The sequence below is a fragment of the Pantoea sp. 18069 genome, from assembly GCF_902706035.1.
Taxonomy (GTDB): Bacteria; Pseudomonadota; Gammaproteobacteria; order Burkholderiales; family Burkholderiaceae_C; genus Comamonas.
The window spans coordinates 1-103,087 of the sequence record NZ_CACSJA010000020.1; the positions used below are offsets into that span (position 1 = coordinate 1).

Sequence of the window (103,087 nt, forward strand, 5' to 3'; positions counted from 1 at the left end):
TTCTTGTCCTCGGTCACTCACTCTCGTTTGGTCCTTCGCTCTCGCCTTGTGGCCTCAGCGGCCCCGGCTCCAGCTACTACGACCTCTGCTGACTTCTCGCTCCGGCACAGCCGTCGGGCTTTCACCCGCAAGGCGAGATCTCCCCAGGTAAGAACACACACCTTCATCGCACAACCGCCGCATTTACGCCACCTCGCCTTGGTCACAAGAGCTTTGCGGTTCATGGCCCGCTCGCCCTGCTTGGCAGCGCCTTCTATGCGGTTCTTGTTCATCGGCTCGCGATTTACGCTCCACGCTTCCTTCCCACGCTCGGTCGCCCTCACGCAGTTGCGCTTCACTTCACTCACTGTGACCAGCTCGTGGCGGGACTTGCACCCGCAGGCATGCGCCCATGCTGGGCGCACCATGCAAAAAAGCCCGCTATCAAGCGGGCTTTGGTGGTTTCCAGTTCGGTCAGCTCCGGTAACGCGCGATGGAGTGCACTCCCAGTCCAGCTTCCCAGGCCGGCTGCTTCGCTAGTAGCGGCCACTCAGCAGGGAACCAAATCCCGGAGCCACGGTCTTCAGGCCGAGCTGTTTGAGCATCATGTAAGTGGTTGCCACTGACGAGCTGATCACCGGCAAGCCCACCCTGTCCTCAATGGCCTGAATCGAGGCCAGAGACGGCATCTGCACGCAGGCGGAAGCCACCACCACATCGACGCCATCGGTTTTCAGTTTCTTGGTGATTTCAATCGGCGCACGTGGGTCCTGGCGGCCCACTTCGAGATTGTCCGAAATTTCCAGAGAAATGCTGTCCACGACCTCAATGCCTTCGTTTTCGATGTAATCGACAACCATGGCCGTCAGAGGCTTCATATAAGGAGCAAGCAAAGAAATACGGCGCGCGCCCATTGCCTTCAGGCCATCCACCAAAGCGCCGGCACTGGTCACCACCGGCGCCCGTCCACCCACTTGCGCGGTGCGTTCATGGAGCCGGGCCTGGGCCACACGATGGTAGCCGCGTCCCATGCTCATGATCGCCACCAGACAGGCATAACCCAGGACGTCAACACGCGCATCCGCCAATTCGATGGCGCAGCGATCTGAATCGGCATCCATGGCCGCCAGCTCTTCCTTTGTCACCTTCTGCATGCGCATGCGGCTTGAGTGGAAGGTAAACCGTTCCGTTTCAATCGCCTGGCGTGCCAGAAGCATTGCGGGGATTTCTGTCTCCATCGTCGTGTTGGAGCTTGGCACGATCTGCCCAATGCGGAAAATCTTACTCATCTATACGTCACTCCATGGTGATGTTGTTGGCTTTGATCAGTGCGCCCCAGTAGTCAGTTTCCTTTTTGACCAGTTGATCGAGCGCTGCTGCATCGAGAAAACGCGGCTCAATGCCTTGCAGCATTGCACGTTGTTTGACTTCAGGTGTTTCCAGCGCTGCCTTGAGCGACGAGGACAAACGCGCCAACACCTTTGGTGGCGTACCCGCCGGGGCGAACAAGCCCACCCATGCTTCAGGCTCGAAGCCGGGCAAGCCCGCCTCGCCGGTGGTGGGCACATCAGGCAGCATGGGGTGGCGGGTCTTGCTGGTCACTGCCAGCGCCTTGAGCTTGCCGCTTTTGACATGTGGGCCGACAGAGGGAGGCGTACTCATAAACATCTGCACCTGACCGCTCAACACATCCTGCATTGCGGGACCCGATCCCTTGTAGGGCACATGCGTGATTTCCGTCTTGGTCATCTGCGCAAACTGGGCTGTCCCCACATGGGACAACGAGCCACTGCCTTGCGATGCGTAATTCACCGTCCGGGGGTTCTTGCGCAAGTATTCAATGAACTCGGGGAGCGTGTTGGCAGGTACCGAGGGGTGCACAGCAATCACGTTGGTAGCTGCCACAATCAAGCCTACCGGCACAAAGTCACTTTGCGACCAACCTGGCTTTGGGAAAAGTGAGGGATTGCCCACGTGGTACGCGGAGTACGACGACAGCAGCGTGTAGCCATCCTTGGGCGCACGCGCCACCATTTGGTAGGCAATATTGCCGCTCGCACCGCCACGGTTATCCACGATGACGGGCTGCCCCAAAGCGCGAGCCATCACATCGGAAACCAGGCGCGCCGCTGTATCCACCACCCCGCCGGGAGGGTTGGGGACCACAAGAGTCATTGATTTACTGGGAAACTCCTGCGCCAAAGCATTGCCTGTGGCCAAGCTGCCTACAAAAGCGGCCATCACACTGGCTGCCAATAAATTGCGTTTTTTCATGCCGTTGTCTCCATAGGGTTCTTATTGAAAGGCCAGTGCATTCTCCATCAAGCGAAACCAGGTGGAAATCCGCAATTTATTGAGCCATCCTTCACCTGTTGCGAAGGATAATTGCCAGGATGAATCTGAACCGTTTCGACCTCGTCTCCTTGCGCGTGTTCATTGCAGTGATGGAGTCCGGCAGCCTGACGGCGGGTGCCCGCTACATCGGCCTCTCATTGGCTGCGACCAGCAAACGCATTGCAGAGCTGGAGCGCCATTGCGGTGTGATGCTGATGGTTCGAAGCAAGCGCGGGATAGCAGCCACCCCTGCAGGAAAAAGCCTGCTCCAGCACTGCATCGACGTGGTCACGCGCGTCGAACGCCTGGCTTTGTCCATGGACGACTTTCGGGAAGGGGCAACCGGCCAGCTGCGCATCTGGGCCAACACCTCGGCATTTGCCGGGTTCTTGCCGCCACTGCTGGCCACCTACGCCAAGGCCCACCCCGGTGTCTCTGTCAGCCTGGAAGATGCACTCAGCGAAGATGCAGTTTGCGCAATCAACACTGGCGTGTCAGAACTGGCCATCATTGGCGAGAACACCCACTGCGACGGGCTGCACACCATTGTTTGCGATACCGACCAGCTGATGCTGCTGGTCCCGCAGCGCCATGCACTGGCCAGGGAGAAAAGCGTCTCGCTCATCGATGCCCTTGCCTGCGAATTCGTCAGCTTGGCTCACAGCACATCGCTCACACGCCATATCACCAGCCAGGCCAATGACGTCAATCGCCACTTGCGCACGCGTGTGCAGGTGCGCAGTTTCGATGCCATGTGCCACATGGTATCCGTAGGCTTGGGGGTGGCCATCATCCCTCGCACGGCAGCCCTGCCGCATCTGCCTGTGCGGCAACTTCAACTGATCGAACTGGAAGACATGGTGACTGAACGGCACCTTCTGCTCGCCATGCGTGACCCTGAACACCTATCGCGACCAGCGAGCGAATTTTTTGCAATGGCGCAAAAACGGCATGCCGAGCAGTCCCGGGCGGAACGCGACACACTCATTTGAAACGCACAAGGCCATGCATCGCCCAGGATGGGGCCGTCCCCGGAAATTGGCGTGATCACGCAGGCCTTGCTGTCGTATGCACCGCCAATCGAGCAAGCATTCATCTTCGGCTGCGTGGCCAGCGGAACCGACCGCGCCAGCAGCGATATCGACCCGATCCTGATCGAACCAACGCTTGGAGCGAGATACGGGTTTCGAGGGCAAGGTCAAGTGCGCACGCACCCCCAAGAGCGCGGAGGTAGCAACGGGGCTGCTGCAGGACGATCTACCGATCCAGAGGCCATGGCTGACCGCTTGCTACAGGAATGCTTATCCTGCCTCTCAGCATCGTCCTATATGCCATCAGCATGATCGAGAAGGATTAACCCTTGGCGAGGTCAGCAAAATAAACCGCCTAGTCATTCATTCAGTGCGCCTTATCACTGCTGACATTTCTGTTCACCATACCGTGGTGATGCGGTCATGAACGACTAGTGCACGGTTGAGTGTCAAGGCTTGGTGCTTGTTTAAAAACCGCGGCTGAATATGTCGATTTGCAGTGGAATTTTCGGAATCTGGACGCTCATGGACAACGGGGTAATCGAGTTGGCTGAAGCGGTTGAGTAACGCTGCATGGATCTGCAATTCAACCATTTGACCTCAAACGTGTGTGTGGAGCCCTTTGCTGAAGGCTATCTTTCAACACGAAATAATCAACTTATTCATTTATGAGCATACGCATTCTTCTTTCTCTGTCCGTGCTGTCCTTGTCCTTGCTGCAGGCCTGCGGAGGTGACGGCGGCAGCGGTGGTGATGCCGCCCCCGCGGCATTGACCCTGAACGTCCCTGCAGCAGAGGAGCCTGCCGCGGCCGACATCGGCGCGGTCTCCGCCAGGTTCGTAGCCAACGAGAACGCGCGTTCCATCTTGCTCTCAAAGAGCGCGCAGTCCATCGGGTCTGCAGTGCCTACGGAACAGGCTGACAGTGGCGCCATGGTCCGCATAGGGAGCAAGACCCTGTCAGGCGACCACCAGACTGTGGATATCGCCGGCGACGCGCATTTTGCGCTCGGGCGCTGGGTGAAAGGCACGCTCACCAGAGACACTGAAACCGTCACGCTCCAGGGCCAGGACCACGAGTCGTATCACTACATTGTCTACAACCGCCTGGCGGCGCTGCCCCTCGATGGCCAGTTGCAGTGCGAGTCCGTTGCCGCGACCGCGCCGACCGCACTTTCCGATACGCACCAGAAACTCGGCTCGGCAAGCGGCTCCGCCAGTGTTTCGTTCGACCCCAGCGGTGCCGTAATACAAGGAACGATGCAGGTGCACGCAGGCGCACAAAGCGCGTCGGTGGACCTATCCACGGCCATCCAGCATCCGCCAGCCGTGTCCGCCACCGGCCGAATGTTCGCCAACGGCCCCGGTGCGGCAATCGTGCTGGCCAACCTGGGCGACGCAGTACCTGGCTTGGTCGTGGGGTACAGGGCCCAGCTGCCTGGCGGCGACCTCTATCTCGGCGTGGCCCGTTTCACCTGCACTCCCATGTAAATGACAAGCGCCGCGCGCCTTGGAACTGAGAACGTGTTCACGATCTAAGACCAGTGACCACTGGCCTCTCCATTGGGCAAACATGCAAATCAGCGGCCCGGGAGCGAACACGGAACCCCTTGTTCACGCCTGTATGCATGGAAAAAGACCCCCTGCAAATCAAAGCCTTGCAGGGGGTCTTTTCTAGCAGCAGTCAGGCAGCGTCAGACGCGGACTCACTCCCCACGCCATCATCAACAGGCCGTCCGAACCCGCATGGATAAAGGAAATGGCTGTGATCGACATGTCGCTTTTACCGTCAAAAACGCAGATCTTTTGCTGGCGCGGGAGATGAAGCGATTTGCGGGGCGATGACTCTGGCGACACCATCATCAATCAAGCTATCAACATAGCAAAGAGTCGAAGGCGCCACAAATGGATCTGCCTACCTGACTCCGGGGGTCTCAACGCAGCCCGTCCGGCAGGGTTCAGGCAGATGGTTCGGCTGCCGTGTCGGCGATGGAGTCGCTAAACCGGCGAATCGTCAGAGCGCAGCGTTGCTCAATCAAGGCCATGATTCGCTCGACCACTGCATTTCCCGCAAAGCCCAGTCCGGGAGCAGACCGAAGTCCATTCGCTGTGGGCGGCAGTGACTTTGCCAGTTCCAGAATACGTCTTTTGGACTGCGCCTTGGAAAGACCTACGCTTTCCGCGAACTGCTCCCAGTGGCGCGCCTGGACTTCGCTGAACTTGTACTTGCTGCCGATTTTCATCGCCATCTTCGGCGTCAACGTGGGATACACCGCTGTCGACAGCATGTCGTAGAACGGTGCCAAAACGGGGGCCTTGCCGGCGTACAGCAGGGAGAAGTTCTTGGCGTGCGCATCGTGATTGCCGATCAGCGCATTGAAGATCACGCTATCGAACAAACGCAGTATCTGCGGCGCACTGGGGCGCGTTGCACGGCGCACCAGATCGAAGCATTGGGCCAGGTCGGGGCCACCTTCATTTTGGTATTTCATTTCAGGCACCACGCCAAGCGCCTGGCAGAAATCCTCCTGATGAAGACGCTGCCTGTGCCCTGGCGCATCCACCACACGGTCGTAGCGTGCCACCAGCAGAAACGGGCGACCCAATACCGCATGAACTTCCGATTTCGCCGGCTTGAGCTGCATGGCCTCGGCCAGTGCCATGCAAAACCCTTCGTTCGTCACGCTGTCCTCTACGGCGTGGATGGCGGGCTTCAAGATGTGGGAGCTCGGCGTGCCGTTGAGAGGCAGCCCGATGCGGGCACCGTCGAAAACCACGGGTAGTTTGTCCTGGGCACCCGCCAAGGAAAGCCGCAGGCCATCCTTGCCGGCCAGCATGGGGCGGCGCGGCAACTCATCCAGAATGGCAGCGACTTCCTCGTCGCTCAACCATTGAACGTCATGGTTGCGGGTAGGCACAGGCAAGGCCTGCCCCGTCTCAAGAAACGTCACGGCCCCGGCACATTCACCACCGATATGATCCAGCAACGCAAAGTCGTTCTGCCCTGAAACCTGGAATTGCTGCGCTATCAGTCGGCGCATCTGCCCCTCTGGCAAAAGACCGGCAAAGAACGGGCGCGTTTGACGATCATCGAACGGCGGCGCTTGCAGAGGCAGCGAGATGGACAACGCCACGGCGTCCGGCTGCAACAACCAATCGGGCGCATAGCAAAAATTCAGTCGGCCATCGACCAACGCCAAGGTGCCAACACGGTCGGCGAACAACCAGACTCCCAGTTCATGCGCCATGCTCACCACCTTCATGTTGATCGGGCAACCCGCTCAGCTGGATCTCACCACCGAGCGCATCAATGACCCGCAGCACATGTTCCAGCCGCACCGTGGGCTTGCCGGCCTCAAGATCGACGATGAAACGCACACCCACCCCTGCCGCCAAGGCCAACTGAGACTGTGTCAGCTCCAGCTGCTTGCGAGCGGCACGGAGTGCATCGCCGAGTTGTTGGGGTGATCGTATGGATGTCATGGTCTGCCAAGTTTCCCGATCAGGAAATTATCACCTCGAATTCACCTCAGCGTAAGCCATAATTCCCGATCAGGAATATTTCATGTGTTTGAGCCGTAATTTCCCCACATCTTCCCGATTGGGAAATAAAAAATGTAGCGGGTATTGTCGTCAGGCAATGAAGCGCCCCGGGGCGCTCCACTAAATACGGGCGCAGTAGCAGGCGCGAACGTGATCACCAACTGAATGTTTCCTGGTCATGAGCAGCACCGCATGCTCCCTAGCCAGGATCGATGCCCGCCAGGCCGGCTGCTGGAGCCCGTTCGGCAACGATCTGGGTGACCCGGTTGACCGCCTCGGCGATCAAGGCATGCGGCGGGTTCACCGCCACTTCCAGGATCAGTTGCTCCAGGCTCAGCAGCGCGCCCAGGGCAGAGCCGGCGTGAATCGTGGCAATGCCGCCCGGATGACCGGTACCCCACACCTTGATCAGATCCAGCGCCTCGCCGCCACGCACCTCACCGACGATCACGCGATCCGGGCGCAGCCGCATCGTGGCGCGCACCAGCTCGGTCATGGACACGACGCCCGCGCGGGTGCGCAGCGGCACATGGTCATGCGGTGTGGCCGGGGACGTCCCAAAGAAGTTCGATCATCAGCCGTTGTACAACAGGAGAATCCTTGCTCTCAAACACACTGGTAAAAGATCGCATGCTCGAATCCGAGAAACTCAATGCATTGTTTCAACTACTGGAAGAGATGACGCGCCCCAGGGCAAGCATCAAAACATTCACACCAGGAAAAATCGCGCAGTGTCTGGAAAAGTGGTCCATGTATGGTTTTCTCGGGACCATCGTGGTTTTCCTGGTTATGATTGCATGGCAGCGCTACGGAACGACATCTCCGGGGTTCAGGCACATCTTGCTCGGTGTCTATCTGCTCCACCTGGCGCTCTCCCTCACCTACCTGATCACCGTCACCGTAGGTTCTCTTTCCATCCTCTGGCGTCATCGCAAGAAGCCCTTTGCCGCCATGCTGGCCGCATTGAAACGCGATCTCCAGCAAGACGCCGATACGCTCAAGGAACTTTGGACTTTCGACAAGGCAACATTAGCCTATGGTCTGCTTCAGTACCGCCACCGCTGGTCTTCATTCGACGGGCGAATCGCCATGATTTCCGGCGACGTGCGCAAGCTGGGCCTGTTTCCCGCGCTCGCGGCGGTATCAATATCGGCGGCCACGCTGCTCAAAGAGGACAGCAATCTGTATCTGTGGGCACCAGTGATCCTTGCCGCCTGCTTTTACCTGGTGGCATTCGTTGCCCATGCCTCCCGTGAACGCCCGCAGCAGGTCATTGAACTGTTGGAGTACGCCATCCAGCATGCGGACCAGTTCACGTCTAGTGTCCGCGCCGAGTCCAACACCCAAGCACTGCTCTCCGGCAATGGGGAAAAAGGGGCCGAAGCCCCCGAGACTCACAACAAGCCTCTTTCGGCAAACGAGGCCGTTACCTGCCCCGCCACGACGACGTGATCCAGCGTACGTACGTCGATCAGCGCCAGATCTTCCTTAAGTCGCCGAGTCAGCGCTTTGTCCGCACTGCTCGGTTCGGGATTCCCGCTCGGATGGTTGTGCGCCAGGACAGCCGCAGCTGCATTGCAGCGCAATGCTTCCTTGACCACCTCGCGCGGATGGACCGATGCACCATCGATCGTGCCCCGGAACAACTCGACGTCCTCGATCAAACGATGCCGGGTATCCAGGAACAGGACGGCAAACACCTCGTGCTCGAAACCATCCAACTTGGCACGCAGATAGTCCTTGACCATCGTCGGCGAACCAAACTCGGCCCCACGTTGCATCTTCTGGTCGATGACCTGACGAGCAGCCTCCAGGATCTGGTAGGCCGACGCCGGCAGGTACTGGCCCTGGTCGTCACGCACCAACAGCGCAGCATCGGAAGGAATGGAAAGTAGCTACATGATCGTGCTCCGGTTGCACGGGCGGAATTGCCCGGAACCGGCGCCAGCACGGCGCAGCGCATGCAGTCAGGGGTCGCAGACGGTCACGGCCGCAAGCGCCAAAGGCGCGCAGCCCTTGACGGCGAGAACGCCGTGGTACGGTGAAGGGAAACAGCAAGACCGCCTACTCACACCCCAACGAAGGCGTTGACAGGCAAGCGGAGCGCGCAGTTCGGATGCATCACATGTCCGCCCATGCCAGCGACTGCTATAAAAGACCCCGAGGGACATCCTGGCGAATCTGGCAACGGGGCAGACAAATGCTGCAAGCGCCGGCCCATGCGGTACGCACGCATGGCCTACACTGCGCCTACCGTCCCGTCAGATAGCTAAACAGGAATAGTCGATACCAGCTAAGTGGGAGGTCAGCATGGGATGGCGTTTTCGCAAGAGCTTCAGTCCGTTGCCAGGCGTGCGACTCACCTTGTCGCCCAGCGGTATCAGTACCTCGGTCGGCGTTGGCCCACTACGGCTGCACCACGGTAGCCGCGGTCCGTCCGCAACTGTCGGAATTCCTGGCACAGGCGTGTCCTTCCAACAGGATCTGAGCCCACGCACCAACCATCATACCGGCCGGCCCATAGCGACCGATGGTGAGCGTCTCCCGGCGCCCGTTGAGACGGTAATCGTAGCGGAAGGTGACGGTACCGCTGGGCGATACCGTCACGCACATCCCGTCGCGGTCAGAAGCCTTGTAAGTCAATGACTTAGGCTTGAGGTTGCGCAGTGCTGTGTCGGTGAGCATCGAGGTTTTTCCTCCAGTTCTTGACGGCTTTTACCGTCAGGGGCTTGGAGACCTGCTGATGCCCGAAAAACCGCATAGACACAGCGTATCGGGAGGATTTTTACCGTCAAAGACCGATTTGGTCCGGATAGTAAACGGGAGGATCTTAATCCGACCTCCGGTTCTTACCGCCACTTTTACCGCCAACCTGTTCCGCTGGCCGGCGATAGTCACCGATAGTTGCCGCGACGTATTTCTTTCTAAATCAACACGTTACGACAGTTTTTCGATAACTGACGATAGTCCCCGAAGGACGTCAATTCACTCCCACTCAATCGTCGCCGGCGGCTTGGTCGACACATCGTAGGTCACGCGGTTGATTCCGCGCACTTCATTAATGATCCGCCCAGACACCTTCTTCAACAACGCATACGGCAGTTCAGCCCAGTCGGCGGTCATGAAGTCGCTGGTCTGCACGGCGCGCAGGGCCACGACGTAGTCGTAGGTGCGGCCGTCGCCCATCACGCCCACGCTCTTGACGGGCAGGAACACGGTGAAGGCCTGGCTGGTCAGCTCGTACCAGTTCTTGCCCGTGGCGGCGTCGGTGAAGTTGTAGAGTTCTTCGATGAAGATGGCGTCGGCGCGGCGCAGCAGGTCGGCGTATTCCTTCTTGACTTCACCCAGGATGCGAACGCCCAGGCCCGGGCCGGGGAATGGGTGGCGGTAGACCATGTTGCGCGGCAGGCCCAGGGCCACGCCGAGTTCGCGGACTTCGTCCTTGAACAGGTCGCGCAGGGGTTCGAGCAGCTTCAGGCCCAGTTGCTCCGGCAGGCCGCCCACGTTGTGGTGGCTCTTGATGGTCACGGCCTTCTTGCTCTTGGCGCCGCCCGACTCGATCACGTCGGGGTAGATGGTGCCCTGGGCCAGGAAGGTCGCGCCCTTGCTGCCGGCGTTCGCGGCCTTGAGCTTGCCGGCTTCGGCCTTGAAGACGTCGACGAACAGGCGGCCGATGATCTTGCGCTTTTGCTCGGGTTCGGACACGCCGGCGAGCTCGCCCAGGAACAGCTCGGCGGCATCGACGCGCACCACCTTGGCGTGCAGCTTGCCTTCGAACATTTCCATGACCATGTCGCCTTCGTTCAGGCGCAGCAGGCCGTGATCGACGAACACGCAGGTCAGCTGGTCACCGATCGCGCGGTGGATCAGCGCCGCGGCGACCGACGAATCGACGCCGCCCGACAGGCCCAAAATGACTTCTTCGTCACCGACCTGCTCGCGGATCCTGGCGACGGCTTCCTCGATGTAGTCGCCCATGATCCAGTCCGGCGACGCAGCGCAGATGTCGCGCACGAAGCGGTTGAGCATGGCCTGGCCCTGCACGGTGTGCGTGACTTCGGGGTGGAACTGCACGGCGTAGTAGCGGCGCGTTTCGTCGGCCATGCCGGCGATGGGGCAGGACGGCGTCGAGCACATGACCTTGAAGCCTTCGGGCAGCTGGGTCACCTTGTCGCCGTGGCTCATCCAGACCTTGAGCATGCCGTGGCCTTCGGCCGTGGCGAAGTCCTCGATGCCCTTGAGCAGCTCGGTCTGGCCATGGGCGCGGACTTCGGCGTAGCCGAATTCGCGGTTGTTCGAGCCTTCGACCTTGCCGCCCAGCTGCGTGGCCATGGTCTGCATGCCGTAGCAGATGCCCAGCACGGGAATGCCCAGCTCGAACACGGCGTCGGGCGCGCGGTCGTCGACTTCGTAGACGCTGGCGTGGCTGCCCGAAAGAATCACTCCCTTGAGCTTGCCGTCGGCGGCGAACTCGCGCACCCAGTCGCTGCTCACATCGCAAGGATGGACTTCGCAGTAGACATGGGCTTCGCGCACGCGGCGCGCAATCAGCTGGGTGACTTGGGAGCCGAAGTCGAGGATGAGGATCTTGTCGTGTTGCATGGTCTGGAAAATGGCAAGGCCCGACCGGCCTGCCTGCGCAGCGGATCGGGCCATTAGGTGGCGATCAACCGATTTTAGTCGGCGCGATAGTTGGGCGCTTCTTTCGTAATTTGCACGTCATGGACGTGGCTTTCACGGATGCCGGCCGTCGTGATCTCGACAAATTCAGCCTGGTTGTTCATCTGCTCGATGCTGGCGCAGCCGCAGTAGCCCATCGCCGCGCGCACGCCACCAGCCATCTGGTAGACGATGGAGACCATGGAGCCCTTGTAGGGCACGCGGCCTTCGATGCCTTCGGGAACCAGCTTGTCGGCGTTCGGGTTGCCGGTCGACGATTCCTGGAAGTAGCGGTCGGCCGAGCCCTGCTGCATCGCGCCGATCGAGCCCATGCCGCGGTAGCTCTTGTACGAGCGGCCCTGGTACAGGATGACTTCACCCGGCGCTTCTTCGGTGCCGGCGAACATGCCGCCCATCATGATGGTCGAGGCGCCGGCCGCGAGGGCCTTGGCGATGTCGCCCGAGAAGCGCACGCCGCCGTCAGCGATCAGCGGCACGCCCGTGCCCAGCAGGGCCGTGGCCACGCTGTCGATGGCCATGATCTGGGGCACGCCCACACCGGCGACGATGCGCGTGGTGCAGATCGAGCCCGGGCCGATACCGACCTTGACCGCGTCCGCTCCGGCTTCGACCAGGGCCAGCGCAGCCGCGCCCGTGGCGATGTTGCCGCCGACGACGTCGACCTGCGGGTAGTTCTGCTTGACCCAGCGCACGCGCTCGATCACGCCCTGGCTGTGGCCGTGGGCGGTGTCGACGATGATCGCGTCGACGCCGGCCTTGACCAGCAGTTCCACACGCTCTTCGGTGCCTGCGCCCACGCCTACGGCGGCGCCCACGCGCAGCCGGCCGGCGGCATCGCGCGCGGCGTTGGGGAAGGTGGTCTGCTTGTTGATGTCCTTGACGGTGATCAGGCCCTTGAGCTCGAAATCATCGTTGACGACCAGAATGCGTTCGAGCTTGTGCTTGTTGAGCAGCGTCTTGGCTTCGGCGGGCGTCGTGCCGTCTTTTTCGTTGACGGTGATCAGCTTTTCGCGCGGCGTCATGATCTGGCTGACCTTGACGTCGTAACGCGTCTCGAAGCGCACGTCACGGCTGGTCACGATGCCCACGACCTTGCCGCCATCGCAGACCGGGAAACCGGAGATGCCGAGGTTTTCCGACAGTTGCAGCACCTGCAGGACGGTGTGCTCAGGGGTGATGACCACGGGGTCGATCACGACGCCGGATTCGTGGCGCTTGACCTTGTTCACTTCGGCGGCCTGTTCCTGGGCCGTCATGTTCTTGTGGATGATGCCGATACCACCCTCTTGCGCAATGGCGATGGCCAGGCGCGCTTCCGTCACGGTGTCCATCGCGGCGGACACCAGGGGAATGTTCAGGGAAATATTGCGGGAAAAACGTGTCGCGAGAGACGTGTCCTTGGGCAGGATTTGGGAGTAAGCGGGTACCAGCAACACATCGTCGAAGGTCAGTGCTTTACCAAGAAGGCGCATGTGAAAGCTCCAAAAAAACGATTGTACCTGTGCACGCAATTCTTACAGGCGGCGCCTGGTTTTTTGCCGTCCTGGCCTTGGCAGGCTGAATGGGAAGTGCGAAGATTCCACCGATGGTCAGTTCCGCTGCTCCGACCTTCCCTATTCCAGACCCCGCCGCCATGAACGTCTTCACGCTTGCACTGCTCTGCGCGAGCAGCCTTTTCTCCGCCAACGCACTGGCGCAATGGCAGTGGGTCGATGCACAAGGCCGCAAGGTCTACAGCGACCTGCCGCCGCCGGTGCAGGTACCTGTCGAGCGCATCATCAAGCAGCCCGGTATCGCCAAAGCCCCGGCCGCTGCGCAGGCAGCGCCACAGACCGCGAGCCCGGCTGCGGCCCAGCCCGTGCACCGCGGCAGCGGCGTGGACGCGCAATTGCAGGCCAGGAAAACCGCCGAGGAAGCCGAACAGGCCAGGCTTGAACAGGCCCAGGCCGACGCGCAGGAGAAAAAGCGGGCCCAGGCGCGCCAGGACAATTGTGCGCGCGCCAAGGCGGCGCAGGCGGCGTTGACCGATGGCAGGCTGCTCTCACATACCAATGCCCAGGGCGAGCGGGTGTTCATGGACGATGCAGCGCGCGCCGCCGAGCGCCAGCGCGCGCAGAACACGATCACCAGCGACTGCGGCCCGGCCAGCGCGCCGCGCCCTCAATAAGCAGATTCAGTAACCGGCCTTGCCGCCGGGGCGCTGGCGCGAGAACAGCCCCGCACCGCGCGCGCCCTGGCGCGCAAAGCGCTCGCGCCGCGCGACCTTGGGATCGACCAGCAAGGGCCGGTACAGCTCGACCCGGTCGCCGTCACGCAGCAGTTGGCTGCGCTCGGCGCGCCGTCCCCAGATGCCTGCGGCGCAGGCGCTGGCCTCAAGCCCTGCGGCGCGCAGCGCGTCAAGCAGGCAGGCGCCGGGCGGCAGGCGCAGCGACCATTCCTGCACCTGCCCTGCCTCGGAAGAAAACACCACCTCCACGCTGAGTTGCGCGTCGGCGGCCTCCACTTCAGCCATAGACCTGTTCCGCACGCTTGATGAATGCATCGACCATCGAGGCCGCGATGCGGTCGAACACCGGGCCGACCAAGGCGGCCAGCGCGATATTGTCGAAGCCATAGCTCAGGCGCAGCTCCACCTTACAGGCACGCTGCGAGCCGTCGCCCACAGGGTGGAAATACCAGTCGCCTTCGAGGTGCGAGAATGGCCCCTTGACCAGGCGAATGGTCACGCGCCGGCCTTCCTCGTGGGTGTTGCGGGTCACAAAGGATTTCTTCAGCCCGCCCAGCGACATTCCCACTTCCGCCGTCATGCCCTGCGCGTCCTGCTCGAGGATGCGCCCATGGTCGCACCAGGGCAGGAACTCGGCGTAATGGTCCACATCCGTCACCAAGGCATACATTTCTTCGGGGCTGTACCAGATGAGGACGGATTTGTTGACTGTTTTCATGGAAATGGGGCCTGAATAGGGATGCTGCGAAGGCCATCTCAGCATCCAGGGCCGATGGAAACTAGAATCTCTGCAGCGAGACGACAAACCACATTGTAGGGAGACCTTTTATCTCCTGGATTGCGCCGCACTTAATTCATACATGGCCAAAAAAACTGATTCCCCGTCCCGCATTGCCGACAACAAAAAAGCGGCTTACAACTACTTCTTCGAGGAACGCCACGAGGCGGGCATGGTCCTGCACGGCTGGGAAGTCAAGGCCTTGCGCGAAGGCAAGGTCCAGCTGACCGACGGCTACGTGGTCATCAAGGACGGCGAGCTCTACCTGATCGGCTGCCAGATCAACCCGCTGCGCACTGCCTCGACCCATGTGAGCCCCGATGCCGCGCGCACCAAGAAGCTGCTGCTGCACAAGGAAGAGATCAAGCGGCTGATCGGCAAGGTCGAGCAAAAGGGCTATACGCTGGTGCCGCTGAACCTGCACTGGAAGAACGGCCTGGTCAAGGCCGAGATCGCGCTTGCCAAGGGCAAGGGCGAGCACGACAAGCGCGACACCATCAAGGACCGCGAAGGCAAGCGCGAAGTGGAGCGGGCCATGAAGGGGCGCAATCGCTGAGGCCCCGCCTGCGAAGCCGCGTTCAGCGGCCTCATGGCAGGCGAAAACTCAGTCCGCCAGCACAGCCAGGGGATGGGCGTGCGCGGGCCAGGGGCTGGCAAAAAATGCCTGCCACTGCGCGTCCTGGACGTCCTCGATGCGCGCCGGACTCCAGCGCGGCGCATGGTCCTTGTCCACGGCCAGCGCGCGAATGCCTTCGAGGGTTTCGCTCTGGCCGGGGCGCAGGTAAAAGCAGTGGCGCACCATGTCGCGCTCCATGCGCAGGTCGTCGGCCAGGGCCATGGCGCGCGCACGGCGCACCTGCTCGAGCACCACATGCAGCATCAGCGGCGAGCGCTTGCGCAGCAGGGCCGCCGTGGCCTGGGCCCAGTCGCTGCCACCCTCTTCGAGCGCCGCGACGATGGCCGCCACCGTGGGCAAGGCGAAATACTGGTCGATCTCGGCCTGCTGGCCGGCGAAATGCGTGGGCGCCGTGCCCAGTTGCCCATCGATCCATTGCTGCACCGCCGCGCCGTCGGCAAAGTCCTGGGTGGCCAGCGCATCCCACAGCGCGGACAACTGGTCTGACGGCACCAGGCCATCGGCCAGGCCCAGCGCGATCGCATCGCCCGCGGCAATGGTCTCGCCGGTCAGGCCCAGCCATTCGCCCGTGTGACCGGGGCAGCGGCTCAGGAAGTAGCCGCCGCCGACGTCGGGGAACAGGCCGATCGCCGTTTCAGGCATGGCCATTTTCGTGCGCTCGGTCACGATGCGCGCGCTCGCGCCCTGGCTGATGCCCATGCCGCCGCCCATGACGATGCCGTCCATGAAAGCGATATAGGGCTTGGGATAGTGGTGGATCAGGTGGTTGAGCGCGTACTCTTCGGTGAAGAAGTCTTCGAGCTGCGGGTTGCCCGTGCTGCCCGCCTGGTGCAGGAAGCGGATGTCACCGCCCGCGCACAGCGCGCCGAACACGCCTTCCTTGTTGCTGCCGCGCAGCGCCACGGCCAGCACCTGGGGGTCGTCCTGCCATTGCAGCAGCGCGGCCATCAATTCACGCACCATCTCCAGCGACAGCGCATTGAGCGCGCGCGCGCGGTTGAGGGTGATGCAGCCTATGCGGCCCCGCACTTCGGTCAGGACCAGCGCATTTGTCTCCGTCATATTGTGTTCCTCAGATCTACCGATGATTCAGCGCAGCCACGCGGCTGCGCGCCAATCTTCAACCTTAACCGAGGCAACCCCGCTGCCGCTGTCGCAGACGCAAAAAAAGCCGCACAAGGCGGCTTTTTCTGTGAGCGTAATGCAGGGCAAGCGCTCTTCAGCAATCTCAGCGTCCAGCGCGCTTGCGATCGCTTTCCTTCAGGTGGCGCTTGCGCACGCGCACGCTCTTGGGGGTGATTTCGACCAGTTCGTCGTCCTCGATGAATTCCACCGCGTATTCCAGCGACAGGTCGATCGGGGGCGTGACCTTGATCGCGTCTTCCTTGCCGGAGACACGGAAGTTGGTCAGCTGCTTGGTACGCGTGGCGTTCACCACCAGGTCGTTGTCACGGCTGTGGATGCCGATGATCATACCTTCGTACACCGGATCGTTCGCCTTGACGAACATGCGGCCACGGTCGTCGAGCTTGCCCAGGGCGTAGGTGAAGATTTCACCGTCGTCCATGGAGATCAGCACACCGTTCTTGCGGCCGCCGATGTCACCCTTGTGGGGTTCGTAGCTGTCGAAGATGTTGGCGATCAGGCCCGAACCACGTGTCAGGTTCAGGAATTCGTTGGTGAAGCCGATCAGGCCACGCGCGGGAATGCGGTACTCGAGGCGAACGCGGCCACGGCCGTCGGACTCCATGTTGACCAGCTCGCCCTTGCGCTCGCCCAGGGCCTGCATCACGCCGCCCTGATGGGTTTCTTCGACGTCGGCGGTGACCAGCTCGATAGGCTCGTGCTTTTCACCGTTGATGTCGCGGAACACCACGCGCGGCTTGGACACTGCCAGCTCGTAGCCTTCGCGGCGCATTTCTTCGAGCAGAATGGTCAGGTGCAGTTCGCCGCGACCCGACACTTCGAAGATGCCGTCTTCGTCGGTTTCCTTGACGCGCAGGGCCACGTTGGAACGCAGTTCCTTTTGCAGGCGGTCCCAGATCTGGCGGCTGGTCACGAACTTGCCTTCACGACCCGCCAGCGGCGAGTTGTTCACGCAGAAGTTCATGGTCAAGGTCGGTTCGTCGATCTTGAGCATGGGCATGGGCTGGGGATCCAGCGGATCGGTGATGGTTTCACCAATGCCCAGGTTTTCGATGCCGTTGACCAGCACGATTTCGCTGGGGCCGGCTTCGGTGACTTGCACGCGATCGATGCCCTGGAACTTCTGGATCTGGTTGATACGACCCTTGTAGGCCTTGCCTTCGGGGCCGGCCATGATCATGACTTCCTGACCTGCCTTGACGGTGCCCTGGGAGATGCGCGCCACGCCGATACGGCCCACGAAGGTCGAGTAGTCGAGTGCCGACACCTGCATCTGCAGGGGAGCCGTTGCATCGCCCTGGATCGAAGGCACGTGGTTCAGGATGGTGTTGAACAGGGCCGACATGTCGGTGCCCCACTGTTCACCAGGAGCGCCTTCTTCGGTCGACGACCAGCCGTTGATGCCCGAGGCGTAGACCACGGGGAAGTCCAGCTGTTCATCGGTGGCGCCAAGCTTGTCGAACAGGTCGAAAGCGGCGTTGACCACGTAGTCGGGACGCGCACCGGGCTTGTCCACCTTGTTGACCACGACGATGGGGCGCAGGCCCAGGGCCAGGGCCTTCTTGGTCACGAAACGCGTCTGGGGCATGGGGCCCTCTTGCGCGTCGATCAGCAGCACCACGCCGTCGACCATCGACAGGGCGCGCTCGACTTCACCGCCGAAGTCGGCGTGACCGGGCGTGTCGAGAATGTTGATGTGGGTGCCTTCCCAGCTGACGGCACAGTTCTTGGCCAGAATGGTAATGCCGCGCTCGCGCTCGATGGCATTGTTGTCCATGACGGTGTCGACCACCTTTTCATGCTCGGCAAAAGTGCCGGACTGGCGCAGAAGCTGATCGACCATGGTGGTTTTACCGTGGTCAACGTGCGCAATGATCGCGATGTTGCGGATTTGTGTACTCATAAAGTTTCCAAAATGCCGCGGTCTGTTGGGCGCGGCGTGCCTTCCAAAATTTGTTGAATTTCCAAGGGGCTCAGCAGGCGGTCGGGGATGAGCTCCCCGGCCAGCACATGGCCTACTCCCAATAGAGCGTGTGGCTCTGTTCCATAGACGGCCACTGCCGGCGCATCCGGCCAGTCGCCCCGTCGGCGCATGCCCGACAGAAAACGTCCGGCATCGTACTCGGTCAGGGTGACAGGCGTGTGTTCATGCAGCAACATTTGCGGTGGCTGCACATGCAACAGGCGCTGTTCCTCGTCCATGGCTTCGAGCGCTTCGAGCGTGACGCAGCCCGCGAGCCCCAGTCCGCCCGTGTCGGTGCGGCGCAGGAAACGAAGGTGCGCACCACAGCCCAGGGCCTCGCCCACATCCTCACCCAGGGTGCGGATATAGGTGCCTTTGCTGCAGGTCACGACCAGCTTGACGGCCGCAAAGCCGTCCGCGTCTTCGCACAGGCTCACGTCGAGCGCGTGGATAGTGACCGCACGCGCGGGGCGTTCGATCTCTATGCCTTCGCGCGCGTATTCGTAGAGCGCCTTGCCGTCCTTCTTCAGGGCGCTGTGCATGGGCGGGACCTGCGAAATCGGCCCGGAAAACTGACTGGCCACGGCCTGCAGTCGTTCGGGCGTGAGGGCCGCGAGGTCCACGGGCCGCTCGCGCACGATCTCGCCTTCCGCATCCGCGGTCGTCGTGGTCGTGCCCAGGCGGGCAATGGCGATATAGGTCTTGGCCGCTTCAAGCTGCAGCTGGCTGAACTTGGTGGCAGCACCAAAGCACAGCGGCAGAACGCCGCTGGCCAAGGGATCCAGGGTGCCGGTATGACCGGCTTTTTCCGCGCGCAACAACCACTTCACTTTCTGCAAAGCGTCATTGCTGGAAAACCCCAGCGGTTTGTCGAGCAGCAACACCCCATGCACAGGGCGCCGCTGCACCCGTGTGCGAGGCGCGTTCATGCTCAGTCTTCTTTCGCGCGCGAAGAAACTGCCTTGGCGATCAAGGCGTTCATGTCCGAAGCGCGCTCCGTCGTACGGTCGTAGACGAAGTGCAGCGTGGGCACGGTGTGGATATGCAGGCGCTTGAACAGGCCGGCGCGCAGGAAGCCCGCGGCCTGGTTCAGACCTTCGAGCGTCTGATCGGGATCCCCCGTGAGGATGCTGAAGAACACCTTGGCGTGTGCATAGTCAGGAGTGACCTCCACCCCTTGCAGGGTGATCATGCCCACGCGCGGGTCCTTCAGTTCCCGGGCGATCAGCTCCGACAGATCACGCTGGATCTGGTCGGAGACTTTGAAGCTGCGATTGGGCGCAGCGCGTTTCTTGGCAGCCATGGATTACAGCGTCCGTGCGATTTCCTTGATCTCAAAGACTTCCAGCACGTCACCTTCCTTGATGTCGTTGTAGTTCTTGAGCTTGATACCGCACTCGAAGCCTTCCTTGACTTCCTTGACGTCGTCCTTGAGACGCTTGATCGATTCGATCTCGCCAGTGTAGATCACCACGTTTTCGCGCAGCAGGCGGAAGCGTGCATTGCGGGTGACCTGACCGGAGGTGATGTACGAACCGGCAATCGTGCCAATCTTCGTCGCCACGAACACGGTACGGATCTCGGCCATGCCGATGATCTCTTCGCGCTGCTCCGGTGCCAGCATGCCGGACATCGCCGCCTTGAGTTCGTCCACAGCGTCATAAATGATGTTGTAGTAACGGATCTCGACGTCGTTGTTCTCGGCGGTCTTGCGTGCGTTGGCATCAGCGCGCACGTTGAAGCCGATCACGATGGCCTTGGAAGCAATCGCCAGGTTGATGTCGGACTCGCTGATGCCGCCCACGCCGGCATACACCAACTGCACGCGCACTTCCTCGGTCGACAGCTTGAGCAGCGACTGGCCCAGGGCTTCTTGCGAACCCTGCACATCGGCCTTGATGATGATGGGCAAGGTCTGCACCTCGCCCGCCGTCATTTCGGCGAACATGTTTTCCAGCTTGGCGGCCTGTTGCTTGGCCAGCTTGGTGTGGCGGAACTTGCCGGCACGGTAGGTGGCGATTTCACGGGCCCGGCGTTCGTCGCTCAGCACCATGAATTCGTCGCCAGCGGCGGGCACATCCGACAGACCCTGGATTTCGACCGGAATCGAAGGACCGGCGGTCTTGGTGGTCTTGCCGTTTTCGTCGACCATGGCACGCACGCGGCCATAGGTCTGACCGGCCAGCACCACGTCGCCCACCTTGAGCGTACCGGACTGAATCAGCACCGTCGCGACAGGACCGCGGCCCTTGTCGAGCTGGGCTTCGATGACCAGGCCCTTGGCAGCGGCTTCGACCGGAGCGCGCAGCTCCAGCACTTCGGCCTGCAGCAGCACCTGCTCGAGCAGTTCGTCTATGCCCATGCCGGTCTTGGAAGACACGTGCACGAAAGGCGACTCGCCGCCGTACTCTTCAGGCACGACTTCCTGCACAACCAGCTCCTGCTTGACGCGCTCGAAGTTGGCATCGGGCTTGTCCGACTTGGTGATCGCGACCACGATTGGCACCTTCGCCGCCTTGGCGTGCTTGATGGCTTCCTTGGTCTGGGGCATCACGCCGTCGTCGGCTGCAACCACCAGAATCACGATGTCGGTGGCCTGGGCACCACGGGCACGCATGGCCGTGAAGGCCTCGTGACCCGGGGTGTCGAGGAAGGACACCATGCCGCGCTCGGTCTTCACATGGTAGGCACCGATATGCTGGGTAATGCCGCCGGCTTCGCCGCCAGCCACCTTGGAGCGACGGATGTAGTCGAGCAGCGAGGTCTTGCCGTGATCGACGTGACCCATCACGGTCACCACAGGTGCGCGTGGCAGGGCTTCGGCTTCCTGTTGCGAGGTTTCCTCGAAAGTGAACGCTTCCGGGTCATCCAGGGCCGCGACCTTGGCGGTGTGGCCCATTTCCTCGACCACGATCATCGCGGTGTCCTGGTCCAGAGGCTGATTGATGGTGACCATCTGGCCCATCTTCATCAGGATCTTGATCAGTTCGGACGCCTTGACCGACATCTTGTGCGCGAGCTCGGAAACCGTGATGGTTTCGGGCACGTGCACTTCGATCGCACGGAACTCCGCCTGCGCTTGCTGGTGGTGATCGTTGCGATCGTGGCCGCCGCCGCGACGGCTGCCGCCGCGCGGACCACCGCGCCAGTTGCTGCCACCGCCGCCACGGCTCGGGCCGCTGTCGCCACGGGTCTTGATTTCCTTCTTCTTGCCGTCGCCAGCCCAGCTGGACGACAGCTTGGCGGACTTGACTTCCTTGCCGGCGCCGGCCGCAGGCGCGGCAGGGCCGCCGGTGCGGGCCGTGGTCGAGCCAGTGGCAGGCTTGTGCAGCGTGCCCTTCTTGGCGTCGCCCGCAGGCTTGGCCACGACAGCCGGCTTGACCGGCTCTTCGGGCTTCTTGGCCACGAGCACGCGCTTGGGCGCTGCCATCATGGCGCGAATGGCTTCGGCTTCGGCCTGGGCCTTGCGGCGGCGTTCGTCGAGATCCTTCGCCCGGGCTGCTTCTTCCGCAGCGCGCGAGCGCGACTCTTCCTCGGCCTTTTCGCGCGCAGCGGTCTGGGCCGCATTGCGTGCAGCCGCTTCGGCCTTGTATTCGCGCGAGGCTTCGGCCTTCTGCGCAGTCGCCTGGGCAATCTTTGCGGCTTCCTGAGCAGCGTAGGCTACGGCCCGCTCCTCGGCTTCACGCTCCCGGCGTTCGCGCTCTTCGCGCTCACGGCGTTTTTCCACCAGTTCTTCCTCCTGCTGGCTAATCAGCTCCACCTGATGGCGAGCCGCCTCTTCACGCCGCACCAGTTCATCGGATTCGCGTTCAGTGCCGGCCTGCTCCTGGCTGGCCTGTGCTTCGCCTTCGGAACCGGCTTCGCCGCTTTCGTCACGCTTGATGAAGGTGCGCTTCTTGCGCACTTCCACTTGAATGGTGCGGGCCCGGCCAGTGGCATCAGCCTGCTTGATTTCGCTCGTCGACTTTTTCGTCAATGTGATTTTCTTGCGGTCAGCTCCGCCTGTGCCATGACTGGCCTGCAGGTGCGAGAGCAATTTCTGTTTATCGGACTCGGTCAACGCATCGGAAGCCGAGGCCTTGGCAACACCGGCAAAGCTCAGTTGTTGCAACAAGGTTTCGGGCGTTTTTTTGAGTTCAGCAGCAAACTCGGCAACAGTGTTACTCGACATATTCGGTTCGTTCCTCCCTGACCTTACTCTTGCCCAGTGAACCAGTGTTCACGTGCCTTCATGATCAAAGCTTTCGCTTCGTCGGCAGACTGCCCGGTCAGTTCGGTCAGTTCGTCAATGGCCAAATCGGCCAAGTCATCCCGCGTATGCACGCCACCGTCGGCCAACTTGGCCACCAGCTCAGGCGTCAACCCCTCGAGGTCGCGCAGATCCTGCGAAACCGTGTCGACATTTTCCTCGCGTGCGATTTCCATCGTGAGCAAGGCGTCCTTGGCGCGCGCCCGCAGCTCGTTCACGGTGTCTTCGTCGAAGCTTTCGATTTCCAGCATTTCCTGCAGCGGCACATAGGCCACTTCTTCCAGGCTGGCGAAACCTTCTTCGATCAGGATGTCGGCGATTTCCTCGTCGACATCCAGGTTCTCCATGAACAGGCGACGTGCGGTATCCGTCTCGTCGGCCTGTTTTTGCGCAGACTCGGCTGCGTCCATGATGTTGATTTTCCAACCGGTGAGGTCGGAGGCCAGACGTACGTTCTGGCCGCCGCGGCCGATGGCGATGGCGAGGTTTTCCTCGTCAACCACCACGTCCATGGCATGTTTTTCTTCGTCGACCACGATGGACGACACGTTCGCGGGCGCCAGCGCACCGATCACGAACTGCGCCGGGTCTTCGGACCACAGCACGATGTCGACGCGCTCGCCGGCCAACTCATTGGTCACGGCATTGACGCGGGTGCCACGCACGCCGACGCAGGTCCCGATAGGGTCCACGCGCTTGTCATGCGAGATCACGGCGATTTTCGCACGGCTGCCGGGATCGCGTGCGCAGCTCTTGATTTCCAGCAGGCCCTGTTCGATTTCGGGCACTTCATTGCGGAACAGCTCCACCATGAATTCAGGCGCCGAACGCGACAAGATGATGGGAGCGCCGCGCAGCGTCAGGTCCACTTCCATGATCATGGCGCGCACGCGGTCGCCGTTGCGCAGGTTTTCCTTGGGGATCATTTCGCTGCGGCGCAGGCGTCCTTCGACGCGTCCGCCTTCGACGATGATGTCGCCCTTGTCCATGCGCTTGACGGTGCCGGTGAAGATCTTTTCGCCGCGCGCCATGAAGTCGTTGAGCAGCATTTCGCGCTCGGCGTCACGGATCTTCTGCAGGATCACCTGCTTGGCAGCCATGGCACCGATGCGGCCGATGGGCACCGACTCGACTTCTTCTTCGATGTGCTCACCGACTTCGATGTCCGCGACGCGGTCTTGCGCATCCATCAGCATTTCTTCGGCTTCGGGGTTTTGCAGACCGGCGTCGTCAGGCACGACCAGCCAGCGACGGAAGGTGTCGTAATCACCGCTATCACGGTCGATGGCCACGCGGATATCCACTTCGCCCTGGTACAGCTTCTTCGTGGCCTGGGCCAGAGCCAATTCCACGGCACCAAAGACCACATCGCGCTCCACGTTCTTCTCGCGCGAAATGGCCTCTACCAACATCAACAATTCGCGATTCATGCGATGACTCTCCTATTTCAATCACTCCGAAGGGGCACCACCCTGGTGCATCCGCCTGGAACGGTTAACACAACACCGCAAACCTGCAAATTGCCAGATTGTGTTAACCGCTCTCAGCCCCGTACTTATTTGACCTGCAGTGGCACCGCTCATGAAGCGGCTTTATTGGCCCTGCCCTTGAAATCCACCAGCGGCGCAAGGCGTGCCTCGCGCAGCTCATCGAGTGCGAATCCCAATGCCTGCAAAGGCGCGGGCACACGTTTCTTGCTCACGCGCTGACCCGGCTTGACTGCCGGCTCATCGCTCCAGACGATTTGCCAGCCACCGGTCTCGCTGCGCTCGAGCGTGCCCCGGAATTTCTTGCGATTGGCGCTGACCTGACCGGCCGCCGCGGCGCCCATGGGCTCCTTGAGCGTCAGGTCGATCACTTCGCCTTCGAAGCGCACGAAATCCTGCTCGTGGCGCAAGGGCCGGTCGATGCCAGGCGACGAGACTTCCAGGCGCTTGTATTCCGCACCGTCCACCTCGAGCGCAAACTGCAACTGGCGCGTGACTTTTTCACAGTCTTCGACCGTGATGTACTGCTCCGGCAATGCCTGCGTTTCGGGCGTCGGCGGCTGCCAGGGCAAATCGATGGTGACGCGCAGCAATCCTCCTGCGGAGCGCTCGATCTCCACCAAGTCATAACCCAGGCCTGCGACTGTTTGTTCAACGATTTGCTGTAGTGCCACGTGTATTCAATTCCATCTCTGCAAATACAAAAAACCCGATAACCCCCGGAAAACCCATCCGACAGCTTCGAGCTCCAAATGCAACCGACCAAAAAAAACGGGCGGTATGTACCCGCCCGTTTGGTCGTGAGTCCTATATTGTACCCGCAAACCATTGTCAGGGCTCGCAAACGGCACCCAAACGCTGTCTGCGCCGACTCAGGCCAGACGCGCCGCAAGAATGCGATCGCGCAAGGCCTGCGCCTCCATAGATACTGCCCCGGGCGCCGGCCCGGTGCGCTGCAACGATACCAGAAGACGCGACAGAACCGGTAACTGCGGCAGCAGCGGTCCCAGAAAACGTGCGTGCTGCCAGTCGGAAATCAAGAGGCAGGGAAAGGTCTCGATATCGAGATCGCCGGCGACATCTTCACGGTCTTCGATGTCGAGCCAGACGAAACGCGCTTGCGGGTGGCTGGCTGCGAGGTCTTCAAAACCCTGACGATACTGCTGGCATACGCCGCACCACTGCGCGCACAGACACACCACCAGCCAATCCCAATGCTGCACGCCCTTGCGGGGCTCAATCTCCATGCCGACTCCTTCATCTCACTGCCGCCGCTTCTCGCGTGCCCGATAAACCTCGATGGTACCAACCGCTGGCGCCATATTGCCCCAGGATTGTCGGACAAAGGAAGACACGGCGGCGATCTGGGCGTCGCTCAATTGATGGGAAAACGGGGGCATTCCATGCGGCCGCGGATTGCCCTGCGTGGCCGGCGGATACCCGCCCTGCAGCACCATGCGCACCACATTGCTGCCGTCAGGCAGGTTCACCGCACGGTTGCCGGCCAGCGCGATGAAGGCGCCGGGCCGGCCTTCGCCCTGCTCGCCATGGCATTGCGCGCAGTGCTGGGTGTAGACCTTGGCGCCGAGCCGGGCGTCGCCGGCCCGGGCGACCGGCCCGGCCGGTGCCCGGGGTGCGGGCAAGGTCTGCAGATAGGCGGCCATTGCCTGCAAGTCGTCGGTCGACAGATATTGGGTGCTTCTAAACACCACTTCGGCCATGGGCCCGCTCGCGGACGCCGTGGACGATACCCCGGTCCGCAGCAGGCGCACCAGGTCCTGCGCCTCCCCCAGCCCGCCGCCCAGCGCCGGTGCGTACCAATCCTGCAGCGCCATCATGCCGCCGCGCAGCAGGCCCTCCTCGACCGAAGCACCCCAGCTGTTGCGTGCCGAATGGCAGGCCGCGCAGTGGCCCAGGCCCTGCACCAGGTACGCCCCCCGGTTCCACTCGGCCGGCGCATCGGCGCGCGGCTGCCATTCGCCCGCGCGGAAATACCGCGCGCGCCAGACGGCCAGCGCCGCCTGGGTATTGAACGGAAACGTGAGCTGATGCGGCTTCGCGGGCGCATGCACAGGCGCGAGGCTTTGCAGATAGGCGAACAGCGCGTCGGCGTCTTCGCGCAGCACGCGCGTGTACTGCGGATAGGGAAAGGCCGGGTACAGCAGCCGGCCGTCCTGCGAACGGCCATGGTGCAGCGCGCGCCAGAATGCATCGGGCGTCCAGCGGCCCAGACCGGTGTCCGGGTCGGGCGTCAGGTTGGACGCATGGATCACGCCGAAAGGCGTTTGCATCGCCCGCCCGCCCGCATATTCCTTGCCGCCCTGTGCCGTGTGGCAGCCCATGCAGTTGCCCGCGCGCGCCAGATAGGCGCCTTTTTCGAGCATGGCAGCCGAAGCCGGCGCGCCGACCTCGCCCGGGGCGCGGAACAATTGCGGCGAAGAAGCTTCGCCGCGCAGGTTGAGCCAGGCGATGCCGGCCGCCCCCGCCAGCAGCAACCCCGCCAGCGCCAGCAGCCATCGCGTTGATGATTTACGCATTACCGGCCCTCCTGGCGTGCGGTGTTGCCGGCGTCCATTCCCGCACAGGCCATGGGCGCGGGCCGGGGCAGCTGCGCCAGCGGCTTGCCGCCCTGGGGCACGGTCTGCGCGGCCAGCCAGGCCGACACCGCCGCCACTTCCGGCCCCGAGAGCTGGCGCGCGATCAGGGCCATGCAATCGGGCGCCTGCGCATGGCGCTGGCCGGTCTGCCAGGCGCCGAGCTGGCTGTTGAGATAGTCGCGCGACAGGCCCAGCAGGCCGGGCACCGCGGGCAGCACGCCGGTCATCGCCGCGCCATGGCAGGCGATGCACGCGGGCAGGCCGCGCGCTGCGTCGCCCTGCATGACCAGCGCCTGACCCCGGGCCAGCACCTGGGGCGCCGCCTGCGGCCTGAGCGGCGGCGGATACGGCACTTCACGCCGCGCAAAGTAATCTGCCATTTCGCGCAGATAGTCGTCGGTCAGATTGGCAAGCAGATAGGACATCTGCGTGTGGCTGCGCCGGCCGTCGCGAAAATTGAGCATCTGCCGGAACAGGTAGTCAGCGGGCTTGCCCGCGAGCCGCGGGAAATAGCCTTCGGGGCTGGCCCGCCCCTGGTCGCCATGGCAGGCACTGCAGGCCTTGACGCGCCAGGCCATCGAATCGACGTGGGCCTCCTGATCCTGCGCCTTCGCCCCGAGCGCCAGCGTGCCGCTCAGCGCCGCGGCAAGAAGCGCATGGCGGGCGCCGAAAGAACCACGGCGCCCCACACGCCTGCCTGCCCACTTCAAACCAGCCATGGAACGCTCACCTGTCGTGCTTCGAGGCATCCGAATCTACGGCCTTGCCCGCAGTCGGGGTAGAGGGACAACCAGAGGCCATGGCCGGCATGCGTCCGGGCCTATCCTCCTTCGCAGCCGACAGTGCATGCCAGCGCCCGCCTACAAGCGGCGGCGAATGCTCTGGTACATTGGCTTCAGTCCCTCAACCATGGGCATCCGCAGCCAGTTGCGGCGGCCTTTCGGGAGTCGCTCATGTCCGCTGCAGGCCTTCTCCGAACCGGCACCCCGCCGCACCACTGGTTGTTTGCGATGCTGTGCGGCCTGGTGTTCGCCTGTGGCTTGAGTGCCCATACGCACCCCGTGCCCCGGGACATCGCGGTGATCCAGAATTTCGACGCCGCGCGCTATGCGGGCCCGTGGTTCGTGCTGGCGCGCATCGACCATCCCGCGGAGCAAGGCCTGATACAGACCGGCGTGTACTACCGCAGCAACGGCGACGGCTCGCTGGCCATGGTGCAGCGCGGCCTTGATCCCGCGCGCAAGCAGTGGACCAAGCGCGAGAGCCTGGCCCAGCCCGTGGGCGCGGCCCACCAGGGCGCGCTCAAGGTCTCGACCCAGGGCGCCATTTCCAGCGATTACAACGTGGTGGCGCTCGACACCGACTACCGCTGGGCGCTGGTGCTTGGCGCAAACACCGACCGCGCCTGGGTGCTGTCGCGCACTCCGAGCCTGCGCCCCGAGGACCGAAGCGGCCTGCTGCAACAGGCGCGCGCCGCCGGCGTCAACACCGAACAGCTGCTCTGGGTTCCGCAGGAACGCCAGGGAGCCCCCTTGCTGTAGCCTGCACCGGAGTACCCCTGAATGGATTACAAGGACTATTACAAGATCCTCGGCGTCGATCCCGCCGCGAGCGCGCAGGACATCAAGAAAGCCTACCGGCGCCTCGCGCGCAAGCACCATCCCGACCTGAGCAAGGACACGCAGTCCTCAGCCCGCATGGCCGAGCTCAACGAAGCCAACACCGTGCTGTCCGACCCCGAAAAACGCGCGGCCTATGACCAGCTCGGTGCGCAGAGGGCCGCAGGCCATGAGGCGCACGACGGCTTCAGGCCGCCGCCGCACTGGGACGAGGAGCATGCGTTCCACCCGAACGGCGGCACGGACAGCGAAGCCTACAGCGACTTCTTCGACCAGTTGTTCGGCCGCAGCGCCTACGCCCGGCAAACCCATGCGCGCGGCCAGACGCCACCCGACCGCAAGGGACGCGACCACCACGCGGTCATAGAGCTGGACCTCGAAGACAGCTACCGCGGCACCGAGCGCTCACTGCAGGTGCGCAGCGCCACGCTCGATGCGCAGGGCCAGCCGCACGAAAGAACCCGAGAGTTGCAGGTCACCATCCCCAAGGGCGTCAAGGAAGGTCAGCTGATACGCCTGGCCGGCCATGGCAGCCCGGGCCTGGGGCATGGAACGGCCGGCGACCTGCTGCTCGAAGTGCGCTTTCGCCCCGACCCACGCTGGTATGCCAAGGACAAGGACGTCTACCAGCATGTGGCCATCGCGCCCTGGGAAGCCGCCCTGGGCGGGCCGCTCGAAGTGCGCACGCTCGCCGGCACCCTCGAGGTCAATGTGCCCGCGGGCTGGAAAAAAGGCCGCCAGTTGCGCCTGCGCGGCAAGGGCCTGCCGGCCAACCCGCCCGGGGACATGTATCTGCTGCTGGAAATCGCGCTGCCGCCGGCCAGCGACGAAGCCAGCCGCAAGGCCTACGAGGCGTTCTCGCAGGCCTTCCCGAGCTTCAATGCGCGCAATGCCTGAACTTGCCATGAGGAACACGCCATGACTGCCGCCCCCGCCCCTTTCTGCACCCCCTGCGAAGTGCTGGACACGGCAGCGCTCGATCTCGCGCAACTCGCCCATGCCTGCGCCCAGCCCCCGGGCTGGGTGGTGCAGCGCGTGCGCGAAGAGGTGCTGCAGATCGACGACGCCGGCGGTGAAGGCCGCAGCGAATGGCGCTTCAGCAGCCGCACGCTGCTGCGCGCGCGGCGCATTGCCCACCTAGAAACGACATTCGATGCCGACCCGCAGCTCGCGGCGCTCGCGGCCGACCTGATGGAAGAAGTGCAGACGCTGCGCAGGCTGCTGCACGAACGCGGGGAAGAGCGGCGCTGAAAAGCAAAAAAGCCCTTGAAAGGGCTTTTTTTCAGGGAAGCGAAGCCGCAGCTCAGCCGCCTTGGTGCACGCGCTTGCCGGGGTTCTTCTTCGAACGCGTGGAGACGCCACGTTCCTTGCTCACGCGCTGACCGCGGCCAGCCGTGGGCAGGCTATAACCGTTGGGCAGGGGGGGCTGGGGCGTGAACTTGCGGTCGGCTTCGGTAACGATCTTGTTGCCCATGGGACATCCTTCAATGAAAAAAGCGATTTGAAGCCGCTATTAAGCCACAGCCTGGGGCCTGCTTGCACGGTAAAGTCACATGCCGACCCGCGATATCGGTTCGCGCCCCGGGGTCCGTGCGCCCGCAATGCGCGTCTGTCTGACAGCCCAGTCCCACAGCACAGTGGATAAGAAAGGTCTATGCACATACTCTGGAACTATCTCAAGCCCCATGCCCGGCTCGCCTGGCTGGCGCTGCTGCTGGCCGCGATCAGCCAGGTGCTGGCGCTGGTGGACCCGATCATTTTCGGCAAGATCATCGACGGCTATGCGATCAATCCCGGCGACAAGACCGATGCCGAACTGATTTCGGGTGTGCTGCGCCTGCTCGGGCTGGCCGTCGCCGTGGCCATCGGTTCGCGCCTGGCCAAGGCGCTGCAGGAATATGTGACCCGCCTGGTGGTGCAGAAACTCGGCACGCAGCTGTTCAACGACGGCCTGCGCCAGGTGATGCGGCTCAAATACCAGGAATTCGCCGAGATGCGCACCGGCGAAACCTTGTCGCTGCTGCAAAAGGCGCGCGCCGACAGCGAGCGCTTCATCAACACCTTCATCAACACCGTGTTTGCGGCGGTGGTCGGCATCAGCTTTCTGGTCTGGTATTCGGTCACGCGGCATTGGGCGCTGGTGCCGGTGTTCCTGATCGGCGTGCTGGTGCTCGGCGGGCTCACGGGCCTGCTGAGCCGGGAAATCCGCAACCAGCAGCGCTCCATCGTGCGCGAGACCAACCGCAATTCGGGCTTCATCACCGAGTCGCTGCGCAATATCGAACTCATCAAGAGCCTGGGGCTCACCTTCCCCGAAGTGCGCCGCCTGCAGGCCCAGACCGAGAAGATCTTCGCGCTCGAGATGCTCAAGGTCAAGCGCATACGCCTGCTGTCCTTCCTGCAGGGCTCGACGCTGAGCCTGCTCAAGCTGGGCATACTGTTTGCGCTGCTGTGGCTGATCTTTCGCGATGTGCTGAGCACCGGCGAGCTGATCGCCATGCAGTTCATCTCGGTGGCGATCTTCGCGCCGCTGCAGGAGCTGGGCAACATCATCGTTGCCTGGCGCGAGGCCGAGGCGTCGCTGCTGAACTTCGACACGCTGATGAAGAAGCCCGTGGAAAAGCGCCCCGCCAACCCGCAGCGCGTGGGCCTGGTGCAGGACCTGAGTTTCGACCAGGTCGAATTCCAGCACCAGGGCGCCAGCGACAAGGCGCTCGACGGGGTGTCGTTCTCCGCAAAACTCGGCGACACCATCGCCTTTGTCGGCCCGTCGGGCTCGGGCAAGTCGACGCTGGTCAAGCTGCTGGTCGGCCTGTACACGCCGCAGGCCGGCTCCATCGCGTTCAACGGCATACCAACGCAGCAGTTGCGCTACAACGAGGTCCGGCGCCAGATCGGCTTCGTGACCCAGGAAACCCATTTGTTCGCCGGCACGCTGCGCGAGAACATGCTGTTCGTCAAACCCGATGCCACGGACGCGGACATCCTCACGGCGCTGGAGCAGGCGTCCTGCCTGCACTTGCTCGAACGTTCACCGCTGGGCCTGGACACGCCGATCGGCGAGTCCGGCGTGCGCCTGTCGGGCGGCGAAAAGCAGCGCCTGTCGATTGCGCGCGCGCTGGTGCGCAATCCACGGCTGCTGATTTTCGACGAAGCCACGTCGGCGCTCGATTCGCTGACCGAGGAACAGATCACCGCCACCGTGCGCCGCGTGTCGCAGCAGTCGAACCGCATCACGCTGCTGATCGCCCACCGGCTGTCGACCATACTGCATGCCCAGACCATCATGGTGCTCGAGCGCGGCCGCATCGTCGAGTCTGGCAGCCATGCCGAGCTGCTCACGCACAAAGGCCTGTACTACGCGATGTGGCGCCAGCAGATCGGCGAGCGCCCCGCGGGCCGGCCGCTGGGCGCGCTCGCGCCGCAAGCCCCGCCTATGGAGGACTGACACGGGCCGGCGGGCCGCAAACGTCGTCCTTCGCTGACCAGCGCATGCCAGCAAACACCTACATGCTGCCAGCGTGCCACGGGGTAGATTGGTGGTATGGGGCGACCCGGTGCCAATCGCCTGTCCTCGACCCTGCCGCCTTCATCAGGCTTTCGTTGCCCATGCCGTTCAAGGAGTTCTATGCCCCGCCACACCCCACGCCAACTGCCCTCCTTCGATGATCTGCGCAGTCGCCTGGACTACGGCCACCTGCCCGCGTCGGCTCGGCGCACCGGCTCCGCGGTCGCCATCGCGGTGAGTGCGGGCGCCGTGGCCTATCTGGCGTGGATGGCGCTGCGCACGCCTTCGCGGCCGGCATCGGTGCAGCCCGTGGGCCAGTTCGATATCTCGCGCTATCTGGGCCGCTGGTATGAAGTCGCGCGCATAGACCAGCGCTTCGAGAAGGGCCTGGTGCGCACGCGCGCCGAATACAGCCTCGCGCCCAATGGCTGCGTGCAGGTCGTGAACCGCGGGTTCGACCCGCGCCGCAACCGCTGGAAAGAAGCGCGCGGCAAGGCGCAGTTCGTCGGCAGTTCGGACGAAGCCGCGCTCAAGGTGTCCTTTTTCGGACCGTTCTATGCGGGCTACAACGTGGTCGCGCTCGACGAGCAGTACCGCTGGGCAATGATCATAGGCGCGAGCCTCGACGACTTCTGGATTCTTTCGCGCACGCCGGTGCTGCCCAACGGCGTGCGCCAGCACCTGCTGGCCCAGGCCCAGCAGATCGGCATCGATCTGGACCGCATCCTGTGGGTCATGCAGGACGGCGCCAATCCGACTGGAAGCTAGAGCGGCTAACACAACCCTTGAGGCGTCGTTGCGCTGCCTTGCCGTGCTACTCGCACTGTCTGCGGCATCGCGCCTAGCCACAACCGCAAATCTACGATTTGCTGGGTCGTGTTAGCCGCTCTCAATCCAGCCGCGCACGTACCGTCGCCGCGACATCGCGCACCCAGGGCTGGCGCTGCCAGTGCTGCTGCGCGAAGGCGGCGATCTGCGGTGCATGGGCCATGGACGCCGCAATCGAGTCCTGGCCTTGGAGGAACATGCGCCGGTGGCGCGGCGAAATCGAGAACGCCGCGCTGTGCCCTGCCGTGCGCACCTGCTGTGCGGCCACGTCGATTTCAATATCCAGCGGCAAGCCCAGCACTTCCTGCGCTTGCGCCTGTGCGTGAAAGATCCGCGCATCCTCGGCCGACACCATGGCCAGCAGCAGCCGGTTGTTCATCGCATTCGAATAGAAGATCTCGCCGAAGCTCGCCGCCACCACGGCCTTGAAACCGAACTGCTGCATGCCCCAGACCGCATGCTCGCGGCTCGAGCCACAGCCATAGTTGGCGCCCGCGAGCAGCATGTCCACACCCGCAAACCCGGGGCGGTTGAGTACGAATTCCGGGCGCTCCTTCCCCTCGCCGTCAAAGCGCAGGTCGTAGAGAACGCCCTGGTCCAGCCCCGCCTTGTCGATGCCGCGCAGAAACTGCTTGGGCATGATCTGGTCGGTGTCGAGGTTGGCGATGTCCAGGCGCGCGGCGCGGCCGTGGATGACTGCGTGGCCGGCCTGCGGATTTACTGTGTTCATTGCATTTCCTTCCATGCGCGCACGTCGGTGATGTGACCGGCGAGCGCAGCGGCCGCGGCCATTGCCGGGCTCATCAAATGGGTGATCGCGCCGCGCCCCTGGCGGCCTTCGAAATTGCGGTTGGTCGTCGACGCGCAGCGCTGGCCGGGTGCGAGCACGTCGTCGTTCATCGCCAGGCACATGGAGCAGCCGGGCTGGCGCCATTCGAAGCCTGCGGCCACCAGCCGCGCGGCAATGCCTTCGGCTTCGGCCTGGGCCTTCACGGCGCCCGAACCCGGCACGACCATCGCGCGCACGCCGGGCGCGACGCGCTGGCCGCCGACGATGCGGTCGACTTCGCGCAGGTCTTCGATGCGTGCGTTGGTGCACGAGCCGATGAAGACATGGTCGACGGCCACGCCCAGCAGCGGCTGGCCCGCGACCAGCGCGGTATAGCGCAGCGCCTGCTGCGCGCTGGTGCGCTGCGTGCCCTCGGGCAGGTCCTGCGGATCGGGCACGCAGCCGTCGACGGCCACCGCCTGGTCGGGGCTGGTGCCCCAGGTCACGAAGGGCGCGACCTGGCCGGCATCGAAACGGTGCTCGACATCGAACTGCGCGCCCTCATCGCTGTGCAGACCGGCCCAGTGCGCGCGCGCGGCGCGGCGCATATCGCCGGCGATATCGGGCGCACGTTCGAGCACATAGTCGACCGCCTTGGCATCGGGCGCGATCAGCGCGCCGCGCGCACCGGCTTCGACGGCCATGTTGCACAGCGTGAAGCGCGCCTCGATCGACAGCGCGGCTATCGCCGTGCCGCAGAACTCGACCGCGAAGCCGCGCGCGCCCTGGGCACCGATGCGGCTGATGATCATCAGGATCAGGTCCTTGGCCGTGGTGCCACGCGGCAACCGGCCGTCGACGCGGATGCGCATGTCCTGCGCGAGCCGGTAGACCAGGGTCTGCGTAGCCAGCACATGCTCGACTTCGGACGTGCCTATGCCAAAGCCCAGGGCGCCGAGCGCGCCATAGGTCGTGGTGTGGCTGTCGCCGCAGATCACCACCATGCCGGGGCGGATCATGCCGTGCTCGGGTGCGATCACATGCTCTATGCCCTGCCAGCGGTCGTTGGTGTCGAACAGCGCAATGCCATGGCGCTCGCAGTTGGCGCGCAGATTGCTCGCCTGCAGCGCCGACGCCGTGTCCTGGATCACGCGGTGGCGGACCGGGTGGGTGGGAATGATGTGGCTGACCACCGCCACGTTCTGCCCGGGCATGGGCACGGCGCGCCCGGCCGCATGCAGGCCCGCGAAAGCCTGGGGGCTGGTGTATTCGTTCATCAGATGCAGGTCGCAAAACAGCAGCACGTTCTGTTCGTCGAGCACGGCCACGGCATGGGAGTCGACAAGCTTGCGGTACAGCGTCAACGGACGGGGGTTCATGCGCCTTCTCCTTGCAGAAACGGCAGGGCGGCATCGAGCAATGCCTGCGGCGCCTCCTCCGCGATGTAATGCCCGCAAGGCAGGGGCCCGCCGCGCACGTCGTCGGCCAGCTTCTGCCACTCCTGCAGGGACTGAAAACAGCGGTGGACCACGCCCTGCCCGCCCCACAGCACCAGCAGCGGCATGGCCAGGCGCCTGCCGAGTTCGCGGTCTTCACGCTCGTGCGCCAGGTCGATTCCGGCAGAAGCGCGGTAGTCCTCGCACACGCCATGGGCCGCGCCCGGCAGCGCCAGGCAGCGCATGTACTCGCCCAGCGCGCGCGCATCGAAGGGCGCAAGCCCCGCGCTGCGCCCGCCCATCACGTCACGCACATAGGCCGCGGCATCGGCCTCGATCAGGCGCTCGGGCAGGGGCCCGGGCTGGATCAGAAAGAACCAGTGCCAGTAGGCGCGCGCGAAATCCTCGCTGGTCTGCTCGTACATCGCCAGCGTGGGCGCGATGTCGAGCAGCACCAGCCGCTGCACGGCCTGCGCATGGTCCACCGCCAGCCGGTGGGCCACGCGCGCGCCGCGGTCGTGGGCCAGCACGCTGAAGCGCGCATGGCCCAGCTGCTGCATCAGCCGCAGCAGGTCGCGCGCCATGCGGCGCTTGCTGTAGTTCGCGTGCCCGGCGTCGCCCTGCGGCTTGGACGAGTCGCCATAGCCGCGCAGGTCGGGCACGACCAGCATGAAATGCTGGGCGAGCGTGGGCACGACGCGGTGCCAGATCACGCCGGTCTGCGGATGGCCGTGCACCAGCAGCAGCGCCGGGCCCTGGCCGCCGACCCAGGCATGCAGGTATACGCCATCGTCGACCACCACCTGCCGCGGGTGCAGACCCGCCATCAATGCCGCGGCGTCGGGGTTTGTGTGAGGGGCGGTCATCGTGGTCTCCTGGTGACAGATATGGGGCCTATGATATGCATCAGGAAATTTGGATAAATGGCTTGGTATTTATTTCATTCTTCAGTTAAATTCATCAATTGAGTGAGCATGATCGACGGCTTTTCCGACCTGCGCTTTTTCTCCCTGCTGCTGCGCGAAGGCAGTCTGGCCGCGGCTGCCCAGCAGATGGGGCTGACGCCGCCGGCCATCAGCCGGCGCCTGGCGCTGCTTGAAAAGCGCCTGGGCGTGCGCCTGCTCAACCGCACGACGCGGCGCATCCATCTCACGCCCGAAGGCGAAACCTATCTGCTCGAAGGCGCGCGCATCCTGGCCGAACTCGATGCACTCGAACGCACGGTGGCCGGCGCGCGCTCGCTGCCGCGCGGCCCGCTCAAGATCGCCTGCACGCTGGGCTTTGGCCGCACGCGGCTGGCACCCGCGCTGTCGGCGTTTGCGCGCGCCTACCCGCAAGTGCAGGTGCAGCTGCATCTGACCGAGCGCCCGGTGAACCTGGTGGAGCAGGGCTTCGATGCCGTGGTGCGCTTTGGCGAGCAGCCCGATTCACTGCTGACGGCGCGTCGCTTGCTGCGCAACCGCCGCGTGCTCTGCGCCTCGCCGCGCTATCTCGCGCAGGCGGGCGAGCCGCGGCTGCCGTCGGACCTGCTGGCCCACCGCTGCATCGTGATCCGCGAAAGCGACGAAACCTATGGCAGCTGGCAGCTGCGGCAAGGGCTGGCCCAGGAAACCGTCAAGGTCAACGCCGCGCTGAGCACCAACGACGGCGGCGCGGCGCTGGCCTGGGCACTGGATGACCAGGGCATTTTGCAGCGCTCGATATGGGACATCGAAGCCTTGCTCGTTTCAGGCGAGCTGCGCGAAGTGCTGCCCGGCTGGAAGCTGCCGCCGGCCGACATCTACCTGGTGCATGCAAGCAAGAGCGAGCTCTCGGCCAAGATCCGCGCGCTGTCGGAATTCATGCGCGACTGGTTCGACAAGCCGACTAAAGAGCGGCTAACACCACCCAGCAAATCGAAGATTTGCGGTTGAGGCTAGGCGCGGCCGGCTAGGCGCGTTGCCGCAGACAGTGCGAGTAGCACGGCAAGGCAGCGCAACGACGCCTCAAGGGTGGTGTTAGGCGCACTAAGCCAGCGTCGCCGCGGCCACCAGGCGCTGGGTATAGGGATGGCGCGGCGCATCGAGTACCTGGGAGACGGGCCCGGCCTCGAGCACTTCGCCATCCCTCATGACCATCACGTCGTGGGCCATCGCGCGGATGACTTCGACGTCGTGGGTGATCAGCAGGTAGCTCAGGCCGCGCTCCTTTTGCAGCCGCTGCAGCAGCGCCAGCACCTGCTGCTGCACGGTCACATCAAGCGCGCTCGTGGGTTCGTCGAGCACCAGCAACTGCGGCTGCACGATCAGCGCGCGCGCGATCGCCAGCCGCTGGCGCTGGCCGCCCGAAAACTCATGCGGGTAGCGCTGCAGCAGGCCCGGGTACTGCAGCTCGGTGAGCCCCACGTCGGCCAGGGCCTGCTCCACGCGCTGGCGGCGCTCGACAGCGGCGCTCGCAGGCGCGTGCATGCGCAGGCCTTCGCCGACGATTTCCTCTACCGTGAGGCGCGGCGACAGCGAAGAGAACGGGTCCTGGAACACGACCTGCACGCTGCGGCGCAGCGCCTGGTTGGCCGGGCTGTTGCGCGTGGCCGGCAGATGCCAGGCCTGGCCGTTGATGCGCAGTTGCCCATCGGACGGCAGCAGGCCCAAAATGGCCTGCGCCAGCGTCGACTTGCCCGAGCCCGACTCGCCGACGATGCCCAGCGTGTGGTGCGGCAGCAGGCGCAGGTCCACGCCCTTGACGGCAACGAACTCGCCTTTGCGAAACCAGCCGCGCAGCCCGGGCAAGGGCGTTGCATAGCGCACCTGCAACTGCTGCGTTTCGACCAGGGCCTGGTCGGCGCGCGGCGGCGCCTCGACCACGTCGCGCTGCGGCACGCTGCCGATCAGGCGGCGCGTGTACGCATGCTGCGGGTGGGAGAACACGTCCTGCACAGCGCCCTGCTCGACCAGCAGGCCATGCTCCATGACCGCCGCGCGGTCGGCGAAGCGGCGCACCAGGTTCAGGTCGTGGGTGATCAGCAGCAGCGCCATGCCGGTCTGGCGCTGCAGGTCGCCCAGCAGCTCGAGGATCTGCACGCGCAGCGTGACGTCGAGCGCCGTGGTCGGCTCGTCGGCCAGCAGCAGCTTGGGCGAAGACGCGAGCGCCATCGCGATCATCGCGCGCTGGCGCTGGCCGCCGCTGAGCTGGTGGGCAAACGCGCGCGCGCGCCGCCCGGGCTCGGAAATGCCGGTCGTGGCCAGCAGTTCGACGGCCTGTCTGCCCGCCTGGGCCGCCGACAGCGACTGCTTGAGCTGCAGCACTTCGGCAACCTGGTCGCCCACCGTCATCAGCGGATTCAGCGCCGTCATCGGCTCCTGGAAAATCATCGCCACGTCGCCGCCGCGCACGCCGCGCATTTCGCGCTCGGACAGCGCCAGCAGGTCACGGCCGTCGAACAGCACCTGGCCGCTGATGCGCGCCTCGCCTGCCAGGCGCAGCAGCGACAGCGCGGTCACGGTCTTGCCTGAGCCCGACTCGCCGACCAGCGCCAGCTTTTCGCCGGCGTGCAGCACGAAATTCACGCCATGCACCACCTGCTTGTCGCCAAAGCGCACCTGCAGATCGTGCACCGCCAGCAAGGGCGCGGGAGAAGATCCATTCATGGGTTTCATGCCTTGTCCGATACCTGGGCCTTGCGCGGATCGAGCGCATCGCGCAGCGCGTCGCCCATGAAAGTCAGCAGCAGCAAGGTGCTCACCAGCACGGCAAACGTGCCCAGCGAAATCCACCAGGCGTCTATGCTGTTCTTGCCCTGGCTCAGCAGCTCGCCCAGGCTGGGGGTGCCCGGCGGCACGCCCAGGCCCAGGAAGTCCAGCGACGTCAGCGCGAGGATCGCGGCGCTCATGCGAAACGGCAGGAAGGTGACCACGGGCGTGAGGCTGTTGGGCAGGATGTGGCGCCAGATGATCTGCGCATTGCCCACGCCCAGGGCGCGCGCGGCCTTCACATAGTCGAGCTGGCGGTTGCGCAGGAATTCGGCGCGTACGTAGTCCGACAGCCCCATCCAGCCGAACAGGCTCAGCAGCACCAGCAGCAAGGCGATGCTGGGCGCGAACAGCGCGCTGAAAATGATCAGCAGGTAGAGCTCGGGCATGGACCCCCAGATCTCGATGAGGCGCTGAAAGGCCAGGTCGGTCTTGCCGCCGAAAAAGCCCTGGATCGCGCCCGTGATCACGCCCAGCAGCACGCCGGTGATCGTGAGCGCGAGCGCGAACAGCACGCTCACGCGAAAGCCGTAGATCAGTTGCGCGAGCAGGTCGCGCCCGCGGTCGTCGGTGCCCAGCCAGTTGGCCGCGCTCGGCGGCGACGGGTTGGGCAGCGCGGCAAAATAATTGAGCGACTGCGGGCCGTAGCGGTTGGGCGTGTAGACCGCCCAGTTGCCGGGCTCGGCCAGGCGCTCGGCGATGAACGGATCGAGGTAGTCGGTGGTGGTCTCGAAGTCGCCGCCAAACGTCGTTTCGGGGTAGTCGTTCCACAGCGGCCAGTAGGTCTGGCCCTGGTAATGCACGGCAATGGGCCGGTCGTTGCTCAGCAGCTCCGCGCCCAGGCTCAGCAGCACCATGGCGCAGAAAATGACCAGGCTCCAGTAGCCCAGGCGGTTGCGCTCGAAGCGCTGCCAGGCGCGGCGCGCGGGCGACAGCGAGGGGCTCAACGACGGGGCAGGCGCTGCGGGAGGAAGCGCCTGCCCGGCTTGTACGGGGTCAGTCGAACTTGACACGTGGATCCACCCAGACATAGCAAAGGTCGCTGATCAGCTTGGTCGCCAGGCCGATCAGCGTGAACAGGTACAGGGTTCCGAGCACCACCGGGTAGTCGCGCCGGATCACGCTTTCATAGCTCAGCAGCCCCAGGCCGTCGAGCGAGAACAGGGTTTCGATCAGCAGCGAGCCGGCGAAGAAGGCGCCGATGAACGCCGCCGGAAAACCGGTGATGATGGGAATCAGCGCATTGCGAAACACATGCTTCCATAGCACCTGGCGCTCGCTCAGGCCCTTGGCGCGCGCGGTGAGCACATACTGCTTTCTGATTTCCTCAAGGAACGCGTTCTTGGTCAGCATGGCCGTGACCGCGAAGCTGCCCGCGACCATGGCCGTGACCGGCAGCGCGATATGCCACAGGTAGTCGACGATGCGCGCGCCCCAGCTCAGTTGCTCCCAGTTGGCCGAAGTCAGCCCGCGCAACGGAAACCACTGCAGTTGGCCGCCAAAGATCACCAGCAGCGCGACGCCCAGCACAAAGCCCGGAATCGCATAGCCCACGAGAATGGCCAGCGTCGTCACCAGATCGAAGCGCGTGCCCGCGCGCACCGCCTTGGCCACGCCCAGCGGCACGGCGACGAGGTAGCTGATGAAGAACGTCCAGAGCCCGAGGCTGATCGACACCGGCAGTTTCTCGACCACCAGGTCCCAGACCGCCTTGTTGTGGAAAAAGCTGCGGCCCAGGTCGAAGCGCGCGAACTGGCCCAGCATCTGGAAGAAGCGTTCATGCGCGGGCTTGTCGAAACCGTAGAGCGCCTTGATCTGCTCGAGGCGCTGCGGGTCCACGCCCTGGGCGCCGCGGTAGTTCATGCCGCCGCCGCCGCCCGTGGCGCCACCCACGCCGGCCTTGGCTTCGGCCAGGTATTGCTCGACCGGCCCACCGGGCACGAACTGGATCACGACGAAAGTCAGCAGCAGCACGCCCAGCAGCGTGGGCACCATCAGCAGCAGCCGCTTGAGGATATAGACGAACATGGGCGGTCTTTCTAGCGCGGCTGAGCGGACGTTTGCAGCGGCATCTTGGCCCACCAGGTGTCAAGCGCCCAGAGTTCGCCGTTGCTGTAGGGCGGCACGGTCGCGGGGCGCTGCAGCCGCCAGGCGTTGTAGACCATGCGGTGCGTGCCCGCGCTCCACTGCGGGATCAGATAGTGGCTGTGCGCGATCACGCGCTCGAGCGCATGGCAGGCGGGCAGCAGTTCGGCCTCGGACTTGGCCGTGGTGATGGCCTTGATCAGCGCATCGACGGCCGGGCTTTTGACGCCCGCGTAGTTGCCCGAATCCTGGGTGTCGGCGGCCTGGCTGCCGAACAGGTCGGCGAATTCCTGGCCCGGGTTGTGCGTGCCCTGGAAGACGATGGTCGCCATGTCGAAGTCGAACTTCTGCAGCCGCTGCTGGAACAGCGCGAAGTCGACGGCGCGGTATTTGAGCTGTATGCCCAGCTTCTCGAGGTTGCGCTGCCAGGGCGCGACCGTGCGCAGGCTGCCTTCGCCGCTGTCGAGGTATTCGAGTTCGAGCGCCTGGCCGGCCGCGTTGCGCAGCACGCCGCCTTGCACCGTCCAGCCCGCATCGCGCAGCAGTTGCTGGGCACGGCGCAGATTGCCGCGCAGGGAATGGGGTGCGTCGGTGCGCGGCGGGCTGTACATTTCGCCGAACGCCGCGGCCGGAATCTGCGCGCGCCAGGGCTCCATCAGCGCGAGCTCGGCCGCGCCGGGCAGGCCCCGCGTCTCGCAGGCCGTATTGCCGAACATGCCGCGCACGCGGTAGTACGAGCCGTAGAACATCTGGCGGTTCATCCATTCATAGTCCATCGCCAGATCCAGGGCCTCGCGCACGCGCGCATCCTGCAGCAGCGGCCGGCGCGTATTGAGCACATAGCTCTGGAAGCCCGAAGGCAGCTTGTGCTCGAACTCGCCCTTGACCAGTTCGCCGGATGCGAAGCGCTTGCCACTGATGCGCCGCGCCCAGTCACCGGCGCTGTACACGCGCATCAGATCGAACTCGCCCGCCTTGAGCGCTTCGAGCCTGGCGGTGTTGTCCTTGTAGATCCTGACGCTCACGCGCTCGAAGTTGGCCGTGCCCTTGCGCACGCCCAGGTCCCTGGCCCAGTAGTTCGCATCGAGCACATAGGTGATGTCCTTGCCGAAACGCACCGGGCCCACGCGGTAGGGGCCGCTGCCGATTGGCAAGTCCATCACCACCTGGTCGAAAGGCCTGGCCTTGCCGTCTGCGCCGCGCCCCCAGTCGGGGCTGAAGACCGGCAGCGCGCCCACGGTCAGCGGCAGTTCGCGGTTGGGTACGTGGAAGCGAAAGCGCACCGTGCGCTCGCCCAGCACATCCGCGCCCGCAACGTCGATCAGCAGCGTCTTGTAGGCCGGCGAAGTGTACTGGCCGATCAGCGTCTCGTAGCTGTACTTCACGTCCTTGGCCAGCACCGGCTGGCCGTTGTGAAAGCGCGCCTCGCGCCGCAGCCGGAACGTGGCCGACAGGCCATCGGGCGCGACCTCCACATCCTCGGCCAGCAGGCCGTAGCCGGTCGCGGTTTCATCGAGCGAGCCGATGAGCAGCGAGTCGAACATCAGGTTCGACAGATAGGCGGGCGCGTTGCCCTTGATCGTGAACGGGTTGTATTTGTCGAAAGTCGACACCCGCAGGTTGCTGACCAGCCGCAGCTCACCGCCCTTGGGCGCCTGCGGATTGACGTAATCGAAATGCGTGAAGCCGGCGGGATACCGGGGCTCACCCCATAACGCATAGGCATGCGCGCTCCATGCAGGAGAAGCACCGATAAGCAGCAAAGAAAACAACCAGTAGCGCATGCGACAATTCTGCCCTACGAACCGGCGCTGCGACCACCTGTCTGCCGCGCGGTACAGAATTTTGCGGCGCATGCCGCCCTCACTACCTCCTGGAGAAAAACAATGGGTTTCCTCACCGGCAAAAAACTGCTGATCACCGGCGTTCTGTCCAACCGCTCCATCGCCTACGGCGTCGCCAAGGCCTGCCATGCGCAAGGCGCAGAACTGGCTTTCAGCTATGTCGGTGAGCGTTTCAAGGACCGCATCACCGAATTCGCGGCCGACTTCGACTCCAAGCTGGTGTTCGACTGCGACGTAGGCGACGATGCGCAGATCGAAAAGCTGTTCGCCGACCTGGGCCAGACCTGGGGCAAGTTCGACGGTTTCCTGCACTCGATCGGCTTTGCACCGCGCGACGCGATCGCCGGCAACTTCCTCGACGGCCTGAGCCGCGAGAACTTCCGCATCGCCCACGACATCAGCGCCTACAGCTTCCCGGCAATGGCCAAGGCCGCCCTGCCCTACCTCAATGACAAGTCGTCGCTGCTGACGCTGTCCTACCTGGGCGCGCTGCGCTCCATTCCCAACTACAACACCATGGGCCTGGCCAAGGCCTCGCTCGAAGCCTCGGTGCGCTACCTCGCCGAAGCCGTGGGCCGCACCGAAGACGGCCGCAGCATCCGCGCCAATGGCATCTCGGCCGGCCCTATCAAGACCCTGGCCGCCAGCGGCATCAAGGACTTCGGCAAGCTGCTCAGCCGCGTGGCCGAAGCCGCACCGCTGCGCCGCAACGTGACCCCCGAAGACGTGGGCAATGTCGCGGCCTTCATGTTCTCCGACCTGGCCGCGGGCGTGACCGCCGAGATCACCTATGTCGACGGCGGCTTCAGCCAGACCGCGGGCCTGAGCGCCGACCAGGTATAAAAAGCACCCCCTGAGCGACTTCGCGGCATGGGCCGCCCTCGCTTCCCCCTCTCTCGCTGCGCGGGAGGGGGACGGCAGCCTCGGTGCGGGACGGCCCTTCCTCGCTGCCTCCATTTCGGGGACACGTCAGCTCCCTGAACGGCGGACAGCGGTGGTGCTACGCAGAGGACCGGTCCAAGCGCCACTGTCGGAATTGAGGCCATGGGGCAGCAACGTCCCAGGCGTTTCTTTCATGCCTTGCCCTGGAACTAGCCCATGCCCTCTGCCCACCATCGCCCGCATGACGACCATGACCACGCGCATGGAAATGACCACGCCGGCCACAACCACGGCCCTGGCGGGCATTCCCATGCGCCGTCGGTCACCGCCTCGAACGCCAAACGCATCCAGTGGGTCTTCGTGATGACGCTGGGTTATGCGGGCGTGCAGGCGGTGGGCGGCTGGTGGTCGGGCTCGCTGGCGCTGATCGCCGATGCAGGCCATATGCTGTCCGATGCCGCGGCGCTGCTGCTGGCCCTGCTCGCCTACCGGATTGCCGCGCGCGCGCCCGACAAGTTGCGCACCTATGGCTTTCACCGCGTGCGCGTGCTCGCGGCGCTGGCCAACGGCGCGACGCTGCTGCTGCTCGTCGCCTGGATTACCTGGGAAGCCGTGGCGCGCTTTCGCCAGCCGACCGAAGTGCTCGCCGGGCCCATGCTGGCCGTGGCCGTGGTCGGCTTGCTGGTCAATGTGGTCGGCGCCTCGGTGCTGATGCGCGGCCAGCAAAACGACGGCAATCTGCGCGGCGCGCTGCTGCATGTCGTGGGCGATCTGCTGGGCTCGGTGGGCGCGATCGCGGCCGCGATCGGCATTCTGCTCACGGGCTGGACCGTGCTCGATCCGATTCTTTCGGTGCTGGTGGCGGTGCTGGTCGTGCGTTCGGCCTGGAGCCTGGTTTCGGACGCGCTATTGATCTTGCTGCAGGCCGTGCCGCGCGGACTCGATGTCGAAGCCGCGCAGGCCGATATCGCGCGCCTGCCCGGAGTCGCCGAAGTCGGCCATTTCCATGCGTGGACGCTGACCGACGAGCGCGTGGTGGCCACGGTACACGTGACGCCCGCGCCCGGCACCGAACCCCTCACGCTGCCGCAGTTGGTCGCGCAGTTGCTGCGCGAGCAGCATGCGATCGAGCATGTGACGGTGCAGGTAGACCCGCCCGGCGGGCTGCAGGGCCCGCATTGAGACGGCGGCGTTATTCGGCGCGCAACGACGCGTTGAGCTGGTCGATGACTTCGGCCCACTCGGCGTCGGCCCGCAGTTCCTCGCGCAGCAGGCGGGCCTGCGACTCCGACCAGAAAGGCGCTTCATGCAGCAGGACAGCGGGGTCCAGCGGTGCGTGTTCGCGGATGAAGTCGGCGATGCCTTGAGGATCATCGGCCAATCCCAATTGGGCAAACAGCTCGGAAAAGCGGGGATTGATGGAGTCCATTGAAAAGTCCTTTGCACTATCACGTTGATGACTTCGCAGCCGCCTGGGCGGCGGCGCCGGATGCGAGGTGACAGGACTGCCCCGACGGCGTTGCCGTGGTTGCAGCGCTGTTGGAGCATTGTGCAGGATTCCTCGGTGGTTCACGCCCCGGGCGCTGTCGGAGAAGGCGCCGACTCACACGCCTGTCATTCGGGCTGGATGCCTGCCGCCTTGATCACCTGGCCCCACTTGGCGGTTTCCTCGGCCTGGAATCTGGCCAGTTCATCGGGCGTGCCATGCCAGCGGCTGGTGCCCGACAGCGTGTAGAAGCTCGCGGCATGGCGGCTTTCCACGGCCTTGCCCAGCAGGCTGCTGAGCTGGTTCACGATCTGCGGCGGCGTGCCCGCGGGCAGGTAGGCCGCGAACCAGTAGCCCATGTTGTAGCCCTTGACGCCGGCCTGGTCTATGGTCGGCACGTCGGGCAGCATGGCGCTGCGCTCCTGCGTGGAAAAGCCCAGGGCCTTGAGCTTGCCGGCCTGCACCTGCGGCAGGCCGGTGGAGACGTCGGTGATCATCAGATCGATCTGGCCGCCGAGCAGGTCGGTGATGGCCAGCGGATTGCTCTTGTAGGGCACGTGCAGGATGTCCACGCCCGCGAGCTGCTTGAGCATTTCCCCGGCCATGCGGCTCGAGGAACTGCCGCTGCCGAACGTCAGCTTGCCCGGGTGGGCCTTGGCATAGGCCACGAGGTCCTTGACGGACTGCAGTGGCGACGTGGAATTCACCACCAGCACCTGGCCGCCCTTGCCCAGGCCCGTCACGGGCGCGAAGTCCTTGACCGGGTCGTAGGGCAGCTTCTTGTAGAGGTGCTCGTTGGCCGCGTGCGTGGTGTTGGTGGTGATCAGCACCGTATAGCCATCGGGCGCGGCGCGCGCCACGCTCTGGGCGGCGAGCATGCCGCTGGCGCCGCCCTTGTTTTCCACGACCACGGCCTGGCCCGTCTCCTGGGTCAGCGACTGGCCCAGCGCGCGCGCGATCTGGTCGGTCGCGCTGCCGGCCGCGAACGGCACGACGAAGGTCAGCGGCTTGGCCGGGTACCTGGCCGCGCCTTGCGCAAAGGCTGCGGGTGCGGCCAGCACCAGCGCAGCGGCGATGCCTGCGCCCAGCGTGCGTCGGCGCAGGAAGTTCGGGGTGGATGGCTTGTTCATGGTTTGTCTCCTGGGTTGTAGTAGTTGGGTGAATGAACGGTGAAGCGGTCAGGGCTCTTGCGGCCCCTTGCAATGGATCAGCAGATCGGCCGGCAGCGCGATCTCCATCTGCAGCAGGTCGAAGGCCAGCGCCTTGCCATGGCTGTCGAGGTTGAGCGCGCTGTTGACGCCGCCTTCGAGCACATCGTCGATGACGAAATTGAGCGCCTGCAACTGCGCCAGCACATGGCGCGCGACGCTGCTGGGACTGCGCGGCGCGAAATGCGCGGCCACGCGCTCGGCCGTGACCTGGGCCTCGATCACCGGCCAGAGCAGCGGGTGGTAGGCGATCACGCTGATATTGCTGCGATTGCCTTTGTCGCCGGTACGGCCGTGGGCCAGACGGTACAGGGGCAGGCTCAGGGTGGCAAAAGAGTTCATGGGGAATGGCATGGATTAAGGCGTGACAGGGGCGGGGTTCCACCAGCGCCAGCCACAGGGAATCTGCGCGCGCGGCAGCAGGCAGGACACGGTCGACAGGCGCGAGCGCAGCTGGGTGCGCACGCCGCCGCCGCCGCCCGGCCCGCAGGTGTAGAGCGCGTTGACTTCGCGCAGCAGCACTTCGGCCGCGGCCGCCGTGGGTTGCTCCCAGGCCCAGCGCACGCGCACGTCGCGCGGCGCGTCGGCGGCGGCGCTGCCCGCGGCCGGCAACTGCGCCAGCCACTGGCCCTGGTCATCGCCGAGCACGCTGGTCACGCCGATGAAATCGCAGCGCAGCGTGCCGCGCGCGCCCAGCCGCGTCGCAATGATCTGGCGCGCCAACTGGGCACGTGCGAGGGCATGGGCGCCCGCATAGGAAATCTCGGCTTCGGCAAGCCAGCCGCGTTCGCTGCAGACATTGACCTTGAGATGGCTGGGCCGCGCGTGGCCGCGCACGCCGTCGAGGCGCACCTGGTTGTGCCCGACTTCGGTGACCCGGGCCTGGCTGATGTCGGCCACCACATCGGGGGTCAGATAGGCCGCGGGGTCGTGCACTTCATACAGCAGCTGCTCCTTGACGGTCTGGGCATTGATCAGGCCGCCGGTATGCGCGGGCTTGGTTATGGTGCACTGGCCGTCGGCTTCGATGCGCGCGATAGGAAAGCCCACATGGGCCAGATCGGGCACATCCTTGTAGCCGGGGTCGGCAAAATAACCGCCGCAGACCTGGGCGCCGCATTCGAGCAGGTGGCCGGCCATGGTGCCGCGCGCAAGGCGATCCCAATCGTCCCAGGCCCAGCCATGCCAGGCCACGGCCGGCCCGAGCACCAGCGCCGGGTCGGCGACGCGGCCCGCAATCACGATTTCGGCGCCGTCCTGCAGTGCCTGGGCGATCGGCTGCGCGCCGATATAGGCATTGGCACTCACGACCCGGGCCTCGGGCCAGTCGGCGCCACACGCGTCCTGCAAGGCCTGGGCGTGCTCCGCGCCCATCAGGTCATCGCCATGCACCAGCGCCATGCGCGGCACGCGAATACCCAGCTCCCCGGCCAGCGCCGCAATGCAGGCCGCCGCGCCCGCGGGGTTGGCCGCGCCGAAATTGCTGACGATGCGTATGCCATGCGCGAGGCAGTCGGCGAGCACGGGCCGCAGCAGGTCCGCAAGCAGCGGCTCGTAGCCGGCCGCGGGATCGCGCGCCCGCGCCAGTTGCGCCAGCGCCAGCGTGCGTTCGGCCAGGGTTTCGAAAATCAGCACCGCGGGCGCGTCGGCGGCGATCAAGTCGTCGACCACGGGCCGCGCGGCGTCCGTGCGGTCCCCCGAAAACCCCGCGCCGCAGCCCACGAGGAGCGGGCCGCGGGGCGTGGAGGCAGAAGCCGGCCCCGAGGGCCAGCGCGTGGAGTTCAGATCAGGAAGAGGGTTCGCCATGGCGCCAATATAGAGAATGCAATTTATGTTGTAAATTCGATGATTTGGATAGATTGATCTGAGTTTTCTATGAATCTGACCACCCGGCAACTGCAGGCCTTCCAGGCCCTGCACCAGCATCTGAGCTTCACGCGCGCCGCGCAGCAGTGCTGCCTGTCGCAGCCCGCGTTCAGCGCCCTGATCCAGGGTCTGGAACAGGGCCTGGGGTCACAGCTGTTCGAGCGCAGCACCCGCCATGTGATGCTCACGCCCGCGGGCCAGGACTTCCTGCCGCATGCGCAGCACCTGCTCGCCGCAATCGACCAGGCCGTGCAGTCGCTGCAAGGCGCGGCCCAGTTGCGCGCCAGCCGCGTCACGGTCGCGCTGCTGCCTTCGCTGGCCGCCCACTGGCTGCCTTCGGTGCTCGCGCAGTTCGCGCAATCCCATCCGCAAATCCAGGTGCAGGTGCGCGATGCCTTGAACACGCCCTGTCTCGAAAGCGTGCAGCAAGGCCAGGCCGACTGGGCACTGTGCACGGCGCTGGCGCGCCACCCCGACCTGCATGCGACCGCAGTGGCCGAGGAAACGTTCTACCTGGTGTGTCCCCAGGCGCATCCCCTCGCACAGACGCCGGCGCCGGTCGCGCCCCAGGCGCTGCGCGGTGTGCCTTTCGTACAGCTCGCGGCCCACACCAGCATCCGGGCAAGCGTCGAGGCCTGGCAGGCCGCAGTCCTCCCGCAGCCGCTGCTGCAGACCTGCATGGAAGTCGAGCAGCTCGCCACCGTCATGGGCATGGTGCGCGCCGGCCTGGGAGTGAGCCTGGTGCCCGCGCTGTCGCTGGCCTATTTCCAGGACCCGGGCATTGCGATACGCCGACTCCAAGGCCTTGCGCCGTCGCGCACGATCTACTGGGTGCGCCACCGCCACCTGCACCTCGGGCCCGCTGCCCAGGCCTTCCACGACAGCGCCCAGCATTCGCTGCAGGAATGGCTGCAGGGACAGGAAGAAATGCAGCCCGTGGGCCGGCCGTGAAAAACCGTGGCGCGCGCGTCTGGCTATGATGTCCTGAGCTAGCGCCGGCAAGGCGCAGCGAACGCGGGAAGCCAGCACGATGAACCCACTGCCCCTTTTTCCATTGCGCAGCGAATGTCCGCCCGGTGCCTGCACCTGCGGGCGCGATGCCCTGCTGCAGGACCCGCAGGGCGACCTGCGCATCATGCGGCTGACGCGCGAAGACGAGAAACGCCTGGTGCAGCGGCTGGAGAACCTCGCAAGCCTTGCCGACCTGCGCCACATGCAGCAGCGCATGCAGCAGCAGTTGGGCCTCGAACTGCAGATCCAGACCAGCACGCGCGAAGTGCGCACGCTGCGCGGCATCACCATTCTGGTGCTCGAACGCCCGGGGCTGTGCCGCAAGACGCGCCAGGCGATTCCCGCGGCGATCAAGCGCAGCTTCGAGCAGCGCCCGGAGATTGCGTTTGAGCTGCTCGATGAGGAAAGCCTGTTTGCGTCGCAAGCTGCTGCGCCCGTGACCATCGCGCCCGCGTCACGCTAACGCCTCAAGCCAGCTGCGCCTGCAAGAACGCCAGCGGCAGCCACTGCGGCGCTGCGCCCGTGCCAAAAAACTGCACCGGTCCATGTTGCCAGGCACATGGGCCGGAAGAAATAGCGGTCTTTCTCACCATGCCATGGGATGCACTCATGTGTTTTCAGCGCCACCCTGTTGATATAAAAAAACTATCGAAATAGAATATCAATGAGTAATACTTTAAACACGCCGAACGGTTGCACGCAATGCAGCCGCGTGTGGCACACAAGCAGTGCGGCAAGACATCAGCCCAGGACTTGAGCTGTGCCAGTTGATTTCCGCCAACCCAAGGACAAGCACAATGACCGATACCCTCCAGTCCCGCGTGGCCCGAGTGATTACTGGCAGCGCCCATGCGCTGCTTGGGCGAATTGAAGACGCAGCGCCAATCGCCATGCTCGAGCAATTGGCGCGCGAGCTCGACACCGTCGTCGACGAGGTGCGCGGCGAACTCGGGCGCATCGCCGTCAACCGGCACCTCATCCAGCAGCAGCACCAGCGGTTGAACCAAGAGCACGGAAGCCTGGACTGTGCCTTGTCAGCGGCCTTGAATCAGGCACGCGACGACCTGGCCAAGACGGCAATCGCACGGCAGATCGATGTCGAGGCCCAGCTACCCATCCTCGAATCCAGCCTCAGCCAGCTCGCGCAAGAAGAAAAATCGCTATCCGGCTACATGGACGGCCTGATGAGCAAGCGCCGCGAAATGGCAAGCGCCATTACCGACTTGGAGTTCGCCCAGTGCAAGTCGGCAAGCGTTGGCGCCGAGCATGGCAACCATTGCCTGGATGCAAACGCGCGCGCAATTCAGGCCGCCTTCGATAGAACCTACAGACGTCAAACCGGCCTGGATGCGCTGGCGCCGCAGGCGACAGCAGATCAATCTGCAAAGCTGCGTGAACTGAACGGCTTGATGCTGGAAAACAAAATCCGCGAGCGCCTGGCCGCGCTCAAAGCCGGGCGGTAACTCCGCATGATTGTTCTCATGAGCCCTGAAACCTGGCCATTTGGCGCAGCCTTGGCAACCATGGTCGGGCTGACCGTGGTCGAAGGCGCGGGTCTGCTATTCGCGCAAAGCCCCTCGCACGGGCTGGATAGCATGCTGCCCGATATGCCCGAAGGGCTGGAACCAGCGTTGGGCTGGCTACACCTCGGCAGGGTCCCGATCCTGGTACTGCTGATCCTCTTTTTAGCCGGCTTTTCCGTGTCGGGCTATGTAGTGCAGGCGGTGGCCGGCACGTTGTTCGGCAGCTTGCTGCCGTGGTGGCTGGCTTCGCTGCCAGCAGCGCTCACAGGCATGTCCTGCGTGCGTGCGATTGGCGGCCTGCTCGCGCGGGTACTGCCCGACAACGAGACCACGGCTGTCAGCGAGCAGTCCTTGGTGGGCCGCACCGGCATGGTCACACAAGGGATTGCACGCACCGGCATGGCAGCTCAGACCAAGATTCGCGACGCGAACGGCGACTTGCATTACGTGCTCGTCGAGCCTGACATCGCGGCCGAAACCTTTGCAGAAGGCGACTCGGTGCTGCTCGTGCGCAAGGCCGGCGCTCGCTTTTACGGCATCCGCAACCCACACCCCGAACTGCTTTAGTGCGGGCAAGACCTTTCAATCAGAGGAAAAAATGCTCACCGATACACACATGAACGAAATGCTGATCAATATCGGCGTTCCGGCCGGCATTGCACTGTTTACCTTGCTGGCCATTGGCATCATCGTTGCACGCCTCTACCGGCGCGCAAGCAAAGAGACCGCCTTCGTGCGCACCGGCCTTGGGGGGCAGAAAGTCATCATCAACGGAGGCGCGCTGGTGTTGCCGGTTTTTCACGAAATCATTCCGGTCAACATGAACACGCTCAAGCTGGAGGTCTCGCGCAAGGAAGAGCAAAGCCTGATTGCACTCGACCGCATGCGCGTCGACGTGGCAGCCGCGTTCTTCGTGCGCGTCAAGCAAATGGCCGAATCGGTCAGCACCGCCGCACAAACCCTGGGCCGCAAGACAATGGAGCCGCAGCAACTCAAAGTGTTGGTGGAAGACAAGTTTGTCGACGCCCTGCGTGCAACCGCCGCGACCATGACCATGCAGGAATTGCAGGACAAGCGCCGTGAATTCGTCCAAGCCGTGCAAAACGCGGTGGCCGAAGATCTGGAAAAAAACGGACTTGAGCTGGAATCCGTGTCGCTCACCAGCATGGATCAGACTGCCAAAGATTTCTTCAACCCCAACAACGCGTTCGACGCCGAAGGCTTGACTCGCTTGACGCAAGAAACCGAGGCACGCCGCAAACAGCGCAACGACATTGAGCAAGATACTGAAGTGCAGGTGCGCACAAAGAACCTGGAGGCCGAACGCGTCAAGCTCGACATCTCAAAGAATCAAGAATTTGCCACACTGACGCAATTGCAAGCGATCGCCAATGCAAAGGCCGAGCAAATTGCTGAAATCGCCAAAACCGAGGCAGAACGCCAACGCGAAGCCGAAGAAGTTCGGATCAACGCCGACCGTCAGGTCAAGGAGCGGCGCATTGAGGCCGACCGCACGGTGAACAGCGCAGAAATTGACAAAAACTTGGCCATTCAGAAAAAGAACATCGAAGCGGAGCGTGAAACGCGCATCAAGCAAGCCGAGCAACGGCAATCGGTAGAGCTCGCCAACCAAGATGCAGCCATTGCCATCGCCCGAAAATCAGAAGAACAATCACAGGCCGACGCTACCGCCAACGCGGCTTTGGCGGATTCCGTGCGCTCGGAGGAGCTCGTAAAAACGGCGCGCGAAATGGCCGTGGCCGAACGCGGCAAGGCCATTCAACTGATTGATGCTGCAAAAGACGCCGAACAGCAGGCCATTGCCGTCAAGGTTGCAGCGCAGGCCGAACGTGAAGCCGCCGAGAATCGCGCCGCCGCCATCAGCGTAGAGGCCCATGCCCGCAAAGACGCTGCGTTGGCCGAAGCTGAAGGTATTGCCGCCATCAATGAAGCCAAGAACCGCCTGGGCATGGCCCAGATTGATTTAGCCGTGCGCATGCAGCTCATCGAGTCGCTGCCCCAGATCCTGGAACAGGCGGCCAAGCCGATGGAGAAAATCGATTCCATCCGACTCTTCCAAGTCAACGGCTTGCCGGGCATGGGTTCGGGCGCAGGCGGTCATGGCAACGGCCCAGCGACGGGCGGCACCCTGCCAGAACAGGTGGTGAACTCCGCCTTGCAGTATCAAGTGGCCAAACCCATTGTTGACGCCATCATGAAAGATGCCGGCTTGGCAAACCCTTCGCTTACCGGTATCGCGCAGTCAATTGCCAGCATGGTGGCGCTTCCAGTCGCGCCAGCAACCGATGCGCCTTTGCTTGGAGCTACCTCGCTGCCAGCGCAAGAGCCCGTTGCCGAGAAGGCTTGATGCTATCGGGACTTCGGCGAAGTGAATGCCGCGTCCTGAATCGACCCTCGACCCTTCGGCAGGCTCAGGACAAGCGGCCGTGCCCGGCTCTCCAGTCACCCCAGCTGTGCCTTGAAAAACGCAATGGTGCGGTCCCAGGCCAGCTTGGCCGCGGCCGCGTCATAGCGCGGCGTGGTGTCGTTGTTGAAACCATGCTGCGTGCCCGCGTAATGGTGCACCTCGTACTTCGCGCCGGCCGCCTGGAGCGCGGCTTCGTAGGCCGGCCAGGCCGCGTTGATGCGTTCATCGACAGCGGCCAGGTGCACCTGCAGCGGCGCCTTGACGCGCGCCGCCTGCGCGGGATCGGGCGTATTGCCATAGAACGGCACGGCGGCCCGCAGTTCGGGCAACTGCGTCGCAAGCCAGTGCGCCATGCCGCCGCCATAGCAAAAACCGACCACGCCGAGCTTGCCGTCGCCATCGGCGCGCATGCGCAGCCACTGCGCGGCGGCGAGAAAGTCTTCACGGGTACTGGCCTGGTCCAGCTTGGCGAAGGCTTCGCGCGCCTTGTCTTCGTCGCCGGGATAGCCGCCCAGCGGCGTGAGCGCATCGGGCGCGAACGCCATGAAGCCTTCGAGCGCCAGGCGGCGCGTCACGTCCTCGATGTGCGGATTGAGGCCGCGGTTCTCATGCACCACCAGCACCATGGGCAGGCGCGCCGCGCCCGCAGCCGAGGGGCGCGCGAGGTAACCATTGATGCTGCCGTAGACCGAAGGCGATGGCAGCGAGACGCGCTGCGTGCTCACGCGGCTGTCTTGCGCCGGCACCTGCTGGCCCGCGGCGAAATTGGGGCTCAGCGCCGCCAGCAGCCCGGCGGCCGTCACGCCGGCCTTCGCATAGCGCTGCGCCTGGCCCAGAAAACTGCGCCGGTCCATGTCGCCATGCACGTAGGCGTCAAAAAGAATCAACAGCTCCTGGTCGAAATCGGCGGCAGTCAAGCGAGTGGTCATGGCAGCTCCTGAACAAGGGATGGGAAGCAATGATCTTACGACCATGCATGCCCATCCATCAACCGCGCCGCGCCGATTCAGCCACGGGCCGCTGCAAGCCGTGGCGCGCTGCCGTCAGGGCCTGGCCAGGCGCCAGACATTGCCTACGCCCTCGCCCGTGGCGTCACCCGGGCGGCCGTCCCTGGCCCAGTAGTAGAGCGGGCGGCCCTTGTAGGCCCACTGGCTCGCACCATCGTCACGCGTGATCACGCTCCAGTCGCCTATGGGCTTGGCGCCCGCGGGTGCGATCAGCGGCGGCCAGTTGGTCGCGCAGCCGCCATTGCACACGCTCTTGCCACTGCCCACCGCATCGCGGTCGAACACATACAGCGTCATCTGGTTGGGGCCCACGAGCATGCCATTCATGGTCGTGGCAGGCGAAGCCTGGGCCATGGGAGCGTTGCTGGCCGGCGCCGTATTGCACGCGGTCAGCGCGACCGAAGCCAGAAAAGCGATAGAAGCCATACGTAGCATGGAGTTCTCCTTGAGGTTGGAAAGCCGCAGAAGGCGCGTGGATTCGATCAACCTTGGCGCCCGTTGAAGTCGCCAAGGCAGTATCTGCCTTTTTGCGCCAGGCGTTGTAACCAACATCGGCGGGCGTGGCCTGCGGGCCTCACCACAGCGGCCTGCGTTGCAGCATGGCCTGGAATTTCTCGTGCACCACGATGCCGCTGTTCAGACGCATCCAGGGGCTGGTGATGCCCGGATCGACGCTGAAGATGCGCCCCGGAGCGACGGTGATCTGCTCGGCGGTCAGATATTCCGACAGCGCCAGCGAATCATCGAGCCCGTCGAAGCGCACCCACATGTAGAGGCTCTCCTGGGCATCGCAGAAAAAGTGCGCGCCGGCGTCGCCAAGCAGCTGGCGCGACTGGCGCGTGGCCTGGGCCACATGCGCCTTGAGCGCGCTGATGTGCTTGGCATAGGTGCGCTCGCGCAAGATGGTGTCGACCGTGCGCTCCGCATATTCCGAGCTGCTCACATGCACGATGGACTTGAGATCGGCGAGTTCGGACGCCATGTCGGCACTGCAGGCGAGAAAGCCCACACGCAGTGCCGCGGACAGCGACTTGGAAAACGAGCCTATGTAGATCGTGCGCTGCAACTGGTCCAGCGCCGACAGCCGCACCTGATCCTGCGGCTTGAGATCCGCCAGCGGGTCCATGTCGACCAGCAGCAGATTGTATTTTTCGGCCAATGCCAGCAGGCGCCTGGCCTTGTAGTCGCTGATGTCCGAGCCCGTGGGGTTGTGGCCCACGGACTGCACGAAGAACAGCCGCGGGCGCTTGCGTATCAGCACCTGCTCGAGCACCTCGAGGTCCGGGCCGTCGGGCTGGCGCGGAATGCCGGCGATTTCCGCGCCATGCACCTTGAGCTTGGCAAACAGAAAGTAATAGCCCGGATCGTCGACCAGCACCGTCGCGCCCGGCGGAATCATGTAGCGCAGCACCAGGTCCATGGCCTGGTTGGCGCCATGGGTCATCAGGATCTGCCGTGGGTCGGTCTCTATGCCCAGGGCGCCGAGCTTGCGCACCAGTTGCTGGCGCAGCGGCAGGTAGCCGTAGCGGTTGCCATAGCTGAACAGCGCGCCCAGCCCGCCGCGCACCACCTTGTGGTGCACCCGGTCAAGGCGCGCGCCCGCGAGCCACTCGGGCGGCGGCATGCCGTCGGCCGCGCGTATCGCCTGGGGGTCGTCCTTGAGCTGCTCGCGTATCAGCCAGACCCAATCCTTGGCACGGCCCAGGGCGTGGTCGGGGGTGTCCATGTCGCCCGGCGCGGCGATGTCCTTCACATAGAAGCCCGCGCCGCGCCGCGGCTCCACCAGCCCGCGCGCGACCAGCAACTCGAACGCGGCGATCACCGTGTTCTTGCCATAGGCGCGCTCGCGCGTGATCTCGCGCAGCGACGGCAGCTTCTCGCCGACCTTGTAAGCACCCTGGCGGATTTCCCGCTCCAGGGATTCGGCGAGGATCTTGAAACCCGCAAGCGTTGTGGACATGGATCTGTTCTCAATAACTGTACCTGCTGCAAAGGGTACAGCACGCCTAAAGTAACAGGCAGTCCCGCTTCGCCGGGAATACCCTGATCCACCCTCACCTGCGCCCCAAGGATTTTCATGACCCGTGACTCCCGCCTGCCCAATATGCGCTCCATGACTCCGCTCGAGCGCCTGAACCGCGTCGCCGAAGCCGCCGGCCTCGATGCGCAGGACCGCCAACTGCTCGCGCAAGCTGGCGCCCTGCCCCTGGACGTGGCCGATGGGATGATTGAAAACGTCGTCGGCACATTCGAGCTGCCGCTGGGCATCGCCAGCAATTTCCTGGTCAACGGCAAGAACGTGCTCGTGCCCATGGTGGTCGAAGAGCCTTCGGTCGTGGCCGCGGCCTCGTTCATGGCCAAGCTCGCGCGCGACAGCGGCGGTTTCTTCACCTCGTCCACGGCGCCGCTGATGCGCGCCCAGATCCAGATCGTGGGCATGACCGACCCCTATGGCGTGCGCCAGATCGTGCTGGAAAACAAGGCCGAGATCATCGCGCGCGCCAACGCCAGGGACACGGTGCTGATCGGCCTGGGCGGCGGCTGCAAGGACATCGAAGTCCATGTGTTCGACAGCACGCCGCGCGGCCCCATGGTGGTCGCCCACCTGATCGTCGACGTGCGCGACGCGATGGGCGCGAACACGGTGAACACCATGGCGGAAACGGTGTCGGCCTATATCGAGCAGATCACATCGGCCACGGTGCGCCTGCGCATCCTGTCCAACCTCGCCGATCTGCGCCTGGCACGTGCGCGCGTGACGCTTTCGCCCCAGACCCTGGCCACCGCGCAGTACAGCGGCAGCGAAGTCATCGAAGGCGTGCTCGATGCCTACACGTTCGCCAAGATCGACCCCTACCGCGCGGCCACGCACAACAAGGGCATCATGAACGGCATAGACCCGGTGATCGTCGCCACGGGCAACGACTGGCGCGCGGTCGAAGCCGGCGCCCACGCCTACGCCGCGCAGTCGGGCCGCTACACCTCGCTCACGCGCTGGGAAAAGAACCGCGACGGCCACCTGGTCGGCAGCATCGAGCTGCCCATGCCCGTGGGCCTGGTCGGCGGCGCCACCAAGACCCACCCGCTGGCGCGCTGGGCGCTGCGCGTGATGCAGGTGCAAAGCGCGCAGGAGCTCGGCGAAATCGCCGCGGCCGTGGGCCTGGCGCAGAACCTGGGCGCGCTGCGCGCACTGTCGACCGAAGGCATTCAGCGCGGCCACATGGCATTGCATGCACGCAACATCGCCCTGCTCGCGGGCGCGTCCGGCGGCGATATCCAGCGCATTGCGGCGCAGATGGCACAGGAAAAGAATGTCAGTGTGGACCGGGCGAAGGCGTTGTTGGCTGGCGTATAAAAACGCGGATGAACGGCATGTACTCATGCCTTGAGCGCAGGCCGTTCATCCTTCGACGGGCTCTCAAGAAACAGCTTTTTTTGTCAAATAAATCAATGACTTAGAAGGTGGCCGATTTTGGCAAACGGCGGCAAAACAGTGACCCGTTCGTGGTGAGCTTGTCGAACCATGAACGACCCGTCCTCATGCTTTGAGCGCAGGCCGTTCACCCTTCGACAGGCTTGTATGGTTGAGTCTCCATCAACCAAACTTCAAGAAAGGGCGAGGAGCCGGGATGGAGGGACATCGACAGGCTTCGGCCGTTGCTTAAGACCCAACGGACCGACTAACTGAGTCACAACCCCATCCCTGCGCCGAGCGTCAATAAGGAACCTGGCGACGTCTTCTGCTCAATGCAGTCTCGATCGCCAATTCTTGCAAGCTCACGCCGACAGCAGGGTCCACCCCGGCACTCGTATTTTGAGCGATGAAGAACCAACAAGCTACTGAATTTGTTGGCGTGGATGTAGCAAGCGCCCACTTGGATGTCGCCGTGTACGGGCAGTCCAGCGTGCAACGATATGACAATACAGTCGAAGGCATCACCAAACTGCTGCGCACTCTGCGCCGTGGCTGCGTGCTGGGACTTGAGTCGACCGGCCGCTATCACACGGCGCTGGCACAGGCCGCACATGCTGCGGGCCTGCGTGTTTATGTTCTCAACCCTCTGGATGCGCGCCGCTACGCGCAGTCAGTCGGCCAACGCGGCAAGACCGACCGCATCGATGCGCTTGTCCTGGCCCGCTACGTCTGCCGCGAGCATGAGCAACTGCGCCAGTGGCAGCCGCCCACAGCCAGCCAAGCCCAACTGCGTGAGCTCATTACTCACCGGGCGACCTTGGTTCGCCAGCGCAGCGCACTGAAGCAGGCCGGCAGCCACAACGAGATGCTCACGCAGCTGAACGCGCCGGTGCTCAAGGCGCTGAAGGAAGCTATCGAGCACATCGATACGCAACTGACCGCGATCATCAAAGCTGACCCACCAAGCCGCCAGGCATTCGAGCACATCACCTCGGTGCCCGGGCTGGGGCTGGTCTGCGGATCGCTGCTGGTAATGCTCTTCGGGAGCATGCAGCAGCCCAGTGCCAATGCGGTCATCGCCTTCACCGGACTGGATCCGCGCCCCAACGACTCGGGTAAGAAGACGGGCCAACGGCGCTTGTCCAAGAGGGGCTGGCCGGAGAGCCGGCGCCTTCTGTACGTAGCTGCGATGTCAGCCGCCCGTACCAAGACCTGGAAGGAGTTCTATCTTGCCCAGCGCGAGAAAGGACTGAGCACGACAGCTGCGCTGATCGTGCTCGCCCGAAAACTCCTGCGCGTGGCGTATTCGCTGTTCATGCAGCAAAACAACTTCGATGGCTCACGGGTGGCCATTAAGGGTTGACGAAAACCATAGAACCTCAGGACGAACGGGGATTTTGAAGCCCGCTGTTTCTTTTGAACGCCTTGCGAGACTTCGGCTCGCTTACCGCGCTAAGCACGAACGGGTTTTGGAGGATATCTGGTGGTTCCTGGCGCGGCGGAGAAATCCGCTCGGGCTGAGCTTGCCTCGCCGGCCGCGTCGAAGCCCCGGTATTCAACAGACCCGGCGGCATCTCCTCACCCGCGCTTCTTCATCCCCCGCAAATCCAGCATCCCCGCCACCTGTCGCGGATCGATGCCGCGCGCGAAGATCGCATGCTTCTGGATTTTCTGCGTGCCCGTGGTCGGAATCTGCGGCGTGAACCAGATCCAGCCCGGCGCCTTGTAATAGGCCATGGCGCGGTGGCAATGCTGGAAAATCTGCTGCGCCAGAGCAGCTTGATCGCGGCCCGGCACGCCGGCCTTGAGCACGATGCAGGCCAGCACCTCTTCTTCGCGCACTTCATCGGCCACGGCCATCACCGCCGCCTGCTCGACCCAGGGGTGGGTCAGCAGCATGGCTTCGACTTCGGCCGCCGCGATGTTCTCGCCCGAACGCCGGATGATGTTCTTGCGCCGGTCGACGAAATGGAACATGCCGCCGGCGTCACGCACCACCATGTCGCCGGTATGGAACCAGCCGCCGCGCCAGGCGCTTTCGGTGGCCGCGGGGTCGTCCAGGTATTCGCTGAAGAAGTCCTTGCGCGGCGTCTCTTCGGAATGGCGAATCACCAGTTCGCCCGGCGTTCCGTCGGGCACTTCCTGGTCGAGATCGTCGACGGCGCGCGCCTGCACGCCCTCGACCGCGCAGCCGAACGCGCGGCTGCCGACCTGGCGGGGCGCATGGCAATCGACCATGATGCGCACCATCTCGGTCATGCCCCAGAGTTCGAGCAGCGGAAAACCGAAGCGCTCCTCGAACGCCGCATGCAGCTGGGGCTCGACGCCCGCGCCAAAGCCAAAGCGCACGCAATGCGTCTTGTCTTCTTCGGACGGCGGCTGGAGCAGCAGCAGTTGGATCACGACGCCGAGATAATGGACGATGGTCGCGCGCGTCTGGCGCACTTCCTGCCACCAGCGCGACGGCTGGAAACGGTCGGTCTGCACCTGGCAGCCGCCGGTCAGCAGCATGCAGTAGAACGACAGGATAGACGCGTTCACATGGAACAGCGGCAGCGGGTTGTAAAGCCTCTCCGCGCCTTCGCGGATGCTCGCCAGGCCGCCGCGCGTCGCATAGGCGTGGCCTGCGGCGACTTCGTAGTGGTGCGACAGCACGCAGCCCTTGGGCCGGCCCGTGGTGCCCGACGTGTAGAGAATGCTCGCCGGTGTATCGGGCCCCACCTGCCCGGCCTGTGCAGGGCGCACCGCCGCGGGCAGGCCCAGCGCCCACTGCTGCCAGATAGCGACCGCGGGCCGGTGCCGGCTTTCGCGCAGCGCGGCCTCAGTCGCATCGGCATGGCTTTCGAGCACCAGCAGCAAGTCGAGCTGCGCATGGTCGATCAGATAGGCGAACTCGCCCGGGCGGTAGTCGGGATTGACGGGTACGCAGCAGACGCCCAGCGCATTGAGCGCGAGCTTGTGCAGCATGTGCTCGGGCCGGCTTTCAAGCAGCAGGCCCACGCGGTGGCCCAGGCCATAGCCGGCCTGCTGGTAGTCGCGCATCAGCGCCCTGACCTGCGCGGCCGCATCGCCGTAGCTGATCTCGTAGCCCTCGGGATGGTAGCTGCGCGCCGGGTTGGCCGGCACGGCCATCAGGCTGTTGGCGGCGTAGGTTTGTGCAGCCTGGAAAAACACTTCGCCAATGCTGCTCGCATCATGGATGGCAATCACACGGAGTCCTTACATTCAATGGCTGCCAAGATAAGCCGCCCGGATTTTCGGGTCGGCGCGCAGCGCCTTGCCGCCGCCCTGCATCGTGATGCAACCGGTTTCAAGCACATAGGCGCGATCGGCCACGGCCAGCGCCTGGTTGGCCATCTGCTCGACGAGCAGGATCGTGACGTCCTTTTGCTGCAGGCCGCGGATGATGGCGAAGATCTCCTTGACGATCAGCGGCGCAAGGCCCAGCGAAGGCTCGTCGAGCAGCAGCAGCTTGGGCCTGGCCATCAGCGCGCGTGCGATCGCCAGCATCTGCTGCTCGCCCCCCGACATCGTTCCCGCCATCTGGTCCTGGCGCTCGCGCAGCCGCGGGAACGCGTCGAACTGGGCCTCGATATCGGCGTCGATGGCCTGACGGCCCACCTTGCGGTGGTAGGCGCCCAGGATCAGGTTGTCCCTCACCGTCTGGTCGGCAAACACCTGGCGGCCTTCGGGCGACTGCGCGATGCCCATCGCGACGCGCTGATGGCCGGGCAGGCGCGTGATGTCCTGGCCGTCGAACACGATGGAGCCGCTGCTGGCGGGCTCCAGGCCCGACAGCGCTTTCATCAGCGTGCTTTTTCCCGCGCCGTTGCCGCCGATCATGGTGACGATTTCGCCCGCATGCACTTCGAGGCTGATGCCGCGCAAGGCCTGCACCGCGCCGTAGTGCACCTGCAGATCGGTGACTTTGAGCAAGGCTTTCTCAGACATGGCTTTCTCCCAGGCCCACGGGGCCGCGCGAAGCTGCAGGCGCCGGGTGCGGCACTGCGTCTCCTTCATCGTCGTCATCGGTGCCCAGATAGGCCGCAATCACGCGCGGGTTGCTTTGCACCGCGAGCGGCACGCCCTCGGCGATCTTTTCGCCGTAATCGAGCACGATCACATGGTCGGAAATGGCCATCACCAGGTCCATATGGTGTTCGATCAGCAAGATGGTGATTCCCAGATCGCGGATGCTGCGTATCACTTCCACGAGCTCCGCCGTTTCCTGGGGATTGAGGCCCGCGGCCGGCTCATCGAGCAGCAGCAGCGTGGGGCGCGTGGCGAGTGCACGCGCCAGCTCCACGCGCCGCTGCAGGCCGTACGGCAGGCTGCCGGCGAGCGCGCGCGCATGCTCCTGCAGGCCGAGGAACTGCAGAATTTCCAGCGACTCGGCCGTGGCCTTGGCTTCGTCGCGGGACGCCGCGGGCAGGCCCAGCAGATACGGCCAGAAGCCGGTGCGGATATGCTGGTGCAGGCCCACCTTCACGTTGTCTATCACCGACATGTCGGCAAACAGCTTGAGGTTCTGGAACGTGCGCCCCAGGCCCATGTTGCAGATCCGGTAGACGGGTCGCCCGACGATGCTCTTGCCGCGAAACTCTATGGAGCCCTTGCTCGGCGGCACGATGCCCGACAGGATGTTGAGCAGCGTGGTCTTGCCCGCGCCGTTCGGGCCGATCAGCGAATGCACATGGCCCGACTGGATCTCGATGTCCAGGTTGTTGGTCGGCACCACGCCACCATAGGCCTTGTACAGGCCTTGCGTGCGCAGCAGCACTTCGCCGCTGGCCAGGGCATCGCTTTGCACATGCGAACGCCAGGGGGCGATGGGCGCGCGCTCTGGCCCCACGGCCCGGCGGTCGTACCAGCGCACGCGGCGAAACAGTGCCGACAGCGCGCCCGACAATCCATTGGGCATCGCATACAGCGCGAACAGCAGCAGTGCGCCATAGGTGAAATGCTGCACGCCCGGCCAGCGCGCGAGAAACGCATCGAGCAGCGTCAGCACCACGGCGCCGAGCAGCGGCCCGTATACCGAGCGCCCGCCAAACAGCACGATCAGCAAAAAGAAGACCGACAGGTTGAAGGTGATGAAGTCGGAATTGATGTACTGGTTCTGCTGGGTGATCAGCGCGCCCGCGAAGCCGCAGGTCACGGCGCTGATCACGAAGGCCAGCACCTTGTACTTGTAGACGCTCACGCCCACGCTTTCCGCGGCCACTTCAGCCGTGTTGACCGCCATGAACGCCCGGCCATACTTGCCGCGCAGCAGAAAGCGCAGCATCAGATGGGCTGCGATGCCCAGCGCCAGCACCACCCAGACCCATTGCCGCGCATCGAGCGGCTCGCCGCCGAACGTCAGCGGCAGCACGCCGTAGATGCCCTGCTGGCCGGCAAACACATCCTGCCACTCGGAGACCACCTTCTCCACCACCACGCCAAAACCGATGGTCACCATCGCCAGCGCCGGGCCCTTGACGCGCAGCGCGGGCAAGGCAATCACCACGCCGAACACCGCGGCCATCACGCCTGCGGCCACAAACGCGAGCCAGGGGTTCCAGCCGAGCTTGGCCGTGAGCAGCGCGGCCGTGTAGGCTCCCACGGCAAACAGCCCCGCATGGCCCAGCGACTTCTGTCCGGCATAGCCGACCAGCACGTTCAGCCCCGCGGCGGCAAGATAGTTCACGCCGATCAGGAACAGGACCTTGAGATAGAAACCGTTGTCGGTGACCAGCGGAATCAGCCCCACCAGGGCCGCAAAGGCAATGATGCCCAAAAGATGCTTGTACTGGCTCATCAGACCTTCTCCACCACGCGCTGACCCAGCAGGCCTTCAGGCTTGAGCACCAGAACAAAAATGATCAGCAGGAAGATGCTGATCTCGCGCAACTCCGCATGCCACAGTCCGACCATGGCCTCGATCAACCCGAGCAGAAAGCCGCCCAGCATGCAGCCGCGCGGGTTGCTCAGGCCGCCGACGATGGCCGATGAAAACGCCTTGAGCGCCAGCGTCAGCCCCATGAACACCGAGGCGGTGGTGATGGGCGCAATCAGCAGGCCGGCGATGCCGGCCAGGCTCGCGCTGACCACAAAGGCCAGCACCACGATCGCCGTCACGTTGATGCCCATCAGCGTCGCCGCGGTGCTGCTTTGCGCCACGGCGCGCACCGCCTTGCCCAGGCGTGTCCTGCGCATCACGGTATCGAGGCACAGCATCAGCGCGATGCTCACGCACAGCACCAGGATTTCCTGCGGCAGCACGCCCGCGCCGCCGATGCGCAACACCTCGTTGCCCAGCGGCGAAGGCATGACCATGGGCGAAGGGCCCCAGATGGCCAGTGCAATGTTCTGGATGATGATGCCGAAGCCGATCGTGCTCATCACCCAGGCCAGGCCGCCCTGGCCGATGAACGGACGGATCGCGGCGTAATACACCACGACGCCCAGCAGGCCCATGATCACCACCGTGGCCAGCAGACTCAGGCCATAGCGCGCCAGCGTCACTTCGGCTTCCTTCAGGCTGCCCTTGAAATCGTGGCCGGCCAGCAGCAGCAAGGTCGACACCGCGATGAATGCGCCAGCGACGAGAAACTCGCCCTGGCCGAAATTGAAGGTTTTGGTGGTGTTGTGGGTGATATTGAAACCCAGCGCCACCAGGGCATAGATGCTGCCCAGTGCCAGGCCACTGAACATGGCCTGAAGAATACTGACTGCCATACGTGCAACTCCCATCGCTCGCCATACCAACGCAAGGTGCTGGTGGACTGCCTGCGCAGTCCACCAGCGACACCCATCACGGACAGGATTTACTTCTTGAAGTCGGCGGGCTGGAAGCCCTTGGTCACGGAGTCCTCGAACTTCACGACGGTGTCGCCCTTCCAGCGCGCCAGGTAGAAGTCGCTGACGTTCAGGCCTTCGTGCATGGTCTTGGTGAACGGCTTGTTGTAGGTCTTGATCACGCCTTCCACGCCTTGCAGGTTCTCGAGCGCCGCGGCCACCTTGGGGCCGTCGGTGCTGTTGGCCTGCTTCATCGCGGCGGCGATCAGCATCACCGAGTCATAGCTTTGCGCCGCGCAGGGGAAGGTGGTCAGCGTGGGAAAGTTCTTGCGCACGCGTTCGCCCAGCGCGCGGGTTTTCTCGTTGGTGTCTTCCGTGGTCGACGCCGCCATGATCAGGTGCTCGGCCAGCTTGGGGCCCGTCATCTTCGGGAACAGCGAGCTCAGATTGCCCCAGGCGCCCAGCGTGGTCGGCAGGTAGTTGATCTTTTCCATGCTGCGCAGCACCTGGGCCGTGCCATCGGCCAGGCCGTAGACGATCACCGTGTCGGCACCCGCCGCCTTGATCTTGGACAGCTGCGAAGTGATGTCCGTATCCTTGGGGCCGAACTTTTCCACCGCCACCGGCTTGATGCCGTGCAGCTCCAGAATCGCCGTAGCATCCTTGGTGCCGCCCTGGCCATAGCCCGTGGAATCGGCGATGACGGCAATCTTCTTGCCTGGGGAATGCTTGGCCGCATAGGCCGCCAGCAGCGCGGACTGCTCGCGGTCCACCATGGAGATGCGGAACAGGTAGTTCTGCGCCTCGTTCGCATAGCGGGTGGTGATCTCGGAGCCGGTGGCAATCGGCACCACCACGGGAATCTTCTTTTGCTGGGGAAGGTGCAGCCAGGCCAGGGCATTGCCCGAGTTCGCGGGCCCGACGACGGCCGCGACCTTTTCGTTGTCGATCAGCTCGGTCATGTTCTGGATCGACTTCGGGGGCGTGCCCAGATCGTCGCGGATCACGCCCACGACCTTGCGCCCCATGATGCCGCCGGCCTTGTTGATGTCCTCGATCGCGGCCTCGAAGCCCCAGCGCCCCGAAATCCCCAGCTCGGCGACACCGCTGCCCGACATGTCGGCGTTGTAGCCGATCTTGATGTCCTGCGCATAGGCCGTGCCCGATACGATGGCGGCGGCAATCGCCGTTTTGGCAAATCCTTTGAACCAGTTCATGCTTGTCTCCTTTGACGGCTTTTGTGAGGTCCCCCCCAAAGCCATCGGCTTTGGGTATGCGACCCATTTGGTGTCTGGTCAATATAGACAAACTGTATCCATGCCGACAGGTACAGTTGAGCGATACAGTCCCTGGCAGCGCAAAGGTCCCCGAAAAGCGTTTCAGCCCCGGCGCCGTGCCCCCTACTCCAATGCCTTTTGTCGACGCATGGTCAGTGCCAGCACGGCCAGGCTGACCACGGCACCCAGACCACCGAGCACGGGAAAGACGGGAACCCCGAACCATCGCACATCCCAGGCCAGCAAGGTGGGCCCCATGCCCAGAATGAAGGCGCCGGCCACCACCGCCAGCGCCATGCGCGTGGCGGCACGCTCCACGGCCAGCGAGACGCGCTGCAGATGGCGGATGTTCATGTCCACCCCCACGCGGCCTTGTTTCAGGCGATACATCAGCAGGCGCAATGTCTTGGGCGCATCCGCGGCCATCTCGTAAAGCTGGGCCAGGGCCGCGCGCTGCTCCCGCAGCAGCCGCTCAGGCGCGTAGCGCGCCCTGATCTGCGCCTCGACCATGGGCTGGGCAATGCGCACGACGTCGAATTCAGGATCCAATTGCAGCAGCACGCGATCGGCCGTGATCAAGGCCTTGAAGAGCAAGGCCATGTCGGCCGGCATGACCACCTGGGCCTCGCGTGCCAGGTCCATGAATCCGATCATGGAAGCCCCCAGCGACAGGGGCTTGTCATTGCGCTTGGCAACATAGCGCTCCACGGCCGACTCCAGCATAGAGATGTCGGCCTGGGCATCACCCGTCCATTCGAGCAGCACCATGACCAGACCGTTGGCATCCCCCTCGACCATGGCACGCAACAGCACCAGGAACTGATCGCGCCGCCGCTCGGAAAGATGGCCGACCAGACCGAAGTCGATAAAGCCCACGCGATTGTCCGACATGGCCAGCAGATTGCCGGGATGGGGATCGGCATGGAACAGCCCATCGCGCAGCACCATCTGCAAAAACGCCTGGGCGCCGCGCCGGGCCAGCAGCGGCCCGTCGAGCGCCGGGTGCAGCCGCACCTGGTGGGCGGGCACGCCAGGCAACAGGTCCTGCACCAGCAACTCAGGACCGCTGAGCTCCCAGACGATGCGCGCGATGACGATGTCGGGCTGCTGGGCAAAGGCATCGGCCACGAGGTCGTTGTGCTGCCCCTCTATCGTGAAGTCCAGCTCATCGCGCAATGCCTCGCTGACTTGCCGGGCCACTTCGACGGGACGGTAGCGTTCGAGTTGCGCAAAGCGCTCCTGAACCAGCAGGGCGACATGCTTGAGCAGGCGGGCATCGGCCTCCAGTCCGGCGCGTATCCCCGGGCGCTGCACCTTGACGACCATCTCGCGCAGCGTGCCATCGTCGCGCAGCACGCTGGCGCGATAGACCTGGGCGATGGAGGCCGCCGCCAGAGGCTCGCGGTCAAAGCGGCTGAAAGCCTGTTCTATCGGCATGCCCAGCTGGGCTTCGATGTGCGCCTGCATCACGTCCCACGGCAGGGCTGCTGCCTGCTGCTGCAATTGCTCCAGCGCCTGCGTCCATTCAGCGGGCAGCAGGTCCGAGCGGGTGGCCAGGATCTGGCCGAGTTTGACGAAGGTCGGGCCCAGGGCCTCTATCGCCATCCGCACGCGCTCGGGTCGGCTGGCGAGGGCCTGTGCGTCGCTGCCGTCGTCGCTGACCGGGCTCCACGCAGCCCAGCGCGACAGTCCCAGCATCTGGACGACGTCAGCCAGGCCAAACTTGAGCAATGTTCCTACGATTTCCTGCAGACGGGCGCGATCGCGCACCGCCACGATGCCGGTATACAGCATGGCCATGGACTCTCCTTCAGGCAGCTAGCAAGCAGCAGCGCAGCGGCTGCGACGGGACATGTTCATCGGCACGGCTTCACCTCACATGCGAGAGGTCGCTCAGCCGCGCATGACTTCGACACTGTACCGTTCTCAGAGACACAGGGCGAAGCTGGAACGCGGCGAGCGCATCAGCCCCGTGGACTGCCCGCTGTCGACCCGCACACCGCATCGAGCAGCCGATCGAGCGCCTGCTGGTACTGCAGCGCCATGTCCTCTATCTGCGCCGGCTGCGCCTGTCCCGCGGCCAGCGCCAGGCCGCTGCCATGCGCATGGTCAACAAGAATGTCGCGCCAAAGCAAGGGGGAGTCGGTGATCCGCGCCAGCAAGGCGGTCAAACGCGCGGTGATCTGGCGTGTCACGCCGGCGAAAGCTTGCGGCGTCGCAAAAATCGCCAGCGTCAGTTGCGGATACCGGCCCACGGCCTGGTGGTAGCGGGTGAGCAGCGCCCGGATTTGCGCCCGTTCGCCGGCCAGCCCCACCGGCTCATCAAGCGCCTGGACATACACCTGGTCGGCCAGCGCCCGCAGCAGCCCGGCCTGGTCGCCGACGTGGCGGTAGAGGCTCATGGGCGTGACGCCCAGCCGCGCGGCCAGGGCGCGCATCGTCAGGCCCTGGCCTGCCCCTTCGCCCAGCAGCACCAGTGCCGCAGCCAGGATGTCATCGCGTGACATCCCCTGCCCCTGGGCCGGGCGCCCGCGCGCGCGTGTCATGGCACCTGCCGATAGCTGGACTGCACCAGGCCCGAAGGGAAGCTGCGGCTGGAGAGCAGCGTCCAATCGATATCCCGGGACAGCGCGCCGAACAAGCGCCTTCCCGACCCCAGCAGCACGGGCACCGTGGTGATCACCATATCGGCGACCAGCCCGTCGCGCAGAAAGGACTGCACCAGTTGCCCCCCATCGACATAGACCCGGCGCACGTTCTGCCGGGCCAATGTATCCATCACCTCACGGGGAGCGCTGCCGCTGAACCGGACTTTGCCCTGCAGCGCCTCGGGCACGGCCGCATCGGCCAGCTGTTTCGACAGCACCAGCACGGGACGGTCATAAGTCCAGGGGCCGAGCGTCAGCATCTTCTCGTAGGTGCCCCGACCCATCACGATCAGGTCCTTGTCGGCAATGAAGTCCGCGTAGCCATGGTCCTCGTTCGCATCGTCGCGCTGCAGCAGCCAATCGATATCACCATCGGGGCGGGCAATGAAGCCATCCAGGCTGGTGGCAATGAAAACATGTGCGGTGGCCATGTGGATTCCAATAAATATACAACGTATATTATTGTGCGAAAATTGCTTCCTGTCCCAAGCCCGGCTGGCAGCGCCTTCGCACAGCACTCAGAACGTGTTCACGATCTCTTCGCGCCGCGACAGAGCCTTGGCGGGATGGGATGCTAGGCGCAGTACCGCAGCAATAGCCCTGCTATTGCGAGGATCTGCAACGACGCAGACCGCCCGCCAAGGCTCTGTCCCGAAGGGTTGGGACGAAATCGGGCGATTTCTTCGCGCTGCAGCTTGCTTGCACCCCGGTGCAAGCTGCGCCCCAGCGCTTCGAACTCATCCCGATTGCGTCCCAACGCGACGCGTTGAGATCATGAACACGTTCTCAGATGCGGCCCGGCAGTCCCCCTTTGGTACAGTGGCTTGGCGGCGTCGACGTGCCAGGCACCACCGACGAAAGCACTCCCCCTGCGGGCATGCAACATTCAGCCTGAGACCCATCCCGGTTTGCGCGATGACCATCCGAAATACCGACTCCGTACCGCCATCCAAGCCCTTGCGACGCAGGCTCGCCAAGGGCGTGATGGTGCTGGCTGCCGCACTGTGCTGGCTCAATGCCGCGATCATCGCGACCAACGGGGTGTTCGTTGCCACGGGATCACAGGCAATCACCGTCAGCGTGGTCGTGGCGTTGCTGTATGCGCTGATTGGCTTTGTGCAATTCAAGATGCAGCATCACCTGTTCAGGCTCTGGGCCGCACCCGCGCCGGGCGACGAGGGGCATCCCGCGGCGCTGCGCAGCCTGACATTTTTCAGCGCCCTGTTTTCGGCCGGCATCGTGCTGGTCATGCTGCTCTCGCTGTCCGCGGTCTTGAGCCGTATCACGGAAGGCTACGCCATCTTCGGCTGACGATGCGCGCCACCGCGCGTGCGATCAGCGCCAGCACGGCGGCTTGCGCCCCCTGCGGTTCATGCGCGTCGATGGAATGCAGCAAGGACCGGTGCAATTCCAGCGCCTGGGCGCCAGCCCCCAGGCATCGCTGGACGCCTGAAAACCGGTCTTCCAGACGGCGGACAGAGCTGTCTCCAATGGCTGGATGAACTGCTTGTCTCGTCTGGCGCAGCGCCATCAGGCAGGCGATCAGCTCACTGTCGGGCGGCGGGTCACGCTCCCGATGGGATGCGCCTGCGCGGGCCTGCGCACGCCAGATTTATGCGGATTTCGCATATGCAAGCACTGAAATGGTCGTTGGAAATCTGGGGCCCCGGTCCCAGACTCGTCTCACATTTTTCACTCCCATCGGAGCCCATGTGAACGACGTCGTCACGCGCCAGGAGGCGCCACCCCATTTCTTCTGGTTCATCCCCACGCATGGCGACGGTTCGTACCTCGGATCCGAAACACGCCAGCGTCCGCCCGATTTCAATTACTTCCGCAACGTGGCCACGTCGGTGGAACACCTGGGCTATGAGGGCGTGCTGCTGCCCACGGGCCAGGCCTGCGAGGACTCGTGGATCACGGCCACCGGCCTGGCAACCGCGACCAGCCGGCTCAAGTTCCTCGTGGCCCTTCGCCCCGGCGTGGTGCAGCCGACCTACGCGGCGCGCCAGACCGCGGCGCTGGACCGTCTGAGCAACGGGCGCCTGCTGCTCAACGTGGTGGTGGGCGGCAACCCCACCGAACTGGCTGGCGATGGCCTGTTCCTCTCGCACGACGAGCGCTATGAGCAGGCCGGCGAATTCCTGCACATATGGCAATCCCTGCTGGCCGGCGAAACGGTGGATTTCACCGGCAAGCACTACAAGGTCCAAGGCGCACGGCTGGACTTTCCGCCGGTGCAGCAGCCCCGGCCGCCGCTGTACTTCGGCGGCTCTTCCGAAGCGGGGCAGGCGCTGGCCGCGGACCAGACCGAGCTCTATCTCACCTGGGGCGAGCCGGTCGAGCAGGTGGCCCAGAAAATTGCCGCCGTGCGCCAGCAGGCCGCGGCACGCGGGCGCACCTTGCGCTTTGGCATTCGCCTGCACTTCATCGTGCGCGAAACGGACGCCGAAGCGCGCGCGGCCGCCGAACACCTGATCAGCCATGTCACCGACGAGCAGATCGCCAAGGCGCAGCAGCGCTTCACCAAGGAAATGGACTCGGTGGGCCAGCGGCGCATGTCCGCGCTGCACGGCGGCGACCGCGAGCGGCTGTGGGTCGCGCCCAACCTGTGGGCCGGCATAGGCCTGGTGCGCGGCGGCGCCGGCACCGCGCTGGTGGGCGATGCCGACAGCGTGGCACAGCGCATACGCGAATACCAGGCGGCGGGAATCGACACCATCATCGGTTCGGGCTATCCACACCTCGAAGAGGCGTACCGCACGGCCGAGCTGTTGTTCCCGCGCCTGGGCCTGTCCACACGCCGGCCGGATGCGCCACCGCGCGCCTATGGCAACGAGTTTTCCTCTCTCGCAACGACGCGCCTGCAGTCGGCGTCGTGAGTGCAGCACTTCAAAATAGAAACACTCCCATGACATCCAGAAGACAGTTCAACTCCGGCCTGCTGGCCCTGGCCGCCGCAGGTTTGCCAACGCTGGGCCAGGCCCAGCAGGCCGCACCCAAGGAATTCAAGATCGGCTGGCAAAAAGGCTCGGCGATCATGGTGCTGGCCAAGCACAACCAGGTCTTCGAAAAGCGCCTCAAGGCGCTGGGCGTGGACAGCGTGAAGTGGGTCGAGTTCCAGTTCGGCCCGCCGCTGCTCGAAGGACTGGGTGTGGGCGCGGTGGACATAGGCGCCGTGGGCGACACGCCGCCGATCTTTGCCCAGGTGGCCGGCGCCAAGGTGGCCTATGTCGCCACAACGCCGTCTTCGCTGAGCGCCATCCTGGTGCCCAAGGATTCGCCGATCAAGACCGTGGCCGACCTCAAGGGCAAGCGCGTGGCCTTCGGCCGGGGCTCCAGCGCCCATGCCCTGACGGTGCGCGCGCTCGCCCACGTCGGCCTGAGCCCCAAGGACATCGAACCGGTGTATCTCTCGCCCGCGGACGCCACGGCTGCATTCAACGGCGGCCGGGTCGACGCCTGGTCCGTCTGGGACCCCTACTTCGCCATCGCGCAGCAGCGTTACAACGCCCGCGTGCTGATCGACACCACGGCCCCCCATTTGGCGAGCTACTCCTACTATCTGGCCAACCGGGATGCCGCGCAGAAGTACCCGGCCGTGCTGTCGGCCGTGCTTGAGGAAATCGGCAAGCTGATCGTATGGGCGGGCGACAACCGCAAGGAACTCGCGGAGTTCTACGCCAAGGAGACAGGCGTAGAGCTGGAATCGACGCTGCTCGCCTTCCAGCGCGCCCCGTATGCCTGGAGCACCGTCACCGACGCGCACATCCGCTCGCAGCGTGAACTCGCGGCGTCCTTCTATGAACTCGGCATCGTTCCCAAGAAAGTCGACCCCAAGGAGATCCTGTGGAAAGCAACGGCACTTTGAGCACGGTCGATACCGCCGTCACCGCCCGGCCCGCACCACCGCCCGCCTGGCTGACCGCATGGCGGCGCTGGCTGGCCGACGGCGGCATTGGCTGGCTGCTGCCTGTGGGCCTGTTGCTGCTCTGGGAAGCGGCATCGGTTCTGGAGTTGCTGCCCGCAACCATCCTGCCCGCGCCCAGCGCGGTGTTCGCGGCCGGCTGGCGGTTGCTGCTCAAGGGCGAACTGCTGGCACATATCGGCGTCAGCGGCGCGCGCGCCCTCGCAGGGTTCATCGTGGGCGGGCTGATCGGGTTTGCGCTGGGACTGGCCAATGGCCTGTCGGCGCGCAGCCGCAACTTCACCGACACCACCTTGCAGATGGTCCGCAACGTGCCGCACCTCGCGCTGGTGCCGCTGGTGATCATCTGGTTCGGCATTGACGAAGGCGCCAAGCTGTTCCTGGTGGCCCTGGGCGTGTTCTTCCCGATCTACGTCAACACGCTGCTGGGCATACTGACCGTGGACACGCAGCTGATAGAGATGGGGCGCGCCTACGGCATGTCGCGCCGCACGCTGTTCCTGCGCGTGCTGCTGCCAGGCGCCCTGCCCTCGATCTTTGTCGGGCTGCGCTACGGCCTGGGCATCATGTGGCTCACACTCATCGTCGCCGAGACCATCGCCGCCTCGTCCGGCCTGGGCTACATGGCCATGCAGGCGCGCGAGTTCCTGCTGGTCGACGTGGTCGTGCTGGCGATACTGATCTACGCCTTGCTCGGAAAACTGGCCGACAGCGTGGCGCGCTCGCTGGAACGCCGCACACTGCAATGGCATCCCTCGTTCAGAAAGTAAACGACCCATGTCCCATACAGATCAAGGCGGTGCGTTCCGGCTGGAGGGCGTCTTCAAGGACTTTGGCGGCAAAGCCGTATTGCGTGGCATCGACCTGGCGGTGCCGGCCGGCCAGTTCGTCGCCGTCATAGGACGCAGCGGCTGCGGCAAGAGCACGCTGCTGCGCCTGCTCGCCGGGCTGGACGCGCCCACGCGTGGCCGCGTGCAACTCGCAACCGGCGACGACCCGGCGCGGGCCAGCGCCCGCATCATGTTCCAGGAGCCGCGCCTGCTGCCCTGGGCGCGCGTGATCGAGAACGTCGAAGTGGGCGTGCCCGAGACCGAATCGCCCGCCGAGCGGCGCAAGCGCGCGCTGGAATTGCTCAACGAAGTGGGCCTGGCCGACCGGGCCGACGACTGGCCCGGCGTGCTCTCGGGCGGCCAGCGCCAGCGCGTGGCCCTGGCGCGCGCGTTGGCCAGCCGGCCCCGTTTGCTGCTGCTCGACGAGCCGCTGGGCGCGCTCGATGCGCTCACGCGCATAGAGATGCACAAGCTGCTGGAGAGCATCTGGCAACACCAGGGCTTCTCTGCCGTGCTGGTCACGCACGACGTGAGCGAAGCCCTGGCGCTGGCCGACCGCATCGTGCTGATCGACGACGGCGCCATCGCGCTGGACGTGCTGGTGTCCGTGCCGCGTCCGCGCCGGCGTGGCCAGGTGGAGCTGGGCCAACTGGAAGACGAGATTCTCGGCCACCTGTTCGAGGGGGCGGCGGCCGCCGCGCACTGACCCGTCCGGCAATAGCTTGACTCAACTGGACGAATCACAGAAAACAGAAAAGCCACCCGAAGGTGGCTTTTTGCTTTCCCGATTGGCACCGGGAAATTGTTTTGGCGGAGAGGGCGGGATTCGAACCCGCGGTGGGGATAAACCCACACACGCTTTCCAGGCGTGCGACTTAAGCCACTCATCCACCTCTCCGAAGACCGCAATTGTAGCAACAGTTTCGCTATCCAAAAACGAACTGCGCGAAATTTGCGAAATTAGTTGCGCGCGCCGCCGACCTGCACCATCTTCATCGCCGAAGTGATGAGGCTGGAGACTTCGGTCATGTTGCTCGGCACGATCAGCGTGGTCTGGGCGTCGGCAGCGACCTTGCCGTAGGCTTCGACGGCGCTCTGGGCCACCTTGAGCTGCACGGCCTGCTCGCCGCCGGGCTGGCGGATGGCTTCGGCGATGCGCTCGAGCGCCGTGGCCGTGGCCTCGGCGACGGTGGTGATGGCTGCGGCTTCGCCCTGGGCATTGTTGATCGCGGCCTGCTTCTCGCCTTCGGAGCGCGCAATGAAAGCTTCGCGTTCGCCGGTGGCGATATTGATCTGTTCCTGGCGGCGGCCTTCGGAAGCAGCGATCAGCGCGCGCTTTTCGCGCTCGGCCGTGATCTGTGCCTGCATGGAGCGCAGGATTTCCGCGGGCGGCGTCAAGTCCTTGATTTCATAGCGCAGCACCTTGACGCCCCAATTGAGCGCCGCTTCGTCAATGGCCGCAACGATCTGCGTATTGATCATGCCGCGCTCTTCGAAAGTCTTGTCGAGTTCGAGCTTGCCGATCACGCTGCGCAGCGACGTCTGGGCCAGTTGCGTCACCGCCATGATGTAGTTGGACGAGCCGTAGCTGGCGCGCATCGGGTCGGTGACCTGGAAGTACAGGATGCCGTCGACCTGCAGTTGGGTGTTGTCGCGCGTGATGCAGACCTGGCTGGGCACATCGAGCGGGATTTCCTTGAGGCTGTGCTTGTAGGCCACGCGGTCGACGAACGGCACGAGGAAGTTCAGGCCCGGGGTGAGCGTGCCTGCGTATTTTCCCAGGCGCTCCTTGACCCAGGCGTTCTGCTGGGGCACGACCTTGATCGAGCGTGCAATGAAAATGGCCGCAATGACCAGAAGAATGATGGCAACTTCCATGGTGTCTCCCTCCCCCTTCGGGGCGTGGTTGAAATTCGCTGACAAAGAAAATCTGCGGATCTGGGCGGCGATGGGCCGCCCGCGCCCGCGGTGGTCTAGAGCTTGTCGACAAGCAGGCGATTGCCTATGACTTCGGCCACACGGTGCGTGCCGGGAGTCGGCGCATTGCCCGGACGCAGCACCACGGTCCACTGCGCGCCGCGGTAGCGCACCTGCGCCGTACCGTCGGCCGCCCAGCTCTCGACCTGGACCGATTCGCCGATGTCCAGATTCATGCTGCGGTTGCTTTGCGCGGGCTGCAGGCGCACCTGGCGCCGGCGCAGCAGATAGCAGGCGACGACGGCGGCCGCGCCCACCAGCGCGGCTGACAGAATCTGCCCGGTTTCGGAAGCGCCAAGGTGGGCCGCGAGCGCCCCCGCCACGGCGCCTACCGCCAGCATCAGCAGATAAAAGCTGCCCGTGAGCAACTCGGCCGTGACCAGTGCGCCCGCAATCAGCCACCACACCGTAAAACTTGCCATACGCCCGCCTCCTGTCTATTTCGATGTCTGTAGTTCACCACAGTTATGGGGTGATAAGGTGCTGCTTTCACAGGCGCAATAAGGATATTCCTTACACTCGCGCCTGTTTCGTTTTTTTAAGCCCGACACAACGGAGGCTGCGCATGAAATTCCGCTTTCCCATCATCATCATTGATGAGGACTACCGCTCCGAGAATACCTCGGGTCTGGGCATTCGTGCCCTGGCGCAGGCCATCGAGACTGAAGGTTTTGAAGTGCTGGGCGTCACCAGCTACGGCGACCTGACGCAATTCGCCCAGCAGCAGAGTCGGGCCAGCGCCTTCATTCTCTCGATCGACGACGAAGAGTTCACATTGGGATCGGGGCTGGACCCCATCGTGCTGAGCCTGCGCAAGTTCATCGAGGAAGTGCGCCGCAAGAACGCCGATGTGCCGATCTACGTGCACGGCGAGACCAAGACCAGCCGCCACCTGCCCAACGACATCCTGCGCGAGCTGCATGGCTTCATCCACATGTTCGAGGACACCCCCGAATTTGTCGCCAAGCACATCATCCGCGAAGCCAAGAACTACCTCGAAAGCGTGCAGCCGCCGTTCTTCAAGGCGCTGCTCGACTACGCCGAAGACGGCTCGTACAGCTGGCACTGCCCCGGGCACTCGGGCGGCGTGGCGTTTCTCAAGAGCCCCGTGGGCCAGATGTACCACCAGTTCTACGGTGAGAACATGCTGCGCGCCGACGTCTGCAATGCCGTCGAGGAACTGGGCCAGCTGCTGGACCACAACGGCGCCATCGGCGCCAGCGAACGCAATGCCGCGCGCATCTTCAATGCCGACCACTGCTTCTTCGTGACCAACGGCACGTCGACATCGAACAAGATCGTCTGGCACCACACCGTGGCCTCGGGCGACGTGGTGGTGGTGGACCGCAACTGCCACAAGTCGGTGCTGCACGCGATCATCATGACGGGCGCGATTCCGGTGTTCCTCAAGCCCACGCGCAACCACTTCGGCATCATCGGGCCCATTCCGCAAAGCGAATTCGCGCCCGAGACCATCCAGGCCAAGATCGCCGCCAATCCACTGCTGCAGGGCGTGGACGCGAAGGCCGTCAAGCCGCGCGTGCTCACGCTGACGCAGTCGACCTACGACGGCGTGCTCTACAACACCGAAACCATCAAGAGCATGGTCGACGGCTATGTGGAAAACCTGCACTTCGATGAAGCCTGGTTGCCGCACGCGGCCTTCCACCCCTTCTACGGCAGCTACCACGCGATGGGCAAGAAGCGCGCGCGCCCCAAGCATTCGGTGGTCTATGCGACGCAGTCCATTCACAAGCTGCTGGCCGGCATCAGCCAGGCTTCGCATGTGCTGGTGCAGGACTCGCAGACGCAAAAGCTCGACCGCCACCTGTTCAACGAGGCGTACCTGATGCACACCTCGACCAGCCCGCAGTACAGCATCATTGCGAGCTGCGACGTGGCCGCGGCGATGATGGAGCCGCCCGCGGGCACGGCGCTGGTCGAGGAAAGCCTGGCCGAGGCGCTGGACTTCCGCCGCGCGATGCGCAAGGTCGAAGAGGAATTCGGCAAGGACGACTGGTGGTTCACCGTCTGGGGTCCTGACGACATCATCGAAGAAGGCCTGGGCACCGCCGAAGACTGGATCTTCCGCGCCAAGTCCAAGGGCAAGAAGGCTTCGGCCAAATGGCATGGCTTCGGCGATCTGGCCGACGGCTTCAACATGCTCGACCCGATCAAGTCGACCATCGTCACGCCCGGCCTGAACCTCGACGGCGCGTTCGACAAGACCGGCATTCCCGCGTCCATCGTCACCAAGTACCTGTCCGAGCACGGCGTGGTGGTCGAGAAGACCGGCCTGTATTCGTTCTTCATCATGTTCACCATCGGCATCACCAAGGGCCGCTGGAACACCATGCTCACGGCCTTGCAGCAATTCAAGGACGATTACGAGAAGAACCAGCCGATGTACCGCATCCTGCCCGAGTTCTGCCAGCAGCACCGGCAGTACGAGCGCATGGGCCTGCGCGACCTGTGCCAGCATGTGCACCAGATGTACGCCAAGCACGACATCGCCCGCCTGACGACCGAGATGTACCTCTCGGACCTCACGCCGTCGATGAAGCCTTCGGACGCCTACGCGCATATCGCGCAGCGCAGGACCGAGCGCGTGGAGATCGACCGCCTCGAAGGCCGCACCACCGTGGGCCTGGTCACGCCCTACCCGCCGGGCATTCCGCTCTTGATTCCCGGCGAAGTCTTCAACAAGAAGATCGTCGACTATCTGCTGTTCGCGCGCGATTTCGCCAAGGTGTGCCCGGGCTTTGAAACCGACATCCACGGCCTGGTCGAGGAAGAGGACGAAGCCGGCGTGGTGCGCTACTACGCCGACTGCGTGGCCGAAGCCCCCAAGGTCGCGGCCAAGCCGGCGGCTGCATCACGCGCCAAGGCGCCAGCCAAGGCTGCAGTGAAGACCACGGCCAAGGCAGCGGTCAAAGCGCCCGCGAAGGCAGCGGTGAAGACCGCGGCAGCCCAGGCGCCTGCGAAGGCTGCGGCCAGGACGCCTGCCAAGACCGCGGCAAAAACGCCCGCCAAAGCCCCCGCAAAAACCGCAGCCAAAACAGCGGCGAAGGCACCGGCCAAGGCCGCGGTGAAAACCGCGACGCCCGAAGATGTCGCCACCATGACCGAAGACCGCACCACCGCCAAGCGCACGGCCCGCGCCACGGCGACGCAGGGCAAGGGCAAGAAGACGCTGGTGCAGGTCGGCGCTGACGAGTTCAGCCGAAAGATCTGATCATGCCGCCCGCCTGGGCCTGGCGCCTGGCGGCCTTTGGCTGGGCAGCCGCCATGGCCTGGGGCTGCCTGCAGGAAGCGGGCGGATCGGCCCCCGCCTTGTGGCGCCTGCCGCATATCGACAAGCTCGCGCATGCGGGCATGCACGCCCTGCTCGCCTGGCTGCTGTGGCGCAGCGTAGGCCGCGCCACCCTGCGCACCGGCATTTCTATCGTGGCATTGTGCGCGGCCTATGGCCTCGCCATCGAATGGGGGCAGTGGCAGTTCACGCTGACGCGCAGCGCCGAAGCCCTCGATGCGCTGGCCAACACGCTGGGCGCGGTGCTCGGCGTGACGCCGGGCCTTCGGCCCGCGCGCCATGGCCGCGCGCGCCTGGCACAGCTGCGGTAAAAACCATCGAGTCATCGCAGCTGCGCAGCCGGGCATTGCCCTGCGCCGCTGCGCGGCGGCGCCTTCCCCCGCACAATGCCTGCAGACCGCGCCGCGCCCCGCGCTGCGCTCTTCTTCTCCTCCTCTTCACTGGAACCCGGCCATGACCGACCTGCCTCCCATCCTGATGCACGCCCCGACGCTCGAATCCCTGGCCCGCGCGCGCAACAGCCTCATGAACGCCCAGGAAGCCAACCCCGACTGTCGCATCCGCATCATCGCCAACGCCCAGGCCGTGGCCGCTGCACTCGATATTCCCCACGCGCAGGCCGACGCGCATACCGCCCTGTGCCCCAACACGCTGATGCACCTGCAGCGCGTACCGCACGCGCCGCTGCAAGTGCTGGCCGGCCCGGCCGTGCTTGAAATTGCCGCCCTGCAAGCCGCGGGCTGGATCTACATCCGCTCCTGACGGCCCCCTCGCACCCGCAATGGACCAGATCCTGCAACTCGGGCCCCTGGCCTTGCCTGTGTCCTGGCTGGTGCTGTTTGTCGCCTGGCAAGCGGGGAGCTTTGTGGCCGAGCGCCGGGTGCGGCGCCAGGGCCGGACGCTAAGCCTGCATGGCTGGCTGCTGCCCTTCGCGGGCTGGGCGAGTGCCCGCGCGGGCTTTGTCGCCGCGCATTGGGAGGGCTATGCGGGCAGCCCGGCAAGCCTGCTGGGCATTCTCGATATCCGCGACGGCGGCTGGTTCCCATGGACCGGCCTGCTCGTCGCCTTGATCTATGGACTGGTGCTGGCCTGGCGCAGCCACCCCGCAGGCCGGCCACTGCTCTGGGGCCTGGGCCTGTTTTGCGCGCTGTGGCTGGGCGCCCAGGCGGTGTCGCGCGCCCTCGCCGGCCCGCCGGCGCAGTTGCCGGTGTTCAGCGCCGTGGCGCTCGATGCGCGCACCGTCGACCTGCCCGCCTTGACCGGCACGCCCGTGGTCATCAACCTCTGGGCCAGCTGGTGCCCTCCCTGCCGGCGCGAAATGCCGGTGTTGCTGCAGGCGCAGCGCGCCCACCCGGAAATCCGCTTTCTGTGGGTCAACCAGGGCGAATCGCCCGAAGTCGTGCAGCGCTTTTCCGCCCAGCACGGCCTGCCGCCCGACGCCGTTTTGCTCGACCTGCCAAGCCGCCTGGGGCAGATGCTGGGACGCAGCACCTTGCCCACGACCTTGTTCTACAACGCCCAGGGCCAGCTCGCCGACCTGCGCACCGGCGAAGTCTCGGCCGGCTCGCTGGGCCAGCATCTGCAGCGCATCGAACCGCCCGCCCCAACCAAGACGCCACCGTAAGCCGCCCAGGGTCACAGCCCCGGCGGCACGGCCCCGTCGTTGAGGAACGCATTGATAGGCACCTGGATGTAGGCACGCCCATCGTCCTGCGCGGGCGGCAACTTGCCCGCGCGCACATTCACCTGCACGGCCGGCAGGATCAATGTAGGCATGGCCAGCGTCGCGTCGCGCGCGGTGCGCATCTGCACGAACTGCGCCTGCGTGATGCCGTCGCGCACATGGATGTTGCCGCTGCGCTGCTGGCGCACCGTGCTGACCCAGGCCGCGCAGCGCTGCGGCGGCGGGTAGTCGTGGCAGACGTACAGGCGCGTGTCCTGCGGCAGCGCGAGCAGGCGCTGGATGGATTGATAAAGTGTCGCCGCGTCGCCGCCGGGGAAATCCGCACGCGCCGTGCCCACGTCGGGCATGAACAGCGTGTCGCCCACGAACACCGCGTCCTGCACGCGGTAGGCCATGTCGGCCGGCGTATGGCCCGGCACCCACAGCGCCGTGACTTCGAGCTCGCCAATGCGAAAGCGCTCGCCATCTTCGAACAGATGGTCGAACTGGCTGCCGTCGGGCAGGAAGCTGCGCTCGAAATGAAAGACGCTGCGGAACATCTGCTGCACCTGCCGGATGCGCGCGCCTATCGCCACCTTGCCGCCCAGTGCATGGCGCACATGCTGGGCCGCCGACAGATGGTCGGCATGGGCATGGGTTTCAAGCACCCATTGCAGTTGCCAGCCGCGCGAACGCACGAAGTCGATCACCCGGTCTGCCGCAGCGCTGGTCAGCGTGCCCGACTGGGGCTCGAAGTCCAGCACCGGGTCGATCACCGCGGCCTGGCCCGTTGCCCCGTCGGCGACCACATGGGTCACCGTGCCCGTGACCGGGTCATGGAAAGATTCAATCTGCATGCGTTGTGCGCTCATTCGATGCTCCTGCAACCTGTGCCCCAGTGGCAAGGCCATAGCGCCAAAGTGCGGGATTGTCTCAGCATCTTGCTGCGCGCGGTAAATGGCATGGGCGCGCCGTGGACGCGCTTATTCAGAGAGTGGGCCTCAGGACGCGGGATCGGCCTTCTTGGCATCTGCGTTGCGCTTGCGCGTGGCGGCGGCTTTCTTGGCCGACGCCGAACGCTGCGCGGCGGTGCGCGCCGCGGATGCTGCGCCGCCGAGCTTGCCCCCCTTGCGTGACGATGAGCGATCGACCGGCTGGCCGCGCCCCGCGCCCGATTTCTTGCCGCCGCCGGTCTCCTTGTTGACCGTGGCCCAGGCGCGCTTTTCCGCCTCCTCATGGCCCACGCCGCGCTCTTCGTAGCTGGCTTCGATATGTTGGGCCTGGCGCTTTTGCTTGTCGGTATAGGCCGACTTGTCACCTCGGGGCATCACGTTCTCCTTCAACGAGGCGCCGGGCGAACAGGGCCTCGTGGTCATGGTGCGTTTCAGATGTTCGGCTCGTTGGCCGGATCCTGCGGTGCTTCGAGCGGTGGCGCGTCGGTGGGCGGATCGATGGGTTCGGGCGAAGGCTCTTCTTCCTTGCGCGGGTCTTTGTGCTGCATGGGCATGGGCAGGATCTCCTTGGACTCCCGTTGTACCAAGGTTTTCAAGCCGTCTGGGTAGGCGCTGGCAGTACATCCCCCTCAGGTAATGGCGTACAGCGCAGTCGCCTTCGTATACGCCGCACCGTTCCCTGCCAGTTTCGGGATTTGATGAAATGGGCCATGTCACCCCGATACGATGCCTCGTAGGCATGCGCCCATGCTGGGCGCAATCGGCATAGGGGGCCTCCATTCTTGGAGGCACCCCTGCCACACCACCCGGCATGCGGATCCGCACCGGGCGGTTCGAGAGCTTGAGGTCAAGACAATCTTGGCACTCCCAGCCGGTCAAAGTACGCAATCGTCAGCACGATCTTGATGACCCCGTTGCTGTTGCGCCACCAGCGACGGCCGTTGACAGCCACTTGCTTTGCAACGTCATGCGTCGCCCACCACGCGGTCGATGACACTCTTGAACTCGCTGCGCGCCTGGGTGAAGCTGACTACATGCATAACTGCCTCCTTCATATGTACCGCTTATTGTACATGTCTTGTGCATTTCGTCTCACCCCGCGTGCATCACCTCCAGCGCGGCCGCTGCCATCCGATCAGGCAGGTTCGCCTTAAGTGAACGGCATTACCGCCGAAGCGGGGCCGTTGATCAAGGGCTCAAGCAGGGCGCAAAGCGCATTTCCCGACGCTCAGCGCTACCAATGCGTGTAGATTTCCCCGATGTGAACGAACGATTACAATGCCAACATGTTCACCATCAAGCGCACCGCTGAATTCGATGCATGGCTGTTCGGCTTACGCGACACGATGACGCGCATCCGCCTGGCCAAACGGCTGGACAAGGTGCAGCGCGGTTTGCTTGGCGACACCAAGCCGGTTGGCGATGGCGTGCATGAGTTGCGCGAGGACTTCGGCCCCGGGTGGCGCATGTACTACGCGCAGCGCGGCGATGTGCTGGTGGTGATGCTGGGCGGTGGGGACAAGTCCTCCCAGCAGGCCGACATACAGGCCGCAATTACCTTGTCCAAGACTCTGGAGGACTGAGCATGACCAAGATCGCAAACCTGCCCACCTTTGACATGGCAGAACACCTGAAAACTGAGGAAGACGTAGCCGCCTATCTGTCCCTGGTGCTGGAAGAAAACGACCCCGCCGAGCTGGCCCACTCCCTTGGTGTGATTGCCCGTGCCCGCGGCATGAGCGAGATTGCCAGCGCTAGCGGCCTGACCCGCGAGGCACTTTATAAAGCGCTGCGCCCTGGCAGCCATCCTCGTTTTGACACCATCAACCGCGTCTGCGGGGCCCTTGGCGTTCGCTTGGTAGCCCAACCCATCCGCGCTTAACGCGCCCTGCTGACCAGCGATGGGCTCGCCAGGCTGGCCGAACGCGTTGTCGCAATCCAGGCCGCTCGCCCACAAAAAATGCTCCTGCGAGGGCTTCGTTGCGTATGGCCGAGCGGGCGAAGATCATGTTGCGCGCCGCGCCGGCAGCCAGAGTGATTGCCGTGGCCGCAGTGGGGATCGCCTTGCGCAGGCCCGGGGCAGCCAGCGTAATGACGCTGCCGCCAGACACATCGCTATTGCCTGCATCCCGGTCAGCAGCGCAATGGCAAAGGCCATGCCCACGGCTTGCTGCACAGTCCGAACCGGCGCCTTACCGTAATTGAGCGTGCGCAGCATTGTGACGATCTGCCGCCGCGAGATAGCCACCTCCCGGTGATCCGGCTCTGCGGAGAGACCTCCAGCGCGTAGGCAAGTGTCTTGTTTTGCCCGGTGGTGCCTTTGGCGGCGGATTTCATCTCCAACCGCTTGCGGGCAATTCAGTCGTCGGCCTCGCGCTTTGTGTCGAACGTGCCGCCTACGCGCTCACCGCCAATCTGCATCTGCACGCGCCACGTACCCTCGGCGGTTTTTTTCGGCGTTGCCATCCATGCTCCCGTGAAATTCCCCGGGAGACTCCCGTGAAGCCAGCTTCACGAACTATCACGCCAGGGTGTTAAAACGGGATGATCGTATCCGTGATACTCACGAAATTTCACGGATTTCCCTCTGCGCGCGTGATTTCAGATGAAATCATCGAATCTATTGGTGCCCCGAGCCGGGGTCGAACCGGCACGCCCCTTTTACGGAAAGCGGCGGATTTTAAGTCCGCAGTGTCTACCAATTTCACCATCGGGGCGCCATGCATGCGTGGCGTTGCACCATGCAGCAAGACGCAAATTCTATCGCATTCAACGCGCACCAGACCTGTGCGTTGCGCCATGAAAAAAGGGAAGCTGTAAAGCTTCCCTTTTCATTATCTGGAGCGGGAAAACGGGTTCGAACCGTCGACCTATACCTTGGCAAGGTATCGCTCTACCAACTGAGCTATTCCCGCATGCACTGCATTTTCTTGCAGACAGAAGGCAAGTATAGCAAGGTTTCCGGCCCCTTTCGGACTGCTGCGGTTTTTTTCCATCCGCATCGGCCGCGATGCCGAAGTGAGACGTGCGGACTCAGGCCTTGTGCGCCGCGGCCTTGCGGTCCACGAATTCCTTCATGAAGCGTTGCGGCTCGCCGGTCGCGAACGCGCTGGCGAATTCGGCCACGCCGTTGCGGATCGACCGGTCCAGCGGCTCGTGCTGCCACTCACGCAGCAAGCGCTTTTGCTGGCGCAACACCGTCGGGCCCAGGGCCGCGAACTCGCCGGCGACACGCGCGACTTCCTGGTCCAGGTCCTGGATGTCCACCACCGCGTCGGCAAGCCCCCAGGCTTCGGCCTTGGTAGCGTTGATGTTTTCACCCGTCAGCAGCAACCAGTTCGCACGCGCATTGCCGATCAGCCTGGGCAATGCCGCAGCATAGAGAATCGACGGAATGCCGACCTTGACTTCGGGCATGCCGAAATATGCCTTGCTCGATGCAATACGGATATCGCAGGCCACGGCCAGCTCCAGCCCGCCGCCGAGGGTCCAGCCCGGAATGCGCGCGATGACGGGCGTGGGGAACAGTTGCACGGCTTCGCACAGCAGGCGCAGGTTCTCGATGAAGACCGCGGCGCTGGCCGTGTCCAGTGCACCCATCTCCTTGATGTCCGCGCCGGCAACGAAGGCCTTGTCGCCCGTGCCGCGCAACACCAGCGTGCGCACACTCTCATCGGCGGCCAGGCAGCGCACGCCGGCGATCAAGTCCCTGATCACGGGAGTGCCGAGAATATTGAGCGTGCCGGCTTCACGGATGGTGAGGGTGGCGACTCCGCTGGCATCGATTGCGATGGCCGCGTGCTGAAGTTCGGGGAAGGCGTGCATGTCAGAGTTTTTCAAAGCCGATGTCCTTGATGATTTTTTTCCAGCGTTCGTTCTGGCTGGAGACGAGTTTGCCAAAGTCGGCGCGCGACATCGGGCTGGGAATGGCGCTCTGCTTTTCAATAGCAGCGATCACTTCGGGATCGGCCAGCGCCTGGCGCACGGCGGCGTTGAGCCGATCCAGAATCTGCGGCGGCGTGCCTGCGGGCGCGCCCAGCCCGAACCACGAAGGGTTGTTCATGGCGGGCAGGCCGGCTTCCGCATAGGTCGGAACCTGCGGGAAATTCTTGAGCCGCTGCCTGGCCGCCACCGCCAGGGGCCGGATCTGGCCGCCCTGGATCAAGCCAACGGACGAGGGAATATTGTCGAACACCAGGTTGACCTGGCCCGGGATCAGGTCCGCGAGCGCCGGGCCCAGGCCCTTGTAGGGCACATGCAGCAGTTGCGTGCCGGTGACATGCGCGAACAGCTCGCCATTGATATGGCTCAGCCCGCCGTTGCCCGAAGAGCCGAAAGCATACTTGCCGGGCTGGGCCTTGAGTTCCCTGATCAGTCCCTGGACATCGGTCGCGGGAAAGCCGGGGTTCACCACCAGCACGTTGGGCACATCGGCGATATTGCTGATAGGCGCGAAGTCCTTGACGGGGTCGTAGGACGTCTTGGCGTAGACGTTGGGGTTCACCGCGTGCGAGCTTTCCACCACCATCACCAGCGTGTAACCGTCAGCGGGCTGCTTGGCAGCGTAGGCCGAGCCCACGGCGCCGCCCGCACCGGGGCGGTTCTCCACAATCAGAGGCTGCTTCAGGATGGCGCCGAGCCTGGTGCCGATGATGCGCGCCAGGATGTCGGTCGTTCCGCCGGGTGCGTAGGGGACGATGAGCTTGATCGCCTTGTCGGGGTAGCTGGCGGCATGGGCCGGCATTGCGGCTGCGATGCAGGCCAGGCTCAGCGCCATCAGGGTTCTTCTTTTCATGTCTTTTGTCTCTCTCTAGGGGGGGGGATCGCACGCCGACATGCGGCATATCGGCAGGCGTGGAAACGGCGTGTCAGGACCAGGACAGCGGCTGCACCGACAGCGCGGCCAGCGAAGGCGGTGCGCTCACCGCCTGCGCGCCCGGCGTGCGCGCCGACAGCATGGGATTGCGCACCGTCGCAATCTCGCCCAGCGTGGGGTGGGCCAGCACCTGGACCATCTCCCGGTGCCGGACCTGGGGATGGCTGAATGCCTCCTCCAGGCTGTTGATCGGGCCCCAGGGCACGCCGGCGGCATCGAACGCCTCGGTCCAGCTGCGGCGCGTGCGGGTCTTGAACAGCGTCACCAGCAAGTCGCGCAGTGCGGGCAAATGCACGATACGGCTCGAGTTGGTCGCAAAGCGTTCGTCCACGGCAAGTTCGGGCCTCCCGGCCACCTCGCAGAAACGCTGGAACTGCGTGTCGTTGCCTATGGCCAGAATCACGTAGCCATCGGCGCACTTGAACACTTCGTACGGCGCGCAGTTGGGATGGGCATTGCCGCTGCGCTGCGGGTTCACGCCAGATATCAGATAGTTCGCACCCTGGTTGGCGTTGAGCGCCACGGCCACATCCAGCAGCGCGATGTCCAGGTACTGCCCCTGGCCCGTGCGCTGGCGCTGGAACAGCGCCGCCAGCACGGCGGACGTGGCATACATTCCGGTCGTCAGGTCGACAACGGCCACGCCGGTGCGCAGCGGCCCCGCGCCAGGCGCGCCGTCGGGCTGGCCGGTATAGCTCATCAGCCCGCCCATGCCCTGGAAGACATAGTCGTAGCCCGGCTTGTCCGCCATGGGGCCGGTCTGGCCAAAGCCGGTGATCGACAGGTAGATCAGCCCGGGATTGATGCGGCGCAGCGCTTCATGGTCCAGCCCGTAGCGCGCCAGGGTGCCGGCCTTGAAGTTCTCGACGAACACGTCGGCTTCCTGCACCAGCGCAAGGACGGCCTGCGCCCCGGCTTCGGTGGCGAAATCGATGGCCACCGAACGCTTGCCCCGGTTGCAGCAGCTGAAATACGCCGACAGGCGCTCGCCGCTGTCGTCTTCGAGGTAAGGCGGCCCCCATTGGCGCGTGTCATCGCCGCGCCCGGGGTGTTCCACCTTGATGACCTGGGCGCCCAGGTCGGCGAGGTTCTGCGTGCACCAAGGCCCCGCCAGGATTCTGGAAAGGTCGAGTACCTTGACGCCGGCAAGGGCCTGATCGAGCATGCTGTCTCCACTTTATGTAAGCAGAGTGCAGTCTAGGCAGGCGCCGCTAAGTCATCCAGTCGAATGTTTCGAAGCGCGGTTTGGGAAAATTCGAACGCCGGGCCGGTGCCCGGCAAACGCTGCCGAGCGAAACTAGGAAGCGGTTTTGACCACCGGCAAGATGCCGCTCGCGCGCACCATCTCGCGGCCTTCGACCAGCAAAACACACTCGGCAAAACACAGGCGGCCACCCGACTTGGTCAGGCGCACATGGGCTTGCAGCCAATCGCCCGGCGCTACCGCCTCCAGGTAGTCGACGGACAGATGCGCAGTCACCACAGGCTGCTCGCGCGCACGCGCTACGTTGTAGCCGAGCGCGCTGTCGATCAGCACCGCGAGCATGCCGCCGTGCGCCTTGCCGTGCAGGTTGAGATGCGCCGCGCCAATGCGCATGCCGATCACCCGCATGCCGTTCTCGTCCTCGCGCTGGTACAGCGGCCCGAGGTGGGCAACATAGGGGCTCGCCGACGTATAAGGAACGAATCCCGGGGGAATGCCGGCCGTGGAATCAAGGGCGACAGCAGCCTGATCGCTCGGGCTGCAACTGGTTTCAGACGTCATTCGTTGCTTGTCTCATAAGGCACTGGTCTTGGCGCGCGCTGTGCGCCGCCTGCGGTGGGGCACGCATTGCGCGCCGCACGCACTATAGAGGATGGCGCGCGGCCACCCCCCAAGCGCCCGGCGCCATCGCCGCTCAGAACCTGGCCTGGCCTGCGGCGACGCGCTGCACCAGCAGCGGCGCTGGCGTCCAATGTTCGCCGCGCGTGGCATGCAACTGCTCTATCTTGCCCAGCACCACGTCCAGCCCCATCGTCTCGGCATGGAACATGGGCCCGCCGCGCCAGGCGGGAAAGCCGTAGCCGTTGACGTAGACCACGTCGACGTCCGAAGCGCGCTGCGCAATGCCTTCCTGCACGATGCGCGCGCCTTCGTTCACCAGCGCCAGCACGCAGCGCTCGACGATCTCCGCATCGCTGATTTCGCGGCGCACGATGCCCGCCTCGCGCGCGCATTCCACGATCAGCGCATCGACCACCGGATCGGCAATGGGCGTACGGCTGCCGGGCTCGTAACGGTAATAGCCCGCACTGGTCTTTTGCCCGTAGCGGCCCAGCTCGCAGATGCGGTCGGCAACCTTGGAGTAGCGCAGATGCGCGGCACGCGTGGGCGCCAGGCGCTTGCGCGTCGCCCAGTTGATGTCCATGCCGGCCAGATCGGCCATGGTCAGGGGGCCCATCGCAAAACCGAAGCGCTTCATCGCCGCGTCGATCTGCGAAGGTGAAGCACCTTCCTCCAGCAGGAACCCGGCCTCGCGCCAGTAGCCCGTGAGCATGCGGTTGCCGACAAAGCCTTCGCACACGCGCACCAGCACCGGAATCTTGCCAATGCCCTGCGCCATCTTCATGCAGCTGGCGATCACCTCGTCCGACGTGGCGTCGCCGCGCACCACTTCCAGCAGCTTCATGACGTTGGCCGGGCTGAAGAAATGCAGGCCAATCACATCCTGCGGCCGGCCGGTGGCGGCCGCGATGTCGTCGATGCTCAGCCGCGACGTGTTGGTCGCCAAGATGGCGCCGGGCTTGCAGATGGCGTCGAGCTGCCTGAACACCGCCTGCTTGACCACCATGTCCTCGAACACGGCCTCGATCACCAGGTCGGCATCGGCAAGCAGGTGGACATCGAGCGTCGGGCGGATGCGGTCCAGGCGTTCCTGCATCTGCTGCGCGGACAGGCTGCCCTTGGACACCGTGACCGCATAGTTGCGCCGGATCATGTCCATGCCGCGGTCCAGCGCCGCCTGCTCGCGCTCGTAGAGCACGACCGGCATGCGGGCGTTGGCAAACGCCATCGCAATGCCCGCGCCCATGGTGCCCGCGCCCAGGATGGCCACGCTGGCGATCGCGCGCGGCAGCGTTCCCGCGGCCTGGCCTTCAAGCTTGGCGGCTTCGCGCTCGGCGAAGAACAGATGCCGCAGCGCCTTCGACTCGGGGCCGGCCACCAGTTCGTCGAACAGCGAACGCTCGAAGTCCAGACCCTCGTCAAAGGCCAGTTGCGTCGCCGCCTGCACGCAGACAATGGCCGTGCGCTGCGCCAGCGCATTGCACGCCTTGGAATTCACGGCCGCCTGGAGCGCGACAAAGTCCAGGCCTGCTGCATCCGCCGGCGGCTTTGCGCCAATCACCGGGTGCGGCCCGGCCTGCGCGGCCATGCGGCGCGCGAACGCGATGCCGCTGGCCACGACCTCGCCGTCGATCAGCGCATCGGCCAGGCCCAGCGCCAGGGCCTGGCTGCCCCGCACCTGCTTGCCCGACTGGATCAGCTCCAGCGCCGGGCCGGAGCCAATCAGGCGCGGCAGGCGCTGCGTGCCGCCGCCACCGGGCACCAGGCCGAGGTTGACTTCCGTCAGCCCCAGGCTGGCCTCGGCCGCCACGATGCGGTAGTGGCAGCCCAGCGCCAGCTCCAGGCCGCCCCCCAGAGCCACGCCATGGATGGCCGCGACCACGGGCTTGCTGGACTGCTCGATCTGCCGGATCACCTCGCGCAGCATGGGCCGGGCCGTGGCCGCGGGCGTGTTGAACTGGCGGATGTCGGCGCCGCCGCAGAACACCTTGCCGGCGCCGGCCAGCACGATGGCCTTCACCCCGGGGCTGAGGGCCGCCCGGTGCAGGCCTGCGGAAATGCCGCGGCGCACCGCGTCCCCGAGGCCGTTGACCGGCGGGTTGGCCAGCCAGATCACCGCCACGTCGCCCTGCTCCGCATAACGCACGGCCTCCGAAACCGCCACGCCTTCAATGCCTGTATTCATCTTGTCTCTCCGAAAATAGTTTGTGGACCGCGTCATGCGATGTGCGCAGGATCCGCCAGGCGCGCATAGCGCGCGAGGTGGTGGCGGGCATCGCCCAGCGTGTGCTCGATGGCGATCAGGCGCTTGACGTGGTGGCCCAGGGGCAGCTCGTCCGTCATGCCTATGCCTCCATGCAGCTGTATGCCCTGCTGCGCGATGAAGCGCGCGCTTTCGCCGCATTTCGCCTTGGCGGCGGAAACGATGCGCTGGCGTGCCACTGCGTCGGCGGCATCGACCTGCTGCGCCGCCAGCCAGGCCAGCGAGCGCGCCTGCTCCAGGGCCAGCGACATGTCCACGAGGCGGTGCTGCACGGCCTGAAAACTGCCGATGGGGGAGCGAAACTGCTGGCGCACTTTCACGTAGGCCAGCGTGGCGTCGACAATCGCTGCCATGGCACCCACGCTTTGCGCGCACAGCGCCGCCGTGGCGATATCGCTGGCATGCAGGATCGTCGGATAGGCCGCATCCTGCACACCGACCAGCGCCTGCGGCGCGAGCTGCACGCCATCGAACGCGAAGTCCGCGCACGGCATGCCGTCGATGGCCGTGTAGTCGACACGCTGCACGCCCGCGCTTTGCGGGTCCACAAGAAACAGCGAAATGCCGTCGGTCGACAACGCCGGCCCGGACGTGCGCGCCGACACCAGCAGCTGGTTCGCGACCGGTCCCTGCAGCACCATGGTCTTGCGGCCCGAAAGCCGCCAGCCATCGGCGCTGGCCGTGGCCTGTGTCTGCACGTTGTGCAAGGTGTAGTCCGTCTGCGGCTCGCCCTGCGCGAACGCCAGAATGCACGCGCCCGTGGCCAGGTCGGCCAGCAGTTGACTGCGCTGCGCGCCCCTGGCCCCATGGGCGAGCAATTGCACGCACAGCACCGCCGTGCTGGCATAGGCTTCGGTCACCAGGTGGCGGCCAAACGCTTCCATCACGACATGGGTGCTGGTGGCATCCAGGCCCATGCCGCCGCAGTCTTCGGGCACGGTCAGCCCCAGCAGGCCCAGCTCGGCAAAGGCCGCCCAGTGGGCAGGGCTGTGGCCCTGGGTCGCGGCCAGCGACTGCTGCCTTGCCTGGAAATCGTAGGCCCGCGAAAGATAGCGCTCCACCGCTTCGGCCAGCATGCGCTGGTTTTCATCGAGATCGTCTTGCATGTCGGTATGTTTCACAGGCCCAGTGCGACCTTGGAGATGATGTTTTTCTGGACTTCGTCGGTGCCGCCGTAGATCGAGATCTTGCGCAGGTTCAGATAGAAGCCGGCCAGCGTGTCCGTGTCCGCGCAACCCGGGCGCCCGTCCTGCGCGGCGTCTTCCAGGTTCTGTGGCGTGAACGCTTGCTGGCGAAACGGCAGCGCGTGCACGCCCGCGGCCTCGACCTGGCGCTCGGTGATGGCCTGGGCCAGCGTCGTGCCCAGCAGCTTGAGCACCGACGCTTCGGCACCATGGCCGCCGCCGCGCTGCACACGCTCCATCAGCCGCAGATTGGTGTGCTCCAGCGCGAGCAGGTCGATTTCCAGCCGGGCCACGGTCTGGGCCCAGATGGGATCGGCCGCCAGCGGTTGGCCGTCCACCACCCGCTCGCGCAGCAGGCGCTGCAAAAACGCCAGCTCCCGCTTGCTGCGGCCTACGCGCGACGCGCCGAAGCGCTCGTGCGACAGCAGGTATTTGGCGCAGGTCCAGCCCTTGTGCAGCTCGCCCACCAGGTTGGCCACCGGCACTTCGACGTTGTCGAAGAAGACTTCGTTGATCTCCACATCGCCGTCGAGCGTGCGGATGGGCCGTATCGAAATGCCGGGTGTGCGCATGTCGATCAGCAGGAAGGAAATGCCCGCCTGGGCCTTGGCTTCGAAGTCGGTGCGCACCAGGCAGAACATCATGTCCGCGTACTGCGCGTAGGTCGTCCAGGTCTTCTGGCCGTTGACCACGAATACGCCGTCCTTGCGTTCCGCCCGGGTCTTGAGCGCGGCGAGATCGGAGCCCGCGCCCGGCTCCGAATAGCCCTGGCACCACCAGTCCTCGCCCGACAGGATGCGCGGCAGGTAGCGCGCCTTCTGCTCGGCGCTGCCATAGGCCATGATCACCGGCGCGACCATGCGCAGGCCGAAGGGCACGGTCTCGGGCGCGCCCGCCACCGCGCATTCCTCGTCGAACACATAGCGCTGCATGACCGACCATCCCGTGCCGCCGTGCTCCACGGGCCAGTTCGGTGCGACCCAGCCCTGGGCACGCAGGATTTCATGCCAGCGCAGGAAATCCTGTTTCGCCAGGCGCTGGTGGCCAATGACCTTGCGCCGCAGGTCCTCGGGCAATTTTTCCGCCAAGAATGCACGCACCTCCGCGCGAAATGCCTGGGGCTCGAAACCGCTGTTTTGCTGCGCCATCATTCAGCCTCCTGCCGTTCAAAATGCAGCGGAACACCGGTCAGCTCCTGCAGCTGCGCGGCCGACATGCCGTGCGCCATCTCGCGCACCCGCATTCCATCCGGGGTCACGTCGATGACCGCCAGATCGGTGTAGATGCGCCTGACCACGCCGCTGCCGGTCAGCGGCAGCGTGCACTTAGCCACCAGCCGGGGTTTGCCGTCGCGCGTGACATGCTCCATCAGCACATGCACCGCCTTGGCCCCGACCGCGAGATCCATCGCGCCCCCGACCGCCGTGGCGACGCCGCCATGGCCCAGCGACCAGTTGGCCAGGTCCCCCGCGGCGGAGACCTGGTAGGCCCCGAGCACGCAGAAATCGAGGTGGCCGCCGCGCATCATGGCGAACGAGTCGGCATGGTGGAAATAGCTGCCGCCCTGCACCAGCCCCACGGGCTGCTTGGCCGCGTTGGCCACGTCCGGGTCCGCGGCTTCACCCTGCCCGAGCGCGCGCATGCCCAGGATGCCGTTCTCACTGTGGACAATGACTTCGTCCTCGGGCTTGAAATGATCGAGCACGGTGACGGGCAGACCGATTCCGAGGTTGACATACGCGCCGGGCGGGATGTCCCGCGCCACGCGGCGCGCCATCTCCTGGCGACTCCATTTGCCCATCATGTGCACTCTCCCAGTTCAACGACGCGTTGCACGAAAATTCCCGGCGTGACGATCGCCTCCGGGTCGAGCGCGCCCAAGGGCACGGCCGTCTGCACCTGCACGATGGCCACCTTGGCGGCCATGCACATCGGGGGCCCGAAATTGCGCGCGGCCTTGCGGTAGACCAGATTGCCCCAGCGGTCGGCCGCATGGGCCTTGACCAGCGCGAAGTCGCCGCGCAGCGGCGCTTCGAACACATAGCCTATGCCGTCGATCACGCGCGTTTCCTTGCCTTCGGCCAGCTCCGTGCCGTAACCCGTAAGGGTCAGAAAGCCGCCGATGCCGGCCCCGGCCGCGCGCAGGCGCTCGGCCAGCGTGCCCTGGGGAATGCATTCGTATGCGATGCGCCCCTGGGCATAGGCGGTCTCGAAGGCTTGCGACTCGGCGCCGCGCGGAAAGGACGCGTACAGCTTGCGGACCCGGTCGCGCCGGATCAGTTTCGCCAGGCCGGTATCGTGGCTGCCGCTGTTGTTGCAGACGATAGTCAGGTCGCGCGCGCCCTGCTCCAGCAAGGCATCGAGCAGCTCCATGGGCTGGCCCGCCGTGCCGAAGCCACTGACCAGTACCGTGGCGCCGTCGTGGATATCGGCCACCGCCTCGGCGGCCGTGGGAACAAATTTGTCCATCATGCGCGCCTCACAGCGAAGTGGCGAGAATCGCCGTGGCCTGGCTCGACAGCACGCCGCCGTTGCCATGCACCAGCGCGACTTCGGCATCGGCAACCTGGCGCGCCTGGGCTTCACCGCGCAGTTGGGTCACCGCTTCGATGATCAGGAAGATGCTGTACATGCCGGGGTGCGTGCACGACAGGCCGCCGCCGTTGGTGTTCATCGGGAAGCTGCCGCCCGGAGCGATGCGCCCGCCTTCGACGAACGCCCCGCCTTCGCCTTTCTTGCAAAAGCCCAGGTCCTCGAGGAACAGGATGGGGTTGATCGTGAACGCGTCGTAGAGCTCGACCACGTCGATATCGGCAGGCGTGAGACCGGCTTCCGCGAAAGCCTTGCGGCCCGAGTCCACGGCCGGCGTCACGGTCACGTCCTCCATGCAGGAGATCTGGCGGTGCCAGTGCGCATGCCCGCTGCCCAGCACGTAGACCGGCCTGGCATGCAGCGCGCGCGCACGCCGGGCGGACGTCACGACGAAAGCGCCGGCGCCGTCGGTCACGAGGCAGCAGTCGCGCACCGTCAGCGGGTCCGAGATCATCTTGGCGCCGAGCACGTCGTCGATCGACAGCGGGCCGCGCGCGAACGCATCCGGGTTGAGCTGCGCCCACTGGCGCGCGGCGACCGCGACTTCAGCCAGCTGCCGGCGCGTCGTGCCGTACTGGTACATATGGCGGGCCGCGGCCAGGGAGTAGCTCGACACCGGGTTGAAGGCCTTGTAGGGGTGCTCGTACGGCTGGGGGTCCAGCGCCGCGCGCATCTGGTTGACCTTGGAGCTGCTGGGCGCGGAACGCGGCGTGCTGCCGTAGCAGATCAGCACGTTCTCGCACTCGCCCGCCTCGATCGCCAGCGCCGCCATCTTCAGGTCGGCAATGAACGACGAGCCGCCAAACATCGTGCTGTCGGAAAACCGCGGCCGGATTCCCAGGTATTCAGCCATGCGCATCACCCACCAGGGTGAAGTCAGGCTCGAAGTGATGATGCCGTCGATGTCCTGCATCGCCAGCCCGCTGTGCGCCACGGCCTTGCAGGCCGCCTGCGCGATGATGTCCTGCTCGCTCAGGCCGCCGGCGTGGCCCAGGCCCGCCAGGCCCGTGCCGAGAATGGCGATCGCGCCGCGTTGTCCGCCACTCATGCTGCTTCTCCCCCAGGAACAAACACCAGCAAGGCCCCTTCGGGGGTCTGCTCGACCCGGGCCTGGACCGCCATGCCGATCCGGACCTCCTCCACGGGAATGCCCACGACGCGGCTCATCAGCCGCGGCCCTTCCTCCAGATCCACCAGGCAGACCGTGTAGTCACCTTCGGGCTTGCGCACGATGGTCGTCGAGTACACGCTGCCCCGCCCGCTGGGCGCCACCCAGGCCAGCGCCTGCGATCCGCAATAGGGGCAGCACACGCGTGGATAGAAATGGTGGCGGGCGCAGCTGTCGCAGCGGGGAATCTCGAAAATCCCCTGCGCCAGCCGGCCAAAGTAGTGGGCGTCCGCGCCCGCCAGGGGCGCTGCTGTTTCCGTCTCGGTCTGCATCTGCTTCACTCCGCGGCCTGCACGCCCGTGAGCTTCACGAGGTCACGCCATTTGACGAGTTCGCGCTCCACGTACTTGCGCACTTCGGGCACCGGCAAGGCGCCCACGGGCTCGCTGTACTGCGCCTTGAGGCGTTCCGTCATCTCCGGCGAATTCATGATCCGGTTCGCGGCCTGGTTCAGGCGCGCGACGATGTCCGCAGGCGTGCCCGCGGGCGCGTAGAAGCCCAGCCAGGTGTAGACATCGAAGTCCTTGAAACCCGACTCCTTGAGCGTGGGCAAATCGGGAAACACCTTGCTGCGTTCCGCGCTGGTGACCGCGATGGGCCGCAACTGGCCCGACGCAACGAAGGCCGACACGCTCATGGAGTCCTGGATGGCCACCGGGATCTGGCCGGCCACGGCGTCGCTGGTCGCGGGCGCGGCGCCCCGGTAGGAGATATGCGTCATCTTGATGCCGCTCAGGTGGCGGAAAAGCTCGCCCGCCAGATGCGTCGATCCGCCTGCACCGGCCGTGCCGTAAGGCACGCTTTCCTGCGCCTTGCCCCATTTCAGGAACTCGGAAATGTTCTTCGCCGGCACGGCGGGATTGACGACGATCATGTTCGGCGCCTTCGCCAGGATGGCGAGGGGCTCGAAGTCCTTCAGCGGGTCATAGTTGATCTTCTTGAGCGTGACCGGACCGATGACATAGCCGGTCGCCGCCACCAGCAGGGTGTAGCCATCGTTGGGGCGCCTGGCCACGTATTCGGTGCCGACCTGACCGGCCGCGCCCGCGCGGTTCTCGATGACGAATGGCTGCTTGAACTCCTGGGACAGCTCCTTGGCCAGGCTGCGGCTCACGATATCCGTCATGCCGCCGGGGGCAAAGGACACCACGATTGTCACGGGCTTGTTCGGCCAGGCAGTGCCTTGTGCGAAGCCAGGGCTGGCGAAGGCCGCGAGCGCCGCGATACCCACGCCAAACGCCAGGCGCCTGCCTGCGAAATTGTGGCCAGAAGTGTGTTGCATGCTGTCTCCTTGGTTGTTCAAATTGTCGGCTGCCGCAATGCGCGAAGCCACCCGGCAAGTCTATGAACGCACCGCGGCAGACGCCATCCGAATGTTTCGAAGAGGCCGTTAGATGATTTGAAACGCTGGGAGAAAGCGCTGGCGCCGCGCCGCCGGCGGCCACAGCGCATGGACCGCCTGCTCGATCCGCCCGCTCAGGCCCCGCGCGTGGCGGCCACGCGCGGGTCGTCCAGCAGGAACTGCATGAACGCCGTGGTGAACATGGGAAGACGCGCATCGGCGCGCACCGCCAGGTTCAGCTCCCGCACGGCCCACGGCTCGACAAGCGCCAGCATGGCAATGCCGGACGAGGCGGGCAGCGAGGCAATCACGCTGCGCGGCACCAGCGCCACGCCCACACCCGCCGCGACAAAGGACAGCACCGCTTCGAAGCTGTGGGTGTGCAGGCGCACGCGCACCTGGCGCCCGCTCCTGTGCGCCATGTCGCGCAGGAACAGGTAGTTGCTGCTGCTGCGGTTCATGCAGACGAAGTCGAAATCGAGCGCCGCACCGAACTTGATTTCACTTTCGCCGGCCAGCGGATGGTCCGCGGGAACGGCGACGACGAGCTGGTCCACGGCGTAACGGTACACGTCCAGGCCGGTCGCATCGGTCGCGCCGGCAAAGATGCCGATGTCGGCCTCGCGCGCCAGCACCGCCGCGGGGATGGCCTCGCTCTGGCGCTCTTCGATGTCCGCATCCACATAGGGGTTGAGCACCAGGAAGCGCCCCAGGCTCGGATTGATGAAGCCGTTCAGCGCACTGCTGTTGGCAGTCAGCCGGACATGGCCCTTGAGCCCCAGCGTGAACCGGCCCACATCCTCGTGCATGCGCTCCACGCCTTCGAACAGTTCGCGCACATGTGCCAATACCGCCTCTCCGGCCGGCGTCAGCTCCATGCCACGGGCGTTGCGCACGAACATGGACGTGCCCAGGGCCTGCTCCAGGTTCTTCAGGCGGTAGCTGGCCGACGACGGCGTGATGTGCACGGCCGCAGCGCCCGCCGAGAGGTTCTTCGCCTCGGCAATCGCCATGAAAAGGCGCAGATCGGTCAGTTCGTATCGCATGCTTGTCTCTCCATATCGCTTTTTGCAGGCTGGCCGGCATTCATCCAGACGCCAATGATGAAGCCCAGTTTCTCGGTGGGCTTAGGCTGATCATTCGTCTTGGCCAAGCCTGCCAGCACCACGCCAGCAGCTTATCGAGCTGCTCGCCATATACACCCTTGGTACTGTATGAATTAACAGCCACCAAAGTGTACCCGTGTGGACGGCAAAAAGGGAGTTCCACGCGTGGTTTGACCGCACTTCCTGCGCGGTTTGGAGCGTCTTCGGGAGGGTTTGCAGCGGGCCCAAACAAAAAGGCCACCCGCTAGGGTGGCCTAAGTTGTTGATTTCATTAGAAAAATCTGGAGGCGCGAACCAGAGTCGAACTGGTCTAACCGGATTTGCAATCCGTTCGAATTATTTGAAATCAGCAACTTACGACTGCTGCTACTTTTTCTGCTACTTCTCGCAGCATCCATCTCTATTCGGAGACATTATTTTACTTCGCTGCGCCACGCCAGTGCCTTCTTCATTGTCAGGCTGCCAGCTTGGTGCGCAACTCGTAGCCCAGCGCTTCATCGACACGGCTCAGCGAGTTGCGTGTTTCTTGCTCATCGCGCCATGCTTCTCGGCCATTGACTGCAGGCGATTGATCTTCTTGTCGAGTTCTTGCACCGCAGCCATCACAAGCCCGTTTGCATTGACAAGATCGATCTGCTTGCCGCCCGGCGCTACATCATCCCCTGCGGTTTTTTGCAGATCTTGCGCCATAGGTCCCAGATGCTGCTGGCCGCCATCAGCCCCCCTGGAGTCATCTTTGTAACGCCAAAGCGCCACGGGAGTATCACGGACAGCCTGCAGAGCGCCCTTCGTTGGAGCGTCGCGAACATCTTCTTTCATATCGCGATCTGACCATGCCGTAATCGCAGCAGATCCCATTTGGCCCGCCGCGCTTCCTAGCCCGCCCCACAAAGCATTGCCAGACTGGCTTGATGCCATCTGATTCTGCGCAATTTGGTTGTAGGTGCTCGCTGCGCCAGCCAGGCCCGCCTGAGCCCCCGAATAGCCAGAGTTCAGGATGCCCTGCCCACTGCCGGCCGCACTCAAGGCCGCACCGGAACTCCCTACGGCCCCTGCCCCGATCTGCGATGCAATCGAGGCATTCGTGGCTTGGCTACTGGCAATATTTCGGCCCAGGTTCGCGGCATCCATGCGCCGGGCATAGCCCTGCTGCTCTACGTTGCGCACGGCTTGGTTTGCGGCGCCGGCCTTAACCTTGGCCGCGCCAATGTCCATCGCACCGGCCATGGCCATCACCTTGCCGCTGGCGGGGTTGACGCCAGAGCGTTCCATAGCCCGCATCGTGGCGCCACGCTGCGCAGCAATGCTGGCTTCAGCATCCGCGCTCGCTGCCTGAGCCTCGGCCGCACGCCGCTCGGGCGTGTCGTAGTTCTGTGCGCCGGCAACTAGACTTTGCTCCAGCGGCCGATAGGTGCTGTTGTAGTCCTCATATCCTGCTTGGGATATCTTGTTCTGCAGTTCCTGGCCTGCCAGTTGGGCCTCAGACACTTGGTTGGCAGTTGATGTCGCTGCGGCCCGCTCATCGGCTGTTTCTGCATATATCTGCTTGGCCCACTCCAGTTGCTCCTTGGAGAGCTCAGCCTGCATCAACGCTGCGGCGTTCGCGCCGCTGTTGTCCACCTTTGTGCTCTTGCCCATGTCAATCCTTTCCTGCGCGCGGGGCGCGCTTCTGGCCGCAGCCAATCCGTTTTGAGAAACCCGTGTGGGTTATCTGTCCGCCGAGGAACCGCGCTAGGCGGCCTGCATTGTTCGTCTCCCGAGAGTGGCACGTCATCTGCACCAGGCCCAACTGCTCGAGCACAACCTCGGCATAGCGCCACAGCTGCACTACAGCCATGCCGCCGCGAGCGCCCTGCTCCACAAACAGCATGTCGTCGCACGCAACCCGCTCGCCGGTGTTGATGTCCTGGTAAAGGCTGAGCCACACGCTGCCCAGCAGCTCGCCGCTGGCGGCGCGCCGTATAGTCAAAATCAGCAGTTGTCCAGAGCGCTCCAGCTGTCGCAACTCGTCCCACTGCACATCAGGCTGGACGCCGGCCGGCAGCGTCTCCTGCAGAAAGCGCAGGCGCTGGGCCGCAAGTTCGCCCGAGCCTGGCAACGGGCCCAATTGCTCGGCCTGGAAAAGCAGGTCGCCGCGCCGCCGCGCCGGCAGCTGCGCGATATCGACGGCGCAATCCGGCACGGACTCGGCAACAATTTCACGCGCCATATGCAAGGTCAAGCACTCCCCGACACGCTTTGCCAGGGCCACAGCAAGCAATCCACGCATTTCACCTCCAGCACCAGGAAGCCTGGGCAGACCAATGAAACCTCGGCCCACCGCAGGTTTCAAGGGGGTGCGAGTCAGTCCTTGATCTCTGCGTCGGTGATGATGCTTGCGTCCGTGGCCTGAGACTTCTCCAACTCGGCGGCTTGGCCAGCGGCGTAAGCCTCTTGCGCAACGCTACGCATGAGCTGCTGCAGCGTGGCCGCCATGCCAACCGACAGCTCGGGTGTGATCTTGTTCCCAATGTTGTTGTTGAGCACTTCGGCCAAGCGAGGATTAATTTCGGTTGCAGTAGTCATGGTTTCTCCTTTCGTGATGGTCAAAATTAAGCTTCGGCAAGCTCGCCCACTGCATCGGGCACGGGTTCTACCAGTTGCGGACTTGCCCACTGGATCGCGTCCACAGCTTCAGTTGTCTCGGCAGCATGGATCTCTGCAAACAGCGCGCGGCTGCGCTGGTGGATACCATCAACATGGGCCAGCAGCGTAAAGCCCACATTAATGATTCCGTCGGCATCCAACTGGGCCGTGGAGTTGTCCGCCAGGGTCCAGTTGATGGCATACGGCTGGCTCGCGTCCCGGGCTATTTTGGCCGCCATCACAGCGCCGCTGATCCGGTTTCTGCTCTCGGAGTCGCTGTCAAAGCAGCCCCAACCCGGCACGTCAAACCCGCCGGACTCCAGCCTGTCGCGCTCGCCCTTAACCTCGGCCCATTTACGGAGCTTGGCGAGCTCGAGATCGTCCGAGGAGGTAGCCGGGACCCAGGTGCCCCCTGCGTAGTCTGACGAAACATCCTCAATCAGAGCACGCTCAAAACTTGCGGTGGGGTCAGCCGGGTCGAACGCCGTCACTGGGAGTGCGGGGTACTCTTGCCACAGTAAATTCTGATTGTTGATCGCGTCCTCTTCTGTCGGGTAGGAGTGAAGCTGCAGCTTGAAGGAGGGATTACCTAGGTCAGCATTAAGAGTGGCGAGTACGACTCGATGAGCGGCGGTGATGCCGTTAGGCGTCTGGATGACTTTGAGAATGGGCATGATGGTATTTTGAGTTGAGGGATTTCACAGTGAAGTGGGAAGTCGAGGGATGGAAGCCCACAAGATTGCTGCGCTAATAGCGGGGACAAGGCCATCCAATAGCGAGCCGGGAGACCAAGCTCGCGGGTCAAATCCACCCCACCAAGGCATGTTCTTCCGCTTGCCTTGGCCGAATGCTTCGATCCAGCGGTACTCTGCCTGGGTATGCTCTCTTGCTGCAAACCAGCAAGCGCCCAAAATCCCGCCAAGCCACCAATTTCCAGTGCCGGCTCCTACTGCAAGTTGTGCGGCCGCGGTTATTGCGGCGTGTGTTAAGGGCGTCATGTCCATAGTTGTTCCTTGGGATTAAGGCCAGTGGGTTGTTGCAATTTCTTCTAAGCTAATGGCTGACTCGATACATGCGCGAAGCACCCTTGCGATGGTGTGTTGGGCAGCCACATGCAAGCCCAAAGCCGTCCCTAAAGAGGCAACATCCTGGCTACTGAGTGTCCGAACAGAATTATCAGAAAGCGTCCAGTCGACCGAGAAGTCCGGCGACATTGCCGCCAATTGCACAGCACCTTGAATACGGCCTTGACTGATGGAATCACTATCGAAGCGCGAGCCGTCCCACTCAAACCCGCCGAATTCCGCGGCGGCACGGGCCAGCTTTATCTCTTCCCACCGGGCGGCCCGCAGCTCTAGAAGTGTGCGCGGGTCGGACCATTCCTTTTTTACATAATCAAAAATGTGCGCATTGGAAGGGCGTGAAGGCATATCCCAAACCCTCCCTGCCGAAACATATTGGGATCCGGGATTCGAAGCCTCTCGGATAACCATTTCCCCGGCTCTTGCCTGAATTCCTACCTGACCGTCAGGGGCGGTGCCAGAACGAAGAATCTCCCCTTCACACGTGTAGACAGTGAAAGGCGAATATTCTTGAGGTTGATTTTCTTCAATTATTTTTTCGTTTTCTATCATCGTTTTGTCCCAAGAAGCAGCAGGGCGAACGAGCCCGTGTAATCAGAAATATCTATTTCGTATGTGTGCACCCCGGCGCCTGGATTGTCGATTGCAATTGCCGTCCCCGATCTTTCTGTAGCACCTAGAGTCAGATTCGACGTGTAAATAACACTCCCATTCCGATACAGGCGTAGCTGAGCACCAGCGCCAAGGGCAACTGCAGCGGAAAAAAAACCGAATACAGTTACCCGACCAGCAGTCGACATATTTATGGATGCTACTTTCCCTCTTACCGTCACTGGGACAGTAATCGCGTCTCCCGCGATGTTGACGGTGTTGACTGCATTAACTGCAGAAGCCGTCAGGCTTCCAGAGAAAGTCCCAGTCGCCGCAGAAAGTGCGCCAGCAAACGTACCGCCTGCCGCCGAGAGATTGCCAGAAAATGTTCCTGTAGCAGCAGAAAGTGCCCCAGCGAATGTACCGCCCGCCGCCGAGAGGCTGCCCGAGAATGTACTAGTCCCATTCGCCAAGATAGACAACCCACCAGCCACCAAAAACCCATTTACACCAGTTGCAGACAGATTCAGATATTGGGTGTTCGCTGCGTTCTGCAGCCGCCCTGCAGTGACCGTTCCGATGTTCGCGGCGATGGCACTGAGTGCAGTTACGCTGATCTCATTGGCAGTCACTGCGTTCGCTGCGATTTTTGCAGTGGTTACTGAATTCGATGCCAAGTGCGATGCAGTGATCACCCCTGCCCCGATTCTCGCTGCTGCCAGCGTCCCCGCCGTAATCTTGTCGGCTGACAAATTTCCAATCATCGCGTTAACTATGGCGCCGTCTTGAATAGCTGCAGTACCTGCTGCAATGGAATTAGCAGCAAGCTTATTCGCTGTGATTGCGCCGTCTACGATCAGGTTCGCACTTGCAGCGCGTCGGCATACGAAGTTCGTTACGAACCAGCTACCTGCCACAGCCGTACCCGTTTCGGATATAACCCGAGCGCGAGCGAAGGCTGCACCTGCAGGCATAGTCACGAAGCCCTCAATCTTCTGCCAAGTGTTTATCGCTGCTGGTGCAGCAAGGGTAACCGGCGTCTGATAACCCAAAGACGTACCCCCGGTTCCACCTTCCGTACCATTAGGTCCGATAGCCTGAGTCTGCAGTCGTATAGCAAGTCCAGTAGTCGTAGGAGAAGATACCCAGGCAGACAAGTGGTAAACGTCTCCAGGGGATGCTTGAAAATTGCGCGACAGCGCTTGCTGCGCTGCAGCCTTGCTCAGCTGGAAGCCTGCAGGTCCAGGCATAGCGGCTGGCACTCCCGAAGTAGCCTGCACCACGGCCGTACCGTTGAACGTGATCCAGCTATTCGCATCCTGGAAGAACGGATCGAGAACAATGTTCGAGTAGTCCATCACCGTCAAGTGCTTAACCGTGATCGCATTCGCAGCGATCTGGTCAGCGCTTACCGCACCAACAGCAATCTTCGCAGTCGTAATAGCGTTAGCGATAATTTTGTCAGACGTGATCGCGTTAGCAGCGATATTCGCAGCCGTGATAGTTCCTGCTGCGATCTCGTTTGCCGTCACCGCATTCGTAGCGATCTTGGCAGTAGTTACCGCATTAGCGATAATCTTGTCTGCCGTGATAGCATTCGTTGCGACCTTGTCCGCGATAATCGCACTTACCGCAATCTCGTTTGCAGTTACTGCTCCGGTAGCGATCTTGGCAGTCGTTACAGCATTCGCAATGATCTTGTCTACCGTGATTGCATTAGCGGCTATTTCAGTCGCAGTCACAGCATTGGCCGCGATCTTGATCGTGGTGA

At 64.3% G+C, this 103,087-nt stretch carries 97 protein-coding genes, 3 tRNA genes and 5 pseudogenes; 32 read left to right on the forward strand and 73 right to left on the reverse strand.

Annotated features, from left to right (window positions below; all coding sequences use genetic code 11):
* Positions 1 to 515 precede the first annotated feature (515 nt).
* Complete coding sequence (locus GVL12_RS15895) at positions 516 to 1,268, reverse strand: Asp/Glu racemase (protein ID WP_306770604.1); 753 nt, start codon at positions 1,266 to 1,268, stop codon at positions 516 to 518.
* A gap of 7 nt (positions 1,269 to 1,275) precedes the next feature.
* A complete protein-coding gene (locus GVL12_RS15900) occupies positions 1,276 to 2,253 on the reverse strand; it encodes a tripartite tricarboxylate transporter substrate binding protein (protein ID WP_159915760.1) in 978 nt (325 codons plus the stop codon).
* Positions 2,254 to 2,372: 119 nt separating this feature from the next.
* On the opposite strand from GVL12_RS15900, the gene GVL12_RS15905 reads away from it, so the two are divergent.
* A complete protein-coding gene (locus GVL12_RS15905; RefSeq protein WP_159915762.1) occupies positions 2,373 to 3,305 on the forward strand; it encodes a LysR family transcriptional regulator in 933 nt (310 codons plus the stop codon).
* Between the two features lie 438 nt (positions 3,306 to 3,743).
* Here GVL12_RS15905 and GVL12_RS15910 read toward each other — a convergent pair whose 3' ends face one another.
* On the reverse strand, positions 3,744 to 3,938 hold the full coding sequence (locus GVL12_RS15910; protein WP_159915764.1) for a hypothetical protein: 195 nt from the start codon (positions 3,936 to 3,938) through the stop codon (positions 3,744 to 3,746).
* 74 nt (positions 3,939 to 4,012) lie between these two features.
* On the opposite strand from GVL12_RS15910, the gene GVL12_RS15915 reads away from it, so the two are divergent.
* Complete coding sequence (locus GVL12_RS15915; protein ID WP_159915766.1) at positions 4,013 to 4,834, forward strand: hypothetical protein; 822 nt, start codon at positions 4,013 to 4,015, stop codon at positions 4,832 to 4,834.
* 467 nt (positions 4,835 to 5,301) lie between these two features.
* On the opposite strand, the gene GVL12_RS15920 is transcribed toward GVL12_RS15915, so the two are convergent.
* The 3 genes and pseudogenes from GVL12_RS15920 to GVL12_RS15930 all read right to left on the reverse strand — a co-directional run.
* Entirely contained in the window at positions 5,302 to 6,591 is a 1,290-nt protein-coding gene (locus tag GVL12_RS15920; protein WP_159915768.1) for a type II toxin-antitoxin system HipA family toxin, read from the reverse strand.
* Positions 6,581 to 6,826, reverse strand: coding sequence for a helix-turn-helix transcriptional regulator (locus tag GVL12_RS15925; RefSeq protein ID WP_159915770.1), 246 nt, complete (start codon positions 6,824 to 6,826; stop codon positions 6,581 to 6,583). Before GVL12_RS15925 ends, GVL12_RS15920 begins: the two co-directional genes overlap by 11 nt.
* A 325-nt stretch (positions 6,827 to 7,151) precedes the next feature.
* A pseudogene (locus GVL12_RS15930) lies at positions 7,152 to 7,421 on the reverse strand (ATPase, T2SS/T4P/T4SS family); the annotation flags it as partial.
* Positions 7,422 to 7,516: 95 nt separating this feature from the next.
* On the opposite strand from GVL12_RS15930, the gene GVL12_RS15935 reads away from it, so the two are divergent.
* Entirely contained in the window at positions 7,517 to 8,338 is an 822-nt protein-coding gene (locus tag GVL12_RS15935; RefSeq protein WP_159915772.1) for a hypothetical protein, read from the forward strand.
* Here the strand turns inward: GVL12_RS15935 and radC are convergent.
* Positions 8,281 to 8,772: a DNA repair protein RadC gene (gene radC, locus GVL12_RS15940; protein ID WP_159915912.1), complete on the reverse strand. Its 492-nt coding sequence runs from the start codon at positions 8,770 to 8,772 to the stop codon at positions 8,281 to 8,283. The two genes, GVL12_RS15935 and radC, sit on opposite strands and share 58 nt — an antisense overlap.
* Before the next feature lie 424 nt (positions 8,773 to 9,196).
* Here radC and GVL12_RS27035 point away from each other — a divergent pair.
* Positions 9,197 to 9,301, forward strand: a pseudogene (locus GVL12_RS27035) (DUF4236 domain-containing protein); the annotation flags it as partial.
* Positions 9,302 to 9,391: 90 nt separating this feature from the next.
* Here GVL12_RS27035 and GVL12_RS15950 read toward each other — a convergent pair.
* The 3 genes and pseudogenes from GVL12_RS15950 to guaB all read right to left on the reverse strand — a co-directional run.
* A pseudogene (locus GVL12_RS15950) lies at positions 9,392 to 9,571 on the reverse strand (Arm DNA-binding domain-containing protein); the annotation flags it as partial.
* A gap of 300 nt (positions 9,572 to 9,871) precedes the next feature.
* The gene (guaA, locus tag GVL12_RS15955; RefSeq protein ID WP_159915774.1) at positions 9,872 to 11,488 is read right to left on the reverse strand and encodes a glutamine-hydrolyzing GMP synthase; all 1,617 of its coding nucleotides are present in this window, start codon (positions 11,486 to 11,488) and stop codon (positions 9,872 to 9,874) included.
* Between the two features lie 74 nt (positions 11,489 to 11,562).
* Positions 11,563 to 13,038 (reverse strand): IMP dehydrogenase, encoded by a 1,476-nt coding sequence (gene guaB, locus GVL12_RS15960; RefSeq protein WP_159915776.1) that lies wholly within the window; start codon positions 13,036 to 13,038, stop codon positions 11,563 to 11,565.
* Positions 13,039 to 13,199: 161 nt separating this feature from the next.
* Between guaB and GVL12_RS15965 the strand changes: the two genes are divergently transcribed.
* Positions 13,200 to 13,733: a DUF4124 domain-containing protein gene (locus tag GVL12_RS15965; RefSeq protein ID WP_159915778.1), complete on the forward strand. Its 534-nt coding sequence runs from the start codon at positions 13,200 to 13,202 to the stop codon at positions 13,731 to 13,733.
* Positions 13,734 to 13,739: 6 nt separating this feature from the next.
* Here GVL12_RS15965 and GVL12_RS15970 read toward each other — a convergent pair whose 3' ends face one another.
* Both GVL12_RS15970 and GVL12_RS15975 read right to left on the reverse strand, forming a co-directional pair.
* The gene (locus tag GVL12_RS15970; protein WP_159915779.1) at positions 13,740 to 14,078 is read right to left on the reverse strand and encodes an RnfH family protein; all 339 of its coding nucleotides are present in this window, start codon (positions 14,076 to 14,078) and stop codon (positions 13,740 to 13,742) included.
* Complete coding sequence (locus tag GVL12_RS15975) at positions 14,071 to 14,511, reverse strand: type II toxin-antitoxin system RatA family toxin (RefSeq protein ID WP_159915781.1); 441 nt, start codon at positions 14,509 to 14,511, stop codon at positions 14,071 to 14,073. The genes GVL12_RS15970 and GVL12_RS15975 overlap by 8 nt, the downstream gene beginning before the upstream one ends.
* Positions 14,512 to 14,653: 142 nt before the next feature.
* Here GVL12_RS15975 and smpB point away from each other — a divergent pair, with 142 nt between their 5' ends.
* Positions 14,654 to 15,127, forward strand: a complete 474-nt coding sequence (smpB, locus tag GVL12_RS15980; RefSeq protein WP_159915783.1) for an SsrA-binding protein SmpB — start codon at positions 14,654 to 14,656, stop codon at positions 15,125 to 15,127.
* A gap of 48 nt (positions 15,128 to 15,175) precedes the next feature.
* On the opposite strand, the gene GVL12_RS15985 is transcribed toward smpB, so the two are convergent.
* The 10 genes and pseudogenes from GVL12_RS15985 to GVL12_RS16030 form a co-directional block, all read right to left on the reverse strand.
* The gene (locus GVL12_RS15985) at positions 15,176 to 16,270 is read right to left on the reverse strand and encodes an enoyl-CoA hydratase/isomerase family protein (protein WP_159915785.1); all 1,095 of its coding nucleotides are present in this window, start codon (positions 16,268 to 16,270) and stop codon (positions 15,176 to 15,178) included.
* Positions 16,271 to 16,436: 166 nt separating this feature from the next.
* Complete coding sequence (gene typA / locus GVL12_RS15990) at positions 16,437 to 18,257, reverse strand: translational GTPase TypA (RefSeq protein WP_159915787.1); 1,821 nt, start codon at positions 18,255 to 18,257, stop codon at positions 16,437 to 16,439.
* A 71-nt stretch (positions 18,258 to 18,328) separates the two neighbouring features.
* Positions 18,329 to 19,246 (reverse strand): annotated as a pseudogene (gene truB, locus GVL12_RS15995) (tRNA pseudouridine(55) synthase TruB); the annotation flags it as partial.
* Positions 19,247 to 19,248: 2 nt separating this feature from the next.
* Complete coding sequence (rbfA, locus tag GVL12_RS16000; protein WP_159915791.1) at positions 19,249 to 19,620, reverse strand: 30S ribosome-binding factor RbfA; 372 nt, start codon at positions 19,618 to 19,620, stop codon at positions 19,249 to 19,251.
* Between the two features lie 3 nt (positions 19,621 to 19,623).
* The gene (gene infB, locus GVL12_RS16005; protein ID WP_159915793.1) at positions 19,624 to 22,488 is read right to left on the reverse strand and encodes a translation initiation factor IF-2; all 2,865 of its coding nucleotides are present in this window, start codon (positions 22,486 to 22,488) and stop codon (positions 19,624 to 19,626) included.
* 23 nt (positions 22,489 to 22,511) lie between these two features.
* Positions 22,512 to 23,996 (reverse strand): transcription termination factor NusA, encoded by a 1,485-nt coding sequence (gene nusA / locus GVL12_RS16010; protein WP_159915795.1) that lies wholly within the window; start codon positions 23,994 to 23,996, stop codon positions 22,512 to 22,514.
* Positions 23,997 to 24,145: 149 nt separating this feature from the next.
* Complete coding sequence (gene rimP, locus GVL12_RS16015; RefSeq protein ID WP_159915797.1) at positions 24,146 to 24,727, reverse strand: ribosome maturation factor RimP; 582 nt, start codon at positions 24,725 to 24,727, stop codon at positions 24,146 to 24,148.
* Between the two features lie 198 nt (positions 24,728 to 24,925).
* Complete coding sequence (locus tag GVL12_RS16020) at positions 24,926 to 25,300, reverse strand: thioredoxin family protein (RefSeq protein ID WP_159915799.1); 375 nt, start codon at positions 25,298 to 25,300, stop codon at positions 24,926 to 24,928.
* A gap of 15 nt (positions 25,301 to 25,315) precedes the next feature.
* Positions 25,316 to 26,590, reverse strand: a complete 1,275-nt coding sequence (locus tag GVL12_RS16025) for a cytochrome c (RefSeq protein ID WP_159915801.1) — start codon at positions 26,588 to 26,590, stop codon at positions 25,316 to 25,318.
* Positions 26,590 to 27,369, reverse strand: coding sequence for a c-type cytochrome (locus GVL12_RS16030; protein WP_159915803.1), 780 nt, complete (start codon positions 27,367 to 27,369; stop codon positions 26,590 to 26,592). The genes GVL12_RS16025 and GVL12_RS16030 overlap by 1 nt, the downstream gene beginning before the upstream one ends.
* A 234-nt stretch (positions 27,370 to 27,603) precedes the next feature.
* Between GVL12_RS16030 and GVL12_RS16035 the strand changes: the two genes are divergently transcribed.
* From GVL12_RS16035 to GVL12_RS16045, 3 genes are read left to right on the forward strand one after another with little or no spacing between them, the layout of a single operon-like run.
* A complete protein-coding gene (locus GVL12_RS16035; RefSeq protein ID WP_159915805.1) occupies positions 27,604 to 28,191 on the forward strand; it encodes a lipocalin family protein in 588 nt (195 codons plus the stop codon).
* Between the two features lie 21 nt (positions 28,192 to 28,212).
* On the forward strand, positions 28,213 to 29,166 hold the full coding sequence (locus GVL12_RS16040) for a DnaJ C-terminal domain-containing protein (protein ID WP_159915807.1): 954 nt from the start codon (positions 28,213 to 28,215) through the stop codon (positions 29,164 to 29,166).
* A 21-nt stretch (positions 29,167 to 29,187) separates the two neighbouring features.
* Positions 29,188 to 29,520 (forward strand): MerR family transcriptional regulator, encoded by a 333-nt coding sequence (locus tag GVL12_RS16045; protein ID WP_159915809.1) that lies wholly within the window; start codon positions 29,188 to 29,190, stop codon positions 29,518 to 29,520.
* 52 nt (positions 29,521 to 29,572) lie between these two features.
* Here the strand turns inward: GVL12_RS16045 and GVL12_RS26310 are convergent, their stop codons facing one another.
* Positions 29,573 to 29,743 carry a hypothetical protein gene (locus GVL12_RS26310; protein WP_200843806.1) on the reverse strand — a complete coding sequence of 57 codons (171 nt, stop codon included), beginning with the start codon at positions 29,741 to 29,743 and terminating at the stop codon, positions 29,573 to 29,575.
* Between the two features lie 180 nt (positions 29,744 to 29,923).
* Between GVL12_RS26310 and GVL12_RS16050 the strand changes: the two genes are divergently transcribed.
* Together GVL12_RS16050 and GVL12_RS16055 are read left to right on the forward strand one after the other, a co-directional pair.
* On the forward strand, positions 29,924 to 31,717 hold the full coding sequence (locus GVL12_RS16050) for an ABC transporter ATP-binding protein (protein ID WP_159915811.1): 1,794 nt from the start codon (positions 29,924 to 29,926) through the stop codon (positions 31,715 to 31,717).
* Between the two features lie 327 nt (positions 31,718 to 32,044).
* Positions 32,045 to 32,545 (forward strand): lipocalin family protein, encoded by a 501-nt coding sequence (locus tag GVL12_RS16055; RefSeq protein ID WP_200843818.1) that lies wholly within the window; start codon positions 32,045 to 32,047, stop codon positions 32,543 to 32,545.
* A gap of 121 nt (positions 32,546 to 32,666) precedes the next feature.
* On the opposite strand, the gene leuD is transcribed toward GVL12_RS16055, so the two are convergent.
* From leuD to GVL12_RS16070, 3 genes are read right to left on the reverse strand one after another with little or no spacing between them, the layout of a single operon-like run.
* Entirely contained in the window at positions 32,667 to 33,335 is a 669-nt protein-coding gene (gene leuD, locus GVL12_RS16060; protein WP_159915815.1) for a 3-isopropylmalate dehydratase small subunit, read from the reverse strand.
* Positions 33,332 to 34,753 (reverse strand): 3-isopropylmalate dehydratase large subunit, encoded by a 1,422-nt coding sequence (gene leuC / locus GVL12_RS16065; protein ID WP_159915817.1) that lies wholly within the window; start codon positions 34,751 to 34,753, stop codon positions 33,332 to 33,334. The genes leuD and leuC overlap by 4 nt, the downstream gene beginning before the upstream one ends.
* Positions 34,750 to 35,676 (reverse strand): alpha/beta fold hydrolase, encoded by a 927-nt coding sequence (locus GVL12_RS16070; RefSeq protein WP_235033884.1) that lies wholly within the window; start codon positions 35,674 to 35,676, stop codon positions 34,750 to 34,752. The genes leuC and GVL12_RS16070 overlap by 4 nt, the downstream gene beginning before the upstream one ends.
* A gap of 108 nt (positions 35,677 to 35,784) precedes the next feature.
* Between GVL12_RS16070 and GVL12_RS16075 the strand changes: the two genes are divergently transcribed.
* Positions 35,785 to 36,723 carry a LysR family transcriptional regulator gene (locus GVL12_RS16075; protein WP_200843807.1) on the forward strand — a complete coding sequence of 313 codons (939 nt, stop codon included), beginning with the start codon at positions 35,785 to 35,787 and terminating at the stop codon, positions 36,721 to 36,723.
* A gap of 93 nt (positions 36,724 to 36,816) precedes the next feature.
* On the opposite strand, the gene GVL12_RS16080 is transcribed toward GVL12_RS16075, so the two are convergent.
* Genes GVL12_RS16080 through GVL12_RS16095 form a run of 4 tightly spaced genes read right to left on the reverse strand, consistent with a single transcriptional unit; the run spans position 36,817 to position 42,407 of the window.
* Positions 36,817 to 38,436 (reverse strand): ABC transporter ATP-binding protein, encoded by a 1,620-nt coding sequence (locus GVL12_RS16080; protein WP_235033885.1) that lies wholly within the window; start codon positions 38,434 to 38,436, stop codon positions 36,817 to 36,819.
* 5 nt (positions 38,437 to 38,441) lie between these two features.
* Entirely contained in the window at positions 38,442 to 39,485 is a 1,044-nt protein-coding gene (locus tag GVL12_RS16085) for an ABC transporter permease (protein ID WP_306770605.1), read from the reverse strand.
* 49 nt (positions 39,486 to 39,534) lie between these two features.
* Positions 39,535 to 40,566 (reverse strand): microcin C ABC transporter permease YejB, encoded by a 1,032-nt coding sequence (locus tag GVL12_RS16090; RefSeq protein WP_159915823.1) that lies wholly within the window; start codon positions 40,564 to 40,566, stop codon positions 39,535 to 39,537.
* 11 nt (positions 40,567 to 40,577) lie between these two features.
* A complete protein-coding gene (locus GVL12_RS16095; RefSeq protein WP_159915825.1) occupies positions 40,578 to 42,407 on the reverse strand; it encodes an extracellular solute-binding protein in 1,830 nt (609 codons plus the stop codon).
* A 102-nt stretch (positions 42,408 to 42,509) separates the two neighbouring features.
* Between GVL12_RS16095 and fabI the strand changes: the two genes are divergently transcribed.
* Together fabI and GVL12_RS16105 are read left to right on the forward strand one after the other, a co-directional pair.
* Positions 42,510 to 43,310 (forward strand): enoyl-ACP reductase FabI, encoded by an 801-nt coding sequence (gene fabI, locus GVL12_RS16100; RefSeq protein WP_159915827.1) that lies wholly within the window; start codon positions 42,510 to 42,512, stop codon positions 43,308 to 43,310.
* A 255-nt stretch (positions 43,311 to 43,565) separates the two neighbouring features.
* The gene (locus GVL12_RS16105) at positions 43,566 to 44,531 is read left to right on the forward strand and encodes a cation diffusion facilitator family transporter (RefSeq protein ID WP_159915829.1); all 966 of its coding nucleotides are present in this window, start codon (positions 43,566 to 43,568) and stop codon (positions 44,529 to 44,531) included.
* A 10-nt stretch (positions 44,532 to 44,541) separates the two neighbouring features.
* On the opposite strand, the gene GVL12_RS16110 is transcribed toward GVL12_RS16105, so the two are convergent.
* The 4 genes from GVL12_RS16110 to GVL12_RS16125 all read right to left on the reverse strand — a co-directional run bounded on the left by GVL12_RS16110 (position 44,542) and on the right by GVL12_RS16125 (position 47,849).
* Positions 44,542 to 44,778 (reverse strand): DUF2789 domain-containing protein, encoded by a 237-nt coding sequence (locus GVL12_RS16110; RefSeq protein ID WP_159915831.1) that lies wholly within the window; start codon positions 44,776 to 44,778, stop codon positions 44,542 to 44,544.
* A 185-nt stretch (positions 44,779 to 44,963) separates the two neighbouring features.
* Positions 44,964 to 45,965, reverse strand: a complete 1,002-nt coding sequence (locus tag GVL12_RS16115) for a tripartite tricarboxylate transporter substrate binding protein (protein WP_159915833.1) — start codon at positions 45,963 to 45,965, stop codon at positions 44,964 to 44,966.
* 48 nt (positions 45,966 to 46,013) lie between these two features.
* A complete protein-coding gene (locus tag GVL12_RS16120) occupies positions 46,014 to 46,385 on the reverse strand; it encodes a hypothetical protein (RefSeq protein WP_159915835.1) in 372 nt (123 codons plus the stop codon).
* A 15-nt stretch (positions 46,386 to 46,400) separates the two neighbouring features.
* A complete protein-coding gene (locus tag GVL12_RS16125; RefSeq protein WP_159915837.1) occupies positions 46,401 to 47,849 on the reverse strand; it encodes an acyclic terpene utilization AtuA family protein in 1,449 nt (482 codons plus the stop codon).
* Positions 47,850 to 47,918: 69 nt separating this feature from the next.
* On the opposite strand from GVL12_RS16125, the gene GVL12_RS16130 reads away from it, so the two are divergent.
* From GVL12_RS16130 to GVL12_RS16150, 5 genes are all read left to right on the forward strand, one after another.
* Entirely contained in the window at positions 47,919 to 48,860 is a 942-nt protein-coding gene (locus GVL12_RS16130; RefSeq protein ID WP_159915839.1) for a LysR family transcriptional regulator, read from the forward strand.
* Between the two features lie 79 nt (positions 48,861 to 48,939).
* Positions 48,940 to 49,383: a hypothetical protein gene (locus tag GVL12_RS16135; RefSeq protein ID WP_159915841.1), complete on the forward strand. Its 444-nt coding sequence runs from the start codon at positions 48,940 to 48,942 to the stop codon at positions 49,381 to 49,383.
* Between the two features lie 334 nt (positions 49,384 to 49,717).
* Entirely contained in the window at positions 49,718 to 50,383 is a 666-nt protein-coding gene (locus GVL12_RS16140; protein WP_159915843.1) for a PspA/IM30 family protein, read from the forward strand.
* An 18-nt stretch (positions 50,384 to 50,401) separates the two neighbouring features.
* Entirely contained in the window at positions 50,402 to 51,010 is a 609-nt protein-coding gene (locus GVL12_RS16145; RefSeq protein WP_200843808.1) for a YqiJ family protein, read from the forward strand.
* A gap of 49 nt (positions 51,011 to 51,059) precedes the next feature.
* A complete protein-coding gene (locus tag GVL12_RS16150) occupies positions 51,060 to 52,811 on the forward strand; it encodes a flotillin family protein (RefSeq protein WP_159915918.1) in 1,752 nt (583 codons plus the stop codon).
* A 95-nt stretch (positions 52,812 to 52,906) separates the two neighbouring features.
* Here GVL12_RS16150 and GVL12_RS16155 read toward each other — a convergent pair whose 3' ends face one another.
* The 3 genes from GVL12_RS16155 to GVL12_RS16165 all read right to left on the reverse strand — a co-directional run bounded on the left by GVL12_RS16155 (position 52,907) and on the right by GVL12_RS16165 (position 55,838).
* Positions 52,907 to 53,800 (reverse strand): dienelactone hydrolase family protein, encoded by an 894-nt coding sequence (locus GVL12_RS16155; protein ID WP_159915847.1) that lies wholly within the window; start codon positions 53,798 to 53,800, stop codon positions 52,907 to 52,909.
* A 114-nt stretch (positions 53,801 to 53,914) separates the two neighbouring features.
* Positions 53,915 to 54,313 (reverse strand): hypothetical protein, encoded by a 399-nt coding sequence (locus tag GVL12_RS16160; protein WP_159915849.1) that lies wholly within the window; start codon positions 54,311 to 54,313, stop codon positions 53,915 to 53,917.
* A gap of 139 nt (positions 54,314 to 54,452) precedes the next feature.
* Positions 54,453 to 55,838 carry a PLP-dependent aminotransferase family protein gene (locus GVL12_RS16165; protein WP_159915851.1) on the reverse strand — a complete coding sequence of 462 codons (1,386 nt, stop codon included), beginning with the start codon at positions 55,836 to 55,838 and terminating at the stop codon, positions 54,453 to 54,455.
* 117 nt (positions 55,839 to 55,955) lie between these two features.
* Between GVL12_RS16165 and GVL12_RS16170 the strand changes: the two genes are divergently transcribed.
* A complete protein-coding gene (locus tag GVL12_RS16170) occupies positions 55,956 to 57,233 on the forward strand; it encodes a hydroxymethylglutaryl-CoA reductase, degradative (RefSeq protein ID WP_159915852.1) in 1,278 nt (425 codons plus the stop codon).
* A gap of 466 nt (positions 57,234 to 57,699) precedes the next feature.
* The gene (locus GVL12_RS16175; RefSeq protein WP_159915853.1) at positions 57,700 to 58,656 is read left to right on the forward strand and encodes a transposase; all 957 of its coding nucleotides are present in this window, start codon (positions 57,700 to 57,702) and stop codon (positions 58,654 to 58,656) included.
* 215 nt (positions 58,657 to 58,871) lie between these two features.
* Here GVL12_RS16175 and GVL12_RS16180 read toward each other — a convergent pair whose 3' ends face one another.
* From GVL12_RS16180 to GVL12_RS16215, 8 genes are all read right to left on the reverse strand, one after another.
* Positions 58,872 to 60,503, reverse strand: a complete 1,632-nt coding sequence (locus GVL12_RS16180) for an AMP-binding protein (protein WP_159915854.1) — start codon at positions 60,501 to 60,503, stop codon at positions 58,872 to 58,874.
* 15 nt (positions 60,504 to 60,518) lie between these two features.
* Positions 60,519 to 61,229, reverse strand: coding sequence for an ABC transporter ATP-binding protein (locus tag GVL12_RS16185; RefSeq protein ID WP_368855046.1), 711 nt, complete (start codon positions 61,227 to 61,229; stop codon positions 60,519 to 60,521).
* Between the two features lie 7 nt (positions 61,230 to 61,236).
* Positions 61,237 to 63,093, reverse strand: coding sequence for an ATP-binding cassette domain-containing protein (locus GVL12_RS16190; RefSeq protein WP_200843809.1), 1,857 nt, complete (start codon positions 63,091 to 63,093; stop codon positions 61,237 to 61,239).
* Positions 63,093 to 64,013, reverse strand: coding sequence for a branched-chain amino acid ABC transporter permease (locus GVL12_RS16195; RefSeq protein WP_159915856.1), 921 nt, complete (start codon positions 64,011 to 64,013; stop codon positions 63,093 to 63,095). Before GVL12_RS16195 ends, GVL12_RS16190 begins: the two co-directional genes overlap by 1 nt.
* 89 nt (positions 64,014 to 64,102) lie before the next feature.
* Positions 64,103 to 65,290: an ABC transporter substrate-binding protein gene (locus GVL12_RS16200; RefSeq protein ID WP_159915857.1), complete on the reverse strand. Its 1,188-nt coding sequence runs from the start codon at positions 65,288 to 65,290 to the stop codon at positions 64,103 to 64,105.
* Between the two features lie 183 nt (positions 65,291 to 65,473).
* Entirely contained in the window at positions 65,474 to 67,150 is a 1,677-nt protein-coding gene (locus GVL12_RS16205) for an AarF/ABC1/UbiB kinase family protein (RefSeq protein WP_200843810.1), read from the reverse strand.
* A gap of 164 nt (positions 67,151 to 67,314) precedes the next feature.
* Entirely contained in the window at positions 67,315 to 67,857 is a 543-nt protein-coding gene (locus GVL12_RS16210; protein ID WP_200843811.1) for a TetR/AcrR family transcriptional regulator, read from the reverse strand.
* A 35-nt stretch (positions 67,858 to 67,892) separates the two neighbouring features.
* Positions 67,893 to 68,429 carry a dihydrofolate reductase family protein gene (locus GVL12_RS16215; protein ID WP_200843812.1) on the reverse strand — a complete coding sequence of 179 codons (537 nt, stop codon included), beginning with the start codon at positions 68,427 to 68,429 and terminating at the stop codon, positions 67,893 to 67,895.
* 484 nt (positions 68,430 to 68,913) lie between these two features.
* Between GVL12_RS16215 and GVL12_RS16220 the strand changes: the two genes are divergently transcribed.
* The 5 genes from GVL12_RS16220 (at position 68,914) to GVL12_RS16240 (ending at position 73,462) form a co-directional block, all read left to right on the forward strand.
* The gene (locus tag GVL12_RS16220; protein WP_159915859.1) at positions 68,914 to 69,309 is read left to right on the forward strand and encodes a hypothetical protein; all 396 of its coding nucleotides are present in this window, start codon (positions 68,914 to 68,916) and stop codon (positions 69,307 to 69,309) included.
* A gap of 401 nt (positions 69,310 to 69,710) precedes the next feature.
* On the forward strand, positions 69,711 to 70,880 hold the full coding sequence (ssuD, locus tag GVL12_RS16225; protein ID WP_235033886.1) for an FMNH2-dependent alkanesulfonate monooxygenase: 1,170 nt from the start codon (positions 69,711 to 69,713) through the stop codon (positions 70,878 to 70,880).
* Between the two features lie 29 nt (positions 70,881 to 70,909).
* Positions 70,910 to 71,869: an aliphatic sulfonate ABC transporter substrate-binding protein gene (locus GVL12_RS16230; protein WP_159915861.1), complete on the forward strand. Its 960-nt coding sequence runs from the start codon at positions 70,910 to 70,912 to the stop codon at positions 71,867 to 71,869.
* A 50-nt stretch (positions 71,870 to 71,919) separates the two neighbouring features.
* Positions 71,920 to 72,696 carry an ABC transporter permease subunit gene (locus tag GVL12_RS16235; protein WP_159915926.1) on the forward strand — a complete coding sequence of 259 codons (777 nt, stop codon included), beginning with the start codon at positions 71,920 to 71,922 and terminating at the stop codon, positions 72,694 to 72,696.
* 7 nt (positions 72,697 to 72,703) lie between these two features.
* On the forward strand, positions 72,704 to 73,462 hold the full coding sequence (locus GVL12_RS16240; protein ID WP_159915862.1) for an ATP-binding cassette domain-containing protein: 759 nt from the start codon (positions 72,704 to 72,706) through the stop codon (positions 73,460 to 73,462).
* A gap of 102 nt (positions 73,463 to 73,564) precedes the next feature.
* Here GVL12_RS16240 and GVL12_RS16245 read toward each other — a convergent pair.
* The 3 genes from GVL12_RS16245 to GVL12_RS16255 all read right to left on the reverse strand — a co-directional run bounded on the left by GVL12_RS16245 (position 73,565) and on the right by GVL12_RS16255 (position 75,155).
* Positions 73,565 to 73,654: transfer RNA gene (locus tag GVL12_RS16245), tRNA-Ser, on the reverse strand.
* Positions 73,655 to 73,716: 62 nt separating this feature from the next.
* Positions 73,717 to 74,634, reverse strand: a complete 918-nt coding sequence (locus GVL12_RS16250; protein WP_159915863.1) for an SPFH domain-containing protein — start codon at positions 74,632 to 74,634, stop codon at positions 73,717 to 73,719.
* A gap of 95 nt (positions 74,635 to 74,729) precedes the next feature.
* Positions 74,730 to 75,155 carry an NfeD family protein gene (locus GVL12_RS16255; protein ID WP_159915864.1) on the reverse strand — a complete coding sequence of 142 codons (426 nt, stop codon included), beginning with the start codon at positions 75,153 to 75,155 and terminating at the stop codon, positions 74,730 to 74,732.
* Positions 75,156 to 75,298: 143 nt separating this feature from the next.
* Here GVL12_RS16255 and GVL12_RS16260 point away from each other — a divergent pair, with 143 nt between their 5' ends.
* The 4 genes from GVL12_RS16260 (at position 75,299) to GVL12_RS16275 (ending at position 79,670) form a co-directional block, all read left to right on the forward strand.
* A complete protein-coding gene (locus GVL12_RS16260) occupies positions 75,299 to 77,968 on the forward strand; it encodes an arginine/lysine/ornithine decarboxylase (protein ID WP_200843813.1) in 2,670 nt (889 codons plus the stop codon).
* A 2-nt stretch (positions 77,969 to 77,970) separates the two neighbouring features.
* Positions 77,971 to 78,357 carry a VanZ family protein gene (locus GVL12_RS16265; protein WP_159915865.1) on the forward strand — a complete coding sequence of 129 codons (387 nt, stop codon included), beginning with the start codon at positions 77,971 to 77,973 and terminating at the stop codon, positions 78,355 to 78,357.
* A gap of 142 nt (positions 78,358 to 78,499) precedes the next feature.
* Entirely contained in the window at positions 78,500 to 78,808 is a 309-nt protein-coding gene (locus GVL12_RS16270; protein ID WP_159915866.1) for a hypothetical protein, read from the forward strand.
* Positions 78,809 to 78,827: 19 nt separating this feature from the next.
* Positions 78,828 to 79,670: a TlpA disulfide reductase family protein gene (locus GVL12_RS16275; RefSeq protein ID WP_159915867.1), complete on the forward strand. Its 843-nt coding sequence runs from the start codon at positions 78,828 to 78,830 to the stop codon at positions 79,668 to 79,670.
* 11 nt (positions 79,671 to 79,681) lie between these two features.
* On the opposite strand, the gene GVL12_RS16280 is transcribed toward GVL12_RS16275, so the two are convergent.
* The 3 genes from GVL12_RS16280 to GVL12_RS16290 all read right to left on the reverse strand — a co-directional run bounded on the left by GVL12_RS16280 (position 79,682) and on the right by GVL12_RS16290 (position 81,258).
* Complete coding sequence (locus tag GVL12_RS16280) at positions 79,682 to 80,566, reverse strand: MBL fold metallo-hydrolase (protein ID WP_200843814.1); 885 nt, start codon at positions 80,564 to 80,566, stop codon at positions 79,682 to 79,684.
* Between the two features lie 144 nt (positions 80,567 to 80,710).
* A complete protein-coding gene (locus tag GVL12_RS16285) occupies positions 80,711 to 81,037 on the reverse strand; it encodes a plasmid stabilization protein (protein WP_159915870.1) in 327 nt (108 codons plus the stop codon).
* 56 nt (positions 81,038 to 81,093) lie between these two features.
* Positions 81,094 to 81,258 carry a hypothetical protein gene (locus tag GVL12_RS16290; protein WP_159915872.1) on the reverse strand — a complete coding sequence of 55 codons (165 nt, stop codon included), beginning with the start codon at positions 81,256 to 81,258 and terminating at the stop codon, positions 81,094 to 81,096.
* A gap of 690 nt (positions 81,259 to 81,948) precedes the next feature.
* On the opposite strand from GVL12_RS16290, the gene GVL12_RS16295 reads away from it, so the two are divergent.
* Positions 81,949 to 82,245, forward strand: coding sequence for a type II toxin-antitoxin system RelE/ParE family toxin (locus GVL12_RS16295; RefSeq protein WP_159915874.1), 297 nt, complete (start codon positions 81,949 to 81,951; stop codon positions 82,243 to 82,245).
* Between the two features lie 2 nt (positions 82,246 to 82,247).
* Positions 82,248 to 82,544: an addiction module antidote protein gene (locus GVL12_RS16300; RefSeq protein ID WP_159915876.1), complete on the forward strand. Its 297-nt coding sequence runs from the start codon at positions 82,248 to 82,250 to the stop codon at positions 82,542 to 82,544.
* 742 nt (positions 82,545 to 83,286) lie between these two features.
* Here the strand turns inward: GVL12_RS16300 and GVL12_RS16305 are convergent.
* From GVL12_RS16305 to GVL12_RS16405, 22 genes and pseudogenes are all read right to left on the reverse strand, one after another.
* Positions 83,287 to 83,379, reverse strand: a tRNA-Leu gene (locus GVL12_RS16305).
* Positions 83,380 to 83,501: 122 nt separating this feature from the next.
* A tRNA-Gly gene (locus tag GVL12_RS16310) sits at positions 83,502 to 83,577 on the reverse strand.
* Between the two features lie 118 nt (positions 83,578 to 83,695).
* Entirely contained in the window at positions 83,696 to 84,502 is an 807-nt protein-coding gene (locus GVL12_RS16315; protein ID WP_200843815.1) for an enoyl-CoA hydratase, read from the reverse strand.
* Positions 84,489 to 85,457, reverse strand: coding sequence for a tripartite tricarboxylate transporter substrate binding protein (locus GVL12_RS16320; RefSeq protein WP_159915878.1), 969 nt, complete (start codon positions 85,455 to 85,457; stop codon positions 84,489 to 84,491). Before GVL12_RS16320 ends, GVL12_RS16315 begins: the two co-directional genes overlap by 14 nt.
* 73 nt (positions 85,458 to 85,530) lie before the next feature.
* Positions 85,531 to 86,703 (reverse strand): CaiB/BaiF CoA-transferase family protein, encoded by a 1,173-nt coding sequence (locus GVL12_RS16325; protein ID WP_159915880.1) that lies wholly within the window; start codon positions 86,701 to 86,703, stop codon positions 85,531 to 85,533.
* A gap of 132 nt (positions 86,704 to 86,835) precedes the next feature.
* Positions 86,836 to 87,303 (reverse strand): PaaI family thioesterase, encoded by a 468-nt coding sequence (locus tag GVL12_RS16330; protein ID WP_159915882.1) that lies wholly within the window; start codon positions 87,301 to 87,303, stop codon positions 86,836 to 86,838.
* Positions 87,304 to 87,436: 133 nt separating this feature from the next.
* A complete protein-coding gene (locus tag GVL12_RS16335; protein WP_159915884.1) occupies positions 87,437 to 89,548 on the reverse strand; it encodes a 3-hydroxyacyl-CoA dehydrogenase NAD-binding domain-containing protein in 2,112 nt (703 codons plus the stop codon).
* Between the two features lie 32 nt (positions 89,549 to 89,580).
* Complete coding sequence (locus GVL12_RS16340) at positions 89,581 to 90,732, reverse strand: acyl-CoA dehydrogenase family protein (RefSeq protein ID WP_159915886.1); 1,152 nt, start codon at positions 90,730 to 90,732, stop codon at positions 89,581 to 89,583.
* Positions 90,733 to 90,743: 11 nt separating this feature from the next.
* Complete coding sequence (locus GVL12_RS16345; protein ID WP_200843816.1) at positions 90,744 to 91,961, reverse strand: acyl-CoA dehydrogenase family protein; 1,218 nt, start codon at positions 91,959 to 91,961, stop codon at positions 90,744 to 90,746.
* Positions 91,958 to 92,611, reverse strand: a complete 654-nt coding sequence (locus GVL12_RS16350) for a 3-oxoacid CoA-transferase subunit B (protein WP_200843819.1) — start codon at positions 92,609 to 92,611, stop codon at positions 91,958 to 91,960. The genes GVL12_RS16345 and GVL12_RS16350 overlap by 4 nt, the downstream gene beginning before the upstream one ends.
* On the reverse strand, positions 92,611 to 93,282 hold the full coding sequence (locus GVL12_RS16355; protein ID WP_159915890.1) for a 3-oxoacid CoA-transferase subunit A: 672 nt from the start codon (positions 93,280 to 93,282) through the stop codon (positions 92,611 to 92,613). Before GVL12_RS16355 ends, GVL12_RS16350 begins: the two co-directional genes overlap by 1 nt.
* A 7-nt stretch (positions 93,283 to 93,289) precedes the next feature.
* Complete coding sequence (locus GVL12_RS16360) at positions 93,290 to 94,450, reverse strand: thiolase (RefSeq protein ID WP_159915892.1); 1,161 nt, start codon at positions 94,448 to 94,450, stop codon at positions 93,290 to 93,292.
* Entirely contained in the window at positions 94,447 to 94,842 is a 396-nt protein-coding gene (locus GVL12_RS16365; RefSeq protein ID WP_159915894.1) for a Zn-ribbon domain-containing OB-fold protein, read from the reverse strand. The genes GVL12_RS16360 and GVL12_RS16365 overlap by 4 nt, the downstream gene beginning before the upstream one ends.
* 5 nt (positions 94,843 to 94,847) lie before the next feature.
* Positions 94,848 to 95,852, reverse strand: coding sequence for a tripartite tricarboxylate transporter substrate binding protein (locus GVL12_RS16370; protein WP_159915896.1), 1,005 nt, complete (start codon positions 95,850 to 95,852; stop codon positions 94,848 to 94,850).
* A gap of 194 nt (positions 95,853 to 96,046) precedes the next feature.
* Entirely contained in the window at positions 96,047 to 96,958 is a 912-nt protein-coding gene (locus GVL12_RS16375; RefSeq protein WP_159915898.1) for a LysR family transcriptional regulator, read from the reverse strand.
* Positions 96,959 to 97,525: 567 nt separating this feature from the next.
* Positions 97,526 to 98,656 (reverse strand): tail fiber domain-containing protein, encoded by a 1,131-nt coding sequence (locus GVL12_RS16380; RefSeq protein ID WP_159915900.1) that lies wholly within the window; start codon positions 98,654 to 98,656, stop codon positions 97,526 to 97,528.
* Between the two features lies 1 nt (position 98,657).
* The gene (locus tag GVL12_RS16385) at positions 98,658 to 99,287 is read right to left on the reverse strand and encodes a GCN5 family acetyltransferase (RefSeq protein ID WP_159915902.1); all 630 of its coding nucleotides are present in this window, start codon (positions 99,285 to 99,287) and stop codon (positions 98,658 to 98,660) included.
* Between the two features lie 74 nt (positions 99,288 to 99,361).
* Positions 99,362 to 99,583 (reverse strand): hypothetical protein, encoded by a 222-nt coding sequence (locus GVL12_RS16390; RefSeq protein ID WP_159915904.1) that lies wholly within the window; start codon positions 99,581 to 99,583, stop codon positions 99,362 to 99,364.
* A gap of 26 nt (positions 99,584 to 99,609) precedes the next feature.
* A complete protein-coding gene (locus GVL12_RS16395; protein ID WP_159915906.1) occupies positions 99,610 to 100,317 on the reverse strand; it encodes a DUF4376 domain-containing protein in 708 nt (235 codons plus the stop codon).
* Between the two features lie 24 nt (positions 100,318 to 100,341).
* Entirely contained in the window at positions 100,342 to 100,647 is a 306-nt protein-coding gene (locus GVL12_RS26605; protein WP_235033887.1) for a hypothetical protein, read from the reverse strand.
* 15 nt (positions 100,648 to 100,662) lie between these two features.
* A complete protein-coding gene (locus tag GVL12_RS16400) occupies positions 100,663 to 101,277 on the reverse strand; it encodes a DUF4376 domain-containing protein (RefSeq protein ID WP_159915908.1) in 615 nt (204 codons plus the stop codon).
* A pseudogene (locus tag GVL12_RS16405) lies at positions 101,274 to 103,087 on the reverse strand (hypothetical protein); the annotation flags it as partial. The gene GVL12_RS16400 and the pseudogene GVL12_RS16405, both read right to left, overlap by 4 nt.

Excerpts from the sequence above, each read along its gene's own strand:
- GVL12_RS15895 (WP_306770604.1), bottom strand. The coding sequence starts at position 1,268 with ATGAGTAAGATTTTCCGCATTGGGCAGATCGTGCCAAGCTCCAACACG.
- GVL12_RS15900 (WP_159915760.1), bottom strand. The coding sequence starts at position 2,253 with ATGAAAAAACGCAATTTATTGGCAGCCAGTGTGATGGCCGCTTTTGTA.
- GVL12_RS15905 (WP_159915762.1), top strand. The coding sequence starts at position 2,373 with ATGAATCTGAACCGTTTCGACCTCGTCTCCTTGCGCGTGTTCATTGCA.
- GVL12_RS15910 (WP_159915764.1), bottom strand. The coding sequence starts at position 3,938 with ATGGTTGAATTGCAGATCCATGCAGCGTTACTCAACCGCTTCAGCCAA.
- GVL12_RS15915 (WP_159915766.1), top strand. The coding sequence starts at position 4,013 with ATGAGCATACGCATTCTTCTTTCTCTGTCCGTGCTGTCCTTGTCCTTG.
- GVL12_RS15920 (WP_159915768.1), bottom strand. The coding sequence starts at position 6,591 with ATGGCGCATGAACTGGGAGTCTGGTTGTTCGCCGACCGTGTTGGCACC.
- GVL12_RS15925 (WP_159915770.1), bottom strand. The coding sequence starts at position 6,826 with ATGACATCCATACGATCACCCCAACAACTCGGCGATGCACTCCGTGCC.
- GVL12_RS15935 (WP_159915772.1), top strand. The coding sequence starts at position 7,517 with ATGCTCGAATCCGAGAAACTCAATGCATTGTTTCAACTACTGGAAGAG.
- guaA (WP_159915774.1), bottom strand. The coding sequence starts at position 11,488 with ATGCAACACGACAAGATCCTCATCCTCGACTTCGGCTCCCAAGTCACC.
- guaB (WP_159915776.1), bottom strand. The coding sequence starts at position 13,038 with ATGCGCCTTCTTGGTAAAGCACTGACCTTCGACGATGTGTTGCTGGTA.
- GVL12_RS15965 (WP_159915778.1), top strand. The coding sequence starts at position 13,200 with ATGAACGTCTTCACGCTTGCACTGCTCTGCGCGAGCAGCCTTTTCTCC.
- GVL12_RS15970 (WP_159915779.1), bottom strand. The coding sequence starts at position 14,078 with ATGGCTGAAGTGGAGGCCGCCGACGCGCAACTCAGCGTGGAGGTGGTG.
- GVL12_RS15975 (WP_159915781.1), bottom strand. The coding sequence starts at position 14,511 with ATGAAAACAGTCAACAAATCCGTCCTCATCTGGTACAGCCCCGAAGAA.
- smpB (WP_159915783.1), top strand. The coding sequence starts at position 14,654 with ATGGCCAAAAAAACTGATTCCCCGTCCCGCATTGCCGACAACAAAAAA.
- GVL12_RS15985 (WP_159915785.1), bottom strand. The coding sequence starts at position 16,270 with ATGACGGAGACAAATGCGCTGGTCCTGACCGAAGTGCGGGGCCGCATA.
- typA (WP_159915787.1), bottom strand. The coding sequence starts at position 18,257 with ATGAGTACACAAATCCGCAACATCGCGATCATTGCGCACGTTGACCAC.
- rbfA (WP_159915791.1), bottom strand. The coding sequence starts at position 19,620 with ATGGCTGCCAAGAAACGCGCTGCGCCCAATCGCAGCTTCAAAGTCTCC.
- infB (WP_159915793.1), bottom strand. The coding sequence starts at position 22,488 with ATGTCGAGTAACACTGTTGCCGAGTTTGCTGCTGAACTCAAAAAAACG.
- nusA (WP_159915795.1), bottom strand. The coding sequence starts at position 23,996 with ATGAATCGCGAATTGTTGATGTTGGTAGAGGCCATTTCGCGCGAGAAG.
- GVL12_RS16020 (WP_159915799.1), bottom strand. The coding sequence starts at position 25,300 with ATGGAGATTGAGCCCCGCAAGGGCGTGCAGCATTGGGATTGGCTGGTG.
- GVL12_RS16025 (WP_159915801.1), bottom strand. The coding sequence starts at position 26,590 with ATGCGTAAATCATCAACGCGATGGCTGCTGGCGCTGGCGGGGTTGCTG.
- GVL12_RS16030 (WP_159915803.1), bottom strand. The coding sequence starts at position 27,369 with ATGGCTGGTTTGAAGTGGGCAGGCAGGCGTGTGGGGCGCCGTGGTTCT.
- GVL12_RS16035 (WP_159915805.1), top strand. The coding sequence starts at position 27,604 with ATGTCCGCTGCAGGCCTTCTCCGAACCGGCACCCCGCCGCACCACTGG.
- GVL12_RS16040 (WP_159915807.1), top strand. The coding sequence starts at position 28,213 with ATGGATTACAAGGACTATTACAAGATCCTCGGCGTCGATCCCGCCGCG.
- GVL12_RS16045 (WP_159915809.1), top strand. The coding sequence starts at position 29,188 with ATGACTGCCGCCCCCGCCCCTTTCTGCACCCCCTGCGAAGTGCTGGAC.
- GVL12_RS26310 (WP_200843806.1), bottom strand. The coding sequence starts at position 29,743 with ATGGGCAACAAGATCGTTACCGAAGCCGACCGCAAGTTCACGCCCCAG.
- GVL12_RS16050 (WP_159915811.1), top strand. The coding sequence starts at position 29,924 with ATGCACATACTCTGGAACTATCTCAAGCCCCATGCCCGGCTCGCCTGG.
- GVL12_RS16055 (WP_200843818.1), top strand. The coding sequence starts at position 32,045 with ATGGCGCTGCGCACGCCTTCGCGGCCGGCATCGGTGCAGCCCGTGGGC.
- leuD (WP_159915815.1), bottom strand. The coding sequence starts at position 33,335 with ATGAACACAGTAAATCCGCAGGCCGGCCACGCAGTCATCCACGGCCGC.
- leuC (WP_159915817.1), bottom strand. The coding sequence starts at position 34,753 with ATGAACCCCCGTCCGTTGACGCTGTACCGCAAGCTTGTCGACTCCCAT.
- GVL12_RS16070 (WP_235033884.1), bottom strand. The coding sequence starts at position 35,676 with ATGACCGCCCCTCACACAAACCCCGACGCCGCGGCATTGATGGCGGGT.
- GVL12_RS16075 (WP_200843807.1), top strand. The coding sequence starts at position 35,785 with ATGATCGACGGCTTTTCCGACCTGCGCTTTTTCTCCCTGCTGCTGCGC.
- GVL12_RS16080 (WP_235033885.1), bottom strand. The coding sequence starts at position 38,436 with ATGAATGGATCTTCTCCCGCGCCCTTGCTGGCGGTGCACGATCTGCAG.
- GVL12_RS16090 (WP_159915823.1), bottom strand. The coding sequence starts at position 40,566 with ATGTTCGTCTATATCCTCAAGCGGCTGCTGCTGATGGTGCCCACGCTG.
- GVL12_RS16095 (WP_159915825.1), bottom strand. The coding sequence starts at position 42,407 with ATGCGCTACTGGTTGTTTTCTTTGCTGCTTATCGGTGCTTCTCCTGCA.
- fabI (WP_159915827.1), top strand. The coding sequence starts at position 42,510 with ATGGGTTTCCTCACCGGCAAAAAACTGCTGATCACCGGCGTTCTGTCC.
- GVL12_RS16105 (WP_159915829.1), top strand. The coding sequence starts at position 43,566 with ATGCCCTCTGCCCACCATCGCCCGCATGACGACCATGACCACGCGCAT.
- GVL12_RS16110 (WP_159915831.1), bottom strand. The coding sequence starts at position 44,778 with ATGGACTCCATCAATCCCCGCTTTTCCGAGCTGTTTGCCCAATTGGGA.
- GVL12_RS16115 (WP_159915833.1), bottom strand. The coding sequence starts at position 45,965 with ATGAACAAGCCATCCACCCCGAACTTCCTGCGCCGACGCACGCTGGGC.
- GVL12_RS16120 (WP_159915835.1), bottom strand. The coding sequence starts at position 46,385 with ATGAACTCTTTTGCCACCCTGAGCCTGCCCCTGTACCGTCTGGCCCAC.
- GVL12_RS16125 (WP_159915837.1), bottom strand. The coding sequence starts at position 47,849 with ATGGCGAACCCTCTTCCTGATCTGAACTCCACGCGCTGGCCCTCGGGG.
- GVL12_RS16130 (WP_159915839.1), top strand. The coding sequence starts at position 47,919 with ATGAATCTGACCACCCGGCAACTGCAGGCCTTCCAGGCCCTGCACCAG.
- GVL12_RS16135 (WP_159915841.1), top strand. The coding sequence starts at position 48,940 with ATGAACCCACTGCCCCTTTTTCCATTGCGCAGCGAATGTCCGCCCGGT.
- GVL12_RS16140 (WP_159915843.1), top strand. The coding sequence starts at position 49,718 with ATGACCGATACCCTCCAGTCCCGCGTGGCCCGAGTGATTACTGGCAGC.
- GVL12_RS16145 (WP_200843808.1), top strand. The coding sequence starts at position 50,402 with ATGAGCCCTGAAACCTGGCCATTTGGCGCAGCCTTGGCAACCATGGTC.
- GVL12_RS16150 (WP_159915918.1), top strand. The coding sequence starts at position 51,060 with ATGAACGAAATGCTGATCAATATCGGCGTTCCGGCCGGCATTGCACTG.
- GVL12_RS16155 (WP_159915847.1), bottom strand. The coding sequence starts at position 53,800 with ATGACCACTCGCTTGACTGCCGCCGATTTCGACCAGGAGCTGTTGATT.
- GVL12_RS16160 (WP_159915849.1), bottom strand. The coding sequence starts at position 54,313 with ATGCTACGTATGGCTTCTATCGCTTTTCTGGCTTCGGTCGCGCTGACC.
- GVL12_RS16165 (WP_159915851.1), bottom strand. The coding sequence starts at position 55,838 with ATGTCCACAACGCTTGCGGGTTTCAAGATCCTCGCCGAATCCCTGGAG.
- GVL12_RS16170 (WP_159915852.1), top strand. The coding sequence starts at position 55,956 with ATGACCCGTGACTCCCGCCTGCCCAATATGCGCTCCATGACTCCGCTC.
- GVL12_RS16175 (WP_159915853.1), top strand. The coding sequence starts at position 57,700 with ATGAAGAACCAACAAGCTACTGAATTTGTTGGCGTGGATGTAGCAAGC.
- GVL12_RS16190 (WP_200843809.1), bottom strand. The coding sequence starts at position 63,093 with ATGAGCCAGTACAAGCATCTTTTGGGCATCATTGCCTTTGCGGCCCTG.
- GVL12_RS16195 (WP_159915856.1), bottom strand. The coding sequence starts at position 64,013 with ATGGCAGTCAGTATTCTTCAGGCCATGTTCAGTGGCCTGGCACTGGGC.
- GVL12_RS16200 (WP_159915857.1), bottom strand. The coding sequence starts at position 65,290 with ATGAACTGGTTCAAAGGATTTGCCAAAACGGCGATTGCCGCCGCCATC.
- GVL12_RS16205 (WP_200843810.1), bottom strand. The coding sequence starts at position 67,150 with ATGGCCATGCTGTATACCGGCATCGTGGCGGTGCGCGATCGCGCCCGT.
- GVL12_RS16210 (WP_200843811.1), bottom strand. The coding sequence starts at position 67,857 with ATGTCACGCGATGACATCCTGGCTGCGGCACTGGTGCTGCTGGGCGAA.
- GVL12_RS16215 (WP_200843812.1), bottom strand. The coding sequence starts at position 68,429 with ATGGCCACCGCACATGTTTTCATTGCCACCAGCCTGGATGGCTTCATT.
- GVL12_RS16220 (WP_159915859.1), top strand. The coding sequence starts at position 68,914 with ATGACCATCCGAAATACCGACTCCGTACCGCCATCCAAGCCCTTGCGA.
- GVL12_RS16230 (WP_159915861.1), top strand. The coding sequence starts at position 70,910 with ATGACATCCAGAAGACAGTTCAACTCCGGCCTGCTGGCCCTGGCCGCC.
- GVL12_RS16240 (WP_159915862.1), top strand. The coding sequence starts at position 72,704 with ATGTCCCATACAGATCAAGGCGGTGCGTTCCGGCTGGAGGGCGTCTTC.
- GVL12_RS16250 (WP_159915863.1), bottom strand. The coding sequence starts at position 74,634 with ATGGAAGTTGCCATCATTCTTCTGGTCATTGCGGCCATTTTCATTGCA.
- GVL12_RS16255 (WP_159915864.1), bottom strand. The coding sequence starts at position 75,155 with ATGGCAAGTTTTACGGTGTGGTGGCTGATTGCGGGCGCACTGGTCACG.
- GVL12_RS16260 (WP_200843813.1), top strand. The coding sequence starts at position 75,299 with ATGAAATTCCGCTTTCCCATCATCATCATTGATGAGGACTACCGCTCC.
- GVL12_RS16265 (WP_159915865.1), top strand. The coding sequence starts at position 77,971 with ATGCCGCCCGCCTGGGCCTGGCGCCTGGCGGCCTTTGGCTGGGCAGCC.
- GVL12_RS16270 (WP_159915866.1), top strand. The coding sequence starts at position 78,500 with ATGACCGACCTGCCTCCCATCCTGATGCACGCCCCGACGCTCGAATCC.
- GVL12_RS16275 (WP_159915867.1), top strand. The coding sequence starts at position 78,828 with ATGGACCAGATCCTGCAACTCGGGCCCCTGGCCTTGCCTGTGTCCTGG.
- GVL12_RS16280 (WP_200843814.1), bottom strand. The coding sequence starts at position 80,566 with ATGCAGATTGAATCTTTCCATGACCCGGTCACGGGCACGGTGACCCAT.
- GVL12_RS16285 (WP_159915870.1), bottom strand. The coding sequence starts at position 81,037 with ATGCCCCGAGGTGACAAGTCGGCCTATACCGACAAGCAAAAGCGCCAG.
- GVL12_RS16295 (WP_159915874.1), top strand. The coding sequence starts at position 81,949 with ATGTTCACCATCAAGCGCACCGCTGAATTCGATGCATGGCTGTTCGGC.
- GVL12_RS16300 (WP_159915876.1), top strand. The coding sequence starts at position 82,248 with ATGACCAAGATCGCAAACCTGCCCACCTTTGACATGGCAGAACACCTG.
- GVL12_RS16320 (WP_159915878.1), bottom strand. The coding sequence starts at position 85,457 with ATGAAAAGAAGAACCCTGATGGCGCTGAGCCTGGCCTGCATCGCAGCC.
- GVL12_RS16325 (WP_159915880.1), bottom strand. The coding sequence starts at position 86,703 with ATGCTCGATCAGGCCCTTGCCGGCGTCAAGGTACTCGACCTTTCCAGA.
- GVL12_RS16330 (WP_159915882.1), bottom strand. The coding sequence starts at position 87,303 with ATGACGTCTGAAACCAGTTGCAGCCCGAGCGATCAGGCTGCTGTCGCC.
- GVL12_RS16335 (WP_159915884.1), bottom strand. The coding sequence starts at position 89,548 with ATGAATACAGGCATTGAAGGCGTGGCGGTTTCGGAGGCCGTGCGTTAT.
- GVL12_RS16340 (WP_159915886.1), bottom strand. The coding sequence starts at position 90,732 with ATGCAAGACGATCTCGATGAAAACCAGCGCATGCTGGCCGAAGCGGTG.
- GVL12_RS16345 (WP_200843816.1), bottom strand. The coding sequence starts at position 91,961 with ATGATGGCGCAGCAAAACAGCGGTTTCGAGCCCCAGGCATTTCGCGCG.
- GVL12_RS16350 (WP_200843819.1), bottom strand. The coding sequence starts at position 92,611 with ATGGGCAAATGGAGTCGCCAGGAGATGGCGCGCCGCGTGGCGCGGGAC.
- GVL12_RS16355 (WP_159915890.1), bottom strand. The coding sequence starts at position 93,282 with ATGATGGACAAATTTGTTCCCACGGCCGCCGAGGCGGTGGCCGATATC.
- GVL12_RS16360 (WP_159915892.1), bottom strand. The coding sequence starts at position 94,450 with ATGAGTGGCGGACAACGCGGCGCGATCGCCATTCTCGGCACGGGCCTG.
- GVL12_RS16365 (WP_159915894.1), bottom strand. The coding sequence starts at position 94,842 with ATGCAGACCGAGACGGAAACAGCAGCGCCCCTGGCGGGCGCGGACGCC.
- GVL12_RS16370 (WP_159915896.1), bottom strand. The coding sequence starts at position 95,852 with ATGCAACACACTTCTGGCCACAATTTCGCAGGCAGGCGCCTGGCGTTT.
- GVL12_RS16375 (WP_159915898.1), bottom strand. The coding sequence starts at position 96,958 with ATGCGATACGAACTGACCGATCTGCGCCTTTTCATGGCGATTGCCGAG.
- GVL12_RS16380 (WP_159915900.1), bottom strand. The coding sequence starts at position 98,656 with ATGGGCAAGAGCACAAAGGTGGACAACAGCGGCGCGAACGCCGCAGCG.
- GVL12_RS16385 (WP_159915902.1), bottom strand. The coding sequence starts at position 99,287 with ATGCGTGGATTGCTTGCTGTGGCCCTGGCAAAGCGTGTCGGGGAGTGC.
- GVL12_RS16390 (WP_159915904.1), bottom strand. The coding sequence starts at position 99,583 with ATGACTACTGCAACCGAAATTAATCCTCGCTTGGCCGAAGTGCTCAAC.
- GVL12_RS16395 (WP_159915906.1), bottom strand. The coding sequence starts at position 100,317 with ATGCCCATTCTCAAAGTCATCCAGACGCCTAACGGCATCACCGCCGCT.
- GVL12_RS26605 (WP_235033887.1), bottom strand. The coding sequence starts at position 100,647 with ATGGACATGACGCCCTTAACACACGCCGCAATAACCGCGGCCGCACAA.
- GVL12_RS16400 (WP_159915908.1), bottom strand. The coding sequence starts at position 101,277 with ATGATAGAAAACGAAAAAATAATTGAAGAAAATCAACCTCAAGAATAT.